The sequence below is a fragment of the Pedobacter miscanthi genome (assembly GCF_032678605.1).
GTDB lineage: Bacteria > Bacteroidota > Bacteroidia > Sphingobacteriales > Sphingobacteriaceae > Pedobacter > Pedobacter miscanthi_A.
This window is the reverse complement of record NZ_JAVTSU010000001.1, coordinates 1-115,343: the sequence shown is the minus strand read 5'-3', so window position 1 is coordinate 115,343 and position 115,343 is coordinate 1. Positions and strand designations below refer to the sequence as shown.

75 protein-coding genes are annotated in these 115,343 nt (G+C 39.7%); 46 read left to right on the top strand and 29 right to left on the bottom strand.

Annotation, left to right across the window (positions count from 1 at the left end; all coding sequences use genetic code 11):
- Nucleotides 1-12 precede the first annotated feature (12 nt).
- A complete protein-coding gene (locus tag R2R28_RS00375; protein ID WP_316823720.1) occupies nucleotides 13-378 on the bottom strand; it encodes a DUF4783 domain-containing protein in 366 nt (121 codons plus the stop codon).
- A gap of 206 nt (nucleotides 379-584) precedes the next feature.
- Between R2R28_RS00375 and gpmI the strand changes: the two genes are divergently transcribed.
- Together gpmI and R2R28_RS00365 are read left to right on the top strand one after the other, a co-directional pair.
- Nucleotides 585-2,108 carry a 2,3-bisphosphoglycerate-independent phosphoglycerate mutase gene (gene gpmI / locus R2R28_RS00370; protein ID WP_316823719.1) on the top strand — a complete coding sequence of 508 codons (1,524 nt, stop codon included), beginning with the start codon at nucleotides 585-587 and terminating at the stop codon, nucleotides 2,106-2,108.
- Entirely contained in the window at nucleotides 2,108-2,638 is a 531-nt protein-coding gene (locus R2R28_RS00365; RefSeq protein WP_316823718.1) for a hypothetical protein, read from the top strand. The genes gpmI and R2R28_RS00365 overlap by 1 nt, the downstream gene beginning before the upstream one ends.
- A gap of 51 nt (nucleotides 2,639-2,689) precedes the next feature.
- On the opposite strand, the gene R2R28_RS00360 is transcribed toward R2R28_RS00365, so the two are convergent.
- The gene (locus tag R2R28_RS00360; RefSeq protein ID WP_316823717.1) at nucleotides 2,690-3,310 is read right to left on the bottom strand and encodes a tetratricopeptide repeat protein; all 621 of its coding nucleotides are present in this window, start codon (nucleotides 3,308-3,310) and stop codon (nucleotides 2,690-2,692) included.
- A gap of 317 nt (nucleotides 3,311-3,627) precedes the next feature.
- Between R2R28_RS00360 and lon the strand changes: the two genes are divergently transcribed.
- The 3 genes from lon (at nucleotide 3,628) to R2R28_RS00345 (ending at nucleotide 7,729) form a co-directional block, all read left to right on the top strand.
- Nucleotides 3,628-6,099: an endopeptidase La gene (gene lon, locus R2R28_RS00355; RefSeq protein ID WP_316823716.1), complete on the top strand. Its 2,472-nt coding sequence runs from the start codon at nucleotides 3,628-3,630 to the stop codon at nucleotides 6,097-6,099.
- Between the two features lie 82 nt (nucleotides 6,100-6,181).
- Nucleotides 6,182-7,132, top strand: a complete 951-nt coding sequence (locus tag R2R28_RS00350) for a lipid A deacylase LpxR family protein (protein WP_316823715.1) — start codon at nucleotides 6,182-6,184, stop codon at nucleotides 7,130-7,132.
- A gap of 81 nt (nucleotides 7,133-7,213) precedes the next feature.
- On the top strand, nucleotides 7,214-7,729 hold the full coding sequence (locus R2R28_RS00345) for a murein L,D-transpeptidase family protein (RefSeq protein ID WP_316823714.1): 516 nt from the start codon (nucleotides 7,214-7,216) through the stop codon (nucleotides 7,727-7,729).
- A 62-nt stretch (nucleotides 7,730-7,791) separates the two neighbouring features.
- Here the strand turns inward: R2R28_RS00345 and R2R28_RS00340 are convergent, their stop codons facing one another.
- The 3 genes from R2R28_RS00340 to R2R28_RS00330 all read right to left on the bottom strand — a co-directional run bounded on the left by R2R28_RS00340 (nucleotide 7,792) and on the right by R2R28_RS00330 (nucleotide 9,957).
- The gene (locus R2R28_RS00340) at nucleotides 7,792-8,823 is read right to left on the bottom strand and encodes an MAC/perforin domain-containing protein (RefSeq protein WP_316823713.1); all 1,032 of its coding nucleotides are present in this window, start codon (nucleotides 8,821-8,823) and stop codon (nucleotides 7,792-7,794) included.
- A 137-nt stretch (nucleotides 8,824-8,960) separates the two neighbouring features.
- Nucleotides 8,961-9,368, bottom strand: a complete 408-nt coding sequence (gene arfB, locus R2R28_RS00335) for an alternative ribosome rescue aminoacyl-tRNA hydrolase ArfB (RefSeq protein ID WP_316823712.1) — start codon at nucleotides 9,366-9,368, stop codon at nucleotides 8,961-8,963.
- A gap of 34 nt (nucleotides 9,369-9,402) precedes the next feature.
- A complete protein-coding gene (locus R2R28_RS00330) occupies nucleotides 9,403-9,957 on the bottom strand; it encodes a ferritin (RefSeq protein WP_316823711.1) in 555 nt (184 codons plus the stop codon).
- A gap of 99 nt (nucleotides 9,958-10,056) precedes the next feature.
- Between R2R28_RS00330 and cmk the strand changes: the two genes are divergently transcribed.
- The 11 genes from cmk (at nucleotide 10,057) to R2R28_RS00275 (ending at nucleotide 22,228) form a co-directional block, all read left to right on the top strand.
- Entirely contained in the window at nucleotides 10,057-10,737 is a 681-nt protein-coding gene (gene cmk, locus R2R28_RS00325) for a (d)CMP kinase (protein WP_316823710.1), read from the top strand.
- Nucleotides 10,738-10,993: 256 nt separating this feature from the next.
- Nucleotides 10,994-11,824: a DUF1080 domain-containing protein gene (locus R2R28_RS00320; protein WP_316823709.1), complete on the top strand. Its 831-nt coding sequence runs from the start codon at nucleotides 10,994-10,996 to the stop codon at nucleotides 11,822-11,824.
- 60 nt (nucleotides 11,825-11,884) lie between these two features.
- The gene (locus R2R28_RS00315) at nucleotides 11,885-13,372 is read left to right on the top strand and encodes a TPM domain-containing protein (RefSeq protein WP_316823708.1); all 1,488 of its coding nucleotides are present in this window, start codon (nucleotides 11,885-11,887) and stop codon (nucleotides 13,370-13,372) included.
- Nucleotides 13,373-13,386: 14 nt separating this feature from the next.
- Nucleotides 13,387-14,460, top strand: a complete 1,074-nt coding sequence (locus tag R2R28_RS00310; protein ID WP_316823707.1) for a hypothetical protein — start codon at nucleotides 13,387-13,389, stop codon at nucleotides 14,458-14,460.
- A complete protein-coding gene (gene lepB, locus R2R28_RS00305) occupies nucleotides 14,378-15,151 on the top strand; it encodes a signal peptidase I (protein ID WP_316823706.1) in 774 nt (257 codons plus the stop codon). The genes R2R28_RS00310 and lepB overlap by 83 nt, the downstream gene beginning before the upstream one ends.
- Before the next feature lie 203 nt (nucleotides 15,152-15,354).
- Nucleotides 15,355-16,269 carry an SH3 domain-containing protein gene (locus R2R28_RS00300; RefSeq protein WP_316823705.1) on the top strand — a complete coding sequence of 305 codons (915 nt, stop codon included), beginning with the start codon at nucleotides 15,355-15,357 and terminating at the stop codon, nucleotides 16,267-16,269.
- A 541-nt stretch (nucleotides 16,270-16,810) separates the two neighbouring features.
- On the top strand, nucleotides 16,811-18,745 hold the full coding sequence (gene rpsA / locus R2R28_RS00295) for a 30S ribosomal protein S1 (RefSeq protein WP_316823704.1): 1,935 nt from the start codon (nucleotides 16,811-16,813) through the stop codon (nucleotides 18,743-18,745).
- A gap of 492 nt (nucleotides 18,746-19,237) precedes the next feature.
- Entirely contained in the window at nucleotides 19,238-20,902 is a 1,665-nt protein-coding gene (locus R2R28_RS00290) for a beta-N-acetylhexosaminidase (protein WP_316823703.1), read from the top strand.
- A 64-nt stretch (nucleotides 20,903-20,966) separates the two neighbouring features.
- Complete coding sequence (locus tag R2R28_RS00285; protein ID WP_316823702.1) at nucleotides 20,967-21,140, top strand: hypothetical protein; 174 nt, start codon at nucleotides 20,967-20,969, stop codon at nucleotides 21,138-21,140.
- Between the two features lie 10 nt (nucleotides 21,141-21,150).
- Nucleotides 21,151-21,627 (top strand): sigma-70 family RNA polymerase sigma factor, encoded by a 477-nt coding sequence (locus R2R28_RS00280; RefSeq protein WP_316823701.1) that lies wholly within the window; start codon nucleotides 21,151-21,153, stop codon nucleotides 21,625-21,627.
- A gap of 1 nt (nucleotide 21,628) precedes the next feature.
- Complete coding sequence (locus tag R2R28_RS00275) at nucleotides 21,629-22,228, top strand: hypothetical protein (protein ID WP_316823700.1); 600 nt, start codon at nucleotides 21,629-21,631, stop codon at nucleotides 22,226-22,228.
- On the opposite strand, the gene R2R28_RS00270 is transcribed toward R2R28_RS00275, so the two are convergent.
- On the bottom strand, nucleotides 22,217-23,143 hold the full coding sequence (locus tag R2R28_RS00270) for an AraC family transcriptional regulator (protein ID WP_316823699.1): 927 nt from the start codon (nucleotides 23,141-23,143) through the stop codon (nucleotides 22,217-22,219). The two genes, R2R28_RS00275 and R2R28_RS00270, sit on opposite strands and share 12 nt — an antisense overlap.
- A gap of 308 nt (nucleotides 23,144-23,451) precedes the next feature.
- Between R2R28_RS00270 and R2R28_RS00265 the strand changes: the two genes are divergently transcribed.
- The 9 genes from R2R28_RS00265 (at nucleotide 23,452) to R2R28_RS00225 (ending at nucleotide 34,751) form a co-directional block, all read left to right on the top strand.
- A complete protein-coding gene (locus R2R28_RS00265; protein ID WP_316823698.1) occupies nucleotides 23,452-24,957 on the top strand; it encodes an aldehyde dehydrogenase family protein in 1,506 nt (501 codons plus the stop codon).
- Between the two features lie 240 nt (nucleotides 24,958-25,197).
- Nucleotides 25,198-25,572 carry a DUF779 domain-containing protein gene (locus R2R28_RS00260; RefSeq protein ID WP_316823697.1) on the top strand — a complete coding sequence of 125 codons (375 nt, stop codon included), beginning with the start codon at nucleotides 25,198-25,200 and terminating at the stop codon, nucleotides 25,570-25,572.
- A gap of 254 nt (nucleotides 25,573-25,826) precedes the next feature.
- On the top strand, nucleotides 25,827-26,033 hold the full coding sequence (locus tag R2R28_RS00255; protein ID WP_316823696.1) for a hypothetical protein: 207 nt from the start codon (nucleotides 25,827-25,829) through the stop codon (nucleotides 26,031-26,033).
- Nucleotides 26,034-26,136: 103 nt separating this feature from the next.
- Nucleotides 26,137-26,874 carry a hypothetical protein gene (locus tag R2R28_RS00250; RefSeq protein WP_316823695.1) on the top strand — a complete coding sequence of 246 codons (738 nt, stop codon included), beginning with the start codon at nucleotides 26,137-26,139 and terminating at the stop codon, nucleotides 26,872-26,874.
- A 77-nt stretch (nucleotides 26,875-26,951) separates the two neighbouring features.
- On the top strand, nucleotides 26,952-27,782 hold the full coding sequence (locus R2R28_RS00245) for an aminotransferase class IV (protein WP_316823694.1): 831 nt from the start codon (nucleotides 26,952-26,954) through the stop codon (nucleotides 27,780-27,782).
- Nucleotides 27,783-28,101: 319 nt separating this feature from the next.
- Nucleotides 28,102-28,650: a bifunctional pyr operon transcriptional regulator/uracil phosphoribosyltransferase PyrR gene (pyrR, locus tag R2R28_RS00240; protein WP_025144664.1), complete on the top strand. Its 549-nt coding sequence runs from the start codon at nucleotides 28,102-28,104 to the stop codon at nucleotides 28,648-28,650.
- 2 nt (nucleotides 28,651-28,652) lie between these two features.
- Complete coding sequence (locus R2R28_RS00235) at nucleotides 28,653-29,582, top strand: aspartate carbamoyltransferase catalytic subunit (RefSeq protein ID WP_316823693.1); 930 nt, start codon at nucleotides 28,653-28,655, stop codon at nucleotides 29,580-29,582.
- A gap of 443 nt (nucleotides 29,583-30,025) precedes the next feature.
- Nucleotides 30,026-33,049: a tetratricopeptide repeat protein gene (locus R2R28_RS00230; RefSeq protein WP_316823692.1), complete on the top strand. Its 3,024-nt coding sequence runs from the start codon at nucleotides 30,026-30,028 to the stop codon at nucleotides 33,047-33,049.
- 4 nt (nucleotides 33,050-33,053) lie between these two features.
- A complete protein-coding gene (locus R2R28_RS00225) occupies nucleotides 33,054-34,751 on the top strand; it encodes a hypothetical protein (RefSeq protein WP_316823691.1) in 1,698 nt (565 codons plus the stop codon).
- A gap of 309 nt (nucleotides 34,752-35,060) precedes the next feature.
- On the opposite strand, the gene R2R28_RS00220 is transcribed toward R2R28_RS00225, so the two are convergent.
- The 3 genes from R2R28_RS00220 to R2R28_RS00210 all read right to left on the bottom strand — a co-directional run bounded on the left by R2R28_RS00220 (nucleotide 35,061) and on the right by R2R28_RS00210 (nucleotide 42,818).
- The gene (locus tag R2R28_RS00220) at nucleotides 35,061-38,378 is read right to left on the bottom strand and encodes a DUF5107 domain-containing protein (protein ID WP_316823690.1); all 3,318 of its coding nucleotides are present in this window, start codon (nucleotides 38,376-38,378) and stop codon (nucleotides 35,061-35,063) included.
- Nucleotides 38,379-38,427: 49 nt separating this feature from the next.
- The gene (locus tag R2R28_RS00215; RefSeq protein WP_316824173.1) at nucleotides 38,428-39,789 is read right to left on the bottom strand and encodes a sugar porter family MFS transporter; all 1,362 of its coding nucleotides are present in this window, start codon (nucleotides 39,787-39,789) and stop codon (nucleotides 38,428-38,430) included.
- 704 nt (nucleotides 39,790-40,493) lie between these two features.
- Nucleotides 40,494-42,818, bottom strand: coding sequence for a GH92 family glycosyl hydrolase (locus R2R28_RS00210; protein WP_316823689.1), 2,325 nt, complete (start codon nucleotides 42,816-42,818; stop codon nucleotides 40,494-40,496).
- Between the two features lie 401 nt (nucleotides 42,819-43,219).
- Here R2R28_RS00210 and R2R28_RS00205 point away from each other — a divergent pair, with 401 nt between their 5' ends.
- Entirely contained in the window at nucleotides 43,220-43,720 is a 501-nt protein-coding gene (locus tag R2R28_RS00205) for a hypothetical protein (RefSeq protein WP_316823688.1), read from the top strand.
- Between the two features lie 335 nt (nucleotides 43,721-44,055).
- Here the strand turns inward: R2R28_RS00205 and R2R28_RS00200 are convergent, their stop codons facing one another.
- Genes R2R28_RS00200 through R2R28_RS00165 form a run of 8 tightly spaced genes read right to left on the bottom strand, consistent with a single transcriptional unit; the run spans nucleotide 44,056 to nucleotide 59,327 of the window.
- Entirely contained in the window at nucleotides 44,056-46,233 is a 2,178-nt protein-coding gene (locus R2R28_RS00200) for an alpha-galactosidase (protein ID WP_316823687.1), read from the bottom strand.
- A 33-nt stretch (nucleotides 46,234-46,266) separates the two neighbouring features.
- Complete coding sequence (locus R2R28_RS00195) at nucleotides 46,267-48,180, bottom strand: glycoside hydrolase family 97 protein (RefSeq protein ID WP_316823686.1); 1,914 nt, start codon at nucleotides 48,178-48,180, stop codon at nucleotides 46,267-46,269.
- 2 nt (nucleotides 48,181-48,182) lie between these two features.
- Nucleotides 48,183-49,208, bottom strand: a complete 1,026-nt coding sequence (locus R2R28_RS00190) for an aldose epimerase family protein (protein WP_316823685.1) — start codon at nucleotides 49,206-49,208, stop codon at nucleotides 48,183-48,185.
- Nucleotides 49,209-49,244: 36 nt separating this feature from the next.
- Nucleotides 49,245-51,593 carry a glycoside hydrolase family 95 protein gene (locus R2R28_RS00185; RefSeq protein WP_316823684.1) on the bottom strand — a complete coding sequence of 783 codons (2,349 nt, stop codon included), beginning with the start codon at nucleotides 51,591-51,593 and terminating at the stop codon, nucleotides 49,245-49,247.
- A gap of 33 nt (nucleotides 51,594-51,626) precedes the next feature.
- Complete coding sequence (locus R2R28_RS00180) at nucleotides 51,627-52,844, bottom strand: DUF4998 domain-containing protein (protein ID WP_316823683.1); 1,218 nt, start codon at nucleotides 52,842-52,844, stop codon at nucleotides 51,627-51,629.
- A gap of 28 nt (nucleotides 52,845-52,872) precedes the next feature.
- A complete protein-coding gene (locus tag R2R28_RS00175; protein ID WP_316823682.1) occupies nucleotides 52,873-54,099 on the bottom strand; it encodes a DUF4959 domain-containing protein in 1,227 nt (408 codons plus the stop codon).
- Between the two features lie 36 nt (nucleotides 54,100-54,135).
- Nucleotides 54,136-56,067 carry a RagB/SusD family nutrient uptake outer membrane protein gene (locus R2R28_RS00170; RefSeq protein WP_316823681.1) on the bottom strand — a complete coding sequence of 644 codons (1,932 nt, stop codon included), beginning with the start codon at nucleotides 56,065-56,067 and terminating at the stop codon, nucleotides 54,136-54,138.
- Between the two features lie 23 nt (nucleotides 56,068-56,090).
- The gene (locus R2R28_RS00165) at nucleotides 56,091-59,327 is read right to left on the bottom strand and encodes a TonB-dependent receptor (RefSeq protein WP_316823680.1); all 3,237 of its coding nucleotides are present in this window, start codon (nucleotides 59,325-59,327) and stop codon (nucleotides 56,091-56,093) included.
- 440 nt (nucleotides 59,328-59,767) lie between these two features.
- Between R2R28_RS00165 and R2R28_RS00160 the strand changes: the two genes are divergently transcribed.
- Nucleotides 59,768-60,667 (top strand): AraC family transcriptional regulator, encoded by a 900-nt coding sequence (locus R2R28_RS00160; RefSeq protein WP_316823679.1) that lies wholly within the window; start codon nucleotides 59,768-59,770, stop codon nucleotides 60,665-60,667.
- Nucleotides 60,668-60,923: 256 nt separating this feature from the next.
- On the opposite strand, the gene R2R28_RS00155 is transcribed toward R2R28_RS00160, so the two are convergent.
- The 5 genes from R2R28_RS00155 to R2R28_RS00135 all read right to left on the bottom strand — a co-directional run bounded on the left by R2R28_RS00155 (nucleotide 60,924) and on the right by R2R28_RS00135 (nucleotide 69,503).
- Entirely contained in the window at nucleotides 60,924-62,003 is a 1,080-nt protein-coding gene (locus R2R28_RS00155) for a phosphatidylinositol-specific phospholipase C1-like protein (RefSeq protein ID WP_316823678.1), read from the bottom strand.
- Between the two features lie 9 nt (nucleotides 62,004-62,012).
- Nucleotides 62,013-63,773 (bottom strand): RagB/SusD family nutrient uptake outer membrane protein, encoded by a 1,761-nt coding sequence (locus tag R2R28_RS00150; protein WP_316823677.1) that lies wholly within the window; start codon nucleotides 63,771-63,773, stop codon nucleotides 62,013-62,015.
- A gap of 5 nt (nucleotides 63,774-63,778) precedes the next feature.
- A complete protein-coding gene (locus R2R28_RS00145; protein WP_316823676.1) occupies nucleotides 63,779-66,817 on the bottom strand; it encodes a TonB-dependent receptor in 3,039 nt (1,012 codons plus the stop codon).
- Nucleotides 66,818-66,955: 138 nt separating this feature from the next.
- Complete coding sequence (locus tag R2R28_RS00140) at nucleotides 66,956-67,828, bottom strand: inositol oxygenase family protein (RefSeq protein WP_316823675.1); 873 nt, start codon at nucleotides 67,826-67,828, stop codon at nucleotides 66,956-66,958.
- Nucleotides 67,829-67,874: 46 nt separating this feature from the next.
- Nucleotides 67,875-69,503, bottom strand: coding sequence for a sodium/sugar symporter (locus R2R28_RS00135; RefSeq protein ID WP_316823674.1), 1,629 nt, complete (start codon nucleotides 69,501-69,503; stop codon nucleotides 67,875-67,877).
- Between the two features lie 212 nt (nucleotides 69,504-69,715).
- Between R2R28_RS00135 and R2R28_RS00130 the strand changes: the two genes are divergently transcribed.
- Together R2R28_RS00130 and R2R28_RS00125 are read left to right on the top strand one after the other, a co-directional pair.
- Nucleotides 69,716-70,726, top strand: coding sequence for a LacI family DNA-binding transcriptional regulator (locus R2R28_RS00130; RefSeq protein WP_316823673.1), 1,011 nt, complete (start codon nucleotides 69,716-69,718; stop codon nucleotides 70,724-70,726).
- A 684-nt stretch (nucleotides 70,727-71,410) separates the two neighbouring features.
- Nucleotides 71,411-72,676: an erythromycin esterase family protein gene (locus R2R28_RS00125; protein ID WP_316823672.1), complete on the top strand. Its 1,266-nt coding sequence runs from the start codon at nucleotides 71,411-71,413 to the stop codon at nucleotides 72,674-72,676.
- 85 nt (nucleotides 72,677-72,761) lie between these two features.
- On the opposite strand, the gene R2R28_RS00120 is transcribed toward R2R28_RS00125, so the two are convergent.
- From R2R28_RS00120 to R2R28_RS00105, 4 genes are read right to left on the bottom strand one after another with little or no spacing between them, the layout of a single operon-like run.
- Nucleotides 72,762-74,363 (bottom strand): SusD/RagB family nutrient-binding outer membrane lipoprotein, encoded by a 1,602-nt coding sequence (locus R2R28_RS00120; protein ID WP_316823671.1) that lies wholly within the window; start codon nucleotides 74,361-74,363, stop codon nucleotides 72,762-72,764.
- 1 nt (nucleotide 74,364) lies between these two features.
- Nucleotides 74,365-77,466, bottom strand: coding sequence for a SusC/RagA family TonB-linked outer membrane protein (locus tag R2R28_RS00115; protein WP_316823670.1), 3,102 nt, complete (start codon nucleotides 77,464-77,466; stop codon nucleotides 74,365-74,367).
- A 32-nt stretch (nucleotides 77,467-77,498) separates the two neighbouring features.
- Nucleotides 77,499-78,503 carry a FecR family protein gene (locus R2R28_RS00110; RefSeq protein WP_316823669.1) on the bottom strand — a complete coding sequence of 335 codons (1,005 nt, stop codon included), beginning with the start codon at nucleotides 78,501-78,503 and terminating at the stop codon, nucleotides 77,499-77,501.
- A gap of 48 nt (nucleotides 78,504-78,551) precedes the next feature.
- Nucleotides 78,552-79,199 carry an RNA polymerase sigma-70 factor gene (locus tag R2R28_RS00105; RefSeq protein WP_316823668.1) on the bottom strand — a complete coding sequence of 216 codons (648 nt, stop codon included), beginning with the start codon at nucleotides 79,197-79,199 and terminating at the stop codon, nucleotides 78,552-78,554.
- Nucleotides 79,200-79,350: 151 nt separating this feature from the next.
- On the opposite strand from R2R28_RS00105, the gene R2R28_RS00100 reads away from it, so the two are divergent.
- A complete protein-coding gene (locus R2R28_RS00100; RefSeq protein ID WP_316823667.1) occupies nucleotides 79,351-80,247 on the top strand; it encodes an ROK family protein in 897 nt (298 codons plus the stop codon).
- 1,028 nt (nucleotides 80,248-81,275) lie between these two features.
- Here the strand turns inward: R2R28_RS00100 and R2R28_RS00095 are convergent.
- Entirely contained in the window at nucleotides 81,276-82,013 is a 738-nt protein-coding gene (locus R2R28_RS00095; RefSeq protein ID WP_316823666.1) for a GntR family transcriptional regulator, read from the bottom strand.
- Nucleotides 82,014-82,276: 263 nt separating this feature from the next.
- Here R2R28_RS00095 and R2R28_RS00090 point away from each other — a divergent pair, with 263 nt between their 5' ends.
- The 3 genes from R2R28_RS00090 (at nucleotide 82,277) to R2R28_RS00080 (ending at nucleotide 88,036) form a co-directional block, all read left to right on the top strand.
- Nucleotides 82,277-84,100, top strand: coding sequence for a hypothetical protein (locus tag R2R28_RS00090; protein WP_316823665.1), 1,824 nt, complete (start codon nucleotides 82,277-82,279; stop codon nucleotides 84,098-84,100).
- A 168-nt stretch (nucleotides 84,101-84,268) separates the two neighbouring features.
- A complete protein-coding gene (locus R2R28_RS00085) occupies nucleotides 84,269-85,672 on the top strand; it encodes a sugar porter family MFS transporter (RefSeq protein ID WP_316823664.1) in 1,404 nt (467 codons plus the stop codon).
- Nucleotides 85,673-85,681: 9 nt separating this feature from the next.
- The gene (locus R2R28_RS00080; RefSeq protein ID WP_316823663.1) at nucleotides 85,682-88,036 is read left to right on the top strand and encodes a GH92 family glycosyl hydrolase; all 2,355 of its coding nucleotides are present in this window, start codon (nucleotides 85,682-85,684) and stop codon (nucleotides 88,034-88,036) included.
- Between the two features lie 815 nt (nucleotides 88,037-88,851).
- Here the strand turns inward: R2R28_RS00080 and R2R28_RS00075 are convergent.
- The gene (locus R2R28_RS00075; protein WP_316823662.1) at nucleotides 88,852-90,144 is read right to left on the bottom strand and encodes a GH36-type glycosyl hydrolase domain-containing protein; all 1,293 of its coding nucleotides are present in this window, start codon (nucleotides 90,142-90,144) and stop codon (nucleotides 88,852-88,854) included.
- 325 nt (nucleotides 90,145-90,469) lie between these two features.
- Here R2R28_RS00075 and R2R28_RS00070 point away from each other — a divergent pair, with 325 nt between their 5' ends.
- The 13 genes from R2R28_RS00070 (at nucleotide 90,470) to R2R28_RS00010 (ending at nucleotide 113,564) form a co-directional block, all read left to right on the top strand.
- Nucleotides 90,470-93,616, top strand: coding sequence for a GH92 family glycosyl hydrolase (locus R2R28_RS00070; RefSeq protein ID WP_316823661.1), 3,147 nt, complete (start codon nucleotides 90,470-90,472; stop codon nucleotides 93,614-93,616).
- A gap of 403 nt (nucleotides 93,617-94,019) precedes the next feature.
- Nucleotides 94,020-97,121 (top strand): SusC/RagA family TonB-linked outer membrane protein, encoded by a 3,102-nt coding sequence (locus R2R28_RS00065; RefSeq protein WP_316823660.1) that lies wholly within the window; start codon nucleotides 94,020-94,022, stop codon nucleotides 97,119-97,121.
- A 31-nt stretch (nucleotides 97,122-97,152) separates the two neighbouring features.
- Nucleotides 97,153-98,781, top strand: coding sequence for a RagB/SusD family nutrient uptake outer membrane protein (locus R2R28_RS00060; RefSeq protein WP_316823659.1), 1,629 nt, complete (start codon nucleotides 97,153-97,155; stop codon nucleotides 98,779-98,781).
- 212 nt (nucleotides 98,782-98,993) lie between these two features.
- Complete coding sequence (locus tag R2R28_RS00055; RefSeq protein WP_316823658.1) at nucleotides 98,994-100,043, top strand: M57 family metalloprotease; 1,050 nt, start codon at nucleotides 98,994-98,996, stop codon at nucleotides 100,041-100,043.
- A 215-nt stretch (nucleotides 100,044-100,258) separates the two neighbouring features.
- Nucleotides 100,259-101,215 (top strand): endo-beta-N-acetylglucosaminidase H, encoded by a 957-nt coding sequence (locus R2R28_RS00050; protein ID WP_316823657.1) that lies wholly within the window; start codon nucleotides 100,259-100,261, stop codon nucleotides 101,213-101,215.
- Between the two features lie 365 nt (nucleotides 101,216-101,580).
- Complete coding sequence (locus tag R2R28_RS00045) at nucleotides 101,581-103,269, top strand: SPOR domain-containing protein (protein WP_316823656.1); 1,689 nt, start codon at nucleotides 101,581-101,583, stop codon at nucleotides 103,267-103,269.
- A complete protein-coding gene (locus R2R28_RS00040; RefSeq protein WP_316823655.1) occupies nucleotides 103,269-103,973 on the top strand; it encodes a MotA/TolQ/ExbB proton channel family protein in 705 nt (234 codons plus the stop codon). The genes R2R28_RS00045 and R2R28_RS00040 overlap by 1 nt, the downstream gene beginning before the upstream one ends.
- Complete coding sequence (locus tag R2R28_RS00035; RefSeq protein WP_025144642.1) at nucleotides 103,973-104,374, top strand: ExbD/TolR family protein; 402 nt, start codon at nucleotides 103,973-103,975, stop codon at nucleotides 104,372-104,374. Before R2R28_RS00040 ends, R2R28_RS00035 begins: the two co-directional genes overlap by 1 nt.
- Nucleotides 104,374-105,213, top strand: coding sequence for an energy transducer TonB (locus R2R28_RS00030; protein ID WP_316823654.1), 840 nt, complete (start codon nucleotides 104,374-104,376; stop codon nucleotides 105,211-105,213). Before R2R28_RS00035 ends, R2R28_RS00030 begins: the two co-directional genes overlap by 1 nt.
- Before the next feature lie 332 nt (nucleotides 105,214-105,545).
- Complete coding sequence (locus R2R28_RS00025; protein WP_316823653.1) at nucleotides 105,546-106,835, top strand: folylpolyglutamate synthase/dihydrofolate synthase family protein; 1,290 nt, start codon at nucleotides 105,546-105,548, stop codon at nucleotides 106,833-106,835.
- A 67-nt stretch (nucleotides 106,836-106,902) separates the two neighbouring features.
- Nucleotides 106,903-108,561, top strand: a complete 1,659-nt coding sequence (gene pafA, locus R2R28_RS00020; RefSeq protein WP_316823652.1) for an alkaline phosphatase PafA — start codon at nucleotides 106,903-106,905, stop codon at nucleotides 108,559-108,561.
- 662 nt (nucleotides 108,562-109,223) lie between these two features.
- Nucleotides 109,224-112,640, top strand: coding sequence for a methylmalonyl-CoA mutase family protein (locus R2R28_RS00015; protein WP_316823651.1), 3,417 nt, complete (start codon nucleotides 109,224-109,226; stop codon nucleotides 112,638-112,640).
- The gene (locus R2R28_RS00010; RefSeq protein ID WP_316823650.1) at nucleotides 112,641-113,564 is read left to right on the top strand and encodes an MBL fold metallo-hydrolase; all 924 of its coding nucleotides are present in this window, start codon (nucleotides 112,641-112,643) and stop codon (nucleotides 113,562-113,564) included.
- A 276-nt stretch (nucleotides 113,565-113,840) separates the two neighbouring features.
- Here the strand turns inward: R2R28_RS00010 and R2R28_RS00005 are convergent, their stop codons facing one another.
- Nucleotides 113,841-114,821, bottom strand: coding sequence for an acyl-ACP desaturase (locus tag R2R28_RS00005; protein ID WP_316823649.1), 981 nt, complete (start codon nucleotides 114,819-114,821; stop codon nucleotides 113,841-113,843).
- Nucleotides 114,822-115,343: the final 522 nt, after the last annotated feature.

The window sequence follows — 115,343 nt, the reverse complement described above, 5'->3', positions numbered from 1 at the left end:
CAGACAATTTACTTAGTCTTTTGCAGGCTCAATTCTCAATTCAGTGATCGAAAAACTGGTGTTAAATTTTTTCATCGTGATGGAAACCCTGAAAGTTTCTTTAGCAGTGTTTAGAATAATTACACCGAAACGATAATTAGGATTGGTATTAATTTTATGAAAAATACTTGTTTTTACCGGAGGGTGTTTCACAAAAAAATCTCTCAAAATTTGTTCACCCTGTGCTTTTGAGTAGACATCTTCTTCATCAACCATGATCAGTTCTATGGTAGAAGCAAAACTTTTAGCTATTTCTTTAGCGTTGCCAGCCTTAAAATACGAGGATAAATCATCAATAATATCAGCCTGGAAGGCCGTAGCACTATATAATGATGACAAACTAATAATGAATAAAAATAAGCTCCGGATCATTTCTGTATTTTATACAGAACCCTATAGCTAAAATTATGCCATTAGCGTATCAAAAAAAGGATTTCTTAATTTGTATAAGCTTCAATAAACTTATATTTGCCATATAAACAAAACACTAAAACATGTTATATCTGAAAATGTTTTAACATGAATCAATAAATTTTACAATAAAGATGGTAAACGATAAAAAACTCGCACTGATAATCCTTGATGGTTGGGGCTACGGAAAACAAGACAATTCTGATGCTGCTTATGCTGCCAACACTCCTTTTTTCGATTCGTTATTACAAAAATACCCAAATTCTAAACTTGAAGCATCTGGTGAAGCCGTAGGTTTACCTGCCGGACAGATGGGAAATTCAGAAGTTGGACACATGAATTTAGGCGCCGGCCGTGTAGTTTACCAGGAACTTGGAAGAATCAATAAATCAATTACTGACCGTGAGCTGCATAGCAACCCGATTTTAGTAAGTGCGTTTGATTATGCTAAACAAAATAACAAAGCGGTACACTTTATAGGCCTGGTATCTAACGGCGGTGTACATGCCCACATTGAACATTTAAAAGCACTATGCGATGCTGCTAATGAAGCAAACGTATCCAATACTTATGTACATGCTTTTTTAGATGGCCGTGATACCGATCCAAATTCTGGCCTGGGCTTTATTACCGATCTTGAAAATCACATCCAAAACACCAATGCTAAACTGGCAACTATGATTGGCCGTTATTATGCAATGGACCGAGATAACCGTTGGGAGCGTGTAAAACAAGCTTACGATGTAATGGTAAATGGAGTTGGCGAGAAAACTCAGGATGCTTTGGCTGCCATTAAAAAATCGTATGCTGATGGTGTAACGGATGAATTCTTAAAGCCAGTTGTTTTAACACAGGATGATGGCGCTCCTATTGCAACCATTCAGCATGATGATGTGGTAATCTGTTTCAATTTCCGTACGGATAGAGGCCGCGAAATTACCACTGCCCTAACCCAGAAAGATTTCCCGGAGCAGCAGATGCACAAACTGCCATTGTACTATGTTACCATGACGAGTTATGATGACAGCTTTGAAAAGGTTAATGTAATCTTCAGGAAAGATGATTTAGTACAAACCATTGGCGAAGTATTGGCCAATAACAACAAAAACCAGATCCGCATTGCCGAAACTGAAAAATACCCGCACGTAACTTTCTTTTTCTCTGGCGGACGGGAAAGTGAATTTAAAAACGAAAAACGTCTTTTAATCCCTTCGCCAAAGGTGGCTACTTACGATCTTCAGCCAGAAATGAGCGCTGCTGGTATTACTGATGCCATTACCAAAGAAATGGAAACAGGATGGGCTGATTTTATCTGTTTAAACTTTGCAAATCCGGATATGGTTGGCCATACAGGTGTTTTTGAAGCCGTAATTAAAGCTGTAGAAACAGCAGATAAATGTGCAGAAACGGTTGTAAATACAGGTTTAGCAAACGGTTATTCATTTATTCTTTTGGCCGATCATGGCAATTCGGAGTTTATGGTTAACGGAGATGGATCTGCCAATACCGCACACACCACCAACCTCGTTCCATGTATTCTGATCGATAATGATTATAAAACCATTGCTGATGGAAAATTAGGCGACATTGCCCCTACTGTTTTAAGGATTTTAGGTGTTGATATTCCAGCGGAAATGACCGGAAACGTTTTAGTATAATGACTAAAAAACTTTATATACTCGTATTTGCTTTAGTTTTATTTTCCTGTAACCAGCGAAAAGAAGCTGAAGCAAATACTGATTTATTGTATTTCGACATCAAAGGCTATTTCGGAAAAGAAATTTCGCGTTTACAACAATTAAATCCTGAAGTGGATAAAACCGTTAGTATAAATGGTGCTTCTGAAAACAAAAAAGAAAAAATAACCGACTGGACAAAAGAGCTAGCCATTTTCGTTAATGCCGATATCAATAAAACTTCATGGAAAGGAAGTTTTAAAACGGTTAAACAGAATGGAACTGATGTATATACTTCTGACAGTAAAAAAATCCCGATCAAGAAAATTTCTGTAACGCAGGATGGGCAAAAAGTGGACAGAGTAGAGATCATCATCGACAATAAAAATATCCTCTACCAATCTCAGGATACTTTAACTTATTATCCCGATAGTTTATATTCCATCAAAAAGCAGCAGAAAATAAGGCTTTTAAAAGAAAAAAAATATTCCATTACCGGAAAGTTGAAATAAAAAAGGGGGATTCGAATATTTTTCGAATCCCTTTTCCTTTTTGACTGATGATTATTTTAAGCTTGCAATCTGCGCTTTATCGTAAGTAACCCAGTCAATAATATCTTTTCTTAACGGTTGCAGCGTCAATACCTTTTGAAAATCGGCAATTGAATTATTAAACAACGCTACACAAGCTGCTTTTTCTTCTTTTTTCTTTGCTTTAAAGGATTTAAAAATGGCATAATCCTTATAAGCTAAAGCACGGTTCTGAAACATCTGGGCATCTTCATCTCCATTAATCTCAATTGCTTTTGTAAAATCTTTGAGAGATGCCATATAAAAGTTTTCGCGCATCGTATTTAGTGATTCTTTTGGATCGTTTGCAATTTTCAATCTCGCAATTCCACGGTAATAATAAGCCGAAACCTCTGTTGGTTTAACGGTTAGTAAACGGCTGTAAGTGGCAATACATTTTTCATATTCGCGGTTCTGAAAATATGAATATCCAAGCATTTGTAAAACATTTGCATTATCAGGAGTTTTAGTATCGGCTTTTTCCAGTTGTGCTGCAGCAGTTTTATAGTCCCCTTTCATCATAGCCTGCATGCTTCTTTCATAGTTGCTCTGGGCAAAACTAGTGGTTGATGAAAAAATAATGAGTCCTAAAATCGCCTTTTTAAAATAGTTCATGGATGAGTAATAAGTTTAACAAATCAAACGCCTAATAAAATTATAGGAGAATTTTTTTTGCAATATAATCCTATTCTGATAATTTAAAAGTTTTTAATTTTCTTTCATTTAAAAGCAAACGTTCTAAACATTAGCTTAAACGTTAAAATATGCTTTATATGATATTGACGGAAATATTTATGTTACTCTGCCTTTTTAACATAAGATTAATGCTATTTTCACTTTGGCACAAGAGTTGAATTTATTAACTTAATACAAAAATTAAACAAAGTGAATACGATTAAACTGCCAGTTTGTCGTTAGCGGAAAATGTGATAATGAGTAAACAAGATATATTTGATTTCCAATCAGCAATGCCAATCATCAACGAAGATACCGAGTTTTTTCCCTTAATGTCTCAACAGGACGAAGAGGAAATGAACAATGAGGAAACCCCTGAAACGTTGGCCATATTGCCATTGCGAAACACCGTTTTATTCCCGGGTGTAGTGATTCCCATTACAGTTGGAAGAGATAAATCAATTAAATTAATTAAAGAAGCCTACAAGGGAAATAAAATCATCGGGGTAGTATCTCAAAAAGATGTTTCGATAGAAGACCCTACTTTTGAGCAACTTAACACCGTTGGTACCGTTGCAAACATCATTAAGCTGTTGCAGATGCCTGATGGAAACACGACGGTAATTATCCAGGGTAAGCAACGTTTTAGCCTGATTGAAGAGGTACAGAACGAACCTTATATTAAAGCTGTTGTTAAAAAATTTGAAGAGCAGAAACATAAGGCCGATAAAGAGTTTAAAACACTGATCGCTTCGATCCGTGAAATGTCTGCCCAGATTATCCAGCTTTCTCCAAACATCCCGAGTGAGGCCAGTATTGCGCTTAAAAACATCGAGAGCAATTCATTTTTGATCAATTTCATTTCTTCAAATATGAATGCCGAAATGGCCGATAAGCAAAAAATCCTCGAAATGGATAAATTGCAGGAAAGGGCACAAAAGGTAATGGAGCTTTTAATGATTGAGCTGCAGATGCTGGAACTGAGAAACCAGATCCAATCTAAAGTACGTACCGATCTTGATAAACAACAACGTGATTATTTTTTAAACCAGCAGTTAAAAACCATTCAGGAAGAACTGGGAGGCAATTCTGCCGATTTGGAGTTTGATGCTTTACAGGAAAAAGCCAAAAAGAAAAAATGGGCCCAACCCGTTGCCGATCATTTTGACAAGGAACTGGATAAATTGGGCCGGATGAATCCTGCTGCTCCGGATTATTCTGTACAGTTAAATTACCTCGAACTGCTGTTAGATTTGCCATGGAGCGAGTTTACGAAAGACAATTTCGACCTAAAAAGAGCACAGCGCATCTTGGATAAAGATCATTTCGGGTTAGAAAAAGTAAAACAGCGTATTATCGAATACCTGGCTGTACTTAAATTAAAACGCAACATGAAAGCGCCAATTTTATGTTTAGTTGGCCCTCCTGGAGTAGGTAAAACTTCACTTGGTAAATCAATTGCAAAAGCATTAGGCCGTAAATATGTACGTATGGCGCTGGGTGGTATCCGCGATGAAGCAGAAATCCGTGGTCACCGTAAAACCTATATTGGTGCAATGCCGGGCCGTATCATTTCATCCATTAAAAAAGCCGGTGCAGATAACCCTGTGTTTGTTTTAGATGAGATTGATAAAGTAGGTACCGATCACCGCGGCGATCCCTCATCAGCTTTGCTGGAGGTTTTAGATCCTGAACAAAATAATGCTTTCTACGATCATTATGTAGAAGTGGATTACGATCTTTCTAACATTCTTTTTATTGCTACGGCAAACTCTTTAAGCACCATACAACCTGCCTTGTTAGATCGTATGGAGATTATTGAGGTAAACGGTTATACCATTGAAGAGAAAATAGAAATTGCTAAAAAATACCTGTTGCCAAAACAGAAAGAAAATCATGGTTTGCAAACGAAGGATATTAGCCTTAAACCAACCTTGATTGAAAAAGTGATTGAAGATTATACCAGAGAATCTGGCGTTCGTGGTTTAGAGAAAAAAATAGGTTCATTGGTGCGTGGTGTAGCCACAAAGATTGCGATGGAAGAAACCTATGAAGCAAATTTAACCAACGATGATGTAGAACGCATTTTGGGTGCCCCTATTTACGATAAGGATTTGTACGAAGGCAATGAAGTAGCAGGTGTTGTAACCGGCTTAGCCTGGACAAGCGTTGGCGGCGACATTTTATTTATCGAATCGAGTTTAAGTCCTGGTAAAGGTAAATTAACCTTAACCGGTAACCTGGGTGATGTAATGAAAGAATCGGCAGTGATTGCTTTGGCTTATTTACGTGCCCATGCTGCTGAATTCGGCATCGACTATACCCTGTTTGATAATTGGGATGTACACGTTCACGTTCCGGCGGGCGCTACGCCAAAAGATGGCCCTTCGGCAGGTGTTACCATGCTTACCGCGTTAACATCAGCATTTACACAACGTAAGGTAAAACAACATTTAGCCATGACAGGCGAAATAACTTTACGCGGAAAAGTGCTTCCGGTTGGCGGAATTAAAGAAAAAATATTGGCGGCAAAAAGGGCAAATATTAAAGAAATTATCCTTTGCAAAAGCAACCGTAAAGATATTTTAGAGATTAAAGAAAGTTACATTAAAGACTTAACCTTCCACTATGTAACCGAAATGAGCGAAGTAATTGATTTAGCCTTAACCAAAAACAAGGTTAAAAAACCGATAGATTTGAGCGTTAAAATTGCGCCGATTGTAAACTAATTGGTAAATCTTTTGGATTAACAATCAAAAATCCAATTACAATAAATACTTTTATAGTCCCGATAATCATCGGGACTTTTTTATGAAATCAATTTTAGCTACAATAATTTTTTGCCTGCTTGTTTCGACGGGATTTGCTCAATCATTTAAAAATGAATTTGGTTTTAAAACCGAAAACGATGCATATCTGGCTACTTTAAACGATCGTTATTATACCAATGGACTATTTATCTATTTCAGAAGGGCACTCAATACAGAAAAACTTTCTGATAAAATAGAGAAAAAGACTTTTGAAATTTCTGCCGGACAAAAAATGTACACGCCGTATTGGGGTCAGGTACCGAATAAAGAAGATCAGGACAGGCCTTTTGCGGGTTATCTTTATGCGGGTGGTGCTTACTCCGTTTTCTACAAAAATGAAAGTGTTTTAAAAACAAGTGTAGAAGTGGGTACAGTTGGCCCCAACTCACTTGCCCAGGATGCGCAACGTTTTCTACACAAAACGGTAGGATTTTACACGCCTGCAGGATGGGATTATCAGATTAAAAACGAAGTGGCTGTAAATTTTGCCGCAAATTATAGCAAACTGCTTTTCAGACCGGAAGACCCGATTGTTGATATCAGTGCACAGGGTTATGCCAATTTAGGCACCACTTTTTCTGGTTTAGGTGCATCGGTATTATTCAGGGCCGGTAAATTAAACCAATTGTTTAATAGTGCATACCATAATGCGGTAATTGGGAATTCGAAAACTAAAAGCCTGAACAATTCGGAGTTTTTCTTTTACGTAAAACCACAGCTTAATTTTGTGGCTTACGATGCTACCATCCAGGGAAGTTTATTTAATGATAATAGCCCGGTAACATTTGGCGTAAAACCAATTGTTTTTGAGCAGCAATTTGGCGTAAATTATAGCTCGAGGCGATTTACAGCCGATTTTAATGTGATTTTTAAAACAAAAGAAGTAAAAAGTGTAGCCAAAGCACAAAATTACGGCGGTTTGAGTTTGTATTATAGATTTGGGAAGGGATAAGATTGTTCGATTGCTAATATTGTTGGATTGTTGGCTGCAAATTGCCAGCTGGAAACTGAATAGATCGATAAATTATCAAACATGAAAAAAATCATCTTTTTTATCATTTTGTTCTTCATTACGGGTGCGGTTATTTACAATTGGTACCCTGAGAAGAAATTGCCTGCCAATGCGGAAATCGATTATATCGTTGTAAAAAAATCAGACCGAAAATTATTGGCTTATTCAAAACAGAAACTGCTTAAAACCTACCAGATATCTTTAGGAGATAGTCCGATTGGACATAAAAAATATGAAGGTGACGAAAAAACGCCTGAGGGAATATATACCGTCAATACCAAAAACCCCAACAGTGGTTATCACAAAAATCTTGGAGTATCTTACCCAAACGCAAAAGATATTACGAAGGCTAAATTACTTGGTAAAAGGCCGGGTGGCGATATTAAAATACATGGAATCAGAAACCATATAGGTTTTATCGGTAAATTTCAAAGATTTTTTGATTGGACAAACGGATGTATGGCTTTAACCAATACAGAAGTAGATGAATTATACGCTGCCGTAAAAATCGGGACCAAAATAGATATAAGGCCATAGATTTTTATTCTTTCAGCTACTAACAATAAAGGGGCGATTTTGATCGCCCCTTTATTGTGTAACTAATTATTCAATTTAACCGTTTTGGCGGCAAAATATTGTTCGATATAAGCTTTAACCTCAGCTTTTTTAGTGGCATCGTCGATAAAATTATATAATGGAATGAGGCCATCATCCGAAGCGCCTATAAAAGTTGCCTTATCTTCTGTGGTAGTTGCAATCCAATTGTTAATATTCAAAATCACCCTGTTGTTAATGGTTTCGGGTTTTAATTTACTCATATCTCCTCCGGTTGAGCTATAATAGAGCTGAGCAGAAGTATTATCATTTAAATCACGCAGGTTAGGTTCGTCTAAATAACCCGTAGGCAAACCAAATGTTCTGTTCAGGGTATAACGTAATCCTTCCAAAATAATACCTGCTCTTCTTCCATTATCGGGCGCTTCTGCCTGGTAAACCACATCGAATTTCGAACCCATTTTAATATTGGTTAAAACATGCGTTCCATATTTATGAACAAGATCCTGAGCACTTAATAATGTAATATCTCTCTTAAAATCTGCTGTTAAAAAATTATTTACTGTCTGTTCGTAATAAAACTTATATACTTTCCAGATCATGTAGTACGAATAATATCCGTAGACATACTTTTTATCGATAACATTAGTGCCAGGAAATTTATCAATGGTATTCCCAAAAAGCTTCAAACCTTTGGTTGCATCATATGAATTGGAAAATTTTACTGATAAATCAATGGCATTTTCGGCCTGAGCAGTCGACCACGAAGATTTTGTAGCTCTCATTAAGACAACGTTATATTTATCGTTGGCATCATAAGCAGGAATATCGACTACATTTGCCCTTACGGAAGCCTGATCATCGAACTTATCTGTAACATCATATCCATTGCCTAAAAAATTATACTTTACGGATGGTTTGTATAAGGATAAAGATTCTTGCGTTGCACCCTTAACTGTAAATGCAATATCAGGTGATAATTTTTCTTCGGGAACAGGTGTTGGAATATCTTCTTGATTTTTCTTGCAGGCAGCAAGTGTGGCCATAAGGGCCAGGGCTAAAATTGTTCTTTTCATTTGGTTAATTTATTTGTGTGTATCCAGCGACGTCAATTTTTATACCGTTTACCTTCACAAATTTTAAAAAGGAATAAGCCTTATTAAAAAAAGCATCAGAACAACTAAAAAAATAGTAATACAAAATTATTAACTTCTTAGAAATCAATTATTTTCCTGTTTTTTTTCTTTTCAGCAGTGGATGCTTTATTTTTTAATCTTTTTTCAATAACGCTCTTAGGAATTTTAGTCGGTTTTCGTTTTTTCTGTACAACAAGTGATCTTTTTAATAAATCAATCAGTTTTGCTATGGTTTTCTCCTTGTTTAACAGCTGGCTCCTATCTTCTTGCGAAACAATATGCAATAATCCTTCAGTATCCAAACGATTTTCAAGCCTGCTTTTAAGCAATTCTTTTTCATCCCCGCTAAAAGAAAGATTGGTCTCGAGGTTGAAAATAAGTTCTACCTTACTCGAAACTTTATTTACATTCTGTCCACCTTTGCCCCCACTTCTGGAGGTTTTGAAAGTAACAGACCGTAAAATTTCTTCTCTTGTGGGTAACATACCGCAAAAGTAAGAATTTGAAAATAATAAAAGCTTATTCTCCTTCTTTGGTTTCGCTCACTTTACTACGTAAGCCCACAATATCTTTATCTAACTGGTAAATACCGCCTCTATCGTTGCCCACCAACTGCAATTTTTCTAACATGGTTTTAGCCATTTTTTCTTCTTCTAACTGCTCGTCTAAATACCACTGCAAAAATTTAAAAGTGAGGTAATCTTTTTCATTCAGCGAAAGTTCTACCAGTTCGTTAATGCTTTTTGACACCAGTAATTCATTATCCAGAAAATCCTGAAACACTTCAATTACCTGTCCGAACGAGTTTTTGGGCATATCCAAAGCCGTTACAATGGCATGTCCGTCGCGGTCGTTAATATAATGGATCAACTTAAGCATGTGGTGGCGTTCTTCGTCGCTCTGGCGGTAAAAAAACTCCGTATAACCTTCTAAACCGGGTTGGGTTTCTAACCATGAGGCAATGCCTAAATATACTTGTGATGATTCGGCCTCCAACTTAACCTGGTTATTCAGGGCCGTCAGCATTTTTTCAGATAACAACATAATCGTATTTAATTTTATATCTAAACACATTCAGCAAATCAATGTTTTAGCATGATCTTGTTTAGAATCTATCTTTATACACTTAAAAAAGTTCAGCATTCTGTTTCTATTTTTTACCTTTGCACCACGATGAAGAAAAACCTGGTAATAGCAATAGATGGCTATTCATCTTGCGGAAAAAGTACATTAGCAAAAGCACTGGCTAAAAAATTAGGTTTCATTTATGTAGATAGCGGCGCAATGTACCGTGCTGTTACCTTATATTTTTTACGGAATAATATTGATGTTGCTGACGATGCTAAAGTTGTTGATGCTTTACAGCACATTGAACTGAATTTCCATTCGCGCGATTACGAATCGCACATCACCCTTAATGGCGAAGAGGTTTCTGATGAAATCCGTTTAATGCCCGTTTCTGAAAACGTAAGTGAGGTTTCGGCACATAAAATTGTGCGCCATGAAATGGTAAAACAGCAGCAACGTATGGGTAAATCTAAAAACATCGTAATGGATGGCCGCGATATCGGTACTACGGTTTTCCCTGATGCACCTGTAAAATTCTTCATGACTGCTGACCCCAAAATCAGGGCTGAACGCAGGTTTAAAGAGCTTGAAAGCAAAGGCAACAATACCACCACATTAGAAGAGGTGTTCGAAAACCTGGCACACCGCGATTATGCCGATACTACGCGTAAAGAAAGTCCGCTGGTGAGGGCCGATGATGCCGTAATTTTAGATAATACAGAACTTACACAGGAAGAGCAATTGGCTTTTGCACTGGAAAGAGTGGAGCCTTTTTTGGTTCATTAGTTCAGTGGTTCACTAGCCATTAGTTCGGCAATGGTTTAATCATTGATGGTTAAAGGCTATATTCATCATTATTAGGCACAAAGCAATTTTACACGAAAGTTTGGTAATTGTTTACACGGATTAACTTGCTCCAGGTCTTGAGCCACCAGACGATCAACGATGAACTATCCGACTATTGACTATAGACTCCCGACTTCCCTCCGTTTCCTGAGATAGAAAAAATTTCATATTTTTAGCGCCTAACCCAAATGTCTCTATGAAATTAAAATCAATTTACCTTACCGTATTATTTCTATCCTTCTTTATTCTGAATGCCAGTGCTCAAAAAGGCTGGATCAACCTGTTTAATGGAAAAGATTTAAAAGACTGGAACATCAAAATTGCCAAACACGATTATAAAGAAAATTTCGCCAATACTTTCCGTGTAGAAAATGGAATAATGAAAGTAAGTTATGATGGCTACAAAGAATTTGATCAGCAATACGGACATATTTTTTACAAAAAACCTTTTTCGGCTTATCTTTTAAAAGTAACCTACCGTTTTGTGGGCGATCAGGCAAAAGGAGGCGAAGGCTGGGCTACCCGAAACAGTGGGGCCATGTTACATTGCCAGGATCCGGCAACGATGTTAAAAAACCAGGATTTCCCGATTTCTATCGAAGGCCAAATTTTAGGTGGCGATGGAGAACACGAACGCCATACCAGTAATGTATGTACTCCGGGCACCTTGATTAATTATAATGGAAAATTATTTACGCCACACTGCTTGGATTCTAAATCGAAAACCTATGCTGGCGACCAATGGGTAACGGCAGAGTTTTTAGTATTAGGCGATTCGGTTATAAAACATATTATTGCTGGCGAAGTAGTGTTAGAATACACTAAGCCTCAAATTGGTGGTGGCAGTGTTTCTAACTTTGACCCTAAAGTTAAAATAGACGGCAAGCCATTAACATCGGGTTATATTTCTTTACAAAGCGAGAGCCACCCGATAGAATTTAAAACCGTACAGCTTTACGATTTAGAGGCATATATGAAAGATAAAGCAAAACTAGACAAAGTATTGGCTAAAATATTAAAAGAGTAAACCATATGACTACTCAATTGTTAAATGATGATGTAAAAACCTTACACCTAAATTTATACGATGCTCAACATCCCATTATTTAAACGCGCTACTTTATTATTCTTCCTTTTTGTTGCCAATATTACTTTTGCACAAAAAGCTTATCAGGTAAAAGATATCCCTGATCCTAAAAAAAATGGCGGTGGTTACGTAAGTGATCCCGATACTATTTTAGGAATTGATGCTGTTTCTCATCTAAACAGTACGATTGCAGATTTCGAAAGCAAAACTAATGTGCAGGTAGCAGTGGTGGTGGTTAATGATTTCGACCACGATAAGGAGGATTTTGATTTTGCATATGAACTGTTTAATACCTGGGGCATTGGTTCAAAAACCAGCAATAATGGTTTGTTATTGTTTATTTCGAAAGAACGCCGCAAATACAGGTTTATAACAGGTACTGGTGCCGAAGGGGTTTTGCCCGATGTGAAACTAAAACATATTGCCGAGCAGAACCTTATCCCTGCTTTCAGGCAAAATGATTTTGCTACAGGTATTGTAAATACCATAAATGCCATTGGCGAGGTAATTTTAAAGCCCGAAAATAAATCAGAACTTAATCAGTTTTTTACCCAACATGATAGTAGCAGCCCTTTAGAAAATTTCTGGATACCTACCGGGGTAATTATACTTGCTTTTTATGGGGTATTTAAAATTGTGAACCGGCAGGCTAAAAACACTGTCGACGCAAAAGACGCTTATAGTTATGAAAAGATTGGCAAAGGTTGTGCAGTAGTGATGATGATCACCTTTGTTTTCTGTTTTATTTTTGCGTTTTTTGGAGGTTTTAAAATGCTGGAAAAAATAGAGCAGAAAAATGTTCCGTATATTTTATATGCTATATTGGCCATTGCCCTTTTCGTCAGGTATATTTTTTATATCTCTACACTAAGAAAAATACACAACGACGATAAAAACTTCTTTAATTCTGTAAGTGCTTTTCATAAAAAGAATTTTTGGATCATTATTTTTTCTCCACTGGTTTTAATCACCATTATAACCTATTTATTTAAAAGGGTTAAAAATATTAACCGCTTTAAACCTGTTTTGGATAGCAAAGGACAAGAAATGGTACGTATTGATAGGGATATCAATATTGAGGGTGAGCCATTTTTAACACGTGGACAACGTAAAGAGGAAATAGTTAAAGCTTACGATTATGATATATGGGAAAGTACAAACCATAAAGAACATTTAATTAAAGCATGGCCTGCCGAAGCCTACAATGGTTATACCGAATGCCCTGCCTGTTATTTCAGAACGTATAAACTAAATAAACGTGTTACTACAAGAGAGGCAACTTACAGTCACGAAGGGCAGGCAAAACTGATTAATGAATGCAGTTTTTGCAAAAAAACGGAATTTATCAAATGGATTACATTAGCCATGCTGGTCGAATCCAGTTCATCGTCCTCTTCCTCGAGCAGCGACAGCAGTTCTTCATCTTCATCGGGGAGTAGCTGGGGTGGCGGAAGCAGTAGTGGTGGCGGTACAGGTGGAAGCTGGTAGTTTATTTAAATTACATGACAAGGAAAAACATTTTGATTGCTGTAGCCATATTCATTGTTCTGCTTATCATCTATATGGCTAAGTTTACAGCTATAAATATAGCTTTATCAAGGCTATCGTTCCCGGATCGGCTTAAACATTATCCGTACTTAAACCAGGGTGCACAATCAGAAAATTTTGAAGTTGATTACCTTTTTTATGACCCGGCAAATATAGATTACGATACTGAGAAAGGTGGCTTTATCATTACCACAGCACATGTAAACCAGGCTTTTGAGGTATATCATAAATTCGATGCAAAGGGAAATTTAATAGATTCACTGGTTAACGATAGCAGTGCTATCCACACGTTTCATAACGAAGGCGTTGTTTTTGGTGAAGACTATTTTATCGATTGGTGCACATCAGGCAATAAAAACAAACAGCCTTTTGTTGATTTCCTGAACCGCGATTTTAAAATGGACGAAAAGCTATGGGAACAAACCTTTGAAACCAATTACAAAAATGCAGCTGCAGTAACTTATAAACCATCAGCAGATTGGCATTCTTTAACTTTTTATTTTAAAATAGAAAAAGGCTGGCTGGCCATGAATACACTCCAAAATGATGCGCGAATTTACCAGGATATGGGTTCAGAAAATGAACTTGACTTTAAAGGGTATCCGGTTAAAGGAAACAGATTTATTGCTTTAAAAAGCAGTATTAGTGGAAAATACCCACTGTTGAGTTATAAAAACCGTAATGAAATAGAAAACCAGCCTTATAACTGGACAGATACTAAGAATCCCATTATTTTAAAATATTTTAAAAAAGAAAACCTGCAGGGCCGGGCACCATATTCCGGATTGCCGCAAACCTGGGGAGGAGATGCCTACCTGACACTGAAGCATAAAAATGAGGTGATCCGTTTTAAAGAAATTGCACTCAAAGATGTTGGTTTATCTACCGAACCCGAAATAAACCTGGATTTATACGAAGTGCCTGAGAAATTTAAAAACAGATCGGATGTGGCTTTTATTATCCTCTCTTATGGCACAAATATTGGCGACCGCGGTGGAAACGGGATTTATATCATTAAGAGAAAATAATTATATCTTCATTTTTTATTTAATGTTCTCTAATATGAAAAAGGTAATCTTTATCTGTTTGGGTTTCTTCACCCTACTGGTATGTTTTTGGATTGGCATCAGGGTTTTTGGAATTTTTAACACCTATAAAAATGTCTCATCTGCAAATGAACCAAATCTTAATACTGATCAAATCGTCATGGCATCAAACTTAAAAGACGCAAAAAAAGGCGAGCTCATTGTTGTAAAAACAAACGGGGAACGTTGCATTTATAGACTTTGTGCTTTAGTTGGAGATAAAATTGAGATAAAGAAGGGAGAAGTTTATTTAAACGATAAATTGATGTCTCAAAATTATGACACCCAGCACAGCTACAATTTCAGTAGCAAAATGTATAATGAACTGATCAGTTCGGGCAAAATAAAGGCTGATAATAATATCTATACCATTGGAGACGAAATACACCTGGAGATTATTGATGCGGTAGCTAAAAAAGCTGGTATTTATCAATATAGAGATGTACAACTATCAACATTTCAGGATGAGGAAATTGAGAAACAATGGCAAAAGAAATGGAACGTAGATAATTTTGGTCCTGTGATGGTCCCAAAAGACAGTTTCTTTGTATTTGGAGATAACAGAAACAATGCAAGAGATTCTAGATACATCGGTTTTATTAAGAGAAGCGATTTGCTTGGGGTAATTTTATAAGCTTGGCAACTAATCACCTTTTTTCAATCTTATCCTTACCTATTAAAAGTATTTTATAATTTTGAAACTCTTAGCACGGTGTTTGCTTGTAGCGTGTTTGCAATAAACATTAAACTGCTTTGCAGAATCTTATACTTATGACTAGAATTTTCTTCTTCCTAATCGCTCTTTTAATTTTCGCTAACAGTTTAAATGCGCAAGATATGTACCGCGTTACGGCCGATAAATTGCGTGTTAGGGCAACTAAGGATTCGAAAAGTAAGGTAATCGGATCGATTTCTAAGAATGAAAATCTGACGGTTTTAGATGCGACTGATGCTAAATTTTACAAAGTAAAATTAAAAAACGGCGAAGGTTGGGCCAGTAAAGATTTCTTAGAAAAAATTGCTCCGGCTAAACCATCAACTCCACAGGCTAATACGGCACAGCCAGCAGCCACTTCCCAGCCTGCTACCAGCAATGATATGTACCGCACCACCACAGAAGATTTACGGGTGAGGGAAAAAGCTGACCCAAAGAGTAAAATTATTGGTCATTTGCCCAAAGATGAAAATGTGGCGGTTATCGATTCATCCAATACAAGTTTCTACAAAATAAAGGTTACCAATGGCGAAGGATGGGTAAGCAAAGAATTTTTGGTCAGGATTTCGCCTGTAAATAAACCTGCTTCAGATAAAGCAACAGTTGCTGCATCGGTACCTTTACAAACCAAGAGTTACACCAATATTATCTTTTTTGCCGTAGTTGCCTTAATATTGATTACCATATTATATTTTTCGATCAAATATGCGAGTGGAAATAAATTCCTGATCGGTTTTTCGGTTATCGTAATCCTGGTGATCGGTTATTTCTGCTTCATTACTTTTATACAGGAAAAAATAGTTTCGGGCACGTTTGCAAGTACCGAGGATATACAGTACAAAACTTTTAATTTTAAATCGAAAGATTCGGTAACGGTTACTGATGGTTATAAAGATTCGATTTTTACCTCTAAATATGTAATTGATGGTGATATGATTAAATTGTATGACCAGCAAAATACCATAATGCTATTGATTAGGGATGACCACACATTAATTGGTGAAGGTTTTACGAGAGGTACGTTTATGAAAAAATAATTCTGCATGATATCAAACGTTCATACAGAACGAAAAAAAAATCTATCCATGATTCTTCCCGATGGGACGAGCAATATTTAAAATTTGCTACAATTGATTATAATCCCGTCCCAGTGGAACGAATGACGGGTATCCAATAATTTATTACTGGCGTTTGGTTATGATTTTGCACAAACCCCTGTTTTTAAACCCGATAGAGCGGAATAGCCCGCATCCCGATTCTTCATCGGGAGAGGACTATAAGCGATAACGGGACTGCTGTTTCAGAAGCAATACTGCACGCTCATTTTCAAATCATTAGTTATATTAAACGACTTAATTATAAAAGATGACCTCTGGTTTTTTAAAAAACCGAGGGGTAAATTAAAATAACCACTCCGTCTTTCAGGCACCCTCCAAAGGAATCGGAGCAGGCTCTCCAAGGGAGGGGAATTATAAAGCGCTAAAAATCAGCAAGATTTATTAAAAAAATCTTTTCTATTAATTAAAATATTTTTACCTTTGCAGTCCCTAAATAGGGAAAAAAGGAGATAATTAATTAATGGCTAAAAAACAAGTAGCAGAAAAAGAATTAGCAGCAAAAACAGCTGAACTTCAGGGAGAAGGCGGACGCCTGACTGAAAAAGAAACGATTGAATCAGAAGCAGATTCAGTTTCGATCGAATCTATCAAATCATCATTAGCAACACCAACCGAAGATTTCGACTGGGATGCAGATGAAAAAGTTTTCGGTAATTACAATGATGCAGACCGTAAAAAGTTTGAAGACATGTATGCCGGAACATTCAATCAGATCACTAAAGGTGAGATCATCAGCGGTATCGTTGTTTCAATTAACAACAAAGATGTAGTATTAAACGTAGGTTTCAAATCAGACGGTTTAGTTTCTACTTCAGAATTCCGTGATACACCGGATCTAAAAATCGGCGATTCAGTTGACGTTTTCGTTGAAGCACCAGAAGATGCTAACGGTCAATTGATCCTTTCTCGCAAAAGAGCAAAAACCCAAAGATCATGGGAAGCGATTAACGAGGCTCTTGAAAATGATAGAATCATCAACGGTTTCGTTAAGAGCCGTACTAAAGGTGGTTTAATTGTTGATATCATGGGCGTTGAAGCTTTCTTACCAGGATCTCAAATTGATATTAAACCTATCCGCGATTACGATGTATACGTGGGTAAAACAATGGAATTTAAAGTTGTTAAAATTAACCATGAGTTTAAAAACGTAGTAGTTTCTCATAAAGTGTTAATCGAAGACGATTTAGAAAGCCAAAAAGTAGAGATCGTTTCTAAATTAGAAAAAGGTCAGGTATTGGAAGGTACTGTTAAAAACATTACTGATTTCGGTGTGTTCATCGATTTAGGTGGTGTTGATGGTTTACTTCACATTACAGATATTTCTTGGGGCCGCATAGAGCATCCGAAAGAAGTATTATCATTAGATGAAAAAATCAACGTGGTTGTTTTAGATTTCGATGATGAGAAAAAACGTATCGCTTTAGGTTTAAAACAATTAACTCCACACCCTTGGGAGAACTTAAGTACCGACATCCAGGTTGGTTCTAAAGTAAAAGGAAAAATCGTAACTGTTGCAGATTACGGTGCTTTCTTAGAAATTATCCCAGGTGTTGAAGGTTTAATCCACGTTTCTGAAATGAGCTGGTCGCAAAACTTAAGAAATCCACAAGAATTCTTAAAAGTTGGTGATGAGATCGAAGCTGAAGTTTTAACTTTAGACAGAGACGAGCGCAAAATGAGCTTAGGTATTAAACAATTATCTAACGATCCATGGCAAGAAGTTGCTGCTAAATTCCCAGTTGGAAGCAAGCACAAAGCAACTGTTAAAAACATGACTAACTTCGGTGTTTTTGTTGAAATCGAAGAAGGTATCGATGGTTTAATCCACATCTCTGATTTATCTTGGTCTAAAAAAGTAAACCACCCTAACGAATTCACTAAAGTTGGTGATGTATTAGACGTTGTTGTTTTAGAACTTGATGTTGATAACCGTAAATTAAGCTTAGGTCACAAACAATTGGAAGAAAACCCTTGGGATACTTTCGAAACGATCTTCACTTTAGATTCGGTTCACCAGGGTACAGTTGTTAAAGTAACTGATAAAGGTGCTGTTATTGCTTTACCATATGGTGTAGAAGGTTTCGTACCAACTAAACACATGGTTAAAGAAGATGGTACTTCAGTTAAAGCTGAAGAAACCAATGACTTCAAAATCATTGAATTCAACAAAGAAGCAAAACGTATCGTAGTATCTCACGCCCGTATCTGGGAAGAGGTTAAAGCTGAAGTTCTTGCAGAAGAACGTGCTACTAAGAAAAAAGAAGCTAAAGCATCTATCACAGCAGTGAAAAAAGTTAAAGATTCTGTAGAGAAATCTACTTTAGGAGACTTAGACGTATTGGCTCAATTGAAATCGCAATTAGAAGGCGAAGAAAGCAAAGCTAAAAAAGGCTAGTTCTTTTTAACTGATCATATTAATCCCGATAGCGAAAGTTATCGGGATTTTTTTTTGACCTATTTTTTGCCACGGAAACACGGATTTCTTTGATAGATCGTCATTGCGAGAAGGCTTTTTCAGCCGACAGCCTGCCCCGATTTTCGGGGAAGCAATCTCATTGATGCGATTAAAAATAAGAAAGGAGTTCATATTTCCTTAAATGCCTTATATGATCAATCATCGTTAGAAAACTAGAGCAACCGCTTATTGGTAACTCCTGCCCCGCTATCCGTTCAAACTTTTTGCAAACCCTGTCATACTGAGGCACGAAGTATCTCTTTCATCGGTTGCAGATGCTTCGTGCCTCAGCATGACAGTTTATTTAGGGTTGCGGCAAACGAAAAGATACTTACAACAGGTTTATGTAACAAAGTGATTCGCCCTGCCAAACCTTTTCCTTTCATCCGGCTATAATTATTATTTTTGGAAAGGTAACCTACCCTTTTCAGCATGAGAAAAACGATCCTTTTGTTTCTAACCATAATTACTTTAAAACTTTCTGCACAGGAAGTAAACATCATCCCTCAGCCCGTAAGTATTAAAACTGGAAAAAACACAGAAAAATTTATCATTGATAAAAACACAGAAATTATTTCAAATGATTCTTTATCAAATTCAGCATTATTCCTACAAAATTATATTCAACAATACTATAACCTAAAACTTCGGATTAATCCTAATTCGACAAATAAAAAAAACTTCATCAAATTAGAAATAATTAGCCGGTTAGTAAAAAGCCCAAATGAATATGAACTCATAAGCGACAACAATCAGACAATAGTTTATGCTTGTTCAGAGAATGGGCTTTTTTATGGGATTCAAACCTTAATTCAGTTGATACCAGCGGTAAAATCTTCATTATTACAAATCCCAGCGGTCGAAATTACCGATTACCCCCGATTCGATTACCGTGGGATGCACCTGGATGTGAGTCGCCATTTTTTCGATGTGGCTTTTGTAAAACAATACATTGATTATTTAGCGCTGCATAAAATGAATTATTTCCATTGGCATTTAACGGATGATCATGGCTGGCGGATCGAAATCAAAAAATATCCAAAACTGACCGAAATTGGCGCCTGGCGTGATGGAAGTATCATCGGTTTGTGGCCTGGGAAGGGAAATGAAAACATCAAATATCAGGTATTACCAACAGCAGTAAAAATTACCCCAAAAGATGCCGTACTTAAAACTGATGGCATTAAACATGCCGGATACTATACGCAGGAACAAATTAAAGAGGTAATTGATTATGCTGCTAAACGTTACATTACCATTATCCCTGAAATTGAAATGCCGGCCCATAGCATGGCCTTACTGGCTGCGTATCCGGAATTAGGTACTGAGCCCAATAAAAAATATGAAGTTGCGCAAACCTGGGGGATGATGAACAAATACAATAATGTATTGCAGGCATCTGACACCACTTTTAAATTCCTGGAAAACGTATTGACAGAGGTAATGGATTTATTTCCATCACCATACATCCACATTGGTGGCGATGAGGCTTCGAAAGTATGGTGGAAACAATCTGCTGTTTCGCAGGAAATGATGAAAGCTAACGGCTTGAAAAGCGAAAGTGAACTGCAAAGTTATTTTATCCGCAGGATAGAGAAATTTGTAAACAGCAAAGGTAAAACCATTATCGGCTGGAATGAAATTTTACAGGGTGGCTTGGCTCCAAATGCTGTGGTAATGAGCTGGCAAGGTGAAAAAGGAGGTGTGGAAGCCGCCAAACAGCAACATAAAGCCATCATGACACCCGAAAATAACATGTATTTCAATCACGCTCAATTTGTAAAAGAAGATAGCCTAACGGCAAACAAATTTTCACCTTTAATTGATGTGTACAATTATGAACCTGTACCAACGGAACTCACTGCCGAACAGGCTAAATACATTTGGGGCGGACAAGGTTGCCTTTGGAGCGAGTACATCACCAACCCGGCAAAAGTACAGTATCAGCTTTTCCCAAGGTTGGATGCTTTGAGCGAGATTTTATGGAGCCCAAAAGAAAAAAGAAATTATCCAGATTTTCAAAAAAGGCTTAAAACGCAGTTTAAACGCTATGACTTAATGGGAATTACTTATCCGAAAAGATATTTAGAAAATTAATTTTCAATTGCTGTAATTTTTCCGGCCAGTTGTTTACTTATTGTTCAGATTAATTTAATAAGCAATGAAAAACAACAATTTTAAATTAGGTACAGTAGCTTTTTTCATCACGATTGCCCGTGTAACAGAAATTCAGGACTATGTGAGGTGTTTTTTATTAACCGTGGCGACAGTTTCTTTAACAACAGGTATTTATCAATACCATAAAGCTTATAAGGCCTACCAGCTATCAAAATAGATAAGAAACTATGATTGAAAAATCTTATCTCGATAAGTTGGAAGAACATAAGGGGATTATCTATAAAATGGTAAACCTGTATGCCGATGATGAGGAAGACCGCAAAGATTTATACCAGGAGATCATATTCCAGAGCTGGAGTGCTTTTAACCGTTTTAAAGGTGATGCAAAATTTTCTACCTGGCTTTACAAGATCAGTTTAAATGTTTCCCTTTCTTTTTTAAGCAAGCAGAAAAAGCAAAACCGGACCAAAGAACAAAACACTTTTGACCATTTTTTTGAGCCGCCTGAATTATCAGAACGTGCCGATTGGCTTTATCGATGCATAAAGCAGTTAACAGAAATTGATCGGAGTATAATTATGCTTCACCTGGATGGTTTCGATAATACGGAAATAAGTGAAATGATGGGACTATCAAGAAACCACACCAACGTAAAACTGCACCGGATTAAACAACAATTAACCACCCTCCTAACCCAAAAATAAGATGGATCTGGACCAAGAATGGAAAAACCTGAGTATAGAGTTTAACTCAGAAGTTGATAAGATTGCTATTGCCAACATCACTATAGATGAAAAATCGCACAGCCTTTTACAGGATTTATTATTTAAGCTGAAATGGAAATTAAGATGGATCAGGATCATTGACCTGCCCATTTTAACAATGGCTTTTTTTGTAAACGGAGATTTAAAATACCTATTGATTTTTTCATTTATTACATACGAAATTTTCAGGGCTATGGCCGTAAGTGATTTAAAAAAAATCAAGACCAGCGTAGACTATAATACCAATACAAAAGAGGTTTTAATCAACAATTTAGCCGCTGTTAAAAGGATATTAAGAAGTGAGACCCTTTATGGATATATTTTTATACCGTTGGGAGGGCCAACAGGATTATTGGCTTACCGCCTATATGTACACCAAACCTTTGAGAAGGTATTCAGTTTGCCTCATTTTTTTATGCATGCGGCATTGCTTTCCATCATTGGTATACCATTAATATATGTAGCAAAGAAAATGAACGATAGTGTTTTTTCAGCGCCGTTAAGAAATCTTAATGAAAAGATAAAGAGTTTAATGGATTAGCTGATTTGCCACCTGTAGCTGATACGCCCCTGGTGTAACACCTACCATCTTTTTAAAAGCCCTGATAAAGTAATTGGCATCATTAAAGCCCAATTCGTAACTTATCGAGGCTACCTTAGCTCCGGGTTGTGCAAGCAAAATTTTGGCCTTATTAATTTTTTCAGTCAGGATAAAATCGTTGGGACTGATGCCCAGTTCGCGTTTAAACAACCGGTAAAATGTTGCCTTGCTCATGCAGGCTTTATCGCTCAAACTGTTAATACTGATTTTTTCATTCAGGTTCGATTTAATGTAATTCAGTACAAAAGCCAATGGGTTTTGATTGAGGTTATACCCATCATCGCTGATCGTTTTAAGGTTCTGCGTTTGCATAATGCGCACCAGCAACTCTTTTAGCGTTAAATCTGCCAGTACATCTTTTTCTTTGGTCCGTTCGGAGCAGATGCGAATGACTTTATTAATGAGATAGGCAATTTCTTCATTATTATAAAAATGGTATTCATCGTAATTCAGCAACCATTTTTCATTGCTTCCTTCCTTTGGGAAAAACTCGTTCAAATAAACAATTGTTTTCTGAATCTGCTCCTGATCAATAGCCAGGGCAATACATTGTGTGGGGTTGAGATTGGTAGCTTCCGGAAAATCGATTTCCATGGTAACCGCTGGTGGCACAATAACCGTTTGACCGGGAAAATAATCGAAACCTTTCTTATCGAACAGATGCATCACCTTTTTTCCCCTCAGCATGCTCGTAATTACAAAATCATTAAAAGTAAGAGGTACTTTGTACGATTGGGTATAGGTTTCGAAAACATTTAATTCGCAACGCTCTAAAGTATAAGAAGTTCTGTTTTCTACCAACGTTTGCAACGTTTCTGAAGCGCTGAGTTTTACCTGATCCAATGTATGTTGCATAACCGAAAAAGATTTGATTAAATCAATATAATACTATCAAATATAATGATTTCGTTCGCTTATATTACCTTTCAAAGCAAGTATTAATGTCAAATTAACGCTTAAATCATCCCGTTTCAATTACGTTACGTCAACTGAAACAATAGTGCTACCAATTGAGCCGATTATACTACCTGTCCTCATTGCTTTGCCATTAGGTTTGTATTAACCAAATCTTTTAACCGCAAAAATCATTATGAGCAATTCCACCAGATTTATTTCAGATTCTGCTCATGGTGGCTTTTAAAATTTAATCATCAATAATAATTATGGAAAATTTAATTGAGAAACCATCTTTCAAACCTCATTACGATAACTATATCGGGGGAAAATTTGTAGCACCGGTTAAAGGCGCTTATTTCGACAACATCTCCCCGATTGATGGCAAGGTATTTACCAAAGCAGCACACTCAACCAAAGAAGATTTGGCCTTAGCTGTTGATGCCGCACACGAAGCTTTTAAAACCTGGAGCAAAACCTCTTCAACCGAAAGAAGCATCATTTTGAACAAAATTGCCCAACGGATGGAAGATAACCTGGAATACCTGGCAACCGTTGAAACCATTGATAATGGAAAAGCAGTTAGAGAAACCTTAGCCGCCGATTTACCTCTGGGTGTAGACCATTTCAGGTATTTTGCAGGTGTAATCCGTGCAGAAGAAGGTTCTTTATCAGAACTCGATCATAATACCGTTTCGTTAATTGTACATGAGCCAATTGGTGTAGTGGCGCAGATTATTCCCTGGAATTTCCCTTTGTTAATGGGTATCTGGAAACTGGCCCCTGCCCTTGCTGCCGGAAACTGCGTAGTGTTAAAACCAGCAGAAAGCACCCCGATTTCGATTATGGTTTTAATGGAACTGATTGGCGATTTATTGCCTCCGGGAGTGATAAATGTGGTTAACGGTTTTGGTGCAGAACTTGGCCGTGCATTGGTTACCAATCCTAAAGTTTCGAAAGCGGCCTTTACAGGCTCAACCCCTACCGGAAGATTGGTGATGCAATATGCAACTGAAAATATCATCCCGGTTACCTTAGAGTTAGGAGGAAAATCGCCTAATATTTTCTTTAGTTCGGTAATGGCCGAAGATGATGCCTTTTTAGATAAAGCAGTAGAAGGTGCGGTAATGTTTGCCTTAAATCAAGGCGAAATTTGTACCTGCCCATCACGTTTACTAATCCAGGAAGATATTTATGAAAAATTTATCGCCAAAGTGATCGAAAGAACTGAAGCGATAAAAATTGGAAGTCCGCTGGATAGAACGGTAATGATGGGTGCGCAGGCCTCGAAAATTCAATACGAAAAAATTGCCCAATACATTAAATTAGGCAAAGAAGAAGGTGCAGAAGTGTTAACCGGCGGAGAAATGAACGAATTACCCGGCGAATTGGGTGGCGGTTACTACATTAAACCAACCATTTTTAAGGGCCATAACAAAATGCGGATTTTCCAGGAAGAGATTTTTGGTCCGGTGTTGGCTGTTACTACCTTTAAAACCGTTGAAGAAGCGATCGAAATTGCAAATGATACTTTGTATGGCTTAGGTGCTGGTGTATGGACACGTGACGCACATGAGCTTTATCAGGTACCTCGTGCCATCCAGGCGGGCCGTGTTTGGGTTAACCAATACCATGCTTACCCTGCAGGAGCACCATTTGGCGGTTACAAACAATCGGGTGTAGGTAGAGAGAACCATAAAATGATGCTGGGCCATTACCGCCAGACAAAAAACATGCTGATTTCTTACGATAAAAATAAATTGGGTTTCTTTTAGTTTAGTTTGAATGAGGGGCTGTGTTATAAATACAAAATTGTCATTATGAAAATTCAGTCTTAGCTAAAACATTGTATTTGTGATGACAGTTTGAGGGATATCGTCATTCCCAACTTGATTGGGAATCCTAATGCAATACGCTTTAAGATTCCCGCCTGCGCGGGAAAGACGACCGCACTTGGAATCTGGCATTACTCAACATCTTTCTAAAAACCACATTTCAAACCTAAAAAAACCAATATGGTAGAACGAATAAACAGTACAGAAAAAGCCAAGGAACTGATTGTGGTACTTAAAGAAAAACACGGAGAACTCATGTTCTACCAGGCCGGAGGCTGTTGCGAAGGCACACAACCGCAATGCTTCGAAAAGGGCGGTTATTACCTGCGGATGCGTGATGTTTGTTTAGGTGAGGTAGAAGGCTGCGAATTTTGGGTAGACAGGGATTTATTTGAGTATTGGAAATTTTCGCATTTCACTTTAGATGTACTTGACGGATTTGGTGTGGGCGGCTTCTCTTTAGAAACGCCGCTTCAAAAAACATTTAAAATCCATTATCGCTTATTCACCGAGGAAGAACTAAAAGATTTAACCCCAGTAAAAATGGCAGAGTAATTGTTGTTTATTTGGTTTAAACAGAGGCCGGTTTGGAGTAATCCAACCGGCTTTTTTAAGAAGCCGTCATCTCGACTGAAGCATCGCGGAACGGAGAGATCTATCGCGAGTGGAGTTGTCTGCAGCAGATTTCTCCACTTCGCTGCACTCCGGTCGAAATGACGGTATTTATTGACTGAAAAAGCTTTCTCCCAATGACGACTTTTCTTCCTACTTTTAAAAATAAATGCAATCTTTGCATTCAAAATAAATCCATGCGTAAACTATTTGCCGTCCTTTCTACCATTATTACCTTATTTGCCATTAAAGAAGCGGTATATGTTTTCCTTTCAACGGAGCCGGATATGGTTAAGCAGAAACCTATTCTGATTATCATTGCACTAAGTATCTGTATTCCTTTAATGTTGCTGTCACTTTGGTTATGGTCGCCGGGCAGAAAGAAAAACGACCAGCAAAACTAAGGATAAAACCTAATTTCAACTTGATGACCGGTTGTGTAATAGCTGCTTACAGGTAGTATATTTTAATAAAATAAGTATCTTGTGAGTATCTAAACCGAAATGCATGTTCAAATTATCAAACCTGATTCCACTAATTATTATTTGCCTTTTTTCCTGTAAACAAAAGCAAAATCCACAGGTATTACCAAGTGATTCTTTAACTGTAAAGCACATCGGTTCGACAAAAGTAAAACCTCAACAGTATGCGGATACCATAAAGATCAACTTTGAACAGCACAAAGACATCCTGAAAATTATTCCACTTTTACCCGATAGTGCCATGGGCAGTTGGGAATGGAAAAAAGACGAGCGGATCAAAACTATTGACTTTATAAAAGCGCATCACTACTTTATAGACACCACAAAATTATATAATAACATTAAAGTTATAAAATCCTATTATTTTCGGACACAGGTGGTTGATGGCTCGTGGTCAATATCCGCTTATAAGATTGAGAATGATCATTTTATCGTGATTACCAATGATATGGTGGGTGACGGAAACGACCTAAATGTTTACGAATTTGATCAAAATACACTTAAGCCGATCGGCATCAAAAATATTCTTGGCGATTATTTTCAGGAGCTGTTAGTTGACAAACAGGGTGAACAATGTACTAAAACGCTGGAGGATAATGAAATTACGTTTTCTTATGATTTCGAAAGAAAAGATTTAATCGAAATATCTTCGGATTATTTCTCCAAAAAGGAAAATTCAGACTGTTTAAAGGGCAATACTTTGAAATATCAATTTAACACCACTTTGAAAAAATTCGAACTTATTGAGATTTTATGGAAGTAAGATAGCAATTAAAAATTAGCTCAATCTATTGGCTATAAAAAAGATAATCCTGTACATTAGCTTTTATTATAAAGCTGATGATGTATATTTCGATCAATAATGAACTTTTTTCACAGGAAGAGGCCAATATCTCGGTCGCTGACCTGTCTATCCAAAGGGGTTACGGAATTTTCGACTTCCTGAAAACGATCAATAACAAGCCGATTTTTATTGAGGATTATTTTAACCGTTTCTATAACTCGGCAAAAGAGATGCACCTGGAAGTTGCACTTAACCCTGAGCAGCTCCGTGAAGCCATTTTAAAACTGATCGCCAAAAACAATATTCCTAATTCAGGTATAAAAATCATCCTTACCGGTGGTTTTTCTGAAGATGGATACACCATGGTAAAACCAAACCTGATTATCATACAAACCCCTTTAAATATCATCGAAAGTGAAACCAGCAAAGCACTTGCCCTAGTGAGTTATAACCACCAACGGCAGATTCCGCAGGTAAAAACCATCGATTATTTACAGGCCATCCGTTTACAGAAATTTGTAAAGGAAAACGATGCCGACGACCTGCTTTACCATAATAATGGCAAAGTGAGGGAATGCCCAAGGGCAAATTTTTTCATCGTTACCAGAGACGAAATTATTACCGCGAAAGATGAAGTTTTGCATGGGATTACCAGGAAGAAAATTTTAGGATTGACCATCCCGAATTATACCTTTATAGAAAGAGATTTCACCTTAGATGAAGTTTACCAGGCCAAAGAAGCTTTTATCAGCAGCTCGACAAAAAATGCCTTTGCGGTTGAAAAAATCGACGAAAAATTGATCGGCGATGGAAAAAACACCATTACCAAATTAATTAACGATAAACTTTTAGAATTAATCGAACTAGATCAGAAAGGTTTAAACTGAAAGCCGTAAAACCAGAGCTTAAAGCATAATTAAGCTGAAAAACCAAAGCAGAAAGAAAAATCAATGCAAAAAGAACAAAGCTTAAACAGCATATGCAACAACGTGAATCTTAAACTTTTATCTCTGGTCTTTCTGCTTTAGTCTTTCAGCTTTGGTCTTTCGTCTATAGTCTTTCTGCTTTAGCTTTCTGCTCAACTAAAAATTTATTTTACGCATTTACATTTTGATAAAGAACATTTTAGCAATCAAAACCTAAAACATTCCGCATTCAACTTTCCTACCTTAAAACATTTTTATATATTTGCCCAATCCTTCTTCAATGCAAAAGAAAACACTTCTTGACGGACAAAAAATTCAGATTACAATTAAGAGGCTCTGCCATCAATTAATTGAAAACCACGACGATTTCGCGAATACCGTTTTAATTGGCATCCAGCCCAGGGGTATTTTTTTGGCTGATCGTATCCACCAGGAACTCGAACAAATTCTAAAAAACAAGAAAATATTAAAGGGAAACCTTGATATTACGTTTTTCAGGGACGATTTCCGCCGCAAGGACGGATTGGTTACAGCCAGCAGCAACTCGATTGATTTTATTATTGAAGGCAAAAAAGTAATCTTAATTGATGATGTACTTTGGACGGGCAGAACCATCAGGGCAGCACTTGATGCCTTGCTTGCGTATGGCCGGCCAGAGAAAGTGGAACTTTTGGTTTTAATAGACCGCAGGTTTAGCAGGCATTTACCAATTGAACCCGATTATATCGGCCACCAGGTAGATAGTTTAAACTCGCAACAGGTAAAAGTAACCTGGGCAAGTGAAGGAAGTGAAGACAAAGTGATTTTAATATCGGAAAACAATAAATAAAAATGGCAGCAGAACAACTATCAACCCGACATCTTTTAGGCATTAAAGATATTAACCGGAATGATATCGAATTGATTTTCGAAACTGCAGATAATTTCAAGGAAGTGATTAACAGGCCAATCAAAAAGGTGCCTTCGCTCCGCGACATTACCATTGCCAATATTTTCTTCGAAAACTCTACCCGTACCAAACTTTCGTTCGAACTGGCTGAAAAAAGGCTTTCGGCAGACGTGGTTAATTTTGCGGCTTCATCATCTTCGGTAAGCAAAGGCGAAACCCTGATTGATACAGTAAACAACATCCTGTCGATGAAAGTTGATATGGTGGTGATGCGTCACCCTTATGCTGGTGCTGGTCAGTTTTTAAGTAAACATGTAAAAGCGCAGATTGTAAATGCAGGTGATGGTGCACACGAACACCCTACACAAGCTTTACTTGATGCTTTCTCAATCCGCCAGAAACTGGGCGATGTGGCAGGCAAAAAAGTGGTAATCGTTGGCGATATCCTGCACTCGCGTGTAGCGATCTCCAATATCCTATGCTTACAACGTTTAGGTGCGGAGGTAATGGTTTGCGGACCAACAACTTTGATTCCAAAACACATCCACCAACTGGGTGTAAAAGTAGAACATAACCTCATCAAAGCCTTAAACTGGTGTGATGTAGCCAACATGCTACGCATCCAACTGGAGCGCCAGGACATTAAATATTTCCCCTCACTAAGGGAATATGCCATGATGTATGGCTTAAACAAACAGATCTTAGATAACCTGGATAAAGAAATCATCGTTATGCACCCAGGCCCGATTAACCGCGGCGTGGAAATTACCAGCGACGTGGCCGACAGCAAACAATCTATCATTTTAGAACAGGTAGAAAATGGTGTTGCGGTGAGAATGGCGGTGCTGTATCTGTTGGCAAGTCAGGGGTAGGTTAGTTCAATCGTTCATTGGTCATTGGTTTATTAGTGCAGAGTCCATAATCTAGCATCTTGCCAAAAGGACTAAGTCCAGCGTCTTTTTAGAAATGCATTGGTAAATAGTCCATTGCTAATAGTCTATGGCAATTAACCAGTTTATATGATTGACCAATTAACCCTTCTACTAGATTGCTTTGTTGGCTGAAAAGCCGCCTCGCAATGACGGATGCGGCGGTACCAATGAACTATTGACGAATGAACCAATGAACCCTTATCGGATGCGGCGGTGCTAATGACAACTTAACAAATGAACCATCCTACTTTTCCACATTCGTTCACGCCTTAATACCAAACTAAAAATCCTATCGTTAATTTGTGTTATTAACAGATGTTAATTACTTATGTTGATAAGCTTTGATACTATTTATAATTTAGTACCAACCATATTTGAAACCAATGCAGAAAAAATACTTACTAATTCCGCTATTTTTAGCTGGAAGTTTTAGCACCTACGCCCAAGTTAGCGCAGTGCAGAACCTCAACAAAAACTATCAAACGGGCTTAGAATTATTAGACAAAGAGAAATACACTGCAGCCGCACAACAGTTTAAACTGGTTGAGCTGCAACGTTATAAACCTTCTACCCAAACAGAAAGTAATGCCGAATTATCGTTATTAAAAGAGAACGCTAAATTCTACGCCGCCGTTTGTGCCTTAGAGTTGACCAACAGCGATGCCGAGAGTTTATTTCAGGCATTTATCCGCGATTATCCTTTAAACCCGAACACCAAACTGGCATATTTCTATGTTGGAAAAACCTATTTCAACCAGAAAAACTACAAAAAAGCGTTAGAATGGTTCGAAAAAACAGATCCTTCTACCCTTTCTGGCAAACAACGTAACGAATACCAGTTTAAACAGGGATATGCCTATTTCGAGTTAAAAGACTACGATAAAGCAGAACCTTTATTCGAAAAAGTAAAGAAAGAAGAAGGTGCTTTTCAGGAAAGTGCTACTTATTATTTTGCTTACATCAATTACCTGAACAAAGAGTACAAAACGGCACTGGCTAACTTCGAAAAGTTAAAAGGCTCTCCTACTTATGAGGCAAGTTACCCTTATTACATCACTTCGATGTACTATTTAGATGAGCGTTATGATGATGTAATCAGCTATGCCTTGCCTGCCATGCAAAAAACCAAACAACAATTCGAGCCAGAAATGTTGAGCCTGGTTGCAGCATCTTACTTCGCGAAATCTGAATTCAAAAATGCTGAAAAGTATTTTGCAGAATATTATGCTAAAGACAAAAGCGAAACCAAAAACAACCTCTTCATTTACCAATACGGTTACTCTTTATTTCAGAATAAAAAGTACAAAGAATCGATCAGCGTTTTAGAGAAATTAAACAACGACGACATTTACCTGCAAAACGGTATGCTTACGCTTGGTAAAGACTTTATCCAGCTGGGCGACAAACAAAAAGCACAGAGTGCATTTTTCAGGGCTTCGCGTTTAAGTTTCGATAAGGTAATCCAGGAAGAAGCCTGGTTAAATTACGCCAAATTAAGCTACGAACTCGAATTTCACCAGCAGGCCTTGGAGGCTACACAAGGTTTCTTAAAAACCTTCCCTAAATCGCGTAAAATAAACGAAGCCAAAACTTTATTAGGTGAGGTTTTATTAACCACCAAAAACTACCAGGCCGCCGTAGATATTTTAGAACCAATTCCTGATAAAACTTTGGAGGCCAAAGAAGCTTACCAGAAAGTGACTTATTTCCGTGGGTTGGAATTTTACAACGAAAGAGCGTTCCCAAATGCTTTGTCAATGTTTTTACGTTCCGAAAAATTTGCAGAAGATAATGAGATTAATGCTTTAAACACTTATTGGAAAGCAGAATCGATGTACGAACTACGCAAGTTCGGAGAAGCGGTTAGCACCTTCGAAAAATTCTTAAAAATGCCTGATGCCGATAAAACAGGCGTGTACAATTTCGCGAATTATGCACTTGCTTATGCCGCTTTTGAAGATGAAAAATACAGCAAAGCAGCCAACTATTTCGAAAAATTTCTTGCAGGTAACGATAAAGATCAAAAAACGATTGACGATGCCACCATCCGTTTAGCCGATTCTTATTTCGTAAATAAGAATTATGGCGATGCGATGGCGAATTATAATAAGATCATCAGCCGTAAAACTACTTCTGAAGATTACGCAACTTTCCAGAAAGGAATGATCCAGGGCTTGGAAAACCAGTATGATGCAAAAATTGCCACGATGCAAAGTTTGTTAAATGCTTTTCCAAATTCTAACTATGCGGATGATGCAGGTTTCGAAACGGCTTATACCTATTTCAATAAAGGCGACTTTGATAAATCTAAATCAGACCTTGTGGCTTTGGTAGCTAAATATCCACGCAGCAGTTATGTGGCAAAAGCTTTAGTTACCATCGGCCTGGTACAATACAACCAAGATCAGGATGATGCCGCTTTAGAATCTTTCAAAAAAGTAATCCGCGATTATCCTACTGCAGATGAAGCTAAGCAGGCTATGGAATCAATCAAGAACATTTATGTAGATCGTGGCGATGCAAATGGCTTTATCACTTATGCAGCCACTACCCCGCTCGGAAATTACTCTGGTTCGGAACAAGACAATATCGTTTTTGCCGCAGCCAATAATACGTATTTAAAAGGTGATGCAAACGGTGCATTCCAGGCGGTAAATGCTTATTTTGATAAATTCCCTAAAGCGATCCACGAGAAAGAAGCCAAATTTATCAGGGCTGAGTCGCTGGTTAAATTAGGCCGTCCGGATGAAGCCATTCCTGATTATGAATTTATCTTAAACGATTGGACGAGCGATTATACTGAACGATCGTTAGTGAGTATATCAACCTTGTTCTTAAACCAGAAGAAATACAACGAAGCAATCGTTTACTTAAAAAGATTAGAAACCACAACCGATTACAAATCGCATTATAGTTTCGCCATCAACAACCTGTTAAAGGCTTACACAGCCTTAAACATGCCAGATGACATGCTTAAATATGCCCAGCTGACCAAAGAATCTGAAAAAGCATCAGAGGAAGAAAAAAACAGTTCGAGTTTATTCTCAGGTAAAGCATACCTGTTAAAAGGCGACACTACTACAGCCATAAAGGAGTTTAAAAATGTAGTAGCCAAAACAAAAACCATTGCTGCTGCCGAAGCGAAGTATAACCTTGCCTTGTTAGAATACAACAAACGTGATTTCAAAACTTCATCAAAAACCTGTTTCGACCTGATTAATAACATGGCTGCTTACGATTATTGGGTAGCGAAGGCATTTATCCTTTTATCTGACAACTATGTTGCCCTGAAAGATAATTTACAGGCAAAAAGCACACTTCTAAGTATAATTGATAATTACGAAGGCAAGGATGATATTATCCCTACAGCCAAAGAAAAACTAGAAAAACTAAACCAGAAGAAGTAGCATTATGAAATCGATTAAATATATATATAGTTCACTGTTTTTTTTAGCTGCTGGATTAATGACTGCTCAGGCGCAGGATAAAAAGGCCGACGAAAAAGGTGTTGTAAATGAAGAGATTGAAGTAGTACGCCCTTATAAGCCAATTTTGGCTGAAGCGGTAAAGCTGAGAAGGAGTCCGAATTTGGATGACGTTAAAACCTATAAAGCGAAACTGAACTACAGCATTCTGGATAGAAAACTAGAACTGAACAGCGATATCCAAAAGTTACAGGCACAGGCCCTGGCCGAAGAAAAAGCAAGTATATTGGTTAATAACTATGTTAAAGGTGCTTTCGGTTCGCTGGCCACACTTTTAGGTGAGGCTTATTTTAACACCGGAAAAGACGAAGGTTTACAACTTGGCGGATATTTTAAACATTTCAGTCAGGAAGGTAAGCTGAATAAACAGAATAGCAGCAACCAGCAATTGAGTGTTTTTGGTCGCAGTATCTTGGATCAGAACACGGTTAGCGGCAAGATTAATTTTGAACGTAATGGCACCTATTTTTATGGGATAGATGACGCCAGACCTACGCTAAATCTTAACCCTGATAAACAAGCATTAACGACTATCGAACTGGAAGGTGAACTGGTAAAAAACTTTACGGAAGATGAAAATGCTTTCAGTTATGCTCTAAAGGCTAACGGCTACATTTGGAACGATAAATTCAGCGCAAAAGAAAATTACTTAAGTTTAAACGGTTATGTAAACAAACGCATTAACTCGTTAAACCTGGGTTTGGCCGCATCAACTGAGTTTGGCAACAGCAAAGATGCCTTAACCAGTGTTGGTAATAACCTGTTGCGTTTAAATCCTTATATCCGTTTACAGGTTAAAGGTGCTAAAATTACAGCCGGAATTAACTTTGTACAGCAGTTTGGTACAGTAAGCAGTTCGAAAATATTCCCAGCGGTTACGGCCGATTTCACTTTGATTCCTGATTATTTACAGGTTTTTGGAGAAGTTAAAGGTGATGTAAACAGAAACTCGTTAAAAGGCTTTACGGATGAAAACCCTTGGTTAAACAGCAATGCCGTGGTAAAAAACACAGTTGAAAAATTAAGTTTTAGCGCAGGTATTAAAGGTACCGGTGGTCCGGGTTTCGGTTACAAGGCTCGTATCTATGTCAAACAGTTTGATGATATGCCTCTATTCGTAAATAACTTTACAGATTTTAACAAATTTGATGTGATTTACGATTTCGGTAAAACCAAATTAACTGGTGTAGAGGGAGAAATTTCAGTACAGGTAAGCGATGCATTAAAATGGACTGGTAAATTAAACCTTGATGACTGGAAACCTGCTGCTGAAACTTACTCATGGTTTAAACCAGGTTTAAAAGTAAGCTCGAACTTTTTATATACCTATAATAAAAAATTAAGCTTTAACGCTAGTGTAGTAATACAGGACGATGTAAAAGCAAAAGTGTATACGGGCGCTCCTGTTCCTGCCTCACAATATGTAGTTCCAAACACCAATATAGAATTAATTGAAACGGTTAAAGGATATGTGGACCTGGGTGTTGGTGCAGAATACAGGATTAACAACAAATTCTCTGTTTTTGCAAAAGCGAACAATATTTTAAACACCAATTACAGCAAATACCTGTACTATCAGGCAAATGGATTTAATATTTTCGGCGGACTGACTTATTCTTTTTAAAACGAAGAGACTTCGGAAATCTTACCATAACATAAAAAAAGCCTCCAATCGGAGGCTTTTTTTGTGGATTTATTTCTTTAGGTGTCATCCAGAGGGATAATTTATTGTTTAAAAATCAATGTAAATGATAGGATATAATATAGGTAAATCGCCTCAAAGTATCGTCATTGCGAGAAGGCTTTTTCAGCCGACGAAGCAATCTTTCTAGCAAGGATCGCCTAGCAGGAAAGATTGCTTCGTCGTACCTCCTCGCAATGACGATCATAATAAAGTTATCTTCCTGATAGGTGAGACACCGACCAATAGAATTTAGCTTACATTTATCGCTTCCAACAACTGTTGATGAATCACCACTCCAAGGTGTCCTTTTTCTATCGCCAATACTTCATCAAATGATCCGGCAACCTTATCCATTTGTTTTAACCCTAAATAACCCAAACCCTGCATGTATAAACAATGGATTTTATTGCGTTTATCTAAATCATCTTCCCAAATGGTTAAGTCTGGCAAAGAAACGGCAAAGTAATCAATAGAAACATGGTCGTTAATATGCGTTTTTGCATAATTAATCAGTTTTTCGAAACGTGAATCTGCTTCAGGTTTCCTGTTCAGTTTAAGTAGTGCCAAGCCCTGGTAAAAAATCTTATCGGGCTGCTGATCATTGTAGAAAATAGCCGCAGCAGGCTCACTTAAACCAGTAGCTGCTTTTTCCCAATTTTGGTTTGCATGATTCGTATCGTTCAGTTTTTCGAAAGCTACACCCAACCAGTAAAAAATATCATTTTCCTGTGCACCTGCCAATTTACCTTCGGCGAGGTTGTGCGGATATTCCTGAGCATCTTCCAGATATTGGATTGCTGTTTCATAATTTCCATCAGCAATGGCTTGTTTTGCCAGTTCTACCAAAGCGGTTACATATTGAATGGCCACTTTACCTTCGCCGCCCTCCCATGGATGGAAAATCCTGTTTCTTAATAATTCAAGTGCTTTTTGGTGTTTACCATCAAGATTTAAAAGGGTAACGTATTCAAGGTATACGTCATCGCGCTGGGCAACCAGATTTTTATTTTCTTCCAGGAAATTAAACCTGAAATCAAGCTCTTTATTTACCCTTTTATACAGCTGATCGAGTTCCATTAAAATACGGGCATCACTTTTATCCAATTCAAATGCTTTTTCTAATAATGCAACTGCCTGTTCCTGCTTGTCGGTTTTATTATAGTAAGCCAAAGCCAGGTTACGCTGAACGGTTGGGAAAGCAGGATCGATCGCAATCGATTTTTCCCAACAAACCATTGCCACATCATAATGTTTAAAGGCATACCAGAAATTACCCAGGTAATAAGGCGCTTTGGCATCGTTAGGATTTTGTGCTATTGCGTGATTTAAGGCCAAAACGGCTTCGATCTGATTTGGGAAACAATACTCAGGATTTGCATCTCCAGCTTTTTTATGGGCAATTTTAGCCTGTTCTTCGTCGCCATTTTTACTGTAAAACCAGGCCAGATAATAATATGCAAGCGGATAAACAGCTTGCTGCGATTCGATACCTGTGCTTAAAAGTAAAATAGCTTCATTATATAAGCCTGCTGCAGCATAATCAAGGGCATATTCCATGTAAGTGTGAATATTACTCCTAATTAATGCCTGCATTTCGGTTAAATCCGCCGAATTTTCTGATAAAAGGTATTTTTCAAAACGAATCCCAAAATTAAAATGATCATTTACCAAACAGGCATCTATGGCTGCAAACGCCTTTTTGGTTTTGCCCAGTTTGCGCAAAATCGCTGCCTGTAAATGCAGGGCCTTTTCATCATGGGTATTTTTAGAGATTGCTTTTTCAATATGCGTTAAAGCACTTTCTAAATCACCTTTGATTACATCAAGCTGTGCGATATTGAAATAACCCTGATTCTGCAATGCCGCATTCCAGATCGATTTATAAAAAGCATCGTAAGCCTCCTCAAATTTATCCTGAAACTTTAACGATAAACCCAGGTTAAAATAAGGTTCACCATCGTAAGGATTCGGGTTGCGTGCCGTAAGGGTTTTAATTGCTTTCTTAAAATAAGCTTCAGACTCGGAGAACTTGCCCCTTCTTAACTTTAAAAGCCCAACAGCATTATTACTCCTGATATCGCCATCATCCCTTCTTAACGCTTCGTTATAATAATCAAAAGGGTTGTAAATGGCATGGCGGTATTGCTCCAGATGCAATCCGGTTAAGAAAAGCTGCTCATTGTTTTCGATGTCTGCAGGTGCTTTTGCTGGTTTTGCCGCTTCAGGGATATCGGTTTCATTTTCACCTTCCCATTTCCAATCCACCAGAACATTGCCTTTTTCATCGGTTATACTGATCTGCAATTGCTCAGGATTACCTTCAAAAGCGATTTCTTTTTCATAAGACAACGTTGGCGCTGCATCGTATTGATCGTTTAATAACTCACGAGCACCATCTTTTAATACAATTTTGGCATTGGGATATAGTCCGGTAGTATATACCTTAACGGTCAGTTTTCCATTTACCTGTTCAATATTAAGCATGGCATTTTTGGTGGCATTTTTAACTACGCCCAAATCGCGGTATGGCATATAATACTGTACAAAATCTTTGTATTCGCCCGGCATAATCCAAGAAAAATCTGGTTGGTTATCGGTATAAACACCGCACATCAGTTCAATGTATGGTCCATCCTCGTCGGTAAGGTTACGGTCCCAGGCCTGTCCGAAATCGCCGTTACCCCATGTCCATTGTTTTTTACCCGGAGAAATATGGTGATTGGCTACGTGAAGCAGTCCGCCTTTACTATCATTCTCATATCCGCCTACAAAATTATACTTAGACGAAACCGCCATATAAGAGGTTGGAACAGGGATATTTTTATAACGCGAGATATCAGTACCTGGCGAATAATCTACTTTGTAATAAGTTCCTTTCGCAATCGGGAAAGAAGAAACATCGCGTTTTCCATGATCGAAAACCGCATTTACATCAGGTGGAAAAACAGACTGGTAATCATCATTAACCTTTACAGCAGGATTTGCCCACCATAAAAATGTTTGAGGAAAAGGTGTTCTGTTATACAATTGACCTTTAATTTCAAGATAGTTTTTATCTGGATAAAGGGTAAAACCAATGGTTCCTTTGGTATGGAACATCCTTTCTACCTCGCTGCACCAAACGGTTGCGCTTCCATCTTCATTTTCTTCAAACAGGGAATCAACCGGATCGAAGGTTGAAGGACGGTGATGCTGTGGCCAGTTAAATTCGATACCCCCCGAAATCCAAGGGCCGGTTAAACCCACCAAAGCCGGTTTAATCACTTGGTTATAGTAGATAAAATGACGGTTTTTAGTCTTATCAAAAGCCATTTGTACCCTTCCACCTAATTCGGGCAGGATCATAATTTTCACAAAATCATTTTCCAGGTAAACCGCCTGATAAGATTTATCTATTTTTTCATCGGCAATTTTCTCGATTACAGGGTAAGGATAAACGGCTCCACTACTGCCCTGATACACTCTTTTTTCTATAAATACCGGATTCTTTTCCGGCAGGCCAACTTCATAGGTTGGAATAATAACAGCTTCTGTCCAAACTTTAACTTTCATATTTTGATCGGGCATTTTATATTTTTAACAGGTCTTTTAATAAAGATATTTGATCACTTTGGACTTAATGTCCCATTAAACTCGTTTCCAGCTCTTCCAGGGTTTGTCCTTTCGTTTCTTTCACTTTGCGTTTTACAAAGAAGAAACCTGCCAGGCAGATTACTGCATAAAGGTAAAAAGGTCCGAATGCACCGAGCCATTCTGCAAGGATCGGGAAGGTAAATACCAGCACGAAATAAGCACTCCACAATGCTACAATAGCTACAGAAGAAGCTTTCCCCCTGATGCTGTTCGGGAAAATTTCTGAGATCAATACCCAGGTAACGGGGGCTAATGAGGTTGCATAGGTAGCGATGGCCAGCAATACAAAAACTGAAACCAGGTTGGCCTGCGCGTTACTTTGCAAAAGAAAGGCAAGGATAATGTACAATATCGACAGTCCTAATGAACCGATGAGCATTAAAGGCCTGCGGCCTAGTTTATCTACCTGCCACATGGCAATAATGGTAAATACCAGGTTCACAATACCAATGGCAACGGTTTCGAAAAGCTGCCTGTCTAAATTGGCACCTACTGCTTCAAAAATGGTTGAGGTATAATTAAATACCACATTGATCCCACACAATTGCTGAAAAACGGCTAAAGTGATCCCCACTACTACCGCCGGACGGATGGCTTTTGCAAAAACAGCTTTGTAAGTCTGCTTGTCTTCACCACCACCCATTGAAGTGCTGATTGTAGCAAAAGTTTGCTCTACAAAATAAGAGTTACCGATTTTGTTAAGCACTTTTTTGGCCTGATCAATTTTGCCGGCTTTGATTAACCAACGCGGACTTTCGGGCAACCACAAAACGCCCAATAAAAACAAAGCAGCAGGAACGGTACCTAAACCAAACATCCATCTCCAGGCATTTACGCCATAATCGGCCAGTTTATAATTGATTAAGTTGGTGACCAAAATTCCGATTACGACGGTAAGTTGGTTGATTGCCACATTTCTACCACGTTTTTCGGGCGGAGAAACTTCGGCGATATACATGGGGCTTAACATCGAAGCCATTCCAACGCCAATGCCTGCGGCGAAACGCATGAGGATAAAAATAGTAAGGTTGTGAGAAAGTGCCATCCCGATAGAGGATGCAGCAAATATTAATGCGGCCAGCATCAGGCCTGGTTTACGGCCTTTACTATCGGCAATATTGCCGGCCATCACACAGCCCAAAATACAACCCAGTGCTAAAGAACCGGTAAGAAAACCTTCCCAATAGGCATTAAGTGCAAATTCGGTACGTAAAAAGGGTAATGCACCGGATATTACGGCAAAATCGAACCCGAAAAGGTATCCGCCCAATGCCGATATAAAAGAGATTCCCAGGATGTAAGTATTATTGTAAGCAACTTTTTGATTGTCCATTATGATGTGTATTTGGTTAGCAGATTTAATGTTGAAATCTGATATTCAAAACTAATTATCCAATCTTAAGCATCCAACACCTTCAGCAGGTAATTTAATGGATTATCAACGCAATAACATGGACAATACGATCACACTAATCAATAATATAATTTTATGTTTTTTGAGAGCTTATAAATTATAGCTGCACAGACTTAAAATGGGAAAATTTAATACGAAAATAGCCTAAAAACAATGTTTAAGGCCTAGTCATAAATTTTAAATTATAAAAAAAATTGCAGACAACATATCACGTTTATCAGAAAACAGGTTGATCGGATAAACATTTGATGGATTATTCATACTGATACCGCCTATAAAAGATGCTTCAATTCCGCTCAGCATGTCAAGTTTATTCTATGATAAACTATGAAAAGTTGTCCGTGTTTTCTGTGCATCCGCGGCTGATATTGATCGCAACTTAATAAAAACGGCCGTCATCTCGACCGAAGCACAGCGGAGTGGAGAGATCTATCTTGCAGATTTTAATAAAAAAGGTCGTTATTGCGAGGCACGAAGCAATCTTAAAAAGTACGCGAGGTAGGGATCGTTGTAAGATTACTCCCTCGGCTGAAAAACCCTCATCGCAATGACGACAATTTTAGAAAAACCTTTTTTGGCTCCCGCTGATTTCGCGGATCAACGCAGAAATTCCATTTTACATCATCCGTTTTACATTATTCAAGTCCCCAGCTTTTATTAGGTTGATTGCCCATAGTTAAAACCAAAGTTCCACCGTTGATAATCTGATCGTGGTTTAAATAACACTTGTTATAAATTTTGCCATTTAAGGTGGCTTTCTGAATGTAAATATTTTCGGCCGAATTGTTTTGTGCGATGATGGTGAAGGCTTTTCCTTTTGCATAAATTGGGTCGAGCTTTAGTTCAACGGTATTAAACAACGGACTTGTGATTTCGTAACGGTTATCGCCAGGGCAAACAGGATGCAAACCAGCGGTAGCAAGTACATACCAGGCCGACATCTGCCCGACATCTTCATTACCAACCAAGCCTTCTACATTGTTATGGTAAGCATTGCGGCAAATATCCCTGGTCCTTTTTTGCGTAAGCCAGGGCACCCCCAACCTATTGTATAAAAACGGAACATGATGCACCGGCTCATTCGGGTGGTTGTAATAATCGTTCCATTTCATGTTTTCGGGTGCATTATCGAAAAATGCATTTAAATCGGCAATTACACTTTTTTTTCCGCCCATTAAATTCACCATCCCCTCAACATCATGCGGCACAAACCAGCCCTGCTGGTAAGGATTACTTTCTATACAACCATAATCCTGCTGCAACCTGCCTTTTGCCGGCCATGGCAACCAGTTTCCATTCTCGTCTTTTGGCCTGAACCATTTTTTTTCGGGATCGAATATGTTTTTATAGGATAAACTTCTCTTTGTATATTTTTCCTGGTCGGCTACTTTCCCCAAATCCTTTGCCAACATGGCCACGCACCATTCAGTATAGGCATACTCTAAAGTATGGGCAATTCCGGCAGATTCGGCAGAATAACCCCGATCGCCATTCCCGAATTTCTCTACACTGTTCACCGATAACTGGTAGGCTTTGGGCACGTCAAAATTCCGGATATTTTTCTGGTAGGCGTCGGTAATCACGGAAACGGCAGGATTACCGATCATGCAGCTACTATAAGCATTAAGCAATTCCCAGCGCTCAAGATAATTTTTCTGTTTTTCATCGGCCAGTGTAACCAGCGAATTGACCATATCATTCACCACGACTGGATTAATAATGGTTTGCAACGGCATCTGACTACGAAAAACGTCCCAACCGCTAAAAATGGTCCGCTTGGTAAACTGTTTAGATTGATGGATTTTCCCATCGCCTCCAAAATAGTTGCCGTCGAGATCTTCAAAGGTTCGCGGATCGATCAGGGTGTGGTATAAAGCCGTATAAAAAACGGCTTTTTCATCTTCTGTGCCACCTGTAACCTTGATTTTAGAAAGGGCATCATTCCATTTCAACCGGGCTTGCTCTTTGGTTTTGTCAAAGTTCCAATCGGGGATTTCTTTGCCCAGATTCGCTTTTGCACCTATAATGCTGTTATAGGAGATCCCGGTTTTAATCAGCACCTGTTCCCCTTTTTTGGTAGCGAATTCGGTATAAAAACCTAAATGTTTGCCTTCTTTCTCTTTTGTACCTTTTAAAATGGCTGAATGAGCAATTACCGACTGGTATTCATCACTAAATACATTTTCGGCCTTGCGTTTCCAACTATCGGGAATTGCTGCCGACCAAACGCCATAATTTTTTAAGGGCTTGCTAAATTCTGCATAAAAATAAACAGTATAATCGGCCAGTCCGTCTCCATTGCCCCAACCACCACCTTCAGGTGTACATTTCATCCATCCTTCGATAGCATGATCGTTTACTACTTTTACATATTGTAAGGTTGAGGTGCCACCAACACGGCGTGCTAGATCGATCTGAATCCTCGATTGTTTATTTTCGGGAAAGGTAAAACGCATCATTCCGCTATGTGTGGCTGCTGTTAACTCTGCTTTTACAGCATAATCGGTGAGTTGTACGCTGTAATATCCGGCCGAAGCTTTTTCTGATTTTTTATCATAAACCGAGCGGTAGCCTTTAACACCATTTTCTTTCCCAGCGGCAGTTTTTAAGTCGCCTGTAGTGGGCATCACCAGGAAATTGCCCATATCGCCATACCAACCGATGCCACTCATCTGGGTAAGGGCAAAACCTTCGATAGTTCGGTGTTCGTCACTGTAGCCCGAACCATTGTCGCCGCCCGTAATGGTATTCGGACTTACCTGCACCATACCAAAAGGTGTGGCAGCGCCAGGAAATGTTTTACCTAAACCGTGATAAGTCCCAGCGAGGCCTATGCTTGTGGTGGCACCAATAAATGGATTTACATAATCGGCAGGTTGTTTGGTTTTGGGTTTTGGGATGAAGGAAGAAAATAATATAATTGTACTTAAAGCTATACTGTATATTGAGGATGATTTCATATCGGGTTAGTTTATATAGGATTAGGTAAAACGATTTAAAAGTAAGAATTTAACCGCAAAGGGCACAAAGTTGTATGCGTAAAGTGCACTTTTTTACCACGGAGTACACAGAGAAAATCACAGAGGGCACCGAATTCTTCGACTACACTATCATTGATAGACTTAAAAAAAGGATCGTCATCTCAACTGAAGCGCAGTTCTGAAGTTTCGGGAGAGAGATCTATCTCGAGATAGATTTCTCGACTACGTTGCACTCCGCTCGAAATGACGGTATGGAATGAAGTGGCGGAACCCTAACCGATAAAAACAATGTATCTTTAAAACAGCTCGAGGCCGTTGAATTACAGTAATAAAGAAAAATCCCTAAATCGAATTATCAACACCATATAAATTACGTTTCAATGAAAATATTTAATGTACAGCCCATCAGGATAAATGAATACATCTACAATGAAGAATATCTGGCAGAAAGTCAACCTCCTGGCCGTTACGAGTCTGGCTTTGGTTTTACCGGAGAGAAGATTGAGGGGCTAAACACACTGTTCGTTAAATTTAATATCCAATACTATGTAGAGCATGCTGTTGATGATGAAAACATTATTACACCTAATGGGCCAAATAGCTGGAACATGCATGTTTCAATTTCAATAGGTGAAGAAGAATTTATTTCTTATAACAGCTCTTGTGAGTTTAATTTCGAAAGTGAGGGCTTCAATGCTGATGTAATTTCATTAACTGATTTTTTAGTGGGATACCATGCACAGGCTAATTTATTTTTTAGTCAACATGCACATAAATCTTTGATAGAAATAGAGAAAGATACCGATGGTGAGCTTAATTTAAGAACAAGCGCTATTGCAGCAATTGAAAACTTGCGTGCTAACAATATGTATGAGTTTTAAATTTATTTGCGCGGTTTTAACCTCAAAGGGCACAGAGGGAAAACGCTAAGGGCGCAAACTCCCTTAAAGTTACCGTCATTTCGAGCGCAGCCGAGAAATCTATCTGGATAGATCTCTCCACTCCGCGTTGCTACGGTCGAGATGACGTCCCTAGTAATGACGATAGCACGAGGATTTTGCGTATTTTCTGGGCATCTGTAGCCCTTTTTAACTGCAAAGAACCCCATGATTTCGATTGGTGAGACACCAACCGATAGAACAAAAAAACCGTAAGAGTAACCAGCTCTTACGGTACATGCATGGTATTAACCCACCATACTAAGGCTGAGAATATTTTACTGTGCTTCTATTTTTAACACTACACTGGTTCTACTTAGGTTTACATCAGGGTTAAAACCAATTTTCATCAGGAAATCACCGGTATAGGTTTTAGTATCATCTATGGATGATTTTGCACCCGGATATACATTGATCTCGGAGATTTTATATTGTTTGGCAGCATCTAAACCATTAAACCTGATTGGCAGTTTACTTCCCTCAGCGTAGCGGTTGTTTACAAGGTAGTTGAATACAATACCTGTTTTTTTATCTTCGGTAAGGTATAACATCGAAGCTACACTGTTTTCCCTGGGGTTCGAAAGCCTGTACTGGTCGCCCTGCCAAATTACCGGTTTAACCTGGTTATAGGTTTTAATGGCATCCTGACAAAAAGCTAAGTCGTTCGGCGATAAATGGCTAACCACAATATCGAAGCCCATTTTGCCCATCATGGCTACATCAGTACGGAACTTAATGGGTTGTTTACCCCAATCGGTGACGTGGTTAGAGCTCGAAATGGCCGGGTAGAAATAAGAATATTCCCATTGCATAAAAATACGTTCTAACGGATCGGTATTATCGCTTGGCCAAAACTCGGTGAAGTACTGTAAGGCACCATAATCTACCCTGCCGCCACCACCAGAACATAACATCATGGGTACGGTTGGGTATTTCTTTCTGATGCGCTCGAGCACTTTGTACAACCCGCGCACATATTCGATATAAAAATGCGACTGGTTTTTAAGGGTGGCGGAATGTGCATTGTAGATTACCGCATTACAATCCCATTTAATGTAGGCCAGTTCAGGGTTTTTGGTAAAAAGATCATCAACCACACCGAAAACAAAATCCTGTACTTTCGGGTTGGTTAAATCGAGTACCAGTTGGTTCCGGAAATAAAACTCTTCCCTTTTAGCTTCTTTAACCACCCAATCAGGATGTTTTTCGTAAAGTTCACTTTTAGGATTCACCATTTCAGGCTCAATCCAGATTCCGAATTTTACATCATTGTTTTTGGCTTCTTTAACCAGTGAAGAGATCCCGTTAGGCAATTTCTTTTTGTTTTCATCCCAATCGCCTAAACCTGCAACATCGCCATTGCGTGGATATTTGTTGGCAAACCAACCATCATCCAGTAAAAACATGTCTACACCTAGTTTTTTGGTATCTTTTATCAATCCGAACAGTTTATTCTCATCGAAATCGAAATAGGTAGCTTCCCAGTTGTTCAGTAAAGTTAACCTGGTGCCTTTACCATCCAATAATCGGTAATTACGAGCCCATGATTGCAGGTTCCTGCTTGCGGTACCTTTACCGGTGCTCGATAAAGTAGTAAGGAAAGCGGGTGTGGTAAAAACCTCATTCGGTTTTAGGCTATAGGCCGATGCATAATTATTGATGCCTGAAATGATCCTCAGATTATCCAAATGATCAAGTTCAAGGTCGGTGCGAAAGTTACCACTATAGGCCAGCGTACCATAAAGTACGGTTCCTTCGTTTTCTGTAGCCGGTTTATCCATCGAAACCATAAAAACAGAAGGCTGGAACAGGTTGGCACGTGTACCCAGTTTCGAATCAAGTGTTTTTATCCCATGGGTAATTTTCGTTTCTTCAGGCTGCATTTCTTTTGCCCAATCGCCATGGTACTGGGTAAGGAAAAAAGAACCTCCCCTTAAATACAGGTTGGCAGAAGCAAATTTGTGCAGGGTTACATTGCCCTTCTCGTTATTTTTGATCTCGCTCCATTGCTCTATCACGTTTTCGTTGTAATAAACCTTGTAATAAAGGGTGGTTTCGAGGTGATACACCGGATCTTTTAATACGATACTGGTAATGGAAACATTATCGGATTCTTTTTTCACGCTGTGACTTACATAATGCAGATCGAGTGAATTGTTGCCATCGGCATGGGTAACGGTAATGGCCGGTTCGAATAAATTTCTGGTACCCGAAGTGGTATAAGCCTCGTCGTTTACACCGGTATAATCGCTGCCCTGTTTATAAGAACTTAAAATATTGGCGTAATCGCTTTGCGTAGCCAGTTTAGGCCCGTAATACACCATTTTAACATTGGTTTTGGGATCGGCCTGTAATACAATGGCATTTTGTTTGGTTTCTATAGGTATAACCGTTTGCGATTTAACCTCCAGCAAGCATAACATTAGGCCCGAAAATAAGGTGACTGATAATTTCATATAATATAGGTTCTCTGAATAAACAATGTGTAATTAAGGATGGATAACGATGGCAAAACCGCCACCCTTTGCCATATTAATTGGCAAAATGGTTTTTCGGTTCACGGTGATGGTTTTGTAACTATATGCTGTTGCATCGGCATTGGCATTAGGGGCATCGCTATAAATTTCGGCCTGATATTCTCCTGATGGCAGGAAAGAAAAATCGACGCTGGCCTTGTGTTCATTCCAATTGCCCATACCACCAACAAACCAGGTTTTACCTTTTCTTTTGGCCATTACCACTTCTTCACCCAGTTTTGCCGAGAGTGCTTTTTCTTCGTCGTAAACCGTTGGCACTACCGATAAATAGCGCATAATGGTATCTTCTTTCATGTAAGCGCTTGGCGAATCGGATAACATAGCCAGTGGCTGGTGATAGATGATATACATGGCCAGTTCGTGACAACGTGTACCCTGACCAGAAGGTAATCCCGGATCGATAGGTTTAAAAGTCTCTTTGGTTTTATTGCGCATGGCACCGGGTGTATAATCAAACGGACCTGCCAGCATACGAATAAAGGGTGTTAACAGGTGTAGATCCGGATTGATAGAATAATCCCATTTATCAGATTCGGCACCTCTTACTGCTTCATAATTTACAATGTTTGGATAGGTTTTTTCCAGTCCGGTGGGTTTACTGCAGCCGTGAAAATTAATCATCAGTTTTCTTTTCGCTGCTGCTTTTGCAATGATTTCAAACCATTTAATGGCTTCCTGATCGTCGCGATCGATAAAATCTACTTTTAATCCCACCGCACCAATAGCTTTTACAAAATCGAGGTTTTTATCTAAATCTTTAAGCAAGGTAGTGGCTACACACCACAAAAACACCCCCACATTTTTCGATTTCGCATTGGCAATAACCGCCCTGATATCATTTTTCGGATTGATTTTAGTCAGATTATAGTTGTCAGACCAACCCGCATCAACCATTAAATATTCGAGTTTATATTTGGCCGCAAAATCTACGTAATAATTATACAATGCGGTATTGCGGTTATCCATTCCAGATGGGATCGGGGCGCCGGGCAATAAGGAATCGTGCCACCATTCCCAGGCCGCTTTCCCTGGTTTAATCCATTTGGTATCTTTAATTTTTGAAGGTGTGGCCAGTTCGGTAACCAGGTGATTGGTCAACAATTGTTTATCATCAGTAGCGATAATGGCCAAACGCCATGGATAAGCCCGTTCGCCAGTTGTTTTGGCAATAAAAGGAAAACGTTGTTTCACCACGGAGACGAAATTGCCCCAACTGCCGGGTACAGCAAGCGATGGTAATTGTGCCCATTCGCCCACGAAGCCTGTTTTATCTTTTTTAACATACATGCCGGGGTAATCGAAAAGATCAGCTTCGGCAACAATTATTTTAGTTCCTTCCGGATAAGCAAAAAGTGCAGGCGTTGTAGCCCTTTTTCCTGCCGCGATGGCTTCTACTGCATCCGATTTCGTGTAAATACCTTCCCAGGTGGTATAGTTATCGGTTTCCTGTAATATTGCCGCAGCTTTTGGGTTAACGTTAAAGGTAGCCGTTTCGTTGATGACTTTTACCGAATCTTTTAAATGGGTAATAAAACGGTATGCAAAACCCTCATTATACAACCTGAAAACCACATCGTAACGTTTGCCAAAATTGAGGGTTAAGGCATTGTAACGTGCTGTTTTCTGGTTCGATGTTTTATCGGGAACATCGCCACTACCCAGGTTCTCGTTATCCATTTCCATACCGATGGGCGAAAAAGTGATGATTTCCTTTTGTTTTAGGTTAACAGAATAACCTAAAGTTTTGCCAGTGGCAATGTTTACCTCAATGTTTCCATCGGGCGAGCTTAGGGTATAATTTTTCTGTGCAAAAGTGATCTGAGCAATTAAAAAGAGTATTAAAAAAATGGGTAAAAAACGTATCATCGTCATATCGTATCGAACTTGTAAATAATTTTCTGTTGATAAACTGCCCCCTTTTCTATGGTTACGGCAGGTGCTATCTGTTGGTTTGGTGCATCGGGATAATGCTGGCATTCGAGGCACAAGCCATTAAATGCGGTATAAGGTTTACCGTGGTGACCAAAGCCTGTGGTATCTAAAAAATCGCCGGTGTAAAGCAGCACGCCATAGCTATCGGTAAAAACCTTTAATCTTCTACCCGAAGAGGTATGTGAAAGTTCGGCAGCCAGAACAAGCTCAGTTGGCGTTTGCTTTTTCAGCAGGTAATAATTATTTAAACCTTTGTTGTTATTTTCGGTAATTATTTCTGCGATCTGTTGCCCTTTAAAAGTGCTTTTTAATGTAGAAACGATTTTTCCTGTTGGGAGATAATCCTGATCCATTTCCAACATCTTTTCGGAAGGAATGTATAATTGGTGATCGAAAATATCACTCTGTTTGCCACTTAAATTAAAATAGGCATGATTGGTTAAACTCACAATGGTTTTCTGGTTCGAATGGGCCTGATAGTTGATTAAAACTTCATTTTGATCAGTTAATTCGTAAGTTACCGAGCAATGCAAATCGCCGGGAAAACCGCCTTCACCTTCTTCGCTATACAGTGTAAATATGACCTTATTGCCTTCTGTTAGGTAATGAAACAGTTTATTGCTAAAACCATTTGATCCGCTGTGGTTAGTGTGCGCACCGTCATTGGTATGCAGCTGAAAAGTTTTACCATCCAATTCAAATTTTCCATTGGCAATGCGGTTGGCAAAGCGGCCAATAGTTGCACCCAGGTAATTCTGGTCATCAAAATAATCTTCTAATCGGGCAAAACCCAATACCACATCAGCCAGCTGACCATTTTTATCGGGCATTAATGCTGATACCAGAGACGCGCCATAATTGCTAAGCGAAATGGATGCTCCGCGTTTATTGGTGATCTTAATGAGCTTGATCTCATTTACCCCGGTGATGATATTATCTTCTTTTGTATTGGTACTATTCATTATACTTTGGTAGATGTAAGAAACAAATCGCTCTGCTTAACCTGTTTTTTTTGAAGAAACCACATTAATCAGTTTCCCGTTTACTTTAACTTTAACCGGGCTTCCGGCAGCCGAAAAAACCTGGTAATGGGTTACCACACCATCTTTCCAACTCAAATTCACGGTATAATTACCCCTCGCCTTTAAACCTTTAACATTTCCGTATTTTTTCCAGGCATCGGGTATGGCAGGCAATAAACTGATATAACCTTCGTGACTCTGGATCAGCATTTCGGCGATGCCGGCCGTGGCGCCAAAGTTCCCGTCGATCTGGAATGGCGGTCCGGCAGAAAGCAGGTTATCGTACACGCCCCCACCAGCACCATAATTAATATCGGTACGCTGTGTAGGTTTTAACAGTTCCCTAAACAATTTAAAGGCCCTGTTTCCATCGCGCAATCTTGCCCAAAACAATAGTTTATAAGCGATTGACCAGCTTGGCCCGTCATCACCACGTACATTAAGTGTTTTTTTCGAAGCTTCAGCAAGATCGGGTGTAGCATCAACGGTAATCAGCGATGCGGGATACAAACCATATAAATGGGAAATGTGGCGGTGCTGTTGGTCGGTTTCCTTATAATCTTCGATCCATTCCATAATGCGGCCATCTTTAGAAACCCTTCCGGCAGGTGGAAGCAGGCTTAGTTTATGCTGAAGCGATTTTTGCAGACCGGCATCTAAACCGAGTGTTTTAGCGGCATCGATTACGTTTGTAAAAAGTTCACGAACAATCTGGTTATCGATGGTTGGGCCAATGGTTACATTTGCTGTTTTGCCATTGGGCATGTAAAAACTATTTTCTGGCGATACGGATGGTGCCGTCATCATCCAGCCTGTTTTTGGGTCGGCAACCAATACACTGCTATAAAACTGTGCCGAACCTTTAATAATCGGGTATATTTTTTTAAGGTAACTGAGATCTTTACTAAAGGCATAATGATCCCACAGGTTATTGCACAACCAGCCCGAACCTGCATTGGCAACACCCCAAGAGGCACTTTCGCCAGGCTCGGTAAAACCCCAGATATTGGTAATTACGTGTGCAATCCAACCATCGGCATTATAATAAGCTTTGGCTGTTTTTTGTCCGTTAGGCACCATGTTTTCTACCAGATCGGCCAGAGGAAGGTTCAGCTCGGATAAATTCACTACTTCTAATGGCCAGTGGTTCATCTGTACGTTCACATCCAAATGGTAATCACCGTTCCATGGGGTATGGATCTGGTTGGCCCAAAGTCCCTGCAAATTTGGTGGCAAAAGCCCTACGCGGGTACTCGAAATGCTCAGGTACCTGCCATATTGAAAAAACAAAGCTGGTAGTTGTAAATCGGCTTCTGGATTTTTATAATACAAAGCCAGGCGTTTATCGGTGCTTAAAGCGCTGTTTTCACCTGTTCCAAGATCGATATCCAACCTATTGAACATGTTCTGAAAAACCTGCTGGTGCTTTAATTTTTCGGCAGCGTAATCCTGTTTCAGGGCCTTATCGAGCAAAAGTGTGGCATTCTGACTGAATTTTTCATCTTTATAACTCGTTTTGGTCGATAGGTAAATGGTTAACACATTGGCTTTTGTTACTTCCAATATTTTACCGTTTTTACTGATTTTACCGCCGGAAATTACAGGTTCCAGCAAGGTGAGGTACTGCATACCTTTCCCGTCGATACCATTATCCAGCTGACCCGAAAGTTCAATCCGGTTTCCTTTTACCTGGCTCTCCCCGCGTTCGGAGCGGCTAAGCGAAAGTTTACAGTTAATTTGTCCGGGTTTATCTGCAGTAATCCTGATAATGGCTACATCCCCACTAAAACTGGTAAAATATTCCCTTTTAAAATGTACATTATTGAGGGTGAAACCGGTAATGGCAAGGGCATTATTCAGCTGTAATTCCCTGTTATATGCCGTTGGGTTTTTATCCTTTCCATCGTATAAATATTTGATATCGAGGTTACCCAGCATCTGGAAACAGCCCCAATTGGCGCCGCCCGATCCTTTTCCGGTACATACAAAATTCTGGTTCACCAGGTTTTGGGCTTCGTCGTTTTTACCTTCGAGGATCAATCTTCTGATTTCGGGAAGATTTTTATAGGCCTCGTAATTGTTGGCATCCTGTGGTGCGCCAGACCAAAGAGTAATATCATTTAACACCACCTTTTCGTCGTTTATCCCGCCATCGGGCATCATACCCAAACGGCCATTACCCAGGGGCAAAGTTTCTTCCCAACGGCTGGCAGGTTTATCGTACCAAAGCTTAAATGGCTTTTGCTGGGCCGAGGTGGTGTTATTGATTAAAAAAGAAAGCAAAAAAAGTACAATTACCGGTTGCTTTTTAAAAATTGGTTTCATTTGTGTGTGTGGTGTGTGTGTATTCAAAAAGCGTTACTGGATATCCCAGAACCTAAGCTCGCTCATATTGCTATAATTGCCATCGCCGGTGGTTACATGTTTAATCCTGATGCGGATGTAACGGATCGGTTTCCCTCCATTGCTTAATGGCGATATTAAAGGATTTTTACCATCATCTGTTCTGGTAATATCTTTTAGCAATGTCCAGCCTTTTGATGTTGCTTCGGCCGGCCAGCCATTATCGCTTCCTTTTAACGTGGTGGTGGCATTGGTTAAATCGGCAATACCCCAAACTTCGAAACGATCGGGATTATTACAGCAATCTCTTCCGGTTTCTTCAATGCGCGATAAATTATTATAAACTTTACCTAAATCGAAAGTGATTACATGTGGCATTCCGCTGTTTCCATCGCTGTGGAAAATATTAGGATAATTTTGCGCACCAACACTTCCATCCCAAAGTTTATTGATGGTGGTGTTCGAATCGTAAATACCGGCATCGTTAGTCAGATGTAACTCGCTGAACAGCGAACGGTCGCACAGGATATATTTTACAATCGTCGGGAAATCCGAAAACTGTGCTGCGTTAAAGGCATCGATAGAACCTATTTCCGGATAGTATGACGACCTGAACTGTATTCCGGTTCCGCTTTTATAATTGGGGATCACAATGGCATTATCATCTGCCAATAACTGCCTTTCTTCTGTAGCGCCAAGTGTGTTGGTGTAACGGATGGTGGTAGCCACATTCATGGTATCCCTTTTATTAAAGTTTAAACGTAAGGTACCATCTGCCAAAAAAGTATAAGGCTCGGTGGTATTCACACTTCTATTAAGCAAAGTTGAAATATAGGTTGCCCCATACACCCTTACGTTATTGATTTCGGTTGCGATGGATTTATTGCCATCACTATCGTACGATACCACCGAAAAAGTGTACACATACTCATCAAGGTTAGGGATAATTACCTTTACCAGATCGCTCGGGTTGTGCGAAGTAGCAGGCACTTCTAATTTACTGGCGCCATTGTTCCAGGTAATTACATATTTGGTAATGCTCGGATCAGGACTTGGATTCCAAACGAGCTGTGCCCGCAGGTTACCTGTATTGTAACCTGCTTTGGCAATTTTACCCGAATATTTAATCTCTTTGTTATCCAGAAAAGCTTTATAATCATCAGCATACTTTTTACAGCAAAAGAAAGCAATGGATATGAAGCAGATGAGCGAAATTTTAACTATAGTTTTCATGATCTATTTCTTGTTTATATACTGATTACTACTGAATACTTCCATACAGGTTGATTTCCAACGCATGTACATAATCCAGGCCGCCCCAGGTTTGGGTAACCTCGTACCTAAGGTATTTAACCGGCTGGGCGGTACGTGGCATTTTAAAGTTTACCCCTTTGGCCACAAATGCTTTATCGGCATCATTGGCCTGGCTAGGTGCTAAACCCGATGGTGGATTTGGGAAAACAAAATTACCCAGGTTAATCCAGTCGCCTGCAACAGTACCTTCTGCCGATCCGGTAGGTAATGGAGAATCGGCCGGATTGGTTTTGGTTGAGCCCCAGAAAGTAAACTTGCGGGTATTCTGATAACCAAAGTAATCGTTCGGTCGCTGCCAGATTACAAAGCGGCTTATTTTGGCATTAACGCCCAAACTCATGGTGCCAAAGGTGCGCGGTGAGCTTAAGGTATGCCAGCCTGGCTCGCCCAAACTGTTATCGAAGAAATATTTGAAATCCCAGCCCGGATAAATCGGTGCATCACTTGGCAGGCGGTAGGTTGCCATTTTGCTCTTATCCAACAGCGTTTCGAATAATGGAGTAAGGGTTTTGATCACCGTATCGGAGGTATTGCCAAAACGATCTTTGGTGTATACTCCTACTTTGTAAGGCACCGGATTAAGGTTACGGATAGAAACATCAATCGTATCGGAGCTTACATATTCAGGATCCTGTTCATCAAAGGTTTTTGTTTTTTCGTTAAAAACCAAAAGGTGTACAGAAAGCGCTGCCCTGTTCGGGTTTAAGCCAAAGAAACTGGCTCCACCAAAATCGGCAGTGATATTAAAAGCGGTGTTAACGGCAATATAATTTGGTGTTTTAGGGTGAACTTTTACCACTATCGGATCAGACATCACGTTGGCGCGGCTTACCGCATATAAAGTAACATCATAATCTTTTTCTTTGGCAAAACCATCAACCATAATGGTATCGGTATAATAACTCGATTTGGTTTCCCTGGTGCGGTTATCGTTAATAGAATAGCGGGCCAAAACGTATAAAAGGTTTTTCGAGTTGGGCAAACTATAGGTAATTCTTGCAGCACCATCAATGTTTTCCACTTTGGCGTTGCTTACCGGACCTGGTTTTGTCATATCGTCAGAAACGGCTTCGAAACTGTTTTCTGCTGTTTTACAAGAAGCAAAAAATAGGGTAACCAAGGTCACTGCTAACGTCAAAAACACCAGGTTTTTTCTGTAATTAATCTTTTTCATAATCTATAATTGAATATTAATCTTCAAAATTGACATCTACCAGAATGGGTTCTGAACGAGGTTCTCATTGATCACCACTTCAGAATTTTTAATTGGCCAGAAATAATCCTTCAGGCCAAAAAATGGTACCGCAACCGTTCTCGGGCGATAATAATTTACCGCACTGCCTTCGTTTACGTTCCAACCCTGCAATGGCCTGCTCAATACACCCTGTAATTCTTTCCAGCGGCGCAGATCCCATCCAGCCTGACCTTCGAAACATAATTCGATCCTTCTTTCCTGGTGGATAATATCGCGGCGGCCTTCTTTCGTATCAGGCTTGGCTGGATTTTTCGAATAATTTTGCCATGATGTTGCTACGCCCTGTAAACCGGCCCTGGTACGTACTTTATCTACCCACGAAAGGATATCGGCTTTAGGTGCTGCTCCTTCTTCGTTTAACGCTTCTGCATAAAGTAAATACAAACCACCAAGGCGAACCACGGGGATATAAAAAGTTTCGAACTGGATACCATTGTTCATGATAGACAGGTAAGGAACCAGTTTTTTAGGCCAATACCCGGTAATGTTAGTCGCAAACTGACTTTTCGGTCCGGCGATAGCGAACGGGCCCCTGGCCTGTACATAAAAAGCATCGCTTTCATTCCGTTTATCGTTTCCGAACCAGATCCCGCCATCGAAACCTAAATCGGCATAAAACCTTGGCTCCCGGTTAAAGTTTGCCTTTGCAGTTTCGTAACCCAATTTGATATAGGATTGATTATCGGTATCGCCAAATTGCGAAGTATTGCGGTTGGCATAATCGAATGCCCCGGTATTATCCTCATTGATGGGCACGCCGTTTTTGGTATAAAATAGTTCGGTAGTTGAAAGTGGCACCGACCAGTTTGAGGGCTGTTCGTTACCAAAGGCAACGGCATCAGAAGTTAATTTTGGAAATACATAACCCTGATAATCAAAACCATATTGTGCTCCCCAGATCAGCTCCGGATTCTGATCGCGTTTTTCGGCTATTACCATTTGAATGGTGAGTACACGTTTCAGTTTATCGGAAACATTTTCGACTTTATTGGTAGGCACCAGGTTATATAATGCACCACCCTGCTTTTCAAATTCATCGATAGCGGCTTTGCAGGCTTTTGCAGCCAAACTCCATTTTTGAGGATCAACAGCAGTTGAAAACAGGTTTTTACCATCTTTATCTTTAAAACCGGCGAAATCGGGGTTACCGTTAAACAACGGACTTGCCGCAGTGGTAAGTGCCTCGGCTTTCAGCGCCAAACCCATTGACTTGGTTGCACGGCCATACTCTAAAAGCGGATTTACCACAACCGATGGCAGATCAACAACAGCTTCGTTAAGCAATTGATCTACATAAGCGAAAGATTCGTCGACAGTTGAACGTTTAACTTTTGTATCTTCAATCGAGCCATCAATCGGGCGGTTTTCTTTGATTAATACAATCGGCCCATATAACCTGATCAGGTAATAATGGTAATAAGCCTTTAAAAATTTAATTTCTGCAATCCACCTCTTCTTTTCATCATCTTTCAGGTCGTAAGGTTTGTTGATGTTTTCGAGCATAATGTTACACCTTCTCAGGGCAACATAAATATTCTGTCCACCGTTATTACCAGTCCAGTTATCGATTACCGGGCTTGATACATTTTGTACCCCTCCCCTGATCAGTTTGAAACCAGGACCTGTAATTTTATTGAAAGGGTTGTCATCAAGATTTGGGTAAATAATTTCCGACGAGGTAACAAAGCCTACGTTGTTTACCACTTCGCGATTTAAGCTCTGAAAGGAGTTGTAGCAACCAAAAAGGTAGTTTTCTGCTTCATTTCTGTTCGAAAAGGCATAATCAAGCGTACCAACGTTATTGGGAACAACATCCAGATATTTTTTACAAGATGTACCTGCGATACAAAGCACAACCAGGCAGATCATTTTATAATAGAATTTCATATCTTTTATTTTTTTGGTTAGCATTATAAATTCACGTTTAACCCGAAATTGAACACTTTCTGGATCGGATAAGAGAATCCATTGCCTCCCAGTTCAGGATCCCACATTTTAAATTTACTCCAGGTAACCAGATTTAAACCATTCAGGTAAACGCGGCAGTTAGAAAGCCTTAAGGTTTTTAACAGGTTTTTCGGAAGGGTATAACCAATTTCTACTGATTTTAACCTGATAAAACTTCCATCCCTTAACCACCATGAACTTGGCTGAAGGTTATTGGCTACCACGGCCGAGGTAGTACCCAAACGTGGGTAGGTGGCAAATAAATCCTGGTTTTCTTCAGACCAGTGACTATCTGCATAAGCTTGCAGCACCTGTGCCCTGCCTTCTACATAAGCTACGTTACGCTCTAAAAACGGACTTGTTGTTCTGGGATCGATAAAGAAAGATACCCTGGCCTGTCCCTGGAAGAATGCTGAAAGATCGAAACCTTTATAACCTGTAGAGAAACCAAAACCATACACAATTTCTGGCGTGCTTGGATAACCCATAAAGGCCATATCAAGGTCATCAATCCTGCCATCGCCGTTTAAATCGCGGTATTTAATATCACCACCTCGTGGCACGGCACCTGTAATGCTGTTACCATATGCATCGCTGGTATTAAACTGTTGCGTAGGTGAGTTTTTTACTTCGGCATCATCCACAAACAAACGTTCGGCAATGTAACCATACCCCCTGCTGATGGGCTGACCAATAAAATGCCTCCAGGTTTCAGGATAATTTGGTTCCTCTATATAAGTATATTTATTGGTCGAATAAGTGAAGTTTCCACGTACCGAACTCCAAAGACCATTATCAAAGGTTTTCTTATAATCAAGAGATAAGTCAATCCCTTTAGAGTCTACTTCACCCAGGTTGGTTAATACATCGGTTTCGAAACCTTCGGTAGCCGGGATATTCCGTTTACGTAAAATATCGTAACGGTGGTTTTTATAGAACTCGGCAATGATATTGAAGTTTTTTAACAGCGTAATTTCTCCTGCAAGGTTGGTTTGTCTTGAGGTTTCCCAGGTAATGTTAGAATTTGCATAACTTCTGATGGAAACACCATTAAGCTGATTCCCGTTGTTGATACCAAACTGCGCAAAGTTACCACCATTCAGGTTAACATCCGAAAGGTAGAAAAAGCGTTGCGAGCCGATGGCATCGTTACCAACCAAACCATGACTGAAACGTATTTTTAAGCGGTTAACGATATCATTTTTAGGCCAGAAAGCTTCGTTTGATGGTACCCAGGCACCACCAACGGTTGGGAAAAACCCAAATCGGTGTTCTGCAGAGAAACGTTCAGATCCGTTTAAACCGAAGTTAAATTCTACAAAATACCTGTCTTTAAATGAATAGGTTGCCCTGCCGGCCACCCCCATGTTGCGGAAAGGCAACGAATATGGTAAGGTAGTGGTATTGGTGCGGGGATCTTTTGCACTCGAATATAATGTTTGCTGTGCCGTACCAATAATGGTAGAACTCACGGTATGATCGCCGAATTTGCGGTTATAATCTAAAGCACCCTGAAAATAGAAAAAGGAGTTTGCATTTGGCTCGCTCCTATTGTACACCAGGTATTCGGTAGGTACATTATTGCTTACGTTATTTTTAGGGTTAAGCCAGGTTAAAGTATAGTTATTTGTTGCTTTATCGTAACTGTCAGCACTGTAAAAATAAGGTGAATAAGCCAGCTGCGAATCGAAATAAGAATACCTGTTGGTGTTGAATATCGTTCTTAATTTAAGCCCTTCAGTAATAAATTTAAAATCCTGATTTAACTCTAACTGGGCCGACATACGCGATTCGGAAGAACTTTTATGCCCTTTTAAAAGCTGTGCATAAGGGTTTCCGTTTGGATAAAGGATACTGTTGTTTTTGGTACCATCGGGCCCGCCTACGTTACCAAATAAAATGTGGTTTGCACCTGCATTTGCCTCATCGGCAGGATAATATGCCGGGAACAATACCGGACTGGCGTGAGAAGCAATGGCATATAAATCGGATGCAAATGAACCATCTAAGGTTATTGGTCCGTTATAATCGCTAAAAGTACCCGAAAGCCTTACAATCAGTTCGGTTGTTTTGCTCAGGTTGATATTGATGTTGGAACGTAACTGGTAGTTTTTAAAGTTTACGTTGTTCTCATTATTGTTCCGGACATCTGTTTTTAAGATCCCATTATCAATATTATATGAGCCGGAAATGTAATATTTGGCAACACCACCACCACCGCTGATACTTAAGTTATTACGCTGGGTACTGGCCTGCTTTTTAAACAACATATCAATCCAGTCGACAGCCGGATATACATATTGATTGCTCCCAGGACTACCGTTTATGGTAGCGCGGGTATTGTCTATTTTGGTTTGGTTAAAGGGCAGTGGTAACGTTGGGTTACGGGTTAACGAAGCTTCGTTAAACAGTTCCATATACTGGATCGGATCTACCAGATTAAGGGTTTGGGTAGATTGCGATAAAGAATATTCGGAACGGAAGTTGATTTTCGCTTTACCTTCCCTACCCTCTTTTGTACTCACTAAAATTACACCGTTTGCACCACGTGCACCATAAAGTGCTGTGGCACTCGCATCTTTTAAAATGGAGAAACTGGCAATATCGTCGGTTTGTAAGCGGGCAAGATCGTTGGCTGTTAACTCCACGTTATCAATCAAAATCAACGGATCCTGTTTATAACCGAATGTGGTTACGCCACGGATAAAGAAAGAGGCATTATCCTGCCCGGGCTGCCCACTGCGCTGGTAGGCAATAATACCGGCCGCCTGTCCGGCGAGTGCATTGGTAAGGTTACTGGCGGGTATTTTTAAATCACCGGGTTTTATGGTGGTTACCGAACCTACAACAGCTTCTTTCCGCTGTTTCTGGCCCATTGCGGTAATTACTACCTCATCGGCCATCATCACTACCGATTCTTTTAATACTACATTATATACTGTGCTTTCGGTTACCACTATCCGCTTTGTAGTATAACCTACCAGGGCCACGCGAAGTGCACCGCCTTTGGCCACATCAATTACAAACTTACCGTTGTTATCGGTCTGTGTACCGGTTTTACTGTTTTCAACGGTTATCGTTACGCCCGGTAAAGCTACACCAGTAGTGTCTCTAACGGTTCCGGTTACAGTTGTTCTGGTCTGCGCAGTTACCTGCAGGCCAATAAAGACGAAGAACAAAAATGGGATGCACTTAAACACATTTAGAAAAACGTGTTTCCGGCAGAGCCACCTAATGTCAGAATTAGTAAAAAATGACTTCATAAATTATTTGGTTAGGGATTTTTAACTATTGTTTTTAGATACAGGCAATTCATTTTAATAATATCCTCTGGATAGTTTAAAACTTTGTGCAGTTTGGGGATTTTGTAGGATGACAATCATATGAGTTATATTTGGTTTGGTAAACTTATGATAGATAGTTCCCTTTTAAAATGGATAAACCCAAAAAAAAGATGGACAATACGATCATCAGGCAAAAATTTGGCAGAGATAAAAAAAATATCAATTTTTGTATAAAATCAGTTCATTTTTAAATCATAAACACCTATATTGTTATGCTTTAGCGGTAAATTCGTTAATAATACGTTTATAGTAAAAGCTAACCAAATCCCTATACATCCCAATCTTCTTAAAATTTAATGGAGCAAAAAATCATTGAGCCTAAAAAAAAGATCAAAGAAGGCTTTATCGGCCAGAAACGTATTGTACTTCCGCCAAACATCAGGAAAAAGATCGTTAACAACCCTATTGTTAAAACTTTTTATTTAACGGCAATAGGCCACTACCCCAAGGCGGCCAACCATCATATCGAGCGAAAATCGGGCAGTAAAGATTATATCTTTATTTACTGTACCGAAGGTTTTGGTTACATCAACATCCTGGGTAAAAAGTTGCTGCTTAGTCCCAACGCTTATTACATAATCCCCAAAAATGTGAGTCATCACTATCAGAGCCATGAAACCAGTCCGTGGAGCATTTTTTGGGCACATTTTAGTGGTGATATTGCGGAAAGTATTTTTAACCGTTTTGCCGATGGCAACTTAACACAGGTGCTGGAAATACCTTTTGTGGAGAGCCGTATTAAACAGTTTAACCTGATTTACACCTTACTGGAACAAAGTGTAGATGAAAAGGACATGGAGATCATCAACATTAAATTCCTGAACTTTATGTCGTCGTTTATTTATTATAAAGAGGTAAACCCTGATGTGTACAATACCAACTCCATTAGTAAATCGATCCTTTATATGAAAAAAAACCTGAAGGAAAAGTTTACGGTTGAAGATCTGGCCATCCAGCAAAACTTATCGGCATCACATTACCTCAGGTCTTTTAAACAGAAAACAGGCAGTTCGCCCATTAATTATTTTAACCAGCTTAAAATACAGGAATCCTGCCAATACCTTTATTTTAGCGATATGAGCATTAAAGAAATCTGTGCTGAGCTGGGTTTTTCAGACCAATACTATTTTTCGCGCTTGTTTAAACTGATTACGGGTACATCGCCATCGCGTTATAAAAAGTTGCATAAGCGATAGGTTTTTAACGTTTTCTATCGTTTAACCACAGTGTGCATGGAGAAAGGCACAGAGGAAACAGAGCTGAAAATACAAAGTCCGGGTTAATCCGTGGATCCGTGGCTTTTACGGCAAAGATCCTTCGGCTATGCTCAGGATGAATGACGACAACTGGAAGGGAGTTATTTAGCAAACCCATCAAAAACTCCAATAAAAAAATCGTCATCTCGACTGGAACGCAGTGGAATGGAGAGATCTATCTAAACACATTTCTCCACTACGGTCGAAATGACGATGTAGAGGAAAATAGTGGATTTCGCCTAAAATATCCTCCCCCTTCAAAACTCACAGTGTAATCACTCTTAAAGTGTGTACTTTTTTGATAATAATCAGTGGTAATAATCTGTGCACCTGATTTACATGCCGCTTCGAAGTAAGACCGGTCGTTAGTTCTGGCCTGTTTCGTATCAATATCGGCACGGGTACGGATAATATAACCCTGTTTAACCAATAACGGAATGCCGGGATCTTTTGCATCGTTCCTGAACATGATGGCTGCTTCCGGATTTCCGGGATCGGCATTTGCAAACAGTACACGGCCTTTCAAACTCGGGTGATCTTTGATATATAACGATCGCTTTGCTCCTTGCGCATCGAGCACAAAAATAAATTTTCCCCTAGCCGATTTTAACGTTGGCCAACTGCCCTTCAAAACCGCCTGTTCCAGCGTTTGATATTTCCCCCTTACCTCATCAGGAACAATTAAATGTTTTCGACCTAAACCACTGATGATGGTTTTATCAAGTTCATCAAAAGTGGCTTGTACAAATTTTTCGGGCTGTGTAAAACCGGCTGCCTTAACCGAATCGTCTTTTGCTTCGAGCGTAATAAATACAGGATGATGATCAGGGTGTTGTTCGCTCCATGCCCTGAGCTGGAGCAATACCGCTGTTAATGTAGCGGCATTACTCCGAAAATCAAGGTCAGGTATATGTAGGATCTTAAAACCTGGTGCATTCATTTTGCCTTCTACATCGTAAGCTTTCTGGCTTTTCGCCCAATCCAAACCTTTAGGGTGGCTATATCGCCCACCTTTGGCATCAGCATAAACATCTATCTCCAGGTTGCGCAAACCTAAATCAAGCTGTGCAGGATAAGCGGGATGTTCATAATCCAGTTTACTGGCAGATACGGAATCCTTTTGTTGAAAAATTTTAAACAAAGCAGGTTCAATAGCCTGTTTAAAACTATTGTGAGAGCCGATCACCTGAATTTTGTTGATCGGCAGATCGTCGTCCCCACTCTTAAAAAAAAGAAATACTGTAAGCAATAAACCGGAGCAAAATATACTTTTCATATCGTGGGTTTAATATCCCTGGTTCTGTTTAATCGATTTGGTTACATCAAGCGTTGCCTGCGGGATCGGGAAGATCCTTCTGAACGGTTGTGTAGTCGGTTTCGCACTGAAAGGTAACTCAAATTTCCCAAAACGGATCATCTGTGGTCTTCTCAACAGTTCCCAATACGTTTCGTAGGCAATTTCCTTATAAAGCGTAGCTTCGTTCAGCGAGGTGATTGCTGTACCAGGAGTGCTGCCATAATAAGCCTCACGCTTGCGTGTGGTTCGTAGTCTGTTGATATCGGCCATGGCCTCTGCCATCATCCCCTTACGGAAATAAGCTTCTGCACGCATGGTATAGATTGCACCTAAACGTATTAACGGGATATCTACATTGCTTGTTCCGTTATCAAATTCAGGGTCGAACTCGTATTTAAAACAGCGTGCTCCGCGGTTAATCTCGTTCTGCGCAAACACTGCCTGTGTCGGGTTCGAGAAATTAAGCTCAGGTGTAAAATCCATCCTGGTAGAGGTACTTTTCTCCATCACCAGTTCCGAAACCTTGATCCTGCCATTATCGGTCATTTCAAAACCGCCGCCGGTGGTTAGCTTGGGGCCATACTGCTGACCAACCATAATACCCCTGTTAAAGTGGAACCATGGCAGGTTGCTGCTTTTTGGTACGATATCGGTTGCCGGTACACTGCCCGGACCATCGTTGGTAAACCATGTACCATCGGCATACTGGTATTTCTGCGAAAACCTGGGATCATCATGGTTGCCATCCCAGCTGGCATAAAACTGTGGACTGATACAAGCGGCATTGGTACCTCTATTGGCCGGCGATGGACGTTGGTTACGCTCTACACAAACATAAGCAAAGGAGTTCGAGCCATTTCGCAGGTAATCAATCTTCTGTACCACCACAAAAATCAACTCCTGTCCGCCAGAATTCTTGATTGCAAAGTTGTCGAAATAGTTGCTCAGTAAACTGAATTTGCCCGAGTTGATCAATAACGAAGTGTAGCTGATCACCTTGTCCATATCTGTTTCGGCCGTGTTTACCGATTTCTCGTTGAAGTTGAAAGTGGCCGCATAACGATCTTTAAAAACTGCACGGTTGAGGTACATATTGGCCAGTAATCCATAAGCTGCCTCTTTGGTAAACCTGCCGTTGTGGGTAGATTGCTCACCCAGTGGTGCAAGATTTGGGATCAATGCCTCTACCTGTAAAATCAGTTCATCAATTGCAGCGGCGCTCTGTTTCATCTCCAAAGGTGCTTTCTCGTCCATTGGGTCACGGTATGGTGCCTGCCCGAAAAGATCAAGCGTGGTATAGGTATAAAAAGCCAGTAAGCCCTTAGCCTCGGCTAAATAGATTGTTTTTTGCGCAATGCTGCTGTTGGTGATCTCCTTTATAGCAGTGAGCGAGCGGGTGATCCCGTTGGTTAGCATGTTCCAGTTGTCGGTAACGATTGGGTTATTGGCCGCCCAGGTAAACTCGTGCATCGAGCGCCATTTGCCGCCATCGCCCCAGTCGCTGCCGCGTGTGGCCAAAATAGCTTCATCGGTGGTGTATTCCTGTAGGGAGAAAACCGCTCCATGATCTACAAAGGTACCTTCGCCCAAACGGCTATAGGCGGCTGTTAGTGCACCTGCAGGATTGGAAGCACTGCTACCCAGCACCTCATCAAGCACTTTTTCATCAAGCTTGGTACAGCCACCAAAAACAAGCGCGGTAGCAAGCAGCATTGTGTTTTTTATATTGAATATGTGATAGTTTTTCATTTTTATTATAGTTTTAAGGTGGCACCAAAAATAATTGTACGTGCAGTTGGATAGCTGGTATAATCGATACCGATTGACTGGTTACCATTTGCTGCCTTCGGACTGTTGATCAATGGATCGTAACCGCTGTAATTGGTGATGGTGAACAGGTTTTGCCCGGTAACATAAAGACCTAGGCCCTGTAACCAGCTCAATTGTTTTACTTTGATGTTGTAGCCCAGCCGTACCGAATTTAACCTAATGAAATCAGATTTCTCCAGGTATAATGACGACAGTTGCGGAGGGTTGGCCGGGTTGGCGCCCATGTCAAAATAATGTCTCGATACATTCCTGTCGGATGCAAGGTTATTGATGTTTAATGCATTCAATCCGGTGTTGTTCACCAGGTAAGCACCCGTCTGTCCGATGATAGAGAATGAGAAGTCGAAGTTCCCGTAGCTCATTTGGCTATTCAGTCCGTAGGTAAAGGTAGGAATAGCACCCTGGAAGATCACCTTGTCATTGTTGTCGATCACCCCGTCGCCATTTACATCCCTGAAGGTATTATTGCCCTTGCTATCAAAACCGGTGTGTTCCAGCATAAAGAAAGAGCCCGCAGCATACCCGTTTCTGTAAATGTTAGCCGTTACGCCTGATAAACCTGGCCCCGAAATGGTACCCGAAAGGATCTCCGAAATAGGGAGGTCTTTTACCTTATTGCTCAGGGTTGCACCGTTAACATCAACATTCCAGTTAAATTTACCATTGCTAATCAGTTTCGAGCCGAGCATAAATTCAAGCCCCTTGTTCACAATTTTACCACCGTAGTTTCCGTCGAGGTTTACCCAGATATCATTTGTAGGACTCAGCACCGGTGCAGGGATGTTAAGGATGGCATCGGTAGTGGTTTTATTGAAATAATCCAAGGTACCGTAAAGTTTGCCTTTAAAGAGTTCAAAGTCCAAACCTACGTTGTACTGCGTAACCACCTCCCATTTAAGATCGGGATTTGGTGTCCTGATTACGTTGATACCGTTAACCAATGCAAGGTCGCTGTTGAGGTAGTAACCTTGGGCAGGCGAAAGTGCATAACTGGCCTGTGTAAGTTTGTTCTGCACCTCCTGGTTACCCGTTTGGCCCCAGCTTGCCCTTAGCTTCAATTCGCTGATAACAGGGATTTTTTTAAGAAATTCTTCCTGGGCAATGTTCCAGCCCAATGCGAATGAAGGAAAGTAACCGTATTTATTGTTTTCGCCAAAACGGGTAGAACCATCGGCACGTACTGATGCGGTAAACAGGTATTTATTGTCGTAAGCATAATTTACCCTCGAGAAATACGACTGCAATTCGTTGATTTGTGCAAACCCTGTTACCCCGTTTTGTGTACCTGCATAACCCGGATTGTTCTCTGGCAGGATACCCACGCTTTTGGCAGCTATACCATTTAAACTGAAACCGGTTCCACTTCTTTCGAATTTCTGGTAAGAGAAACCAGCGATGGCTTCGACCTTGTGTTTACCCGTAAGCAGGCTGTAGTTTAGGTAATGCTCCATCAAAGTGCTCTTCGAATCGAGGTTGTTTTGTACATATCTTCCGCTTGGGTTCAGGTCTGTGATGTTGGGGAAAATGGTGGTGCTACGTTTGCCCATCGAACGGTCGAGGCCTAAATTGAACTTGTACTCCAGCCCTTTTACAATCCTGAAGGATAGATCCATGTTACCCAGCACCCTTAAGGTACGGGTACGGTCGCGGTAAATATCCAGCAGATAAGCCGGGTTATAATGTGCATTGGCATTGAAGTTGGTAAAATTTCCATTGTTATCGTACACCGAACGCGTCGGGTTAGACATCAGTGTTTGAATGATTAGCTGGCCGTTAGCGCCGCCATCGTCGCTCGTAGGCACACCATCGTCGCGGGTTTCGCTACCGGTTAGGTTGATGCCGATTTTTAAACGTTTGTCATCAAGAAAAGATTCGTTGGCGTTGATCCTGGCCGAGGTACGCTTAAATTCACTGTTCCTTACAATCCCTTCCTGGTCCATCTGCGCTGCAGAAACATAATAGTTACCAGTATTGGTGGCCTTCGAAAAGGATACCGAGTTGTTTAAAGTTTTTGCCTGGCGATAGATTACATCCTGCCAGTCGGTATTGCCACCATGATCGAAAGCTTTATCCTTGATTGCCGCACGGTATTCATCGGCACTCAACAGGTCGAGTTTGTGTGCAATATTAGAAAGCCCCAGGTACGAATCGTAGGTAAAGCTGCCTGCACCTGTTTTACCCTTTTTGGTGGTTACAATTACCACACCGTTTGAACCACGGGCACCATAAATCGCTGCCGCAGAAGCATCTTTCAGTACGGTAATCGACTCGATATCGCTTGTATTCAGGAAGTTTAGCGGATTTTTAGCTTTTGATGAACCAAAACCCACGTTAGAACCGCCCGGGCTCACATCATCGTTGGTTAAAGGAACTCCATCCACTACGAAAAGCGGCGTACTGCCACTGCGGATAGAACCGGTACCGCGGATGGTTACATCCACACCACCTCCGGGTTCGCCACTGCTGGCCACCACCCTTACACCGGCGATCTTGCCTTGTAGCAGGTTATCGGCAGAGGTTACCACACCCTGCCTGAAATTGGCCGCATCGAGCTGGGTAACCGAACCGGTAACGTCCTTTTTGGCCTGTTTACCGTATCCTACTACCATTACCTCATCCATCATAGAGGCATCGGGATCGAGTTTGATATTGATTACATCGGCATTAGCGGCCACAATTTTTGTTTTGTAACCAATAAAGGAAACCTCGAGGGTTTTGCCCTTCACATTGTTCAGTTTGAACGCGCCTTTTAAATCGGTTGATACGGCATTGCTGCTGTTCTGTTCCTTTACGGTAGCGCCACTGAGTGGTTGGTCCGTTTCGTCGGTAACTCGCCCAGTAACGGTGCGGCCGGCCTGCTGTGCGGAAACGGCATAGGATGCCGCCATCATCAGCATACACAGCATCACCTTCTGGAAAAGATGGCGCGGTAACCGGAGTTTAAGAGAATAAAATCCTTGCATAGTTTTAATAGTTTGGTTAGATTGGTTGTTATTTTTATTTAATTTTTAAACACTATAAAACCGACCGGTCGTAATCATTGCATTACAACCGGCATTTTATAGAATACCGTTAAATAAGTTAGTTTCTTTTAAAAACCGCTAAAGCGACACAGTAGCGGGCAGGTATTTCGCAATCAGATCTTCATAATATGGCTTCAGTTCGCTTACAACAGGGGTTTTCGGGCTTTTTGAATAAAGATCGTAAGGGTTAAATTTATCTACCCATTTAAACATTTCCTGGTCGTGAGCATTAAGGATGTGGTCATAAGCCTTCTCACGGTGCTGCGAATAAAAAGAATGGTACCTGATCATATATAAAGCAGGCTCAGGAAGATAGTTTTTGGTTAGTTGGTAAAGATATTCATCATGCCCCCACGACATGTGGATATTATCCAACCCGCATTGGTGGCTATACACACCATATCTGGTATTGTATCTTTCATCATGGGTATCGGGATTGGCAGCAAAAAATTCGGGAAAAACAATCTTATCAGAGAACTTGCAGCCCACGGGGAACGAATCGCCCACCACATTCCATTGCGGTTCGCCAAACAGGCAAAGCACTTTACCCAGATCGTGGATAAAACCGGTAAGCACAAACCAATCAGGGTGGCCATCTGCTCTGATCGCCTCGGCTGTTTGCAATAAATGCTGCAACTGATCGAGCGAAATATCAGGATCAGAATCATCAACCAAAGTATTCAGGTACTCCATAGCCTGCCACCAGGGCATTTCCTTTTTATCAAACTTTAAAAAGTTCTCCTTTTTGGCCAGCACGTTATCGTAAGTTTGATACTTGTGGTTTAAACGGTAAAACTCCCGCACGGAATCTATTTCCGGACTGTCGTAATTTCTAAACTCTTCTTTTGCCTTAGCGGGGGTACCTGGTTCGGGATATCTTTTTAACACATCATCTTCCCAAACATCAAGACTAGAAAGCGGGTTCATTTTTTCATTTTTTGGTGTTTTCATAACATTATGTTTTTCATGGGTATAAAATCGTTTATAAGATTGTTCATTACCAGAATACCGTATACAAGGCAGCAAGAATACCACAGATGAGTACTGAACAAACAATAAATGAAGGGCTAACCTTAAACATTTTGCTATCTACTTCAAGTCCCTGCGGGTTATTTTTGCTTTTCGGATCGAGAATGGTAATCAGGAACATCAATACCAAAATAATGCAGAAAACCCAGCTCATGCGGTGTAGAAAGGGGATTGGCGCCATAATTCTATGGGTAATTTCGGGCAGAAATTTAAACAGCGTAGATAAAGGAATGGTTAACAAGGCTGCCGTAAGTGCTGCTTTAGAGGTGGTTCTTTTCCAAAAGAAACCCAACAGAAAAATGGCAAATACCCCGGGGGAAATAAAACCTACATATTCCTGTATAAACTGGTAAACCTGATCGAAACTCCGCAATGCGGGCGCAATAACAATGGCGATTAATGAAGCAATAATAATCGACCATCGCCCAACATTTACCAGGTGTTTTTCGGAAGCATCCTGTTTAATGTATTTTTTATAAATATCGAGCGTAAAAATAGTGGCAATGCTGTTACATTTACCTGCAAGCGAGGCTACAATTGCCGCTGTTAATGCCGCGAAGGCCAAACCTTTCAATCCTGTTGGCAAAAGGTTCATTAAAATCGGGTAAGCGTGATCGGGCTTTACATTACCCGCGGCATCCATCATTTCTTTATGAAAATAGCCCTGTTGCCAAAGTACATAAGCACATATACCGGGTATTACCACAATTACGGGGATGAGGAGTTTTAAAAATGCGGCGAAAATTAAGCCCGAACGTCCGGTTTTTAAATCGGCCCCCAAAGCCCTTTGTACAATGTATTGGTTACAGCCCCAATAGTTAAGGTTGTTGATCCATAAACCACCGGCCAACACCGCCAGCCCGGGCAATTCGCTGTAAAATTTATCTCCTTTTGAAAAAATCATATGGAAGTGATCGTTTGCCTGGCTTTTCAACACGGGCAGGGCCTCTAATACGGTACTTAAATGAAATTTATCGCTCACCATATTAAGGGCCATGTAGCAGGTTACCAAACCGCCAACCACCAGTACGAGCACCTGGATCACATCGGTATAACCGATTACTTTCATCCCACCCAGGGTAATGATCACTGAAAATACAGCCAGTGCAATGAGGCAAACGGTAAAGGATACGCCTGTAATGGTTTCTACCGCAAGGGCACCCAGAAAAAATATGGAAGTAAGGTTTACAAATACATAAACCAATAGCCAAAATACCGTCATCAATGTACTCACTGTATTATTGTACCGCTGAGACAGGAACTGGGGCATGGTATAAATCTTATTTTTAAGGTAGATGGGTAGAAAAAATACTGCTACAATGATGAGGGTTGCAGCCGCCATCCACTCGTAGCTGGCAATGGCCAAACCCATAGCAAAACCAGAGCCAGACATGCCGATAAAATGTTCGGCCGATATATTGGAAGCAATAATAGAAGCACCTATGGCCCACCACGTTAACGAACCCTCTGCCAAAAAATAATCTTTGGTATTGGTACTCGCCGCTTTTTTACTCGAATATACCCAATAGCCGTAAGTGGCTATGACAATAAAATAAATAAAAAAAACGACATAGTCGGTTAATTCCAGATGATTCATGTGATGTTAGCCTAAATCAACCCGTCCCTTGATGGTGTCGGATTAATTGTTTTATATTTGGTTACAAGAGAAGCGTTAAAAAGAACATTTCTCTCTATCAAAGCTGTATATAAAATTGTTAAATCGGATACCGAACTGAAATTTTATTTACGAATACGTTTTAGTAAAACGCATCATCATCCTAAATTAAACCTGATAAAGAACCTGTATAAATGAGGCAGAATGTTACTGTAAAAACTTTAGCCAAAGAATTAAATATATCGATTGGAACGGTGTCAAAAGCCCTTAACGACAGCTATGAGATCAGCATCGATACGAAGCAAAAAGTTTTGGAACTGGCCAAAAAATTAAAATACGAACGCAACCCGGCAGCGAGTAACCTCCGCAGCCAGAAAACAAAAACCATTGCGGTTATTATCCCGCAGATTGCCAATAACTTCTTTTCGCTGGCCATTAACGGCATCGAAGAAATTGCCCGGAAACGTGGATATCATGTGCTCATTTACCTTACACATGAAAATAGCGAAACGGAAACTGCCTTTACCGAAAGCCTGTTGAGTGGCCGCGTGGATGGAATACTGATCTCAGTTTCGAGCAGCACCGAAAACCTGGAGCATTTTAGGGAACTGGTGAAGAAAATCCCTCTTGTATTTTTCGACCGTAGCATTGAAGATATTGACGCAATTAAAATCACTGCTGATGATTATGAAAGCACCTACGATGCAACAGTACACTTGATTAATAACGGATGCAAAAAAATAGCCTACCTCTATGCTTTAAACTGTTTAAATACGGGCAAAAGGAGGATCGCCGGTTACCGCGATGCGCTGAAAGATCATCAACTGGAATCGGGCGAAAACCTGATTGTAAACCATAACAGCGATGAAGACCTGAATTACGAGAACATCAAAAACCTGATCGTCAACCAGAAACCAGATGGTGTGATTTCGTCTATCGAAGAGCTGGCCCTACCCTGCTATTATGTTTGCAATGAACTGGGTTTAAAAATCCCGAACGACCTTAAAATCATCAGTTTTTCGAATTTGAGCACAGCTCCGCTGCTAAACCCTTCTTTAAGTACCATTACACAACCTGCATTTGAAATTGGCAGGGAGGCAGCTGGATTTCTGTTTAAGATATTGGATAAAAAACCATTTGATATGGATGAGATCCCCAAATTAAAATCGACCTTGATTAAAAGGGATTCTACAGGACCGTTGTAAGGGAGTTGTTGCGTTTTTAACCGCAAAGAACGCTGAGGACGCTTTTTTTTACCACCGAGTGCGCAGAGATCCTTCGACTACGCCTCAGGATGAAAATTTAATAAAACGGGCGTCATCCTTACCTAAACGCAGTGGAGCGGAGAGATCTATCTCGATAGATTTGAAATTTAGATTTCTCCACTACGGTCGAAATGACGATTTAGCCGGAAAACATTTCGCAATTGGTTCCCGCTAATTTCACGGATCGCCGCAGAATCCAGTCCATTTCCCATCTTACATTTTCCATCTTACATTTTCCATCATTTAACCACTGAGGGCACAGCGTCGGGTGTATTAACAGGTGGGTGAAGTGAAGTGATCGTCATCCCCAGAGGTCAGTTTTTTTAAAAAAAAGGAGCTGGAATAGGGGCCTAAGTATGGTCATTGTGAAGCCGATTTTTAATCGGGCGAAGCAATCTAATACGCTCGCTAGTAGCGATAGTTGTAAGATAGCTTCGTATCTGGTATCCGATAGCTATCGGACGACAACCGATTTTTGGAATCTGTTCTTGACCGAAAATTGAAACACAATAAGCTTTAAGTAATACTAAATGTTTACCATTCTTTAAACATATTAACTTATATAAAGTCCAAATGGATTGAAAGCTCTATCTTTCGATCTTCAAGTGATCAAATAACAAAAATATGTTAAACCGATTATTACCATTCACAATCATCTCAATTATTTTTTCGGCTTGCGTACAAAAAGATATAAAGCAATTTGTAACAGAAGATCGCGTTGATATTAGGACCATATCGCCAGATTCGACTGATTTTTCTGAATTGCAGGCCATTGGAAAAGCAATTGGCGATTCGAGAATAGTGATGTTAGGCGAACAGGACCATGGTGACTCACCAACTTTTCTAGCGAAAACAAGATTGGTCAAATATCTTCATGAACAGAAAGGATTTAATGTTTTGGCCTTTGAGAGTGACTTTTTTGCATTAAATGAGGGCTGGGATCGACTGGAAAAACACAAGTCTAAAATTGATCCTTTTCTTTTAAACAACATTTTTAGTATATGGACCAAATGTAGTTCCTGTGATGATCTGTTGAACCATTATGTACCAAAAACTTATAGAGATAAAAAGCCACTTATCATATCTGGTTTCGATAATCAAGTACATGGGCTTTACAGCGCCACAAATTTGAAAACATTTATTGACAATTATCTAAAAGGGAAAAAGATAAACTACGCAAACAGTGAAAAATATAAAATAGATTTTATTTCCTTTATCGATTCAATAAAGTATAATAAAAATCTTCAAAAACAGCGAAATTTTAAGGAAGCATTACAACAAATTAACAGTGAACTTTCCGTATCTGATACAACGGCTTTTGAAATCATGCTACTTAAAAGCTTAAAGGCCTTAACGGAAAGTGAGATTTCTTTTTTAAGCAAAAGCAGTAATTACTCAGAAATTAGAGATAAACAAATGGCTGAGAATTTAAAATGGCTGTTAAAATACAAGTTTCCAAAAGAAAAAATAATTGTTTGGGCGCATAATGCGCATATCCTTAAACACCCCGAACTAATTAAAAAATCGAAATGGAATAATTGGACTGTGATGAAAACGATGGGCAGTTTTTTTACAGCAGATCAACACCTTAACGAACAAACTTATATCTTAGGTTTTAACTCCAGAATTGGAACCTCCGGTATAGTTACTATCGACAAAAAGTTTACTATAGAGCCACCAGCGAAGAACAGTTTCGAAACCTGGATTCCTGAAACTGTACCCTATTCTTTTGTAAATTTTAAACAGTTTCGTGAAGAAAATCCAGGTAAAAAAAAACATTTTCTGATGAAGGGTGTGTACCATTTTACTGATTCTGCATCGTGGACTGATATTTACGATGGTATTTTTTATATTCGGGAGATGTATCCTTGTGCCTCAGTGGTTAAATAAAATTTGCAACCAGGCCTCTTCAACTTGCAATAAGACGCCTTTAGTCCAAAACAACCCACGAGATCAAACAATTCCAAAGTTTGATTTACCTATCCCACCACACCCTTGCCGTAAGCACATCGCCACCAGCTATCCTGGCCACGGCATCTTTATAATTTTGGGGGTTATTAAGAATCTCAGTTGAGAGGTAGATCATGCGGCGGGGAATGGTTCCATTGGTAACATTGCCTTTGTAGTTTACCGGAATAAGTTTGGGGTAATCGCTCCTTTTCCAGTTTAACCAGGCTTCTATAAAATTAAAATTGGTACCAGTAGTTACCCAGTATTGCGTATTAATGGCACCAAATGCTTTCTCGGTGCTGCTTTCATCAAGCGGGTTCTGGTTTACAAAAGTGGCAATTTTGTTGGCATCGATCGCAGCCAGAGGATCCAGTTGCGCCAACGACTGTATGGCTCCGGTTAATCCATTGGTATAATGCTCTTTCGCCATGCCATCCACATTCCAGCCCCTCACCTTTGCTTCGGTGAGTAGAAATTCAGTTTCGGCATAAGTGAGGATAAAAATGGGCCCACCCAATTTAAGGTATACTTCCGTGCGTGGCCTCGAGTATTTACCCAATGGCGCAAAATCACTCCCACTACCCGTACCACCAGGATAGTTGGGCGAGCGACTGATATCGGTTGCCCCGCCCTGCAAGTCATATCCATTTGGCATACCCAATTGCACACCGGCATCGTTATTTCCGTTCAGGTTCTGATCTGCATTTTTAGCCAATCCATCTTTTGGTACTTCACCGATAACACCTAATCTTGGGTCGTTCGTGTTTTTTAACTGATCGATCAACGTTTTGCTCCAGCGTACCTCTAGGTAATCAGAATAGGTTCTTAAGGCAAGCGAGGTTCCGTTCTGACTGTTAAAAGAAGAAGCATCAGTTAACATGATTGCGTTATCATTAATACTTTGGAAAGTTTTTCCTGCTGCTTTTTCAGTCCAGATTCTTGCTTTTTCGGGATCAGCCCTGGTTAAGCGCATCGCTACCCGCAGCATTAACGAATAACCAAATTTTTTCCATTTATTGATGTCGCCTTTATAAAAAAGATCGGCTGTAGGACCAGGCTTTTCAGTATCCAGTTGTTGGATCGCAGCATCAAGATCACTCAGCATCTGTGAATAAATATCTTCCTGGCGGTCGTAAACAGGGTATTTAATGCCTTGCATGGCTTTAACGGCTTCGCTATAGGGCACATCACCATAGGTATCGGTAATGCGTTGCAAAACCAGCACAAACATGATATCGCCAATTGCAATGAGGTTTTGATAAGCTACAGGATTTTTTAACCTGGCCAAACGCTGCATCTCCCTGATATAGGAGGCATCCATATAACCCTCGTCGAAAATACGGCCCTGGTAATCGGTAAAACTGCCAACATTAATATATTTATCGCCATTGTTGTAATAATAATAGCTGGAGGCCAGCAATTGCATCATGGTGCTTTGGTACAATAACTGGTAATATCCTAAGTTGCCATATTTTAACTGCGCCTGTGCCAACAAACTGTTCGGATCGTAATTATTTTCGGTAAGTTTGGTCGGATCGGTATTAATTTCATCCAGCTTTGCTTTAGAGCAACCGTTTAACAAAAACAACAAGAGTAAACCCATTAAAGACACCTTCTTTCCCATCATCCTACTTGAATTTAAAATTAAAATTAATCCCAAAAGTTCGTGTTGCCGGCAGCGAAGCACCTTCTATCCCTGCATAACCTAAGGTAGGCGAAAACTGTGATTCAGGATCTACATTTTCACTGTATTTTAACAGCGTAAACAGATTTCTTGCTACCAGATCAATCCCCACACTGCTAAAAGGGCTTCTTTTTAAAAAATTGCTACTAAAAGTATAACCAAGTGTGGCCTGCCTCAATTTAATAAAACTGCCATTAAGCACTGATAATGCTGAAATATTGGTTGCCAGCTCCGGATAATAAGCATAAGCAGGCACATTGATGGTATTTTGCTGTCCATTTTCCAAAACGCCATCCGCTACAATCCCGGTTTCCCGGCCAACCAGGGTAGCCTTGTTTAAGCCCTGCACATAGCTGTAATAAGCGGTTGCGGAAAGTATTTTATTGCCAAAACGGTAATCGATCAAAAAAGAAAAACTGAACTGTTTGTAGCTAAAACTATTCGTAATGCCACCATACAAAGTGGGCATGGTACCGCCCATGGGAATAAAATTACCCCGTTTGGGTATCCCGTCTGAACCGATGATTACTTTTCCATTGGCATCGCGTAAATAATCATAGGCCATAATCTGCGTTATCGGTTTACCTACCACCAATGCAGTATTGGCATTTAAAGGCCTGTAAGTCCCCGTTAGTGTATAATTGCTATTTCCATCGATAGAGAGCAGGGTATTTTTCACCTTGGTAACATTCAGGTTGATCTGCCATTTACTGCTCGAAGTGAGTATTGGTGTATAACCCAAAGCCAGTTCAATCCCGGCGTTACGGGTTTCGCCAAGGTTAACATACGCGGAGGTAAAACCAGTGGTAACCGATTGTTTGGCATTGATAATTTCGTTGTGGGTAAGGCGGTTGAAATAGGTAAAATCGATATTCAAACGGCTATTGAAAAATTTAAGATCAAGGCCGGCCTCTATTTCGTTTAGGGTAAAAGGCTTTAAATTGTAATTGGGCAGATCGCCTGAAAAACCACCTACCAGCACACCGTTTACCTGATTATCTACCGTATAATAAATCTGTGTGGTGTAAGGCACAATGGGTTCGCCACTGGTTTTGGCAAAATCAAGCCTCAATTTACCAAAATCGAAACCTTTTAGTTTCAGCAGGTCAGAAAAAATGAAACTGCCTGATACCCCCGGTACAAATATACCGCGGTTATGGGCAGGTAAAGTAGAATAGATATCGTACCGCCCCGTAACCGAAAAATTAAGAAAACGTTTATAGCTCAGATCGGCAGTATAATAAGCCGATTCGGTTACGATTTTTGATACTGCCAGGGTTTTATTACTGGTAATCAGGTTTTCGGGCACATACAGATAAGGAATTTTAAATTGCGATCCTTTTAGCTTTTCGCTGTTTCCCCTTCGTTCGCGATAATTGGCACCTATTGAAAGTTCGAAGTTCAGTTTATCGCTTAAATCGTGTGTGGCGCTGAATAAAATATCACTATTCAGTTCTGAAGTATGGTTTTGATCGTAAGCATTTATACCACCCTGCCGGTTAATAGAAAAAGCTGTTCCGGTGGGCAGAATACTCACCACTTCATCCTTGCTCGAATCGTAACCTATACGACCTTGAAATGCAGCCCAGCTGGCCAGCTGGTATTTCAAAACAGCCGAGGTGATGTAACGGTTCCTTTTGGCATAATCGGCCTGTTTGTTCATCAGAAAATAAGGATTGGTTTTATATTCATCAGGATTCCAGCGGCTTTCGAAACCTGTTCCTGCATCAAAACCGGGTGCAAGGATCGATTGATCCAAGCTGGTAGCCAGTGCAGAAATACCATAATTGGCATTCAACGGACCATCGCTCAGATAACTTTTGTTCTTATTATTTTCGTAAATGTAATTTCCGGTGAGGCTGAGCGATAACTTATTACTTAGGGCCACTGTACCATAAAAATTAAAAGTTTTACGGTTTAGAGCACTATTGGTTAATAATGAACTATAATCGAGATTGGATGCCGAAACGCGGTAATTATTCCGGTTATTGCCCCCAACAAGTGATAAGGTATTGATAAAAGCCGGAGCCGGGCGGTAAAAAGTCTGAATGTTGTTTTTAACCGGGCTATAGGGCCGCAAAGAACCGTCAACCTGCGGACTCAGCTTCCCGTCCATCACTTCTCCCCAGCTCAATAAACTGGTAGAAATGGCATTATACTGATCGGTAGGCCGTTTATTCTGCGCCCCCTGACCATAAGTATATTGAAAATCGGTGGCATTTACCGGAATATCAAAAGACAAGTTCGTATTGTATTCCAGTTTTGCCCTGGTGCTTTCTCCGCCACTCTTCAGGTTAATTAGAATTACGCCATTTGCTGCCCTGGCGCCATACAAAGCCGAAGCAGCCGAACCTTTCAGAATGGTAATCGTTTCAATATCATCCGGGTTGATGTTACTGATGCCATCACCATAATCGGCCCCTCCGTATTCATTTGCGCTTCCCCTGATGCTGTTATCAATAGGCACGCCGTTTACAATAAACAAGGGAGAAGCGGCCGTCATGCTCGAAACCCCACGGATGAGTACACGTGCAGCAGATCCCGGTCCACCGTTTACACCCGTAATATTAAGTCCTGCTACCCTACCCTGCAAGGCCATTATCATATTACTTTCTCTCGCCTTGGCAATCGATGATCCTTTAATGGTGGTTAGGGCATATCCCACTTTCTCATTGTCTTTTTCAATGCCCAGCGCCGTAATAACCACTTCTTTTAAAAAACGGACACTATCTGCACCGATTTTCCCTTCGGTATTTTTTCGGATAACAATTAAATTATTGGGCAATACCGAATAAATAAAGCCAGTATTGAGCAGCAATTGCTCAATTACCGTTATCGCTTCTTCATCTTCTACCTTTATGGATAAGTGGTGTTTTGGAATTTTAGATTCGCTGTAGGCAAAACGATAAACCGTTTGTTGCTGTATGGCTTCTATTACCTTTTCGAAACTGGCTTCGTTAAAATTTAAGGTAACTTTGGTTTGCGCATGGGCGCATAGCGGAAAAATCAACCCAATTAATAATATGATCCGCTGCGCAAAATTCATGGCTACAAATATACACAGCTTAACTATTTGTATTAACGGTAGATATACACATTTTTACCCTTTATCGAATAATTGAAATTTTCGATCAGTTTTAACACATTTAATGCTTCGGTAAGGCTTTCTTTCTCAAAATTAGCGGTAAATTCTACTGCTTTAAGGGCTGATTGCTTAAAGTTCACTTTAACACCGTACCAGCGTTCGAAAAGTTTGGCTACTTCATCAAAACGGTTGTTTTTAAAGATCATTTCGTGGTTGAGCCAGGCTGTTTCAATTACTTTATCACCTCCAGAACCGTTAAAAAGCGTTAACTGACTTATACTTCCTTTACCATTGGATAAAGTAAATTTATCATTCGGTTTTAAGATAAAAGTTTGATCGTTATTATTTTTAAGAGAAACAGACACTTTGCCCCTGATTAAAGTAGTTTCGGTAAAAGTATCGTTTGCGTAGGCTTTAACATCAAATTCAGTTCCCAGCACTTTTACTGCAAGCTGCGCCGTGTGTACAATAAAAGGATGCGAAGCATCTTTTTGCACTTCGAAAAAGGCCTCACCTGACAGGTAAACATCCCTCGTATCGGTTTTAAACTGCGCCGGATATTTTAAGCTACTGCCCGAATTGATTTTCACCTTAGAGCCGTCGGCCAATATAATGGTTTTAACTTCGGTGGCCTTGGTTTGTGCATTAATTAGATCAGGTTGTGTGGAGAAAATCATTCTACGGTTATAAACCAGTACCGCAGCCAACGTAATGGCTACAACAGCAGCTATTTTAAACCAGATATTGTACGATTTATTTTTGCTCACAATTAAAACCGGTTGCTCCCGAATTTTAATCTGCGCTTTAACCCTTTCAAAAACGGGGTCAATATTTTCATCTTCAACGGTTTCGGCTTCAAAATAAGCCTGCAGCACATCATGTTCCTTTTTCAGTGCCGGCTCATCGGCCAAAATAGATTTCAGCTCAACAGATTCTTCCGGCGAAATTTCTCCGGCCAATTGTTTTCCAAGCAATTCTGTAAATCTTTGATCTGTCATTTTGTTTATCCGTCCTTTATGATATGTTCCTTTTTATGAGAAAATTGCCTACAAAAAATATAAAAAAGATAAAGTACCCACTAAGATAACCAGCGGGATGATTTTTCCAATCATTTTTTCGTCTGTTCCCCGATCTTTTACATTTAAAGGCTGCAAAACAACACGTAATTTTGCAATCGCCCTAAACAATTGGGTTTGTACCGTCCGCGGCGAAATATTCAACAACTCGGCCACTTCCTTATATTTCATGCCACTTTCTTTAATCAGCCTGAAAACCGTGGCAGCCTGTGGCGCTAAACCTGCAATGGCCCTATCGAGCTGACGGTGCAGTTCTTTGGTTTCGATGAGGTATTCGGGAGTATGCATATTCACCGAAAAATCGTCGCCAGCATCAACTAAATCGATAAACGTAACAGAGGAATTTTTTTTAAGGTATTTAAGTGATTGATTTTTTACTGCAATAAAAAAGTAGCTTTCTGGGTTGTGTATTGCTGTACTTTCTTTACGGTTTTCCCAGCATTTCACAAATACTTCGGTAACAATATCTTCGGCAGCCTGTTTATCCTTTACATAATAAACAGAGAATTTTAGCAGCCTGCTATAGAGAAAGCGATAAACTTGCTCAAAGGATGTAATATCATCTTCGAGACAAATTTTCTTCCATAAAACGACTAGATCTAGCTTAGCTGCTTTCAACTTGGTTAGTTTTTGAATCAAATGTAAGGTAATAAAAAATATTTCATAAAAAAATTCTTGCGGCTGTAGGCAATTTGACAAAAAAAAGGATTCTTCTTTTAGTGCTAATACTCCGGCACATGCCATTTATAGATCTTTAGAAGCTGAAACGATGAATAAAATTAATTATGTACTGGGCATTGATATTGGCGGTTCGCACATTACAGCGGCAGTTCTTGATATGCAGCAGCGTAATATCCTCAAAAACTCTTATACCCGCGATCGTGTTAACTCACATGGCACAACTGAACAAATCATAAAAACCTGGTGCAACACCATTAAAGCTGCTTACAAAAAGGTTAACATCGAAATTGGCCGTTTAGGTATTGCAATGCCTGGTCCATTCGATTACGAAAATGGCATCTCCTACATCGCCGGAAATGACAAATATGCCGCATTTTATGGCCTCAATGTAAAAGAGATGCTGGCCAGCGAACTGCAGATGAGCAGTGATGATATTTTAATGAGTAATGATGCTTCGTGTTTTTTGGCAGGCGAGGTTTTTGCCGGCGAAGCCGGTAACTACACAAACCTGATTGGCATTACTTTAGGTACCGGTTTAGGCAGCGCGGTTTGTACGGATGGGAAAATTACAGATGCCAATTTGTGGTGTGCGCCTTTTTTGGATGGTATTGCCGAAGATTACCTTTCTACCCGCTGGTTTTTAAAACGTTATTACGAACTTTCAGGGATCAACATTTTAAATGTCCGCGAACTTGCGTTGCTTCATGATGAAAGCCCAACTGTACGCAAAATATTTACCGAGTTTAGCCAGAACCTGGCGCTTTTCCTGAAAGATTTTCAACAAAATAATGCTGCAGAAGCCATTGTTATCGGCGGTAATATTGCCAATGCCTCCAGCCGTTTTATTCCTGGTGTGCTTAAATACCTTCAATCGCAGGATATCAATTGCCTGATTCATATTTCTAAACTGAATGAAGATGCCGCATTGGTTGGTGCCGCCGGTTGTTGGGCAGTGCAGGCGAAGGAAAGTGTTGGGAAGATATAAGTTGAGTTCCGGCTGTTTTCATTCTGAGCTTCCGGAGAAGTTGGGACGGGTAGCCGAAGAACCTTTTATAGTCTAAAACGAAAAAACATTTGTCCTTACATACTATCAATAACAAATCGAATAGAAAAATCGGCCGTCATTGTTGAGTAATGAGCTCGCTGCGATCGTTGTAAGATTGCTTCGTTCCTAGCAATGACGATTTATCTTAACCTAACATGCCAACTCCTTTGTTTTTTTCTAAAACTGGCCTCTATCAATGACAGATTTAGAAAATCGGCCGTCATTCCCGCACCTGCCTATCGTATGGACACAATTAATTATAAAGATTCTTTTCCCGCTCTATGCCGCGGCGGCAAGGTACTTTGGGGCGCCAATTACCCAAAGCGCTTTGTCAATCCGGCAATGTGGCTTCTCACCATCCCACGCTCATCAAAAAAACAGCGGCAATTGTTTTGCTTGTTCCTGCTCAATGAAAGTTTGAGTGATATTTTCACAAAACCACTGCGTTTCAGGTTTGGTAGTGCAAGTTGTCCTATTGTGCAACTGTTTTTTTGATCCTTCCGCCACTTGGGATTGACGGAGTTCTTCGGTTAAGGCTGTGTTATTTCAAAGCAAACTAGCATAGTGCCTTATATAGTACCTAAAAGATACGTCCACACGATAGGCCCAGGCGGGAACCACGAAGTGCTCAGCGAAGCTAATCTTAATGCAACCTGCAACCCTTACCAAGGCATTACGATTGCCAGTCGAGCTGGCAATAACGGTTCTACGCACTGTCATCAACACTCCGATGTATTTGAAAAATGTTAACCTCTAACATTGATAAATTCAATAAAAAAATCGTCATTGTGAGGAACAACGACGAAGCAATCTTACAAACACGGGTTTATAGCTCCCGCATTAAGATCGTTTCCGCGAAAGTCTGGACAGGCCGTCGGCTGAAAAAGCCTTCTCAGCAATGATGACTCCTCACAGCCAACATTATGGCACACGTTCCTGGTAAAATGGCTAAGATAGATGATAACGAATCAACCTAACGCATCACGCCTGCTTTCTACCGTATATACAAAACTATCAGCCAGGTAATAGCCTAAATTATATTCAATGGCCCTGTCGCCCTGATCAAAAACATAACGTTTTCTAAAAAGTAACGGGCTTCCCACTTCAACATCGAGTTTCGAGGCAATAAATTTATCCGCAGCTTTCGCGCTTATTTCTTCTTTCGATAAATTGGCAATAACGGAATGATCTTTTTCCAGGATTTCGTACAACGGACGTTTAAAATCCTCATCACCCGTAAGTCCGATCCTGGGGTGAAAATAAGAAATAAAGTAAACAAAAGGCCCTTCGGCTTTCCCCCTTAACCGTTCCAGTTTCAACACTTTTTTATCCGTACCGATATCAAAAAAATGGGCTAATTTCTCATCAGGAAAAACCCAGCTGATATGAAGTTCAAAATTTTTGATCGGAATACCTCTAGCCTGCATTTCTTGCGAAAAACTTAACCAGTTGGTTGCTTTAGAACTCACCGAAATCTCTGCAACTTTTGTTCCTATACCTTTTTTACGGATCAGCAAACCTTCATAAACCAGTTTATTTAGTGCCTGCCTCAGCGTTGTTCTCGAAATAGCCAGCTGTTTGGCCATATCTACTTCATTCGGCAAAAATTTGGTCGCATATTCAGGATCCTTAATCAGGTTGCGCAATAATTCTTCTGCCTGAATGTGTAAAGGCACAGGGCTTTTATGATCGATTGAAAATTTCATTTTTTTTATCATGCATCTCTTTAGGCAACCATAAATGCGAAATGCATCCGAACAAAGATAAAAAAAGCACTTACAAACAGAAATATTATGTAGGTATATGGACTTTAAGTCAAAACCATTTTTCAAATTACTCTTCCTGCAATATTGGTTCCAGTTTAAATTAAAGCCTTTATTTTAATACAAAACAAGAATTATTTTAAAACATTAGGATATATGTACATACATATATACATTTGTTATAAATCAATGATATTGCCCAATTTATGGAAGTAAAAAATAACGTTCGGGAAACACCAGTCATTAATAAATGGAGACAAAGCGGAGAAAGGATTTTGCCCGAAAACATTAAACATTTTAATCAACCGGCCGAAGGTTATAACCTGTACCCTGTACACCCATTGGGCAATAACAAAATAGTTAACGGCTACCCATCATTGGCATCGTGGATTATTGAAAAGAAAACGGTTATAATAGATGGTTATATCGGCGTTTTTTGGGAGGAAATAGAATTTCTTTTACAACAAGAGTTTACAAAAAAGAACGTCAAAGTTAACTGGATTCGCTCATCAGATAATTTGAAATCTACCCCGGAAATTTCACAACTGGTCAATCCCTTTCTTGGTGAAGCCAAAAGCGTTTGGGGCAAAAAAACCACACTTAAACTCGAAGATTTTTTTAGCAGCGGATACCGCTCCATGCAGCCCGATGTTCAATCGGAAGTCAATATTATCATCGGCATGGGCGCTGCATTGATGAACTGGAATGCCCCCGTTATTTACCTCGAAATTCCTAAAAATGAAATCCAATACCGCATGCGTGCCCACTCGGTAACCAACCTTGGAGCTGATGGCGTAACGAGTGCATCAGATATGTATAAAAGATTTTATTTTGTAGATTGGGTAGTCCTCAATGCACATAAAGCTCAAATTCTAAACCGGATTAGCATTGTGGCTGATGTACAGCATCAACAGGCTTTAAACTGGATTGCCGCAAACGACCTGAAAAATGGATTAAAACACATCAGTCAATCTTTATTCCGCGTGAGGCCATGGTTTGAGGCCGGAGCATGGGGCGGCCACTGGTTACAGGAAAACATAGAGGGACTTAATCAAAATGAAATTAATTATGCCTGGTCTTTTGAACTGATTGTACCAGAAAACGGCATTGTATTCGAAAGTGATGGTAACTTATTGGAGGTTGCTTTTGATTTTCTGATGTTCAGCGAGGCTAAATCTGTATTAGGAAAACATGAGCCCGTTTTCGGAACCGAATTCCCGATCAGGTTTGATTTTCTGGATACCATGGATGGCGGAAATCTTTCTGTTCAATGTCATCCTTCACTAAACTACATCAGGGAAGAATTTGGAGAAAACATCACCCAGGATGAAACCTATTACATTTTAACCTGTAAGGATGAGGCTAAAGTTTACCTCGGCTTTCAGGAAGACATCAACCCGGTTGAATTTAACAAAGCTTTAATTACCAGTCAGCACTTTAATCAGGAAATCGACATTGAAAAATATGTGCAGGCGCACGAAGCGAAGAAACACGATCTTTTTTTAATTCCAAATAGCACTGTACACAGTGCCGGAGCCAATAATTTAGTGCTGGAGATCAGTGCAACACCCTACATCTTTACCTTTAAAATGTACGATTGGCTCCGTTTGGGATTAGATGGCCAGCCACGTCCCATTAATATTGAACATGCTTTTAAAAATTTAAATTTCGACAGGAAAGGAAATGCCGTTACACAAGAATTAATTTCAAAACCAAAGGTAATCGAAAAAGGGGAAGATTGGGAATTGATCCACCTTCCTACACACGTGGAACATTTTTACGATGTGCACCGCCTGGAATTCGATACTGAAATTACGGTAAAAACAAATAATGTTTGTCATATATTAATGCTTGTTGAGGGCACAGCCATTAAGGTAAAAGGTACAAATGGGCAGGAAACTGATTTTCATTATGCTGAAACTTTTGTAATCCCTGCAGCAGCCGAAAGTTATACTTTAATTAATACTGGTAAAACAAGGGCTAAAGTAATTAAGGCATTTGTAAAAGATGAAGTGATTTTTGGAGTATAGTGATTAAGCACAGATGAAAATGATGAACACAGATATGTGGTTTTGGACTTTCTGCCGATTGGATAACTTTAGCCAAAATCTAATAAAAATATGCACAGATGCAAAATCTGTGTTTATCTGTGCATCCGTGGCTAAAACAGAATAATAATTTAACCAAATTATAAATTTATGAGTAAGCAAAAAAAAACCAGTGTGCTTTTAATAACGCTCGTAGCATCTTTGGGTGGCTTTTTATTCGGCTTTGATATGGCCGTTATCTCCGGCGTTTTACCCCTGGTGCAAAAGCAGTTTGCATTAAGTGCATCACAGGAAGGCTGGTTCGTATCTTCTGCCCTGGTGGGTTGCATCATTGGCGTAGCCTTCTCAGGAGAACTGAGCGACAGGTTTGGACGAAAAAAACCATTGATTTTAACTGCTGTTCTTTTTGTTGCATCGGCTTTGGGTTGTGCATTATTCCCTGATCTCTCTGGAGTGATTGCTTTCCGGGTTTTAGGGGGAATTGGCATAGGCATCGCTTCAAACGTGGTACCCCTTTATATTTCTGAAATCGCACCAGCGAACATCAGGGGTAGGTTGGTTACCTATTATCAATTTGCACTTACCTTCGGTATTTTAGTCGCTTATTTGAGTAATGCGGCCTTACTAAATGGGATTTCAGCACAACATGTTAACACTTCGGCTTTAAGCAGTATATTTAATCAGGAAGTTTGGCGGGGTATGTTGGGCATGGGTGTACTGCCAGCGGTTTTGTTTTTATTCGGGTTATTGCTCATTCCGGAAAGTCCGCGTTGGTTGATACAAAAAGGAAGAACAGATGAAGGCAGTTCAATTATCAGCAGTATAACGGGACAATCATTAGCCGAGATTAATAAAGATCAGCTTACAACTGAAAATAACAATACTAAAAGTTCTTACAAAGAATTATTTGCACCATCCATGCGTAAAGCTTTGTTAATCGGCATTTTACTCCCCCTGTTCTCCCAATTCAGCGGGATTAATGCCATTATATATTATGGCCCAAGGATACTCGGTAATGCAGGTATATCGTTAAGTAATTCGCTCATCAGTCAAATCATTTTTGGTTTGGCGAATATGGTTTTTACCCTGTTTGCCATCTGGAAAGTAGATAGCTGGGGCAGGAGACCGCTTTACCTCTACGGCACTGCAGGAGCGGCAATTTCATTAATCCTTACCGGTATCTGTTTCTATTTTGGTGCCACCTCAAGTATCTGGCTATTGATCTGCGTTTTGGCATTTCTGGCCTGTTTTGCCTGTTCAATCGGGCCGTTAAAATTCGTGGTGGCCTCAGAGATATTTCCCGGCGCCATACGTGGCAGGGCTTTAGCCATTAGCATTATGGTGATGTGGGTGGCGGATACCATTGTAGGACAAATTACCCCGATTTTGCTCAATAAAATTGGCAGTGCGGGTACTTTTTGGTTCTTCTCTTTTTTCTGTATCGTCGCATTTATTGCTGTTTACAAAATCCTGCCCGAAACCAAAGGAAAATCGCTCGAACAAATAGAAAACGACTGGAAAGATGAGGCTGATAAGCCAGTATTTTTTCATTAACATGATTATATGGATCTGACATCGAACATCAACATTAAGGTTGCTATTTTACTGCTGGTTAGCTTATTTTACAACCCTGTTAAAGCACAATCCGACCGCGATTTGCTGGCTTATGCAGATCCTCGTATTGGCACAGCACACAGCCGCTGGTTTTATTTTACACCGGGGGCTGTACCTTTCGGAATGGCCAAACCTGCTCCATCAACCAATGGATCATACGGCAATAAAAGTGGATGGGAAGCTGTAGGTTATGATCAAAGACATACCTCCATCGAAGGTTTTGCCAATTTTCACGAATTTCAGATCGGGGGAATCGTTTTTGCTCCATCCATAGGCAAGCTCCAAACATTGGCAGGAAGTTTAGAACACCCCGAAACTGGTTACCGCTCTACTTTTGATCACAAAGATGAAATCGCCATGCCAGGTTACTATGCTGTGCTGCTAAAAGATTATAACATTAAAGCCGAATTAACCTCAACCAAAAGGGTGGCTTTTCACCGCTACACCTTTCCAAAATCAAAACAGGCAAACGTTATTTTTGATATCGGGCACCAGCAAGGCGAGAGTGGCGAAGTAAGCGAATCAAAAGTTTACCTCACCCCTGATGGCAAAATTGAAGGTTACGTAATTACACGGCCGGTATATGTTCAAAAATATCAGCCGGGAGCCGATGTAAAAATGTATTTTTCGGCTATTGCAAGTGAAAAACCTATTGCTTTTGGTACTTTTAATGGAGAAAACATTTCAAACGGAGCAAAAAGTACAAGTGGTAAAGGTGCAGGTTTGTACCTTACTTTTTCTACAAATGAAAAAGAAAGTATTACCTTAAAAGCAGGCCTTTCTTATACTTCGATTGAAAATGCCAGGTTAAACTTAAAACAGGAAGCCGCCCTCCTTTCATTTGATCAGGCAAAAGAACAGGCGCTTAATACCTGGGCAAATTATCTCGGAAGAATCAGGGTTACTTCGGCAAATAAAAAGGATTTAACTAAATTTTATACCGGATTGTACCATGCATTATCAGGCCGCGGTTTGGCCAGCGATGTTAATGGTGCTTATCCAAAAAATGATGGTGGAATCGGACAAATTCCACTTGATAAAAACCATATCCCACTGCATAACCATTACAATACCGATGCAATTTGGGGCGCTTTCTGGAATTTAACCCAGCTTTGGGCCATCGCTTATCCTGAGTATTATTCAGACTGGGTAAAAAGCCAGCTATTGGTATATAAAGATTCTGGCTGGCTTTCTGATGGTATTGCGAACAGCCGTTACGTATCCGGCGTAGGAACCAATTTTGTAAGTCTGGCTATGGCATCTGCCTATGCCGCAGGAATAAGGGATTTTGACATAAAAACAGCCTACGAAGCCGCACTTAAAAATGAACTTGGATTTAAAAACCGGCCATTTGGTGCTGGTAAACCAGATTTAGAAAGGTTTTTAAAATATGGCTATGTGAATCATTTAGACTCAGGCACTGGAGCAGATGAAAACTGGAAATTTTCGGCTTCACATACGCTAGAATATGCCTTTAGCTGTTATGCAGTTGGCCAATGGGCAAAACAACTCAATAAAACAGCAGATTACAAACAGTTAAGCACACTGTCAAACGCCTGGAAAACCATTTTCGATCCTACATCTAAATTCATCAGACCTAAAAACGAACTGGGAAAATTCATCTCCGATTTTAACCCTAAAGCAGCATGGAGAGGTTTTCAGGAAGGAAATGCATGGCAATACACTTTTTATGTACCACAAAACCCTATGGGATTGATTGCAGCTATAGGCAAGGATAATTTCAACACCAGACTCGACAGTATTTTCATGGTCTCCGAAAAAAACAAATTTGGTGGCGGTACTACAATCGATGCCTTTTCTGGATTAGAAAGCCTTTATAATCATGGCAATCAACCCAATTTACATATTTCATGGTTGTTTAATTATGCCGAAAAACCATCGCTGACCCAAAAATGGGTGAGAAAAATTTTAGACGATTTTTATGGTACTGAAGGCATCCATGGTTATGGTTATGGCCAGGATGAAGATCAGGGACAGTTGGGTGCCTGGTATGTAATGGCTTCTATGGGTATTTTTGATGTGAAAGGTTTTACCGATGCTACACCAGAAATCGGTTTGTCGGCTCCTGTCTTTAACACCATCCGAATTAAAGGAAATAAAAAATATTTTAGCGGAAAGGATTTTGAAATTGAAACAACCAATCATAAGGGTGAGAGCAGCTATGTGGAGTCATTCTCTCTTAATGGAAAACTGTTGAAAACCCCATTTATGAAATTAAAAGACATTCAGAATGGCGGTAAATTATTGATCCAATTGGGAAAAACGCCAAAAGACGAGTATTGATTATTAAAATAATCGGAGTAGTGTTATGCCAGATGTTCGGGAAGAAATCTCGTAAACTAGGTAAAAGATCACTCCACTCCGCGTTGCTTTGGTCGAGAGACTATTTTTCTATTTTATTCTGTCATTCTGAGCGCAGCGAAGAATCTATTGGATATATTGGCCACTAATTTAATGACCTGTCTTACGTTCACCTGAAACAGGCAGGCTTTGTTCTTTATAGGTTTGAGGGTCTTCACTGTGTTCAGAATTGACAAATTCTATTAATAAAAAAGATTGGATGATAACGGCGATTTAAGCTCAAATGCTGTCATGTTGAGCTTGTCGAAACACCTTTAAAGAGTATTTAACAGGTGCTTCAACAACTTGTACCGATCCTTCCTATCGTGTGGACACATCTTTTAGGCACTCTATACGGCACTATGCTAGCTTGCTTTGAAATAACACAGCCCTTACCGAAGCACGCCCGTCAATCCCCAGGGCCAGGAAAATCAAAAAAACAGGCGTACAGCAATACAAATGGCACTATCAAACCTAAAACGCAGTGGTTTTGTGTTTCATGTTTGCAAAAACTTTTCACCCAGCCCTAACAAACAAAACAATTGCCTCTGTTTTTTTGATGTGTATGGGGATTGTGTAAAAGGCCCATTGCTGGATTGACAAAGCATTTTTGCGTACTTTTGATGCCTTGCGGCATGGGAGCAAATAAAACTAATCTAATATTTGTGTCCACACGATAGGATCCTTCGGGAAGCTCAACATGACAAATCTATATTTATGATACAGCTCTCTTTTATAGGTTAAATTTACCCTCTACCCTATTTTTTCTTCTCCAGCTCTGTTATGGCTGTCCATAATACACCGGCTTCGCCTCTAAAACTTGAAGAACCCATTGGTTTATTATCAGGTGTATACCATTCGTAAAAACCATTATTTTTAACTACCCTGGCGAGCATCGGTGCCAACGCCTCTTTAGCTTCTGTTAATAAGCTATAGCGGACAAGCTGGGTAACCATCCTGCCTCCAAACCAGGTCCAATCGCCGCCATTTTGGTAAGAATATGGCCCCATACCCTTATTTTCGAAGGTACCTAAAGGATATACAGGATAAATGGTAAGGCCGATAGTTGCTGCATGCGCATCTGCCACATTTTTTTGCATTTTCTGATAAGCCTCTTTCACTTGTTTTTTGGTTAACAAGCCCGCTTCAATAGCAACAGCCGTACCGCCATGATAATAGATTTTCGATTCATCAAATGATGGAGGAAAAGGCGATCCGTTTAAATAAATATGCGGGATATATTTTTGCGCTTTATCATCCCATAAATATTTGTTGATATTTTGACGGATACTTTTATACACCGCTTTCCATTTACTAACCTCACTGGCATTTAAATCTCCAATCGTGATAAAATCATTTATGGCTATTAAAAACATGGCGTTATCATAAATATCAATCGACCGGTGGGTATTTTCATCTATCACAACACCCCAGCTATGCTCTGGCTGTACATCGCCCCAATCTACAGTGGTTGCACCCCAGAGTAAGCCATATTTTTCATTAAATCTTTCTTTCAACAGAAAATCCAGCGCCCTTTCCATCTGTTTTTTAACCGTTAAACCTGCTACTTTATCCGTTAAAATACTCTTATCACCCGTACTGTGGATGTATTTCGCAACAGCCTGAATTAACGAGGTTTCCTGATCGGTTTCCACTGTGTTTTTATGTCCGAGATACTCAGGTGCCAGTTCAGATTTATAAAATTTACCATATATAGTGGCTTTGCTTGCCGGGATATAACCGTCCAAAATACCTCCATCTGCTTGCTGAAACTGAAAAAATGTAATCAGGTGTTTTCTAATCAGCGATTTATCGTTCACCTTACAACTCAACTTAATAAAAGTATTTAAATCCCTGATCCAAACTTCGCCATAGCCATCACCAGCAGTAAAACCTTTTTTAATCAGTTCTTCTGCCATGGTTTTCACCTTGTTCATCACTTCCGGCTGTATCTGTTTTTGTTCTTTTGAAGGATTCTCAATTCCTTGCGCCAGGCAAATGCCAGGTAACGCGAATGTGATCAGGGCTGCTAATGCAATATTCTTATTCATATGGATGATGTGGTTAAATCTAATCATTGGGATTTAATATGAGTGGAAGCTATTTTTGGTTAGTATATGTACAAACATATACACATTAATTTAAATTACAAATATTTCATTATAAATATTTGTAATGATTTAACTTTTATCATAATCCATTTACTCAACTGATTAAAAGCGTTTTAATCCCTATATACACTTTAACCATTTTTAATTTTGATTTTAACTTTAAGCGCTATATGTTTGTACATACATAATTAATTTAGTCGTAAAAAAGATATTTATGATCAGCTACAACAAATTAGTTTAATTAAGCCCTATCAGATTCATTAACATGAAGAATTTTAAAGTTTTATTAATGCATTTGCTTTCCGCAACAATCATCTCCCTGATCTTTCCTGCTTTAAGTACCGCTCAAAATCATATCATCTGGAAAATAGGAGAAAAAGACAATAAAACAGACGGTTTTGCATTGGCGCCTGGCCATTATCAACAGTTTTTAGCACAGGATTTTGGCTGGGAAGACCGCTATTACCTGGTTGGAAAATCAACACCGAATCAAGATTGGCCCTATGTGTTGCCGGGTACGGCAGATGGCTGGGCCGGTACGGGTCCTACTTCGGGTATCCGTTCGCACCAGTTAAACGTACTATTTGATTTAAAACCTTTTAAACCTGCAGAAAAGTTTGAGTTGATTACCGATATATTGGCATACAATGGGAAAAAACCGCCATTATTTAAGATCACTGTTAATGGAAAAGATTTTAAATTCCGCCTGCCTGCCAACGAAAAAGACAAGGGAATTTATGGAGATACGGACAATTTAACGGCAGAAGCGTATAAAATCGACATTCCGGCCGGTTTGTTACAGCGGGGTGGCAATACCATTAAGTTCACCATATTAGAAGGCTCATGGCTGGTATTTGATGATGTTAGACTGGAAGGAAAGGCAGAAATCCAGCCCCTGGTATCAAAAGATGTATATGTTAGAAATGTAAAAGCAGCAGATTATACCCTTTCCAAAAATGGAATTAAAATACAACCTCTGCTCGTTGATATTGAACACCTGGCCAATAACCCTGCAATTACCATAAAAATTAACGGAAAAAATGTATTAAACACCCAAGTTGATACTGGCCGTTATGTATTGGAAGCGCCTATGCCTGTAACCAGCCGGCCTGAAAAAATGGTATGGCAGGTAATATCTGCAGGCAAAACGATTGCCGAAGGTACAGTGATGGCTTCAAATCAACCCCTGAAAACCAGTGCGGGTTATGCCGACACAAAAATCGGAACGGCGCACTCCCGGTGGATGATTGCCCCAGGCCCATGGATGCCATTTAGTATGGTAAAATTAAGTCCCGACAACCAGAACCCAGGATGGATGGCAGGATATGACCCTACGGTTGAGAGCATTGGCACTTTTAGCCATATCCACGAATGGACAATGGCCGGACTGGGAATGATGCCCGTAAATGGTGAAATTAAATATCAGATTGGATCGCAGGAAAACCAGAATGATGGTTACCGCTCAGCTATTGATAAAAATAGCGAAGAAGCACCTATAGGATACTATAAGGTAATGCTGAAAAAGTATGGCATTAAAGCAGAACTAACTTCATCCACCCGATGTGGCTTTCAGCGATATACTTTTCCACGATCAAAAGATGGTCGTGTAATGATCGACTTAAAAGTTCCGGCTGAGTACGATTATAAAATTAAAAGCTTTCAGATTACTCAGGTGAACAAACGCCGGATACAAGGTTATAGCGTGCAGCATACAGCTAACGCATGGTCTGGAGGTGTAGATCAGGATTATACGGTCAATTTTGTGATCGAATTTGATCAGGATATTAAAAAAACAGGTGGATGGATTAACGGGAAATCTGTAATAGGAACCAACATATCAGGTGCAGCTGTTGATGGTGCCGGTATGTATGTTGAATTTGATACCCATATCAAAAATGTGGTGCAGGCCCGTTCCGGCATCTCGCTGGTCAGTATTGAAGGTGCATCTGGTAACCTTAAAGAAGAAATAGAAAAACCTTTCGGCTGGAAATTCGATGCGGTGCGTGCTGCACATGTAGCAACCTGGAACAAATTAATGAATAGAGTAACCATTTCTTCGGATGATAGCCGCGAAAAAACAAGGTTTTATAATAATATGTACCGTGCATTATGTAGCCGGAATACGTGGAGCGATGCAGATGGCTCCTGGATTGACGCGACAGAACAAAAGAGAAAGTTTACCAATATAAACGATGTGGCTTTGGGCTGCGATGCGTTTTGGAATACCTTTTGGAATTTAAACCAGTTCTGGAACCTGGTAACGCCTGAGTGGTCGTCTAAGTGGGTTAAATCTCAATTGGCCATGTACGATGCCAATGGTTACCTGGCAAAAGGACCTGCCGGAATGGAGTATATTCCTGTGATGGTTGCCGAGCACGAGATTCCGCTTATTGTGGGTGCATACCAAATGGGGATTCGCGATTATGACGCTCAGAAAGCTTTTTCTGCTGTTTATAAAATGCAAACCCAGCCCGCAGCAACTGTTGGTAAAGGCAGGGCCGGAAATGAGGATTTACGTCCTTACCTGGAGCATAAATATGTTCCTTATGATAAAGGCCGCTTTAGCAACAGTTTGGAATATAGTTATGATGATTGGACCGTAAGTCAATTTGCAAAATCACTTGGAAAAAATAAAGAATACGAAGCATTTGCCGATCGTGGTAATTGGTGGAAAAATGTAATTGATACGGCTTCGGGTTTCGCCCGGATGAAAAAATCAGACGGAACATGGTTTCCTGATTTTGATCCTTTTAAATCGGGTGCAAACGAGCATTACGTAGAAGGAAACGCCTGGCAGCTCACTTTTTTTGTCCCGCAGGATATACGCGGACTTGCTAATACCATTGGAAAGAAAAAATTTACCGACAGGCTGGAATGGGGCTTTAATGAAAGTTACAAATGGCGTTTTAATGCCCCAAATGATGCTTATTGGGATTACCCGATTATGCAGGGCAACCAGCAATCGATGCATTTTGCATTTCTATTTAATTTTGTACAAAAACCATGGCTCACCCAAAAGTGGAGCAGGGCTATTATAGATCGATATTATGGTTTTGATATCGCTAATGCTTATTTGGGTGATGAAGATCAAGGGCAAATGAGTGCCTGGTTTATGATGACTGCTTTGGGGCTGTTTCAAACTGATGGCGGTTGCAGCACCAATCCTCAATATGAAATCGGAAGTCCTTTATTTAGTAAAGTGGTTATCGATCTCGGCAATCAATACGGCAGAGGAAAATCATTCACCATCGAGGCTAAAAATGCCTCAAGGGCAAATAAATACGTTCAAAGTGCAACGCTTAATGGTAAAATGCTGAACACTTTTTCTTTCCCCAGCTCCGAATTGTTAAAAGGCGGTAAACTCACCCTGGTAATGGGTAGTAAACCAAATTATAACTGGGGTGTTAACTAATTTAGTGGTGTCGGATGTTACCATTTTAGTGGTGTCGGATGTTACCATCTGACACTGTATTTAGCGCACAATCCATCATACAAGGTTTATTCTCCATTTTTTGTTTGACCACCTAAGTCACCTTAAAGCAACTAAACAGATTGCTGTTTGAAGGGTTATTTTTAATATTGCCACTTAAACAAAGAAACATTACTCCGTGTTGCTTCCGTGGCTAAAATTATTGCCACTATCTATGTCTATCTCAGCTAATAAGCTGACAGGAAAAAATATTTTAAAAATAATTCAATTCCTTGTAGGCAATTTCTGTAAGCAAAATACTCTTAACTATAAAACCAGATGGATGGAAATCCTGAAGGCGGCAAACAATTAACCAAATACTTATTCAAAATTATTCATAATGAATATGAAAAAATCTCTACAGCTCACATGCTTATTGCTTTACGCATCAGCAGGCCTGTACGCAGCAACTCCAGCAGATCATTTTAAACGGGCAGTTTCCTATCATTCAGTTTACCAGGATGTGATTAAGGGAACAGTTAAAGATGAAACTGGTGCGACCTTGCCGGGCGTAACCATTACTATAAAAGGTGTGCAAGGCGGCACGCAAACCAATACTTCGGGGCAATACAGCATTGCTGCTAAAACCGGTGATGTTTTGGTATTTTCATTTATCGGTTACCAGAGCAAGGAAGTTACTGTTGGTACGCAAAGTACGCTAGATGTTACTTTGACCAACGATTCTAAAAACCTCGAGACTGTTGTAGTAACGGCATTAGGTATTAAAAGATCAGAGAAATCTGTAACTTATTCTACCCAACAATTAAAAGGAGAGGAATTAACAAAAGTTAAAAGTACGAACCTTGCAAACTCATTAAACGGTAAAGTTGCTGGTTTAACCATTTCTTCCAGTTCATCAGGTGTGGGTGGTTCGGCGAAAGTAATTTTAAGAGGTTCAAAATCATTGGTAGGAAGTAATCAAGCACTTTACGTAATTGATGGTGTGCCGATGAACAATACAGTAACCAACCAGCCAACAAGTGCATACGGAGGTACCAACTCTTACGATGGTGGTGATCCGATTTCTAACCTCAATCCCGACGATATCGAGAACATTTCGATATTGAAGGGGGCTTCTGCTGCCGCACTTTACGGTAGTCAGGGCGCTAATGGGGTTATTATTGTAACTACAAAAAGTGGAAAAGAAGGCAAAACAGAAATTAATTTCTCATCTGGAGCTTCATTTGATGAGGCTGCCTTCAAACCGGAGTTTCAAAATTCTTATGGCGTTTCGGATCAGTACAAAAGCTGGGGTGCCGCAACAACAGGGTCCAATGATAACCTGAAAAGTTTTTTCCAGACCGGAACAAACTACACCAATTCAATTAGTTTGTCTGCAGGTTCAAAATTGGCGCAAACTTACATTTCTTATGCAAATACTACTGCACGTGGTATCCAGCCAAACAATAATTTAACCCGTAATAATTTAAATTTTAAAGAAGTAGGTCACTTTTTTAATAACAAACTTACGGCTGATGCAAGTGTGAATTATGTAACGCAGAAAATAGAAAATTCTCCGCTTGCAGGTTTTTATTTTAACCCACTTTCTGGCTTGTATCTATTTCCAAGAGGTGTAGATATTGCTCCGTACAAAAATGGTTACGAATCTTTAAATCCGTTAACATTATTAAACGAGCAAAACTGGATTGCAACCAGTCGTGCAAACGGTGTTCAAAGCTTTAGCGAAGATACGCAGCAAAACCCTTGGTGGATTATTAACCGCAACCTCAATACACTAAATAGAAACAGGATTTTATTAAACGGAAATTTAAAATATGAAGTAAATTCCTGGTTTAATATTCAGGCAAGAGGAAGTATCGATAGGATCAATGATGTCTACGATCAGAAATTGTATGCCGGAACTTCACAGTATCTTGCCAAGGCAAATGGCGGCTATTCTTATTCAAATAGTGTAAATGTTCAGAAATATGCAGATTTATTGGCGAATTTTAACGGATCTATCAGTGAAAAATTTAAAATAACCGGAGTTGTTGGTACGAGTATCAGAGATACTAAAACAGAGGGAAATCGTTTTGCTTCATCAGGCGATATCGGTTTAATCTACCCGAATGTTTTTACGCTTCAAAACTTAATTACCGATCCATCCTCCACCGGAGATCTTGAAGAAAACCATACCCAGTTTCAGTCGGTATTTGCCAGTGCCAACCTTGCATATAACGAAGCCTTATATTTAGATGTAACCGCCAGAAACGATTGGGCATCGCCTTTGGCTTTCACCAAAAAAGGAGTATCGTATTTTTACCCTTCTATTGGTGCAAATGCTATACTGAGCCAGTTATTCAAATTACCAAAATCAATTAGTTTTGCAAAAATACGCGCTTCGTATGCTGAGGTTGGTAATGCTCCTTTAGCTTATCAGAGCAGACAGCCTTTAGCAACTATCGGAGCTGGTGGTTTAACACCGCTTGGATCAATTTCCCCATATTCAGATTTAGCTCCCGAAAAAACAAAATCTATTGAAATTGGTACTGAATGGAGATTTTTTGGAAATAAATTAGGTTTAGATTTTACCTATTATAAAACCAATACCCACAACCAAACCCTACTTATAGCAGCACCTGAGGCCTCGTTTTATGGTACGGCTTACTTAAATGCCGGAAATATCCAAAACCAGGGTATCGAGTTTGTAGCCAGCTATAACAATATACTTAATAGCGAAAACCTTAAATGGAACTCATCGGTAAACTTTGCGTTGAACAGGAACAAGGTAATCGAGTTGTCACCAACGGTAAACAAAGCGATTTTATCAGGTGCTTCAGGTGCTAACTACCAATCTGTTGCTAGTGTAGGTGGTTCATTCGGTGACATCTATGGAAAAACCCTGCAACGCGATAGCCAGGGCCGCATTATGATCGATGCTGATGGAAAGCCAATTGTTCAGAGTGGTGATTTTACCTTTTTAGGAAATCCGAATCCAAAATGGCAGTTGGGATGGAATAACAATTTCACCTATAAACAAGTTAACCTATCTTTCTTGGTTGATGGGAAATTTGGCGGAAAAGTAATGTCGGTAACCGAATCGATGTTAGATTCTTATGGCGTTTCGAAAGCCAGTGGCGATGCGCGAGCAGCTGGAGGTGTTAGCGTTAACGGTGTTAGCCCTACGGGTACCCCTGTTACTACTGTTGCTGCCGATAAATGGTACCAAACTGTAGGTGGTAGAGAAGGTGTATCAGGCGAATATATGTACAGTGCAACCACAGTGCGTTTAAGAGAAGTTGCATTAGGTTACACATTCGATATTAAAAATAGTTTTTTACGCGCATTAAAACTTTCATTAACAGGCAGAAATCTTATTTATTTCTATAAGAAGGCCCCTTATGATCCTGAGTTGACCATGTCAACAGGAAACGGCCTTTCAGGTGTAGATATATTTATGCCACCGGCAACACGTAGTTACGGAATCAGCTTAAATGCTAATTTTTAATCAGGCTTTAATTATAATAAAAATAATAATCATGAAACGTATTAATTTCATATCCAAATATATCTTATCAGGTACGCTTATTCTTTTTGCTACTTCCTGCAAGAAGAACTTTGAAGAATACAATACCAGCAATTTAGCTGTAGACATTAATATGGAAACCACATTTAAACATATACAAATGGGGGTTTACAATTTCTCTGGTGGTGGCGACCCCAATTCGTATCAATTGCAACAAAATTTAAACTCCGATTGTTATTCGGGCTATTTTATGAGTCAGATCAATTTTGCAAGCGGTAACAATAACCTAAATTATGCTTTGGTATCAGGTTGGAATACAGAACCTTTTAAAGTTGGTTATTTAGACATTATGCGCTACGTAGATATCCTTAAAGGACAAGCTGTTGATACTAAATATCCTGGGGTATGGGCTATTGCACAGATTTTAAAAGTAGAAGGCATGCATCGGGTAACCGACATTTATGGGCCTATTCCCTACAGCAAAGTTGGTCCTTTAACCGATGGCGCCACAGGGGTACCATATGATAGCCAAAAAGAGGTATACAATAGCTTTTTCGCAGATTTAGATGCTGCTACCGCCGCACTAAAAGCCTTTATTGCCAGTGGTAAATCTTTGCCCTTTGATTTTTCTAAAATGGATTTGGTTTATGGCTCAAATAAAGGTACAGAATTCGAAAACTGGTTACGCTTTGCAAATTCACTACGGTTAAGGCTGGCCATAAGGACTGCAAAAGTAGATCCGGCTTTAGCAAAACTACAAGGTGAAAAAGCTTTGGATCCTGCTAACGGAGGAGTAATTACCGATAATAACCAAATTGTAAAAGTAAGCGTACCCAATGGAAACTTCAGTAATCCCTTGGTTTTTATTTCGCAAACCTGGGCAAATATCTGTATAGGTGCATCTATCCAAACGTATATGAGTGGCTTTAACGATCCCCGTATTGGAAAATACATGGATAAATCAACTGATGCGGCTTCTAACGGAGAATATAAAGGTATCCGTATCGGATCTGATGTAGGTGCTTTCAAGTATGAAAAATATTCTACACTCAATTTTAAAGATGGAACACCATCGTATACCTTAAAAACCGCACCAGTATTAATGACTGCAGCTGAAGTATATTTTTTACGTTCAGAAGCGGCACTAAGGGGCTGGAGCAATACCAATGGTACCGCACAGGCACTTTACGAACAAGGTATACAAACTTCATTTGCACAATGGGGAGTTAGTGCATCCACTTATTTAGCAGATGCAACAAGCACCCCTGCGGCTTATGTTGATCCTTTAAATGCTGCGAATAATGCCCCTGTACCTTCAACAATTACTGTTAAATGGGATGAGGGTGCAGGAAATGAACAAAAGCTGGAACGTATCATCACCCAAAAATGGATAGCAAATTTCCCGGAAGGACAGGAAGCATGGAGCGAATTCCGTAGAACAGGATACCCTAAATTATTGCCTGTTGTTAAAAATAACAGTGGTGGTTCTATTTCAACTACGGTTCAGATTAGGAGATTGCCATTTTCTCAGAACGAATATAGCACCAATAGTACTGAAGTACAAAAAGCAGTTTCATTGTTATCCGGACCAGACAATGGAGGCACCAGATTATGGTGGGATTTGGATAAAACGAATTTCTAACACACAAATACCCCAGGTAGGATGACGCAAGTTATCCTACCTTTTTTATATCAACCAGTTTCTAACCAAGATTTTAAGCCTATGCGAAAACCGATGTGCCGATAATGACAATAATCAGTAATATAAGCTGACTGTCGACTCCATCTTACAATTTATTCTGTACGAAATAAATTATTCACTATTAACAATTATCTTATCTAATAACTCTTAACATGAAAAAACAAAATTCAATCATTTTTAATAGAATATTCTTCAGTATCATCCTATTTACTATTTTATTTGCCAGCTGCAAACGTGAAGCCGAGGTTTACACACCACAATCAGAAGAAAAAGCCATCAAGCTTGCTGTTTTAAAAAATGGTTTTGACACTACCGGAATGAAAGATCTGGGAAAATATATGTTAGTTGAAGGTGATATATTATTAACTAAAATATCATTACTTTCAACAACACCAAGACAGGCCTACCAAAACAACAATTCATTAGTAGACAGAACAAAGCAAAAAAACATTACCATTAGAATTGATGATAGCGTACCCACAGATGGGGGTCGGCTCGATTGGCGTAATGAAGTTTCGCAAGCCATTACCGAGTATAATAATTTGTATACAAATTTAGAGCTCTCACTAGTGACCACCCCAACGGCTGATATAACAATAAGATTAGGAACTGAAGACCCTACATTTAATCTAAACATGGGTACTGGTACAATTGCAGCTGCCGGTCTTCCTTCAAATGGGAATCCGTTTCATTCAATTGTTATAAATAGCAATTATGTTAATATCCCCAGCAGTAGCACAAAAAAATATAATCTAGTACACGAAATAGGCCATTGTATTGGATTCAGACATACAAATTGGCAAGTTAGATCTGAATCACCAGCACTGGGCATTGGAAATTCACCAAACACAGGCAGCAATCCTGATGCATCTTCTGTTTTTAATGGAGGTACAGCGTTAAATTCATGGAGTGGTTTTAGTATTTGGGATCGAGATGCAATAACCATACTATACCCAAAGTTTCGTGCTAAAATCACAAATTATCCTGCCCAACCTACCTCTGGTATCCCTTATACTTTTGGTATAGATGCAAACATACCAATTACCTCATACCATTGGGAAAATGGAGGCGGTTATGTAATAGGATCAAGAGAAAACCCAACTGCCACCATATATTGCGGGAATCCTGCAACTTTTGTAATTTATTGTACAGTTATAAATATATACGGTGAAAAAATAGACATATATCATTCTCCTTTTTAATTGATATTACTAACGAATTTATATAATTAATAAGCTTATTTCTAACCAAAATTTAAACCTATGAGAAAACCTGTCGTTTCCAGCGTTCTGCCGTTAACGGTTCTTACCTTGTTTATGCATAAAAAGCAGTAAAATACCAATACCTGTTTATATTAAATCCGTTTGTAGCGGTTGTATGAGCAATATCAATTTCTAACCAATTTAAAATCAAGATTATGACAACTACCAAATTGTTAAACACCACAATGGCACTGGCACTCTTTTTAACCGTTTCTATCAGCGGGTGCAAGAAAAAAGACATTACTCAGGAAGATTCCTTAACCGGTCCTTCTAAAAAAGAATCGACAGCATCTGCCTCTGCAATCGGTGTAACCGGTCCAAAAGGGGTATGTTATGTAGAAGTAAACAATGCCGATATCAGGAATGTTGGAAAATACAAACTTTCTTCAGGGCAACAACTGTTTGATATTGCGATTATTTTTGCTGCCAATATCAATTACAATACCTCAACCCAAAAAGCCGAACTATTTTTCAACACCAATGTTTCTAACGTTTTAACCAATAAAACAACTTATATCAAACCACTACAGGATAAAGGCATTAAGGTTTTACTCTCTATTTTGGGTAATCACCAGGGCGCTGGCTTTTGTAATTTCACTTCACAGGCTTCAGCGCAGGCTTTTGCACAGCAGCTGGCCAATGCGGTTAATACTTACGGCTTAGATGGTATCGATTTCGATGATGAATACGCAGAATATGGTAATAATGGTACCGGACAACCAAATTCCAGTTCATTTGTATATCTCGTGACAGCGTTAAGGCAACTACTGCCAAATAAAATCATTTCTTTCTACTTTTATGGTCCTGCTGCTTCAAGGTTATCTTACAATGGTGTTACTGTTGGCTCAAAAGTAAATTATAGCTGGAATGCCATTTATGGAAGTTATTCGGTACCAAATGTACCAGGGTTAGCCAAAGCAAACCTTGGTCCTGCAGCAGTTGATATACAAGCAACAAGCTCGTCTACAGCAGCATCTTTAGCCACACAGACCGTTAACAATGGTTATGGAATTTACTTGTATTACAATTTACCAAATAGTGATGTGCACACTTATTTATCGAGCATATCAAGCAATTTATATGGTGGTAAAAACACCACATATACACCATAATTTATAAAAGCCATCATTTAACTTTTATATTTTACAACCAATCAATGTTAACCGCTACAAACACTTTTCAGTAGGGCGACTTAGATCGCCCTACTTTTTTTAAACAAAATTTCGGCACCAAAACTTACCATTCCGGCATTATATCGATTTAGCCATTTGCTTACTAGCATACCATTCCTATCTTTGTAACCGTTATCTTTGCAGGGATGCAGGTATTGGTTAATCAACTGGTGAATTTTCGTGGTTGAAATAACGGAACTGTATTCGTTTTGTCCCCTTTTTGGAGTAGGATGTATAAATACACCCGCAGACACTATTTGAAGGTAGAATATAATTTTTAATTTTAAACGCTTAATTTTACCCGAATGGATATCTTATCATACCTTTTAGAACTCTTGCAGCAACGCAAAGAAGTTGGTATTACCGGCTTGGGCACCTTTTATAAAAAGAAATACCCGGGAAGATACGATAAGGAAAAACAGACTTTTTTACCTCCGGGATATACCCTCCAGTTTTCAAGCGGGTTAACCGAAGAGCAGGCCCTGGCAGATTTTATTGCTGCGAAGCGGAATATCTCTACCGAAAGCGCCAATTATTACATCACACAGTTTGCCGAGGAAGTAAACCAGAAACTGGAAATAGACCATGAGATTGAATTAGAAAATACAGGTCGTTTATTTTTTACCGAACAGGGATTAAGTTTTGAACCGGTTAAAAACATGAACTATGGTTCTGAATTTTATGGCTTACCTTCCTTGCCAGAAACCTCAACTGAAGAACTAAAAACTGATTTACCAAAAGAAGAGGAAGAAGTATTCGACGAAATTGCCGAGGCACCAGTTACAACTTCCCCATTTGAGAATAAATCTTATCATCACCCGGTAATCGAAAATGTAGAACTGGATGAGGTTAAAGATGATCTTAAACATACTTTACAACATTCAGAAAGCCCTGCAGAGGAAGTTACCGAAGCACCTGAATTTATCAGGGAACAGCATGAAGAACATCCAAACCGTTTTGGCCACACGCCAGAATCGGAAGTAGAAAATATTGAAGCCGAGCATCAGGCTGTTGAAACTACTCAAACTGATGAAAATGCGCATCAAGAGGATAAAACAGAACCTGTAGTAATTAATGCGGTTGAAGAAACCAATGTGGTTGAGGTTCCTCAATCGATAGTGGAACAGCATGAAGAAAACCCTGACCGCTTTGGCCATACACCAGAAGCCGAAGTAGAAAATATTGCTGAAGCACCTGTTGAAACAACAATTCCTAAAACGGTTACGCCACAACAAGAATATTCAAGCCGTTTTTCATTAAGACCGGAAACTGATGAACCAAAAACTTATGTCCACTTAGAAGACGAAGTTAAAGCAGAAGAACCTGTAATAGAAGCCCCTGCATTTATTAAGGAGCAACATGCCGAACATCCGAACCGTTTTGGTCACGACCCGATTATACACGATCAGGAACCACCACAGGGCATGTCTGCCTGGTTAAAGGTAACCATCATCATTTTAATTCTGGTGATTATTGCCGCCATTACCTATTTGGTTAAGCCAGACTTATTTACAGGCCAAAGTACTCCTGCAAAAGCAACACCAGCAGTTATCGATTCTCCAAGAGTAGCCATCGATTCGGCAAAAATAAAACAAGATTCTATCGCCAAAACTGATAGCATTTTAAAAGCCAATCAGGTTCAGAAAAAAGCAGATACGGTAAAAAAAGCAGTGATTAAAACTGTAGAGAAACCAGTAGTTGCTCCACCGGTTGAAAAACCAAAAGAAGATAAAATTGTACCAAACACCGGTCCTTCTACGTTTTATGTTATTGCAGCATCATTTCAATCAGAGAAAAAAGCGCTTGTATTTATCAAACAAATGGAGAAAATAGGTTTAAAAGCTGAAATAGCAACCGTACCCGGCCGTTTAAAAAAGGTGAGCATAGCGAGTTTTACTACTGAAAAAGAAGCTAAAGAACAAAAAGATATTTTAGAGAAAAAACTTAAAGGAAAAGGATATTTCGTACAACAAAAACACAACACACAACCATAATGATAACTTTATTAATTCAGGACACCACACAAGCATTACAAGACACCGCAAATGCGGTTAACCAAGCGGTAACCCAACCACAGCCACAATTACGTTTTATCGACCTTCTTTTTAAGGGCGGCTGGGTAATGGTCCCATTGGCTTTTCTTGCTTTTTTAGCCTTGTTTATTTTTGTTGAACGCTATTTAACTATAAAAAAAGCCACCAAGGATGAAGCAAACCTTATGGGACAGATCAGATCCTACATTCAGTCTGGAAATTTAGATGGTGCCATGTCGCTTTTAAGAAATAATAACTCACCACTTTCTCGTATGTTACAAAAAGGTTTAAAACGTATCGGTCGCCCGATTAAAGATATTGAGGGTGCGATCGAAAACGTGGGTAAACTGGAAGTTTCTAAATTAGAGAAGAACATCAGCATATTGGGTATAGTAGCCGGTATTGCACCGATGCTTGGTTTCGTAGGAACGATTGTGGGGGTAATTACCATCTTCCACCAGGTATCTATTAAAGGTGCGATCGAAATCGGTACCATTTCTGGCGGTTTATATACTAAAATGATCACCTCTGCAACCGGACTGATTATTGGTATTATTGCTTACGTACTGTATCACATTTTAAACATCATGGTGGAGAAAATCATCCTTAAAATGGAAACCGATGCAATTGATTTTATTGATTTACTAGAAGAACCGGGCAAATAATGAATTTACGCAAAAGAACAAAAGGATCGGTAGAAGTACACACTTCAGCGTTGAACGATATTATGTTCTTCCTGATGCTGTTTTTCTTATTGGCCTCTGCTGTGGTAAATCCTACGGTAGTAAAACTGTTGTTGCCACAATCATCAAGCGGACAACAATCAACAGCAAAAAAAGCCGTTACGGTTACGATAGACGAAAACCTTAAATATTTCGTTGAAAAAAAACCGGTTAGCATTGAGGAATTAGAACCAACATTGGCATCATACCAAAAACTGGCACCAGATATGACCATTCTTTTATATGTATCGCGGAACGTTACTTATCAGGATGGATTTGTGGTAAATGATATTGCCAACAAATTAAAATTGAAACTTGTTGTAGCCGTTGAGCCTAAAAAATAATGAACTACAAAGCACAAAACGTACCTAACGAGGAAAATAATTACCCAAAAGCCATTGCTATAGCAAGTGGTATTATGGGCTTTTTATTGTTGATCAGCTTTTTTATTGTGATTGGTTCTTTCCAGCCACCAGAGGAAGTGGGTATGGGCGGTATGGTGGTTAATTATGGAACTTCTGCCGAAGGGATGGGTGATGATTATACCAGCATTGAAGAACCATCTGCAGATCCAAACGCGAACGGTAAACCGCCCGAAAAAGTAACACCTGAAGAAAAAGTTACCCCAACCACATCTACAGAGAGCAGCGATAAGGAAGTGCAGACACAAAATACTGAAGATGCCATTGCCGTAAATACCAAACCCACAAAACCGACTAAGGCAGCACCAACCCCGGTTACGGAAGATAAACCTGCCAAACCCGTAATCAATCAGAATGCGCTTTATAAGGGTAAAAAGAATACCGGCCAGGGGCAAGGTGATGGAACAGGAAACACGCCTGGAAACCAGGGCGATAAAGATGGTGATCCTTTAGCTTCTAATTACGGCGAAGGTGGCTCTGGAAATGGCAATGTTCAGCTATCACTGGCCAGCAGAAAATTTATTGATATCCCAAGAATCCAGGATGATGGACAAAGTGCAGGTAAAATTGCCGTTCAGATCCGTGTAGATAAGAACGGTAAGGTTGTTCAGGCCCGTGCAGGTGCAAAAGGCACCACCCTATCGGATTTAGCACTATGGAGAAAATGTGAACAGGCTGTATTAGGCGCTAGCTTAAACAAACTGGAATCTGCTCCGGATGTACAAACCGGCATTGTGATGTTCAACTTTAAAGTAAAGTAAAAATATCCATGGTCTGTGTTCTCACAGACCATCAAAGTCTATTTGTGCTGTCAGATATTACTTACTATCTGACAGAGGACTTATCTCCTATCTAGCAATGATATCAAAATTTTCGACAAACAATTATTACCAATATAACCTGTTTACCAATCAGATGGTAACATCTGACTGCACATTCAGCGCATCATCTCCATGGTCTGTGTCCTCACAAACCATCAAAGTCAATTAAAAACTTCAGAAGTTTCCGAACGTACAACCCGATTAAAACTTCTGAAGAAATCTTCTCATTTCGTTCCATAATAACTCAAGTCAACTTATATTTGACTGATATTATGAACTACCAAAAAACGCTTGATTTTTTATACAGTAAACTCCCAATGTTTACCCGCGTTGGCGCATCTGCTTTCAAAAAAGATTTAACCAATACCATCATTCTTTGCGAAGCCCTGGATAATCCGCAGGATAAATTTAAAAGTATCCATGTAGCAGGTACAAATGGCAAAGGATCAACATCGCACATGCTGGCTTCGGTATTACAGGCTCAGGGATATAAAACAGGTTTATATACTTCACCGCATTTAAAAGATTTCCGCGAACGCATCCGCATCAACGGAAAAATGATCAGCAAAACCGAAGTGGTTTCTTTTGTAAAAGAGCAACAAAAACTCATCGAAAATACAGAGCCTTCATTCTTCGAAGTAACCGTTGCCCTGGCATTCGATCATTTTGCCAAACACAAGGTAGATGTAGCCGTAATTGAGGTGGGTTTAGGTGGAAGGTTAGATTCGACTAATATCATTACGCCACAAATTTCAGTCATCACCAACATCAGCCTCGATCATATGAATATGCTGGGCAATACACTTCCCGAAATTGCAAGTGAGAAAGCCGGCATCATTAAAAAAAATATCCCCGTGGTTATAGGCGAAACACAGCAAGAATCTGCACCGGTTTTTATTAAAAAAGCTCAAGCGGAAAATGCTCCTATTGTTTTTGCCGATGCAGTATTAACTGCCCGGGATTTTAAAATCAGGAATAATAAACTTTCCTTATCGGTTTATCAGGACGGTAAAATTAAATACAAAGATCTTCAAAGCGACCTTACCGGTGTTTATCAGCACAAAAACATTTTAACCGTTTTAGAAACCTTAGCGGTGCTAAACGAAAAAACAGCTATTAAAACCGAGCAGGAAAGCATTTACAAAGGGATCAGTCAGGTTAAAAAACAAACTGGTTTACAGGGGCGTTGGCAAACTTTGAGTAAAAACCCTTTGGTGATCTGCGATACCGGTCATAATGAAGCCGGAATTACCGAAGTAATCAAAAATATTGAACAAACGTCCTACCAAAACCTGCACATTGTTTTTGGAATGGTAAATGACAAGGATATTTCCAAAGTTTTATCATTAATGCCTAAAAATGCCACCTATTATTTTTGTAAACCAGATTTAGAACGTGGTTTACCGGCCAATTCATTAAAAGAACAGGCAGCAATTTATCAATTAAACGGAAGTAGCTATGCATCAGTTGCCGAAGCAAAAGAAAACGCCATACAAGCAGCCAATGTTAAAGATTTGGTTTTTATCGGCGGAAGCACGTTTGTAGTGGCCGAAGCGATATAAAATCTTTACATAAACTTCAAAGTAGCTTTACCTAAATTGATTACTTTAGCCCTTTAACTAAAACATAATGAAGAAAATTTCCCATTTAATCTTTTCCATTTCTATTTTATCAATCTCTCTCTCTTCCGCTCAGACTAAAAAACCCACAAGCGCTCAACCTAAAGCATTTCCTGCAGAAGTTGCCCGTCCTAAACTGGTGGTTGGCTTAGTTGTTGATCAAATGCGTTGGGATTATTTATACCGTTATTACAACCGCTATACCAATGGTGGTTTCAAAAGATTGATTAATGAAGGTTTCTCTGTAGAAAATACATTTATTCCTTATACCCCTACTTATACGGCTTGTGGCCATACCTGCATTTACACAGGTTCCGTTCCTGCTGTGCATGGTATTATCGGTAATGACTGGTACGACCCTGAAACCAAAAAAAATGTTTACTGTACAGAAGATTCTTCCGTATCAACTGTTGGCAGTACGCCATCTTCTGAAGGAAACATGTCGCCAAAAAATATGTTAACCACCACCATTACCGATGAACTAAGGTTAGCCACAAATTTTAGAGGGAAAGTAATTGGGATTTCATTAAAAGATAGAGGTTCGATTCTTCCTGCTGGTCATGCTGCAAATGCGGCATATTGGTATCAGGGCAGTACCGGAAACTGGATTACCAGCACTTATTATATGAAAGAAGTGCCAACCTGGATTGCCGATTACAATAAACTGAAACTGGCAAACAAGTTTTACGCTAAAAACTGGGAAACTTTATACCCTATCAATACCTACGTAAACAGCACAGCAGATGAGAAGGCTTACGAAGGCAAACAGAGTACATTTCCACACCAATTGACCCAAAACGTTGATAAAAATTTCGACGCCATCAGAAGTACACCTTATGGCAATACCATCACTTTGGATCTTGCTAAATTAGCCATCCTTTCTGAAGATTTAGGTCAGGATAACATTACCGATTTCTTAGCAGTTAGCTGCTCATCTACCGATTATGTTGGTCATGCTTATGGTCCGAATTCAGTAGAAGCAGAAGATACCTATTTACGTTTAGATAAAGATTTCGAAGAGTTTTTCAACTACCTGGATAAAAAAGTGGGTAAAGGCAATTACACTGTATTTTTAACCGCTGATCATGGTGCTGCACATGTACCCGGCTTTATGCAGGAAAATAAATTGCCCTCAGGCGTAGTGAGCGACCGAGATATTGCAAATAAATTAAACACTTACCTAAATGATAAATTTAAGGTGAATAACGTGGTTTTAAAATCACAAAACAACCAGATCATTTTTGATCATGCTAAAACTGATAAAAGTGATATCAGTTTTGATGTGATTAAATCAGCATCTGTAGAATTTTTAAAAAGGCTAGATGGTTTCCAAAACGCAGTTGATATTGCTAAAATATCACAGTCTACCCTTCAGGAAATTCAGAAAAAGATGATCACCAATGGTTACAATGCCCGTAGAAGTGGCGATATCTATTATGTTTTACAGCCAAACTGGTTTAACGGCGGCAGCACAGGTACTACCCACGGTAACTGGAATCCTTATGATTCGCACATCCCATTGGTTTTTATGGGCTGGGGAATTAAACCTGGCGCAACAAACAAAATGCACTACATGACCGATATTGCACCAACACTGGCCGCACTGCTCCATATCCAAACACCAAGCGGAACAGTCGGAGAACCGATCACAGAGATTACAAACAAATAAATTTAAAAAACTATGCCCACCAGCATAGTTTTTTTGTTTTTACTGAAATCGTCACCTCAACCGAAGCGGAGAGATCTATCTTGGCAAACCTCAAAAAAGCACCGTCATTGCGAGGTACGAAGCAATCTTAATGCATTCGCCAGGTAGCGATCGATGTAAGATTGCTTCTTCGGCTGAAAAAGCCTCCTCGCAATGACGACTTTTCGTGGTTATCACTGGATTAAACGCACCGTCATCCCGATCCGTTAGCTATCGGATGAAGCGTAGCGGAATGGAGAGATCTATCTTGACAGATTTAGCTTTGCTGAGCGCTTACGTGGTTCTCGACTTCGTTGCACCCTATAGCTATCGAATGCATTTCAGGGCCTGTTTTGTAGGAAAGATGCTGATCCCGAAGATTCGGGACAGCATGACGATCGCCTTGGACAAGGAGCAAAAATTAATCATTATAAATAACCATCAATCGAACCAGGGAATTTGCCATTTACGATAATAATGGTTATTTACTCCAGTTCGGACAGGATTTATAACTGAACCAAAAGCCATAACGGTATAGGGTATTCATGCGTTAAGCTGCATATTTTAGTACATTTGCATACCAAATATATTTGGAAAACAAGGATTGATTACCAGTGCAAAACCGATCCTTTAAATCCCATAGTATGCAACAAGTAGAAATCTATAAGCCTAAAAATAAAATCCGTTTTGTAACCGCTGCTTCTCTTTTCGACGGACACGACGCCACCATCAACATCATGCGCCGTATCCTTCAATCTTCAGGAGCAGAAGTCATTCATCTTGGCCATAATCGATCTGTTGATGAAGTGGTAAACTGTGCCATTCAGGAAGATGTTCAGGGTATCGCCATGACTTCTTACCAGGGCGGACATATCGAATATTTTAAATACATGTACGATCTTTTGCAAGAAAGAGGCTCAGGCCATATTAAGATATTTGCAGGAGGCGGCGGTGTAATCTTACCTTCAGAAATTGAAGAACTCCAGGCTTACGGAATTTCTAAAATCTATTCACCTGATGATGGCCGTAAAATGGGCTTGCAGGGCATGATCAATGATATGCTGATCCAAACGGATTTCGTTACCAAATCCCATATCACCAACGAGTTGGAAACCATTCCGACCAAAGATATTAAAGCCATTGCAGGAGCCATTACCGTTGCGGAAAATGATCCCGAAGGTGCCCAGAAATTTGTAGATGAATTAAAGAAACTCTCAAAAAATAACACTGCCCCCATTTTAGGGATTACCGGAACCGGCGGGGCCGGAAAATCATCGCTGGTAGATGAACTGGTACGCCGTTTTTTGGTAGAAGTGAAAGATAAAACCTTAGCGATTATCTCTGTTGATCCTTCCAAAAGGAAAACAGGAGGTGCTTTATTAGGCGACCGTATTCGCATGAATGCCATTAACAATCCCAGGGTTTACATGCGTTCTTTAGCCACTCGACAGGCAAACCTTGCCCTATCGAAAAATGTACAGGAAAGTATCGATATCTGCAAAGCCGCCGGTTACGATTTAATCATTGTAGAAACTTCAGGTATTGGCCAATCGGATACCGAAATTACCGAGCATTGCGATGTTTCACTCTATGTAATGACGCCAGAATTTGGTGCCGCTACACAGCTCGAAAAAATCGATATGTTAGATTTTGCCGATTTGGTGGCCATCAATAAATTTGATAAAAGAGGTGCTTTGGATGCTTTACGTGATGTGCGCAAACAATACAAACGCAACCACAATATTTTCGATGCCAAGGATGATGAAATCCCCGTTTATGGTACCATGGCTTCTCAATTTAATGATCCGGGCATGAATAACCTGTTCGTGGCCTTAATGGAGCAGATTAAATTAAAAACAGGAACTGACTTTAAGGCCAAAATGGAATTAACTTCCGACCAGTCCGAAAAAATCTATATTATTCCGCCCGATCGTATCCGCTATTTGGCAGAAATTGCCGAAGCAAGCCAAATGTATAGCGAATGGGTAGATAAACAGACAACCATTGCCCGTAAAATGTATCAGCTCAAAGGTGTAATCGATTTATTAAACGATACTAATTCCCCTCTTTCAGAGAGACTGCTCCGGCATGACGGAGGGTCTCCGCAGGACGGGGTGTCAAAAAGCCTAAATGCAACTTATACTTTCTTCGAAGAACAATTAGATGGCGAATGCAGACGTTTACTCCGCCAGTGGCCAGATACCAAAAGGGCCTATAAAGAAGAATTTTTCATTTATAAAGTCCGTGATAAAGAAATTAAGCAACCCTTATTTTACGAATCTCTTTCCAAACTGAACATTCCGAAAGTTTCTTTACCGAGATACGAAGATTGGGGCGATATTTTAAGGTGGTTATTAACCGAAAACCTGCCCGGCGAATTCCCTTATGCTGCAGGTGTATTTCCGCTAAAAAGAGAAGGCGAAGATCCGACAAGAATGTTTGCAGGAGAAGGTGGCCCTGAAAGGACCAATAAACGTTTTCATTATGTGTCTCTAGGACAGCCTGCACACCGCTTATCTACCGCATTTGATTCCGTTACCCTTTATGGCGAAGATCCACATGTTCGACCTGATATTTATGGCAAAATTGGCAACTCGGGTGTGAGTATTGCCACTTTGGATGATGCCAAAAAACTCTATTCCGGTTTTGATCTTTGTGCGCCGTCAACCTCTGTATCCATGACGATTAACGGCCCAGCTCCAATGTTACTGGGCTTTTTCATGAATGCGGCAATCGATCAGCAATGTGAAAAATACATCATCGAAAATGATTTAACCGAAGAGGTTAAGGCCAAAATCGATTCCATTTACAAGGCAAAAAAAATTGAAAAACCTTCATACAATGGTGCTTTACCAGAAGGAAATAATGGCTTAGGTTTAATGCTTTTAGGCGTAACGGGAGATCAGGTTTTACCCGCCGAAGTTTATGCGCAAATCAGGGCTAAAGCCATCAGCTCGGTTAGGGGAACTGTTCAGGCTGATATCTTAAAAGAAGATCAGGCGCAGAATACCTGTATTTTTTCTACCGAATTTGCCCTAAGGATGATGGGCGATATCCAGAAATATTTCATTGATGAAAAGGTCAGGAATTTTTATTCCGTGTCCATTTCAGGTTATCACATTGCCGAAGCAGGTGCCAATCCCATTTCTCAGCTTGCTTTTACCCTAAGTAATGGTTTTACCTTCGTAGAGTATTATTTAAGCAGAGGCATGCATATCGATGATTTTGCTCCTAACCTATCTTTCTTCTTCTCTAATGGAATCGACCCAGAATATGCCGTTATTGGCCGCGTAGCCAGAAGAATCTGGGCCAAGGCCATCAAGAACAAATACAAGGGAAATGATCGCTCACAGAAGCTTAAATACCATATTCAAACTTCTGGTCGTTCTTTACATGCCCAGGAAATCGATTTTAACGATATCCGTACTACTTTACAGGCTTTATATGCGATATATGATAATTGCAACTCATTACACACCAATGCTTACGATGAAGCCATTACTACGCCAACCGAAGAGTCGGTAAGAAGAGCGATGGCTATTCAGTTAATCATTAACAGAGAATTAGGCCTTGCCAAGAACGAAAATCCATTACAAGGTGCTTTTATTATCGAAGAGTTAACCGATTTGGTAGAAGATGCTGTACTTGCCGAATTTAAACGCATCAACGATCGTGGCGGCGTTTTAGGCGCCATGGAAACCATGTACCAGCGTGGAAAAATACAGGAGGAAAGTTTGTATTACGAAACCTTGAAACACACCGGCGAATATCCTATTGTGGGTGTAAATACCTTTTTAAATAAAAATGGTTCACCTACTATTGTTCCTGGTGAAGTAATCCGTGCCACAGAAGATGAAAAGCAGTACCAGATTTCGGCCTTACAAAAATTTCAGGATCGTAATGCAGATCGTTCAGCTGATGTTTTAAAACAACTTCAAAAATCGGCCATTGCAGGAGATAATATTTTTGACCAACTGATGGAGGTATGTAAAATCTGTTCATTAGGCCAGATCAGTAAGGCACTTTATGAGGTAGGTGGACAATATAGAAGAAACATGTAAATGAGAAACATATTATTACTTTTCATCATCTGCTTTTCCGGCCAAACCTGGGCACAGAAAATGCCAGGGTCTTCTTTTATGATGGTTTTAGGCGTTGCACAAGATGGTGGCTATCCACATATGGGTTGTCAGAAAAACTGTTGTAAAATGGCTTGGAAAGACGAAAAATTGAGAAGAAATGTCGTTTCACTTGCTTTAGTTGATCCCTTAACCAAAAAATGGTGGCTGTTTGAAGCTACTCCAGATATTAAAGCACAGCTTCAGGATTTTAGAGAAAAAACAAACAAAGTTTATCCTTACCTGCCAGAAGGCATATTTATTACCCATGCACACATCGGTCATTACACCGGACTGATGGAATTTGGACGGGAAGTAATGTCTACAAATGCTTTAAAGGTTTATGTACTTCCTAAATTAAAGTCTTTTCTCGAACAAAATGGTCCATGGAGCCAATTGGTCAAACTCAATAATATTAAGCTTGTAACTTTAACTGCCGACCAATCTATCGAGATAACCAGCAATAAAATAACGGCCTTTATGGTACCACATCGCGACGAGTTTTCGGAAACAGCTGGTTTCAAAATAGAAACACCTGCAAAAAAGTACCTCTTTATCCCTGACATTGATAAATGGAGCAAGTGGAATAAAAATATTATTGATGAAGTGAAAAAGGTAGATATTGCCATGATAGATGCTACCTTTTATAGCAATACCGAACTCGGCAACAGGCCAATCACCGAAGTGCCACATCCATTGGTAACCGAAACCGAAGAATTGTTCAGCAAAGAAGATCGTAACATTAAAAATAAAATCTTCCTGATCCATTTCAACCACACTAATCCATTGCTTTGGAATCTGAATACTCAAAAGCAAATTTTAAAAAATGGGTTCAACTTTGCGAAACAAGGTCAGATTTTTTATTAAATAAATCAATCATAAGGATGGCGTGGAGTTACATTACTAACGCAAACCTTTCATTATAAACCTGATAGTAGTGGATGCCGATTCTTCATCGGCTGGAACGAATAGCGGGACTGTTCCATCCCATAGAATACTGACATTCATTTCCAAAATCTAAAAGGGATTGCAAACGTCACTTATATTGATTTAATGATCAGATTAAACTTCAATATGATAGAGTACAGCCTACAAAAAAGCCCCGATGTAAAATCGGGGCTTCCATATATCTTTCAATTGCTATTATCCAGCAATCCAGCTAAATTTATAATCGATGGTTGGGTTTTTCATACGCTCTGCAACACGTAATAAACGCGACGGTAAAGCCATAATGTAATCGCGGGCTTTTTCACCAGCCTCATTTAAATCACGCATACCTTCAATTTTCCAGTCAACAATTAACTGCTGCATAATTTCAACATAATCAACCGCGGTATAAACGCCTAAACGTTGTGCAGCATCAGTAAAGTGACCAAAGGTTTGGCCAATCTTTAAACCTACTTCACGTAAAAAATGTGCAGGCATTACAATTTTTTGGCGCATCATATCTTCAAAAGCCAGCATTGCTTCATTAGGATCAACCTCGAAAATACGGTTCATGAAATCTTTATATGCTTTTGCATGTCTCGCTTCATCTGATGCAATTACACCGCACATTTTTGATAATAATGTATCACCATCCTTTTTAGCTAACGAAGCCACTCTCCTGTGTGAAATATTGGTTGCCATCTCCTGAAAAGAAGTATAGATAAAGTTACGGTAAGGATCATGCCCGGTACCGATATCAAAACCATCAGCAATCAGATATTGTGTAGAAATTTCCATTTGGCGCATATCTACACGACCAGACAGGTATAAATATTTATTTAACAGATCACCGTGACGGTTTTCTTCTGCAGTCCAGTGCCTGTTCCACTTCATCCAGCCACCATCTTCTTTCATACTTGGGCCTTGTACCATGGCTAACCACGATTCGTAAGTAGGTAAAGCTTCTTCTGTGATTGTATCACCAATTAATACCGCTACAAGATCATAAGAAAGGTCTTTTGCATTATCCCTTAATATCCTGATATCTTGATAAAATGAATCACTAGTAGAATCAGGGAGGAAATCAGACGGTTGCCAGTTAGTATCGATTGGTTTAAGATAGGTATCCATCATCTCCAGCATATACTTTTCAATATGCACCATTACTTCCCTTCTTTTATCTGCAAAAAAACTCATTATTCGTGTTTATATATTGTTAACAACAAAGATAACCAAATATTGCGGCAAACCTTATGATATTAACATATTTAGCACTAAATCAGTTTTAAATGTGACCAAAATCATTAAGATTAACCTAAATGTTTTAGTTCAGGCTTTTGGTCACATATTGAGTGTAAGTTGCATTCCATATTTTTTGATGATTTGGAGCGCCGTTTTTTGCATACTTAGGCCAGGTCCGTCATGATAGAAGATGTAAAACGGATGATGGAAGTGCTACTGCGCAAATCAGTGCCATCTGCGGCAACAAACCCTTAACTTTTCTTGACTCCTTAATGGTTTAGAAACATATGGCGCATTTAACACTAAGGATTTAAGGCTATCCAGAAATAATAAAACTTTAACTTTTCTTAACTCTTTAAAGGTTGGAGAAAACTAATGTACGCCCCTTAATGAATTTAATCAATGTATCCTGTGCTTTTAATGGTTCGACAAACTAGAACGGTTATAAACGAAGAAAACCCTTCAACATTTCTATTA

Excerpts from the sequence above, each read along its gene's own strand:
- gpmI (WP_316823719.1), top strand. The coding sequence starts at position 585 with ATGGTAAACGATAAAAAACTCGCACTGATAATCCTTGATGGTTGGGGC.
- R2R28_RS00365 (WP_316823718.1), top strand. The coding sequence starts at position 2,108 with ATGACTAAAAAACTTTATATACTCGTATTTGCTTTAGTTTTATTTTCC.
- R2R28_RS00360 (WP_316823717.1), bottom strand. The coding sequence starts at position 3,310 with ATGAACTATTTTAAAAAGGCGATTTTAGGACTCATTATTTTTTCATCA.
- lon (WP_316823716.1), top strand. The coding sequence starts at position 3,628 with ATGAGTAAACAAGATATATTTGATTTCCAATCAGCAATGCCAATCATC.
- R2R28_RS00350 (WP_316823715.1), top strand. The coding sequence starts at position 6,182 with ATGAAATCAATTTTAGCTACAATAATTTTTTGCCTGCTTGTTTCGACG.
- R2R28_RS00345 (WP_316823714.1), top strand. The coding sequence starts at position 7,214 with ATGAAAAAAATCATCTTTTTTATCATTTTGTTCTTCATTACGGGTGCG.
- R2R28_RS00340 (WP_316823713.1), bottom strand. The coding sequence starts at position 8,823 with ATGAAAAGAACAATTTTAGCCCTGGCCCTTATGGCCACACTTGCTGCC.
- arfB (WP_316823712.1), bottom strand. The coding sequence starts at position 9,368 with ATGTTACCCACAAGAGAAGAAATTTTACGGTCTGTTACTTTCAAAACC.
- R2R28_RS00330 (WP_316823711.1), bottom strand. The coding sequence starts at position 9,957 with ATGTGTTTAGATATAAAATTAAATACGATTATGTTGTTATCTGAAAAA.
- cmk (WP_316823710.1), top strand. The coding sequence starts at position 10,057 with ATGAAGAAAAACCTGGTAATAGCAATAGATGGCTATTCATCTTGCGGA.
- R2R28_RS00320 (WP_316823709.1), top strand. The coding sequence starts at position 10,994 with ATGAAATTAAAATCAATTTACCTTACCGTATTATTTCTATCCTTCTTT.
- R2R28_RS00315 (WP_316823708.1), top strand. The coding sequence starts at position 11,885 with ATGCTCAACATCCCATTATTTAAACGCGCTACTTTATTATTCTTCCTT.
- R2R28_RS00310 (WP_316823707.1), top strand. The coding sequence starts at position 13,387 with ATGACAAGGAAAAACATTTTGATTGCTGTAGCCATATTCATTGTTCTG.
- lepB (WP_316823706.1), top strand. The coding sequence starts at position 14,378 with ATGTGGCTTTTATTATCCTCTCTTATGGCACAAATATTGGCGACCGCG.
- R2R28_RS00300 (WP_316823705.1), top strand. The coding sequence starts at position 15,355 with ATGTACCGCGTTACGGCCGATAAATTGCGTGTTAGGGCAACTAAGGAT.
- rpsA (WP_316823704.1), top strand. The coding sequence starts at position 16,811 with ATGGCTAAAAAACAAGTAGCAGAAAAAGAATTAGCAGCAAAAACAGCT.
- R2R28_RS00290 (WP_316823703.1), top strand. The coding sequence starts at position 19,238 with ATGAGAAAAACGATCCTTTTGTTTCTAACCATAATTACTTTAAAACTT.
- R2R28_RS00285 (WP_316823702.1), top strand. The coding sequence starts at position 20,967 with ATGAAAAACAACAATTTTAAATTAGGTACAGTAGCTTTTTTCATCACG.
- R2R28_RS00280 (WP_316823701.1), top strand. The coding sequence starts at position 21,151 with ATGATTGAAAAATCTTATCTCGATAAGTTGGAAGAACATAAGGGGATT.
- R2R28_RS00275 (WP_316823700.1), top strand. The coding sequence starts at position 21,629 with ATGGATCTGGACCAAGAATGGAAAAACCTGAGTATAGAGTTTAACTCA.
- R2R28_RS00270 (WP_316823699.1), bottom strand. The coding sequence starts at position 23,143 with ATGCAACATACATTGGATCAGGTAAAACTCAGCGCTTCAGAAACGTTG.
- R2R28_RS00265 (WP_316823698.1), top strand. The coding sequence starts at position 23,452 with ATGGAAAATTTAATTGAGAAACCATCTTTCAAACCTCATTACGATAAC.
- R2R28_RS00260 (WP_316823697.1), top strand. The coding sequence starts at position 25,198 with ATGGTAGAACGAATAAACAGTACAGAAAAAGCCAAGGAACTGATTGTG.
- R2R28_RS00255 (WP_316823696.1), top strand. The coding sequence starts at position 25,827 with ATGCGTAAACTATTTGCCGTCCTTTCTACCATTATTACCTTATTTGCC.
- R2R28_RS00250 (WP_316823695.1), top strand. The coding sequence starts at position 26,137 with ATGTTCAAATTATCAAACCTGATTCCACTAATTATTATTTGCCTTTTT.
- R2R28_RS00245 (WP_316823694.1), top strand. The coding sequence starts at position 26,952 with ATGATGTATATTTCGATCAATAATGAACTTTTTTCACAGGAAGAGGCC.
- pyrR (WP_025144664.1), top strand. The coding sequence starts at position 28,102 with ATGCAAAAGAAAACACTTCTTGACGGACAAAAAATTCAGATTACAATT.
- R2R28_RS00235 (WP_316823693.1), top strand. The coding sequence starts at position 28,653 with ATGGCAGCAGAACAACTATCAACCCGACATCTTTTAGGCATTAAAGAT.
- R2R28_RS00230 (WP_316823692.1), top strand. The coding sequence starts at position 30,026 with ATGCAGAAAAAATACTTACTAATTCCGCTATTTTTAGCTGGAAGTTTT.
- R2R28_RS00225 (WP_316823691.1), top strand. The coding sequence starts at position 33,054 with ATGAAATCGATTAAATATATATATAGTTCACTGTTTTTTTTAGCTGCT.
- R2R28_RS00220 (WP_316823690.1), bottom strand. The coding sequence starts at position 38,378 with ATGCCCGATCAAAATATGAAAGTTAAAGTTTGGACAGAAGCTGTTATT.
- R2R28_RS00210 (WP_316823689.1), bottom strand. The coding sequence starts at position 42,818 with ATGAAATCATCCTCAATATACAGTATAGCTTTAAGTACAATTATATTA.
- R2R28_RS00205 (WP_316823688.1), top strand. The coding sequence starts at position 43,220 with ATGAAAATATTTAATGTACAGCCCATCAGGATAAATGAATACATCTAC.
- R2R28_RS00200 (WP_316823687.1), bottom strand. The coding sequence starts at position 46,233 with ATGAAATTATCAGTCACCTTATTTTCGGGCCTAATGTTATGCTTGCTG.
- R2R28_RS00195 (WP_316823686.1), bottom strand. The coding sequence starts at position 48,180 with ATGATACGTTTTTTACCCATTTTTTTAATACTCTTTTTAATTGCTCAG.
- R2R28_RS00190 (WP_316823685.1), bottom strand. The coding sequence starts at position 49,208 with ATGAATAGTACCAATACAAAAGAAGATAATATCATCACCGGGGTAAAT.
- R2R28_RS00185 (WP_316823684.1), bottom strand. The coding sequence starts at position 51,593 with ATGAAACCAATTTTTAAAAAGCAACCGGTAATTGTACTTTTTTTGCTT.
- R2R28_RS00180 (WP_316823683.1), bottom strand. The coding sequence starts at position 52,844 with ATGAAAACTATAGTTAAAATTTCGCTCATCTGCTTCATATCCATTGCT.
- R2R28_RS00175 (WP_316823682.1), bottom strand. The coding sequence starts at position 54,099 with ATGAAAAAGATTAATTACAGAAAAAACCTGGTGTTTTTGACGTTAGCA.
- R2R28_RS00170 (WP_316823681.1), bottom strand. The coding sequence starts at position 56,067 with ATGAAATTCTATTATAAAATGATCTGCCTGGTTGTGCTTTGTATCGCA.
- R2R28_RS00160 (WP_316823679.1), top strand. The coding sequence starts at position 59,768 with ATGGAGCAAAAAATCATTGAGCCTAAAAAAAAGATCAAAGAAGGCTTT.
- R2R28_RS00155 (WP_316823678.1), bottom strand. The coding sequence starts at position 62,003 with ATGAAAAGTATATTTTGCTCCGGTTTATTGCTTACAGTATTTCTTTTT.
- R2R28_RS00150 (WP_316823677.1), bottom strand. The coding sequence starts at position 63,773 with ATGAAAAACTATCACATATTCAATATAAAAAACACAATGCTGCTTGCT.
- R2R28_RS00145 (WP_316823676.1), bottom strand. The coding sequence starts at position 66,817 with ATGCAAGGATTTTATTCTCTTAAACTCCGGTTACCGCGCCATCTTTTC.
- R2R28_RS00140 (WP_316823675.1), bottom strand. The coding sequence starts at position 67,828 with ATGAAAACACCAAAAAATGAAAAAATGAACCCGCTTTCTAGTCTTGAT.
- R2R28_RS00135 (WP_316823674.1), bottom strand. The coding sequence starts at position 69,503 with ATGAATCATCTGGAATTAACCGACTATGTCGTTTTTTTTATTTATTTT.
- R2R28_RS00130 (WP_316823673.1), top strand. The coding sequence starts at position 69,716 with ATGAGGCAGAATGTTACTGTAAAAACTTTAGCCAAAGAATTAAATATA.
- R2R28_RS00125 (WP_316823672.1), top strand. The coding sequence starts at position 71,411 with ATGTTAAACCGATTATTACCATTCACAATCATCTCAATTATTTTTTCG.
- R2R28_RS00120 (WP_316823671.1), bottom strand. The coding sequence starts at position 74,363 with ATGATGGGAAAGAAGGTGTCTTTAATGGGTTTACTCTTGTTGTTTTTG.
- R2R28_RS00115 (WP_316823670.1), bottom strand. The coding sequence starts at position 77,466 with ATGAATTTTGCGCAGCGGATCATATTATTAATTGGGTTGATTTTTCCG.
- R2R28_RS00110 (WP_316823669.1), bottom strand. The coding sequence starts at position 78,503 with ATGACAGATCAAAGATTTACAGAATTGCTTGGAAAACAATTGGCCGGA.
- R2R28_RS00100 (WP_316823667.1), top strand. The coding sequence starts at position 79,351 with ATGAATAAAATTAATTATGTACTGGGCATTGATATTGGCGGTTCGCAC.
- R2R28_RS00095 (WP_316823666.1), bottom strand. The coding sequence starts at position 82,013 with ATGAAATTTTCAATCGATCATAAAAGCCCTGTGCCTTTACACATTCAG.
- R2R28_RS00090 (WP_316823665.1), top strand. The coding sequence starts at position 82,277 with ATGGAAGTAAAAAATAACGTTCGGGAAACACCAGTCATTAATAAATGG.
- R2R28_RS00085 (WP_316823664.1), top strand. The coding sequence starts at position 84,269 with ATGAGTAAGCAAAAAAAAACCAGTGTGCTTTTAATAACGCTCGTAGCA.
- R2R28_RS00080 (WP_316823663.1), top strand. The coding sequence starts at position 85,682 with ATGGATCTGACATCGAACATCAACATTAAGGTTGCTATTTTACTGCTG.
- R2R28_RS00075 (WP_316823662.1), bottom strand. The coding sequence starts at position 90,144 with ATGAATAAGAATATTGCATTAGCAGCCCTGATCACATTCGCGTTACCT.
- R2R28_RS00070 (WP_316823661.1), top strand. The coding sequence starts at position 90,470 with ATGAAGAATTTTAAAGTTTTATTAATGCATTTGCTTTCCGCAACAATC.
- R2R28_RS00065 (WP_316823660.1), top strand. The coding sequence starts at position 94,020 with ATGAAAAAATCTCTACAGCTCACATGCTTATTGCTTTACGCATCAGCA.
- R2R28_RS00060 (WP_316823659.1), top strand. The coding sequence starts at position 97,153 with ATGAAACGTATTAATTTCATATCCAAATATATCTTATCAGGTACGCTT.
- R2R28_RS00055 (WP_316823658.1), top strand. The coding sequence starts at position 98,994 with ATGAAAAAACAAAATTCAATCATTTTTAATAGAATATTCTTCAGTATC.
- R2R28_RS00050 (WP_316823657.1), top strand. The coding sequence starts at position 100,259 with ATGACAACTACCAAATTGTTAAACACCACAATGGCACTGGCACTCTTT.
- R2R28_RS00045 (WP_316823656.1), top strand. The coding sequence starts at position 101,581 with ATGGATATCTTATCATACCTTTTAGAACTCTTGCAGCAACGCAAAGAA.
- R2R28_RS00040 (WP_316823655.1), top strand. The coding sequence starts at position 103,269 with ATGATAACTTTATTAATTCAGGACACCACACAAGCATTACAAGACACC.
- R2R28_RS00035 (WP_025144642.1), top strand. The coding sequence starts at position 103,973 with ATGAATTTACGCAAAAGAACAAAAGGATCGGTAGAAGTACACACTTCA.
- R2R28_RS00030 (WP_316823654.1), top strand. The coding sequence starts at position 104,374 with ATGAACTACAAAGCACAAAACGTACCTAACGAGGAAAATAATTACCCA.
- R2R28_RS00025 (WP_316823653.1), top strand. The coding sequence starts at position 105,546 with ATGAACTACCAAAAAACGCTTGATTTTTTATACAGTAAACTCCCAATG.
- pafA (WP_316823652.1), top strand. The coding sequence starts at position 106,903 with ATGAAGAAAATTTCCCATTTAATCTTTTCCATTTCTATTTTATCAATC.
- R2R28_RS00015 (WP_316823651.1), top strand. The coding sequence starts at position 109,224 with ATGCAACAAGTAGAAATCTATAAGCCTAAAAATAAAATCCGTTTTGTA.
- R2R28_RS00010 (WP_316823650.1), top strand. The coding sequence starts at position 112,641 with ATGAGAAACATATTATTACTTTTCATCATCTGCTTTTCCGGCCAAACC.
- R2R28_RS00005 (WP_316823649.1), bottom strand. The coding sequence starts at position 114,821 with ATGAGTTTTTTTGCAGATAAAAGAAGGGAAGTAATGGTGCATATTGAA.